The organism is Klebsiella sp. 1SOBk10mer, from assembly GCF_046602535.1.
Lineage (GTDB): Bacteria > Pseudomonadota > Gammaproteobacteria > Enterobacterales > Enterobacteriaceae > Klebsiella > Klebsiella quasipneumoniae.
Genome location: NZ_JBKIUP010000013.1, coordinates 1 through 93732, shown reverse-complemented (window position 1 = coordinate 93732; position 93732 = coordinate 1). Strand labels below are relative to the sequence as shown.

Below are 93732 nucleotides of genomic sequence, written 5' to 3'. Positions count from 1 at the left end.
ATTACGTGTTCACTCTTGAGACTTGGTATTCATTTATTGTCCGAAGACATTAAGAATCCATGTCACTTTGAGTGCCCACACAGATTGTCTGATAAATTGTTAAAGAGCAGTGCCGCTTCGTTTTTCGCTGCGGCGCGGGGTGTGCATATTACGCTTTCCCGCTGCAGAGTCAAGCATTTATTTTTGCTTTTCTCTGCGAGGTTCTCACCGGAACCCCGCTGACCCGGCGGCTTGCTTGCCGTTGTTCCGTGTCAGTGGAGGCGCATTATAGGGAGTAATTCCGAGGTGACAAGGGGAAATGCAAAAAAACTTTTCAACCGTCTCTTTTTTCAACAATGCGGCGAGGAATGTCGCAAAAAACCGCCGTTTTGCTGTTTTAACCAACGAAACGGGGCGCCTGGTGGCATACTGTTAGAGTAGAGAAAAGAAAGGAACGGCATTTATGTCTTTAAGCACACAGCAACTGGCGGCACAAAAGAACATCTCCTGGGTACTGGCCGAGAAGCTCGCCCAAAAAATACTGACTGGCGAATATCAGCCGGAAAGCATTCTTCCCGGCGAAATGGAGTTAGGGGAGCAGTTCGGCGTGAGTCGTACCGCCGTCCGCGAAGCGGTGAAGACACTCACTGCAAAAGGCATGCTGCTGCCCCGCCCTCGCATTGGCACCCGGGTCATGCCGCGCAGCAGCTGGAACTTCCTTGATAAAGAGCTCCTCTCCTGGTGGCTAACAGAAGATAACTTCGAAGAGGTGGTGAGCCACTTTCTCGTCATGCGCAGCAGCCTGGAGCCACAGGCCTGTTTTCTCGCCGCCGCCCACGGCACCGCAGAGCAGAAAGCGCAGCTCAATACCCTAATGGAAGAGATGATTGCCCTGAAACGCCATTTTCAGCGCGATCGCTGGATTGCAGTCGATATGGCCTGGCATGAACATATCTATGAAATGAGCGGTAATCCTTTCCTAAGCTCATTCGCTTCTTTATTTCATTCGGTCTACCACACTTACTTCACATCAATTACGCAAAATGAAGTGGTGAAGCTCGATCTCCACCAGGCGATTGTCGATGCCATTCTCAACAGTGATGCGCCGGGTGCCTTACTTGCCTGCCAGGCGCTGCTAAACGCCCCCCACCACGTAAATCAATAACAAGGATTTGGCATGAGCGGAAAAAAAGGGCGCAGCATGGCCGGCCTGCCGTGGATTGCGGCGATGGCCTTCTTTATGCAGGCGCTGGATGCCACCATTCTTAACACTGCCCTCCCGGCTATCGCCCACAGCCTGAATCGTTCCCCGTTAGCAATGCAGTCGGCCATCATCAGTTATACGCTGACGGTGGCGATGCTGATCCCGGTCAGCGGCTGGCTGGCCGATCGCTTCGGCACGCGTCGGGTCTTTATCATCGCCGTTAGCCTGTTTACTCTCGGCTCCCTCGCCTGCGCGCTCTCCAGTTCATTAACGGAACTGGTCATTTTTCGCGTCATTCAGGGGATCGGCGGGGCGATGATGATGCCGGTGGCGAGGCTGGCCCTCCTGCGCGCCTATCCGCGCAGCGAACTGCTGCCGGTTCTGAACTTTGTCACCATGCCAGGACTGGTGGGACCGATTCTGGGTCCGGTGCTCGGCGGGGTATTTGTTACCTGGGCCAGCTGGCATTGGATTTTCCTGATAAACATACCCATCGGCGTGATCGGCATTCTGTACGCCCGTAAATACATGCCAAATTTCACAACGCCGCGCCGACGCTTCGATATAACCGGTTTTCTGTTATTTGGCTTAAGCCTGGTGTTATTTTCCAGCGGTATTGAACTGTTTGGCGAAAAAATTGTGGCGACATGGCTGGCGCTGGCGGTGATCGCCGTCAGTCTGATATTGCTCCTGGCCTATGTCCGTCACGCGCGCCGCCATCCTGCGCCGCTTATCTCGCTCTCTTTATTTAAGACCCATACGTTCTCGGTTGGCATTGCCGGCAACCTTGCCACGCGGTTGGGTACCGGTTGCGTGCCGTTTCTGATGCCGCTCATGCTACAGGTTGGCTTCGGCTATCCGGCTATTATCGCCGGCTGTATGATCGCCCCCACCGCTATCGGCTCGATTATTGCGAAATCTACCGTTACCCAGGTGCTGCGCTGGTTTGGCTATCGTAAGACCCTGGTGGGGATCACCGTGTTTATTGGCCTTATGATTGCCCAGTTCTCGCTGCAGTCGCCAGAAATGCCGCTGTGGATGCTTCTTCTGCCGCTGTTCGTGCTGGGGATGGCGATGTCCACGCAGTTTACCGCCATGAATACCATTACCCTGGCCGATCTGACGGATGACAATGCCAGCAGCGGCAACAGCCTGCTGGCCGTCACCCAGCAGCTTTCCATCAGTCTCGGGGTGGCCATCAGCGCTGCGGTGCTGCGCTTCTATGAAGGTTTTGACAGCGCCAGCACCGTAGAGCAGTTTCACTACACCTTTATTACCATGGGCGTGATAACCATCGTGTCGGCGCTGATGTTTATGCTGTTAAGAGCGAAGGATGGCCGCAACCTGATTAGCGAGCGGCACAAACGCTAAGCGGAACCGCGGACCACCAGCTCCGGGGTTAACTGTACGCGCTGCTGTTTTTGCTGCGGGTCGGCCATGCGATGGATCAGCACGTCGATGGCCAGTTCCCCCAGCTCATCTTTCGGTTGATGAATGGTGGTCAACGGCGGCGTCATATAGCGAGCCAGTTCAATATCATCGTAACCCACCAGCGCCATATCCTGCGGGATCTGCAGCCCGGCCTGGTATAACGCCTGATAAGCGCCAACCGCCATGGCATCGTTACCGACAAACACCGCCTGCGGCCGCTGCGGCAACGCCAGCAGCCGCTGCATCGCGCTAAACCCGCCGCCAAACTCAAAATCGCTGGTCACCACGTATCCCTCGGCTACGGGCAGACCGCAGCGCGCCATCGCGGCATGGTAACCTTCAAGGCGCAGACGCGCCGGGGTTTTATCCAGCGGGCCGGCAATGCAGGCGATGTGTGAATACCCTTGATCGATCAGGTACTGGGTCGCCATATCACCACCGAGCAGCGAGTTATCCTGAATCAGATCGCTATCGCCATCAAACGGCGCCCAGTCCATCATGACCGTCGGAACCGACGGATAGCGCTGCATAATTTCCGGAGAGGGTTGGTGGGTCTCAGTGCACAGCAGCAGTAATCCATCGACGCGTTTTTGCATTAACGTCTCCAGATTACGATTCATTCGCTGCTCATCACCTTCCGTATTACAGAGTACGAGACTATAACCCCGCTCAAAGCAGCTGCGCTCCACGCCCCGCACCAGCTCCGAATAAAACGGATTGGTACTGGCGGTGATCAGCATGCCGATGGTGCGGGTTTGATTAAGCTTGAGGCTACGCGCCAGCGCAGAGGGGGCGTAGTTAAGGCTTTTGATCGCGGCGTCGACTTTGGCGGTGATCGCCTCGCTGACAAAGCGGTCTTTATTGATGACGTGTGACACCGTCGATGTGGAAACGCCCGCTACGCGGGCCACATCTTTCATCGTAGCCAAGCATTACCCCTGTTGCGCTAAAAATTCATCGATCTCTGTGCGCCACGGCACGGAAGGCTGCGCGCCTTTGCGGGTTACGGCAATCGCCGCCGCGGCATGCGCAAAGCGGATCGCCTCCGGCAGATCGGTTCCTTCCAGCATCGCGGTTACCAGCGCGCCGTTGAAGGTGTCGCCAGCGGCGATAGTATCAATAGCCTGCACACGAAACCCTGGGATCCGGCGGCTTTCGCCTTCGGCACTGAGCCAGACGCCGCGGCTGCCGAGGGTGATCATCACCGTACCAATGCCTTTGGCATGCAGCACGTCGGCGGCTTTTGCCGCATCCTCGTCACTCTCAACGCGAATACCCGTCAGCTTTTCCGCTTCGGTTTCGTTGGGGGTAATGATATCCACCAGCGCCAGCAGTTCATCGGACAGTTCACGCGCTGGCGCGGGATTAAGCACCACGGTGGTCTGATGGTGATGGGCGATTTTCGCCGCCGCCAGCACGCTCTCCAGCGGTGACTCGAGCTGCATCAACAACGCCTGCGCGCTGGCGATCCGCGCTTTTTCCGCCTCTACCTGAGCGACGGATAATGCCGCATTGGCGCCGGCATGAATACCGATGACATTCTCACCTTCGGCGTTAACGAAGATTAACGCCACGCCGGTTGCTTCCCCGGCGACCGCGCGCACAGGCGCCACATCGATTTTATCGCTTGCCAGCTGGCGGCGGATGCGTTCACCGATGTCGTCATCGCCGGTACAGGCGATAAACGCGATATCCGCCCCGCTGCGCCCGGCGGCCACCGCCTGGTTGGCCCCTTTCCCCCCGAACGCCAGCTGGTAGTGGTTGCCGGTGACGGTTTCACCCGGCGTCGGGAAAGCGTCAAGGTTGAGAATGTGATCGGCATTGATGCTGCCAAGGACGACAAGTTTGCCTGCAGTTTTCATCGTTTCTGTTCCCGGGAAAGCGCGCCACCGGGATCCGGTGGCGCATGCCCTGCTTTTCTTTTTTATATTGTCCCTCGGACCGTTGCCAGTCCGAATCGCATATTACTGCTTAACGACCAGCTTCAGCTCAACCGGGTAGTTAGCCTCCACTTTTTCGCCCTTCAGTACCTTATCAGCAGTCTCAACGCCTTTCGCGCCGATCTGCTCCGGCAACTGTGCGACGGTCGCCGCCAGTTTGCCACTGTTTACTGCTTTTTCGCCATCCGGAGTGCCGTCAAATCCAACCACCATCACATCGGACTTGCCTGCGGTCTGCAGCGCGCGCAGGGCGCCGAGCGCCATTTCATCATTCTGCGCGAACACCGCCTGGACGTCAGGATGGGCGGTCAGCAGGTTCTGCATCACGTTCAGCCCTTTGGTACGGTCGAAATCGGCCGGCTGGCTGGCCAGAACATTGAACTTGTGCGCCGCCACAGCCTGTTTGAAGCCTTCGCCACGCTCGCGCGCCGCGGAAGTCCCGGCAATGCCCTGCAGCTCAATGACTTTCGCACTTTCACCCAGCTTTTTCGCGATGTAATCGCCCGCCATTTTTCCGCCCTGCACGTTGTCAGAGGCGATGTGGCTCACGACATCGCCTTTTGTCGCCTGACGGTCAAGGGTGATGACCGGGATTTTTGCCTGGTTCGCCATCTTCACAGCATTGCCGACGGCATCAGAGTCGGTGGGGTTGATCAGCAACAGCTTCGCACCGCGCACCGTTAAATCCTGAACGTTAGCCAACTCTTTCGCCGGGTTGTTCTGGGAATCGAGCACCACCAGGTTGTAGCCCAGTTTGTCAGCTTCTTTTTGCGCGCCGTCTTTCAGAGACACGAAAAACGGGTTGTTGAGAGTAGAGATAACCAGAGCGATGGTGTCTTTGGCCATCGCGTTCGCGCTAACGGTCGCACTTAGCGCAACAGCAGAGACCAGGGTCGCCAGTTTTTTCATATTCATAGTTAAGATGTCCTGTAGAGTTCTCAGTTACTGCTTTTTGTTATCTACCAGTACCGCCAGCAAAATCACCACCGCTTTAACGATCATCTGGTAATAGGAAGAAACGCCTAAAAGGTTCAAACCATTATTCAGGAAACCAAGGATCAGCGCGCCAATCAGCGTGCCGACAATGCGTCCTTTGCCGCCCGCCAGGCTGGTGCCGCCGAGCACGACTGCCGCAATGGCGTCCAGCTCATAGCCTGTCCCGGCCGTTGGCTGTGCGGAGGAGAGGCGCGCCACTTCGATAATCCCGGCCAGCGACGCCAGCATCCCGCACAACGCGTAGACGATAATTTTGACTTTATTGACGCTAATCCCGGACAGACGTGTCGCTGCCTCATTACCGCCAAGGGCGTAGATATAACGACCCAGGCGAGTATGGTGCAGCATGTACCAGGCTGCCAGGAAGACAATCGCCATGATCCATACTGGCGTCGGGATCCCCAGCGGACGCCCGATACCAAACCAGCCGAACAGATCGGCATTATCGCTAAAGCCGGTATTGATCGGGCTGCCGTTGGTGTACACCATGGTCACGCCGCGCAGCAGCAGCATCATCACCAGGGTGGCGATGAAAGCCTGCACGCGGCCTTTCGCCACAATCACCCCGGTGACTGCGCCGATCGCCGCACCTAATGCGAGGGCAGCAGCAACCGCTACCAGCGCATTCACTTCAATGCCAACGATCGACGCCGCCACCGCGCCGGTGAGCGCCAGCAGGGAACCGACGGACAGGTCGATCCCCGAGGTCAGTATGACCAGCGTCATCCCTACCGCCATAATGGCGTTAACGGAGGTCTGCTGCAGAATATTGAACAGGTTATTGACGGTAAAAAAGTTGGGGCTCATGGTCGATACCACCGCGATCAGCACCAGCAGGGCAATCAGCGATTTTTGCTCCATCAGCCACGCTTTCGTGAAATAACGGCGACCAGAAACAGCCTGGGTTGTCATCTTTCTTACTCCTGATTCACACGTTTAAGCTTGCCCACAGCGGCAGCCATCAATACTTCCTGGGTGGCCTGCTCGCGTGTGAATTCACCGCCGAGATGCCCTTCATGCATCACTATGATGCGATCGCTCATGCCCAACACTTCCGGCATCTCGGAGGAGACCAGAATGATGCTCAGGCCATCGGCTTTGAACTGATTGATGAGCTGGTAGATCTCTTTCTTCGCCCCGACGTCGACGCCACGGGTCGGCTCATCGAGGATCAGGACCTTCGGCCGGGTCATCAGCCCGCGGGCGATGGCGACCTTTTGCTGGTTGCCGCCGGAGAGCAGGCCGATCGCCTGCTCCATGGACGGCGTTTTCACGTTAAACAGCCGGATGAAATCACTGACCGCCTGCTGTTCATCTTTATGCTTGAGGCTCCCTCCCGTCCGGCTAAAGTAGCGCAAGGCGGTCAGGGACATATTTTCTTTTACCGACATCCCGAGCACTAAGCCGTCGCGCTTACGGTCTTCGGATATATAGACAATGCCGTTCGCCAGGCCATCCTGTGGCGAACGGGTCACCACTTCGTGACCGTCGAGCGTCACAGAGCCGCTGCTGCGCGGCAGCGCGCCATACAACACTTTCATCAGCTCGGTCCGCCCGGCGCCCATCAGCCCGGCGACGCCGAGGATTTCCCCCTGGCGCAGGGTAAAGGTCACATTTTTCACGCCCGGGCCGCAGAGATTATCGACTTTCAGACGCACCGCGCCCGGTGCCTTAGCCAGATGCGGATACTGATCTTCCAGCTTCCGGCCAACCATCATTTCGATCAGACGGTCTTCATCCAGCGAAGAGACCTCACGTTCGGCGATAAACTGCCCGTCGCGGAACACGGTCACGTCGTCGCAAATCTCGAAGATCTCTTTCATGCGGTGGGAGATGTAGACGATGCCGCGCCCCTGCGATTTTAGTTCGCGGATCACGCGGAACAGCGATTCGGTTTCGGTATCGGTCAGCGCGTCGGTCGGTTCATCCATAATGATGACCTTCGACTCGAAGCTCAGCACTTTGGCGATCTCCACCATTTGCTGATCGCCAATCGACAGATCGCCAACCAGCTTCTGGCTGGTAAAACGGAGATTCAGCTTCGCCAGCAGCTTGTCGGCTTCGGCATACATCCGCTTCCAGTCGATTTTGCCAAAGCGGTTAACGAACTCGCGGCCAAGGAAGATGTTCTCGGCGATCGTCAACTGCGGGATCAGGTTCAGTTCCTGATGGATAATGCCGATCCCGGCTTCCTGGGAAGATTTTGGGCCGTTAAAGGTGGTCTCTTTACCGAGCCATAATAAAGCGCCGGCGTCACGGGTGTAGATCCCGGTCAGCACTTTCATCATGGTGGATTTACCGGCGCCGTTCTCACCCACCAGCGCCATCACCCGGCCAGGATAGACATTCAGCGAGGCGCCGGAGAGGGCCTTGACGCCAGGGAACGCTTTATCGATCCCTTTCAGTTGCAATAAGGCTTCCATGACGGCGACCTCAGAACGTAACGCCGGCACAGAGAATGATATTCGCGAACGGGGAACACTCCCCGCTGCGAATTACCGCCTGACTGTCTGCGGTTTGTTTTTTGAACTGCTCATGACTGGTGTAACGAATTTCAATGGTATTTCCCTGGTGCTGCTGCAGCTGCTCAAGATGGTTGAGCAACGTCGCGTGGAGCTGCGGATTATGCGTCTTAATTTCCTCCGCGATGACAGCCGCTTCAACCTGCATTTCCGTCGTCACCACTTCCAGAACCTGCATAAATGAAGGTACGCCCTGGGTTAACGCCATATCGATGCGCGCGCTGCTGCGGGGAACCGGCAATCCGGCATCGCAGACCACCAGCGTATCGGTGTGACCCAGGCGGGAGATGACCGCGGAAATATCAGCGTTAAGTACGGTGCCTTTTTTCATTTTTTCTCTTTTGCTCCACTAGCGAAACGTTTCGCTACAATAATTATTATCAATGTGTGAGCAGAAAACCATCACCAGAAGAGAGAAATGTGATCGCCATCGAAACGTTTCGCGAGACAGCGACAGGACATGACAAACGGAGTGAGAAACAAAAAGCCCTTCGCAACGGAAGGGCTTTTTTGACATCAGATTTCGACCTGAGTACCGAGCTCGATAACCCGGTTTGGCGGGATTTCAAACTGATCCGGCGCGCGCAGGGCGTTACGCTGCAACAGCAGATAAAGCTTGCCGCGCAGACGCAGATACCACGGCCGTTTGCCGATAATCAACGACTCATGGGACATAAAGAACGAGGTCTCCATCATCCGGCAGCTGAGTCCTTCCAGGCCACAGCGATGGAACACCTCTTCGACATTTGGCGTTTCCCGCCAGCCGTAGCTGGCCACCACCCGCCAGAACGAGGGCGACAGCTGCTCAATCTGCACCCGGCGAACGTTATGCACGTAAGGCGCGTCCTCGGTGCGCAGGGTCAGGAGGATCACTCGCTCATGCAGCACCTTGTTGTGCTTCAGGTTATGCAGCAGGGCAAACGGGATCACGTTCAGGGCGCGGGACATATACACCGCGGTACCCGGGACGCGTACCGGCGGCGATTTCTCCAGTGAAGAGATCATCGCTTCCAGCGAGTTGCCGTGCTCGTGCATCCGACGCAGCAGGCGGAAGCGCTCGCTCTTCCAGGTGGTCATCACCGTAAACATCACCAGACCCAGGGATAACGGCAGCCAGCCGCCGGAGACAATCTTATCGAGGTTCGCCGAGAACAGCGGAACATCAATGCACAGGAAGGCCACCAGCATCAGCCCAACGAACAGCTTATTCCAGTGCCAGTTTTTGCGCGCCACCGTTGCCGAAAGGATGGAGGTCAGCACCATGGTGCCCGTTACCGCGATACCGTACGCCGCCGCCAGGTTAGAGGAGTGCTCGAAGCTGACGATGACGATCACTACCGAGACATACAGCAGCCAGTTAATAAACGGGATATAGATCTGCCCGGACTCCATTTCCGAGGTGTGGATGATGCGCATCGGCGACAGATAGCCCAGACGCACCGCCTGACGGGTTAAGGAGAAGACCCCGGAGATCACCGCCTGCGAGGCGATAACCGTCGCCAGCGTGGCGATAATCAGCATCGGGATCAGCGCCCACTCCGGCGCCAGCAGGAAGAACGGGTTTTTAATCGCTTCCGGATGCTTAAGCAGCAATGCCCCCTGGCCAAAATAGTTCAGCACCAGCGAAGGCAGTACGACGGAGAACCAGGCGACGCGGATCGGCAGTTTGCCGAAGTGCCCCATATCGGCGTACAGCGCTTCCACCCCGGTAATCGACAGCACCACCGCGCCAAGCGCAATAAAGGAAACGGTCTTGTACTGCAGGAAGAAGTGCACCGCCCAGTAGGGGTTCAGCGCCTGCAGAACTTCCGGGTTAGCGTAAATGCTTCGCGCGCCAAGCACCGCCAGCAACAGGAACCAGATCAGCATAATCGGCGCAAACAGCTTGCCGACCATCCCGGTCCCGTGCTTCTGGATCATAAACAGCAGGGTAAGCACGATAATGGAGATCGGCACAATCCAGCTATCGAGCTGCGGGGCGATAATTTCTAACCCCTCTATCGCCGACATGACCGAAATCGCCGGGGTTATCACCACTTCGCCATAGAAGAAACTGCCGCCGATCAGGCCGAGGATCACCAGCACAGAGGTCATCCGCGCCGAGGTATTGCGTCCGGCCAGTGACATCAGCGTTAAGATCCCGCCTTCCCCGGCGTTATCCGCCCGCATCACGAAGGTGATGTATTTAATCGATACGGTAAAGATTAACAGCCAGAAAATCAGCGACAAAAAGCCAAAAACGGCATCGCGCTCAACGCCAAAGCCAAACTGACCTGACAGGCATTCACGCAGGGTATACAGTGGACTGGTACCGATATCACCGTACACCACGCCGATGGCCGCCAGCGTTAACGCCGGCAACGATTGTTTATTATCAGTGCTCATAGACTAGTCTTTTCGTTTATAAAACAAATGTGTGCCTAGTCCCTTGGCCCACAAAAAGCGCACAGTATGCACGATTATTTGTGAAATCGTACCCCTAACAGACACCATATTAACCTGGCTCAAAAAAAATAAATCGATTCTTCAGGCTATTACCGCCCCTGCTCTAACATCTATACTCGTCCCAATAACGATACATGACAAAGCACGCAACTCAATTATGGCTCAAACACATTTACTGGCTGAAAGAATTTCCCGACTCAGCGCGGCACTCGAAAAAGGACTCTTTGAACGCAGCCACGCGATACGCCTGTGCCTGCTGGCGGCGCTCAGCGGCGAGAGCGTATTTTTGCTCGGTCCGCCGGGGATCGCCAAAAGCCTGATTGCCCGCCGCCTCAAGTTCGCCTTCCAGCAGGCGCGCGCTTTTGAATACCTGATGACCCGCTTTTCCACCCCGGAAGAGGTTTTTGGCCCACTGTCCATTCAGGCGCTGAAAGATGAAGGGCGCTACGAGCGTTTAACCGCCGGCTACCTGCCGGAAGCAGAAATCGTGTTCCTCGATGAAATATGGAAAGCGGGTCCGGCTATCCTCAACACCCTGCTGACGGCGATTAACGAACGTCACTTCCGCAATGGCGCTCACGAAGAGAAAATCCCAATGCGCCTGCTGGTGGCCGCCTCGAACGAACTCCCCGAAGCCGACAGCAGCCTGGAAGCGCTGTATGACCGAATGCTGATCCGTCTGTGGCTTGATAAAGTGCAGGATAAAGGAAATTTCCGTTCGATGCTGGTCAGCCAGCAGGATGAAAACAGCAATCCGGTGCCCAGCGCGCTGCAGGTAAGCGACGAGGAGTTTACGCAATGGCAGCAGCAGATCGGCAATATCAAACTACCGGACGCGGTGTTTGAGCTGATATTCCAGCTGCGCCAGCAGCTGGATGCCCTGCCAAACGCGCCGTACGTTTCAGATCGCCGCTGGAAAAAGGCCATTCGCCTGCTGCAGGCCAGCGCCTTCTTCAGCGGCCGCGACAGCATCGCGCCGATAGATCTTATCCTGCTGAAAGATTGTCTGTGGCACAACGTCGAGAGCATGCACCTGATGTCGCAGCAGCTGGAAACGCTGATGACCTGCCACGCCTGGCAGCAGCAGGCAATGCTGACGCGGCTCGGGGCGATTGTGCAGCGACGCATTCAGATCCAACAGCAGCAAAGTGACAAAACGGCGCTAAAGGTCACCCGCCTTGGCGGCATGTTTAGCCGCAAGCCGCACTATGAGCTGCCGGCGGAGATCCAGGGATCCACCCTGACCCTGCTGCTGCAGCAGCCGCTCAAACTTCACGATATGGAAGTGATCCACATTACTTTTGAGCGCGAGGCGTTAGCCAGCTGGCTGGAAAAAGGCGGCGAGATCCGCGGCAAGCTCAACGGGATCGGCTTTGCCCAACTGCTCAATATGGATGTCGACACCAGCCAGCATCTGGTCGTTCGCGACGTCAGCCTGCAGGGCTCACGCCTCGCGCTGCCCGGCAGCGCGTCGCAGGAGAACATGCCGGCGGAAATTCGCCAGCAGCTGGAGGCGCTGGACGATGAGTGGCACCAGCAACATAACCGCTTCAGCGAGCAGCAGAAGTGCCTGTTTATCCCGGTCGAGTGGCTGGGAAGAATCGAAGCCAGCCTGCAGGACGTCGGCGCGCAGATTAAACAGGCGAAGCAGCCATGACGCTGGATATGCTGAATGTCATGCTGGCAGTCAGCGAAGAGGGAATGATCGAGGAGATGCTGCTGGCGCTGCTGGCCTCTCCGCAGCTGGCGGTTTTCTTTGAGAAATTTCCCCGCCTGAAAAACATCATCGCGGCGGATATTCCGCGCTGGCGGGAAGCCGTTCGCGCCCGCTTAAAAGAGGTTAACATCCCGCCGGATCTGGACGCCGAAGTACAAACCTATCAGCAGGCTCAACTGCTCTCTACCTCACAGTTTATCGTCCAGCTACCGCAGATCCTCGGCAAGCTGCACCAGCTCCAGTCCCCTTTTGCCGCCCAGGCGCAGAAGCTGGTGGACGACAATGCTACCTTTACCCCGGCGCTGCATACGCTGTTTTTACAGCGCTGGCGCCTGAGCCTGGTGGTGCAAGCCACCAGCCTTAACCAGCAGTTGCTGGATGAGGAGCGCGATCAGTTGCTTAGTGAGGTCCAGGAACGAATGACACTCAGCGGTCAGCTCGATCCGGTGCTGGCGGAGAATGACACCGCCGCCGGACGCCTGTGGGATATGAGTGCCGGCGAACTGAAACGTGGCGACTATCAGCTGATCGTGCGCTATGGCGATTTTCTTAACCAGCAGCCGGAGCTGCTGCAGCTGGCGGAACAGTTGGGGCGTTCACGGGAAGCGAAATCCGTGCCGAAGAAAGACGCGCCGATGGAGACCTTCCGTAGCCTGGTGCGCGAGCCAGCGACGGTGCCGGAACAGGTCGACGGCCTCCAGCAGAGCGATGACATTCTGCGCCTGCTGCCGCCGGAGCTGGCGACGCTCGGCATCACGGAGCTGGAGTTTGAATTTTATCGCAAGCTGGTGGAGAAACAGCTCCTGACTTACCGGCTGCACGGTGACGCCTGGCGCGAAAAAATCACCGAACGCCCGGTGACGCGGCAGGATTTTGATGAACAGCCTCGCGGGCCCTTTATTGTCTGCGTCGATACGTCAGGATCGATGGGCGGTTTTAACGAGCAGTGCGCCAAAGCCTTTTGTCTGGCCCTGATGCGCGTCGCGCTGGCGGATAACCGCCGCTGCTTTATTATGCTGTTCTCCAGCGAAGTGGTGCACTACGAACTGACCTGCGAGGGCGGCCTGGAGCAGGCGATCCGCTTTCTGAGCCAGCGCTTTCGCGGCGGCACCGATCTGGCCAGCTGTTTTCGCGCCATTATTGAACGTCTGCAAAACCCGCAGTGGGTGGATGCGGATGCCGTGGTGATCTCAGACTTTATTGCCCAGCGGTTGCCGGATGAGGTGATTGCGCAGGTGGGGGAGCTACAGCGAAAGCATCAGCACCGTTTTCACGCGGTGGCGATGTCGGTACACGGCAAACCCGGCATCATGCGCATCTTCGATCATATCTGGCGCTTTGATACCGGGTTGCGTAGCCGCCTGCTGCGACGCTGGCGGCGCTAATCGTTACAGCAGCGCGGGAACGCTTTCGCGAACCTGTGCCGGCCATACGCCGCACTGCACCTGGCCGATATGGTCGAGCTGCAGCAGCAGCATCGTCAGGCGAGACTGGCCAATGCCGCCGCCGATAGTCTGCGGCATCTCGCCGCGCAGCAGCGCCTGGTGCCACTCCAGTTGCAGGCGATCTTCGTCGCCAGTCAGCGCCAGCTGGCGTTTTAGCGCCGCGGCGTCAACGCGGATCCCCATTGATGAGATCTCGAACGCATCTTCCAGCACCGGGTTCCACACCAGGATATCGCCGTTCAGTCCGGCAAAGCCTTCAGAAACCTCAGTGCTCCAGTCATCATAATCCGGGGCACGTACATCATGGCGCTTGCCATCAGAGAGTTTGCCGCCGATGCCGATTAAGAAGACGGCGCCCAGCTCTTTGGCAATCGCTCGCTCGCGGCCTTTGGCATCAAGATCCGGATAGCGACTCAGCAGCGCCTGGCTGTGAACAAAGTGGATCTGTTCCGGCAGGAACGGCGTCAGGCCAAATTCCTGGCTGACCGCCAGCTCGGTGGCTTTGATCCCGGCGTAGATCGCTTCGACGGTCGCCTTCAGCGTGCCGACGTGGCGCTCTTCATCCCCCATCACCCGCTCCCAGTCCCACTGGTCGACATAGACGGAGTGGATCGGCGTAAGACGGTCTTCATCGGGGCGAAGGGCCTTCATGTGCGTGTACAGCCCTTCGCCCGCGCTGAAGTCGTGTTGTCCCAGGGTTTGACGCTTCCATTTCGCCAGCGAATGAACCACTTCGAACTGGGCGTCGGGCAGTGTTTTCACTTTCACCTGAACCGCTTTCTCGCAGCCGGACAAGTTATCCTGCGTCCCATCGCCCACGCGGCTTAAGATTGGCGCCTGGACTTCAATCAGGCCAAGCTTCTCTTCCAGCTGGCGGGAAAAATGGGATTTAACGAAACTGATCTGGCGTTGTTTTGCGATATAAGCGGTTTTCATTTTTATGACTCCTGCGTCCTGTTGCCATTGATTAAGCAACAAAACAGGCCGCCAATACAATAATCAATCAATAAAAAGGCTCATCAACTTTTAATTCAACAAAATATAGAGCTAAAATAGTAAGAACCGTCAAACTTCATAAGAAAAAGATATGGAAAATTATCAGATCGACAATCTGGACCGCGGCATTCTCGATGCGCTCATGGCCAACGCCCGTACCGCCTATGCCGAACTGGCCAAACAATTCAGCGTCAGCCCGGGTACTATTCATGTGCGCGTCGAAAAGATGAAACAGGCGGGCATCATTACTGGCGCGCGCATTGACGTCAGCCCCAAACAGCTGGGCTATGACGTCGGCTGCTTCATCGGCATTATTCTCAAGAGCGCCAAAGACTATCCCTCCGCCCTCGCCCGCCTGGAAAGCCTGGAGGAGGTGACCGAGGCTTACTACACCACCGGTCACTACAGCATCTTTATTAAGGTGATGTGTAAATCCATCGATGCCCTGCAGCAGGTACTTATCAACAAGATCCAAACAATTGATGAAATTCAGTCCACTGAAACCCTGATCGTGCTGCAGAACCCGATCATGCGCACCATTAAGCCCTGATCGTTTTTTTTAATCCCACATTTTTCCACAGGTAGATCCCAGCTCGCTCACAGCGTACAATACGCCACTCTGAACAGTTGAGCGGGCGATCGGCGATCTATGGCAGACATTACACTTATCAGCGGCAGCACCCTGGGCAGTGCGGAATACGTAGCGGAGCATCTGGCAGAAAAGCTGGAAGAAGCAGGCTACAGCACTGAAATCCAGCACGGCCCGCTGGTGGACGATCTGCAGGCGCAAGGGATCTGGTTAGTTATCTCTTCCACCCATGGCGCCGGCGACATTCCCGACAACCTGGTTCCCTTCTATGACGCACTGCTGGCGCAGCAGGCCGATCTTTCCGCCGTGCGCTTTGGCGCCATCGGGATCGGCAGCCGTGAATACGACACTTTTTGCGGCGCGATCGATAAATTAGAAGCGGCGCTGAAGGCCTGCGGGGCAAAACAGATCGGCGAGACCCTGAAGATCAACGTGCTGGAACATGATATTCCGGAGGATCCGGCGGAAATCTGGCTGGGATCCTGGAAAAATTTGCTCTGAGAATTGTAAAGATCGTCCGTTCTTCTGTGGATAACCATGCTTAAAAGCTTGGATCAACCGGTAGTTATCCAAAGAATAACCGGAGTATGGTTTTTGAGCTGTGCATAACCCTTCATTCTGATCCCAGCTTATACGGACCAGGATCACCGATCATTCACAGATAGTGATCCTTCTTAAGCTTTTGATCTTACTTCGTGGATCCGACTTATCCACAAAGAAAGTCGATCCTAATAAGAGATCACAATAGAACAGATCTCTATATAAAGATCTTCTTTTTAATACTCAGGATCCCGGAGTCTTTCTCAAAAGACCAAAGCCGAGTAGAATCCACGGCCCGGGCTTCAATCCATTTTCAAACCGCGTTATGCGAGGCAGACCACCATGTTTTATCAGGATCCTTTTGACGTCATTATCATTGGCGGGGGTCACGCAGGCACTGAGGCCGCAATGGCCGCAGCGCGTATGGGTCAACAGACCCTGCTTTTGACACACAATATCGACACGCTGGGGCAGATGAGCTGCAACCCGGCGATTGGCGGCATTGGGAAAGGACACCTGGTAAAAGAAGTGGACGCGCTCGGCGGTCTGATGGCCAAAGCGATCGATCAGGCAGGCATTCAGTTTAGGATACTAAACGCCAGCAAAGGCCCCGCGGTGCGCGCCACTCGCGCCCAGGCTGACCGCGTGCTGTACCGTCAGGCGGTACGCACTGCGCTGGAGAACCAGCCGAACCTGATGATCTTCCAGCAGGCAGTGGAAGATCTGATTGTCGAAAACGATCGTGTCGTAGGTGCGGTCACCCAGATGGGCCTCAAATTCCGAGCCAAAGCGGTGGTACTGACCGTCGGGACCTTCCTTGACGGCAAAATCCATATTGGTCTGGATAACTACAGCGGCGGACGCGCCGGCGACCCGCCGTCGATCCCGCTGTCTCGTCGCCTGCGTGAACTGCCGCTGCGCGTGAGCCGGCTGAAAACCGGAACCCCGCCGCGCATTGACGCGCGCACCATCGATTTCAGCGTGCTGGCGCAACAGCATGGCGATAACCCAATGCCGGTCTTCTCGTTTATGGGATCTGCCGATCAGCATCCGCGTCAGGTGCCGTGCTATATCACCCACACTAACGAGAAAACCCATGACGTGATCCGCAATAACCTCGATCGCAGCCCCATGTACGCCGGGGTGATCGAAGGGATCGGTCCACGCTACTGCCCGTCGATCGAAGACAAAGTCATGCGTTTTGCCGATCGCAACCAACATCAGATCTTCCTCGAACCGGAAGGCCTGACCTCAAACGAAATTTATCCGAACGGCATCTCCACCAGCCTGCCGTTCGATGTGCAAATGCAAATCGTCCGCTCGATGCAGGGGATGGAGAATGCGCGGATCGTCCGTCCTGGCTACGCTATTGAGTACGATTTCTTCGACCCGCGCGATCTGAAGCCGACGCTCGAGAGCAAATTCATTCAGGGTCTGTTCTTCGCCGGTCAGATCAACGGCACCACCGGTTATGAAGAAGCTGCGGCTCAGGGTCTGCTGGCCGGTCTTAACGCAGCTCGTTTCTCGGCGGAAAAAGAGGGCTGGGCACCGCGTCGCGATCAGGCCTACCTCGGCGTGCTGGTGGATGACCTGTGTACTCTGGGTACCAAAGAACCGTACCGCATGTTTACCTCTCGTGCTGAATATCGTCTGATGCTGCGCGAAGACAACGCCGACCTGCGTCTGACTGAGCAGGGGCGTGAACTGGGTCTGGTGGATGATGAACGCTGGGCGCGTTACAACGAGAAGCTGGAAAGCATTGAGCGTGAACGCCAGCGCCTGAAATCGACCTGGGTGAACCCTCAGGCTGAGAGCGCTAACGAAGTGAACGCTCACCTGACCGCGCCGCTGTCGCGCGAAGCCAGCGGTGAAGATCTGCTGCGTCGTCCGGAAATGACCTACGAGCAGCTGGTTCAGCTCTCGCCGTTCGCGCCGGGGCTGGAAGATCGGCAGGCGGCTGAGCAGGTTGAGATCCAGGTGAAGTATGAAGGCTATATCGCGCGCCAGCAGGATGAGATCGAGAAACAGCAGCGCAACGAGAATACCTTGTTACCGGCGACACTCGACTACCGTCAGGTCACCGGACTGTCTAATGAAGTGATCGCTAAACTAAACGACCATAAACCGTCGTCGATAGGGCAGGCGTCACGTATTTCCGGGATCACCCCGGCGGCGATCTCTATTTTGCTGGTTTGGTTGAAAAAGCAGGGGATGCTGCGTCGCAGCGCCTGATTGCGGCAGCCTGCCGCGCTGATTTCCCAGTTGCATAATCAGCGTTCGCCTTTATCATTCCTGGCCCGGTAAGCGTTAGCGCCTCCGGGCTCATTATTTTTTGAAGGTACTTACCGTGCTCAACAAACTTTCTCGTCTGCTGGATGAAGCGGGTATTTTGCTCACCGATCACCAGAAAAATCAGCTGGTGGCTTACGTCGGGCTGCTCGATAAGTGGAACAAAGCCTATAACCTGACCTCCGTTCGCGATCCAAATGAGATGCTGGTGCGTCATATCCTGGACAGCATCGTCGTCGCGCCTTATCTGCAGGGCTCACGCTTTATCGATGTCGGTACGGGACCGGGGCTGCCTGGGATCCCGTTGGCTATCGTGCGCCCGGAGTCGCATTTCACCCTGCTGGACAGCCTTGGCAAACGCGTGCGCTTCCTGCGTCAGGTGCAGCATGAGCTGAAGCTGGATAACGTTACCCCGGTGCAGAGCCGCGTGGAAGCTTTCCCGGCTGAGCCGCCGTTTGATGGCGTGATAAGCCGCGCCTTCGCATCGCTTAATGATATGGTGAGCTGGTGCCATCATTTGCCGGCCGCGAACGGTCACTTCTATGCGCTCAAAGGGTTAGCGCAAAAAGATGAAATGGAAAACCTGCCGGAAGGGTATGCCATAGCCGAGGTCATTGAGCTACATGTTCCTCAGCTGGAAGGGGAGCGGCACCTGGTGGTGATTACGCCAAAATCGAGTTAATTTTTATCAAAAAATGTGGAAAAAATGTGGCCCGTGAATGTTACAAAAATAAAGGACACCTCCCGTTCTAATCGGGCTGCATTTAACCATGTTTTTACTATGGTTTTTCTTGCGGTTAACTTAGCGTAACTGATTCACTGACAAAATAGTCAACTTTGAAAATATCAGGGTGCTAAAAATCGACAACGATAAACAGCATAGCGATGTTAAATTTTTATTATAAATGTCAATAAAAGGTTTTTATTGTATGTGGGGTTGTTTTAGATAATGTCCTCACTTTTTATCTTGAATATCAAAAGCATGAAAAATAGTGTTTTATGTCCTTGATTCATTAAAGGGCGCTTGAAATGTTTATTATGTGATCTAATGCACGCTTTAATTGCCGTGTTTCCACGTTATTTGCAGTTTTGTATGACCGCTCACAGAACGCTGAAATGCGCGGAAAGTTGTCCGTTGGAAAATAATTAAACATTTATTCACTATTTTGCTACTTATTGTTTGAAATCACGGGGCGTCACCGTATAATTTGTCCGCTTTTTGATGCTTGACTCTTCGTCTTAAAGGACGTTTTATACGACACGCGACATACCTCAAAGGGAGCAGGAGTAAAAACGTGATGTCAGTGTCGCTCTTGAGTCGAAACGTTGCTCGCAAGCTTCTGTTTATTCAGTTACTGGCAGTAATGGCAAGTGGACTGCTGTTCAGCCTCAAAGACCCCTTCTGGGGCATTTCCGCGGTATGCGGCGGTTTGGCAGTGGTTTTGCCAAATCTGATGTTTATGATTTTTGCCTGGCGTCATCAGGCGCATACACCAGCAAAAGGCCGTGTGGCCTGGACCTTCGCCTTCGGTGAAGCCTTCAAGGTGTTGCTGACCTTCGCCCTCCTGGCGGTGGCGCTGGCCGTTTTAAAAGTGGTATTTTTGCCACTGATCGTGACGTGGGTTTTGGTGCTGGTGGTACAAGTTCTGGCGCCAGCTGTAATCAACAACAAAGGGTAAAAGGCATCATGGCTTCAGAAAATATGACGCCGCAGGAATACATAGGTCACCATCTGAACAACCTTCAGATTGACCTGCGTACTTTCTCGCTGGTGGATCCGCACAACCCCCCGGCCACCTTCTGGACGCTCAACATTGACTCCATGTTCTTCTCGGTGGTTCTCGGTCTGCTGTTCCTGGCCATGTTCCGTAGCGTTGCTAAGAAAGCGACCAGCGGCGTACCAGGGAAATTCCAGACCTTCATCGAAATGATCATCGGCTTCGTCCATGGTAGCGTCAAAGACATGTACCATGGCAAGAGCAAGGTTATCGCGCCGCTGGCGCTGACCGTGTTCGTCTGGGTCTTCCTGATGAACCTGATGGACCTGCTGCCAATCGACCTGCTTCCTTATATCGGCGAACACATTTTCGGCCTGCCTGCACTGCGCGTGGTTCCGTCTGCTGACGTGAACATCACCCTGTCGATGGCGCTTGGCGTGTTCATCCTGATTCTTTTCTACAGCATCAAAATGAAAGGCGTGGGTGGGTTCGTTAAAGAACTGACCATGCAGCCGTTCAATCACTGGGCGTTCATTCCTGTCAACTTAATCCTTGAAGGGGTAAGCCTGCTGTCCAAACCGGTCTCTCTCGGTCTGCGACTGTTCGGCAACATGTATGCCGGTGAGCTGATTTTCATTCTGATTGCTGGTCTGTTGCCGTGGTGGTCACAGTGGGTTCTGAATGTGCCTTGGGCCATTTTCCACATCCTGATTATTACGCTGCAAGCCTTCATCTTCATGGTTCTGACGATTGTCTATCTGTCGATGGCGTCTGAAGAGCATTGATTTTTACCAACACTACTACGTTTTAACTGAAACAAACTGGAGACTGTCATGGAAAACCTGAATATGGATCTGCTGTACATGGCTGCCGCTGTGATGATGGGTCTGGCGGCAATCGGTGCTGCGATCGGTATCGGCATCCTCGGAGGTAAATTCCTGGAAGGCGCAGCGCGTCAGCCGGATCTGATCCCTCTGCTGCGTACTCAGTTCTTTATCGTTATGGGTCTGGTGGATGCTATCCCGATGATCGCTGTAGGTCTGGGTCTGTACGTGATGTTCGCCGTCGCGTAGTAAGTTGTTAGAAACCTAAGCCACAGAGTTAATTAAAGAGGTATTGTGCTGTGAACATGAACGCAACAATCCTCGGCCAGGCCATCGCGTTTGTTATCTTCGTATGGTTCTGCATGAAGTACGTATGGCCGCCTTTAATGGCTGCCATCGAAAAACGCCAGAAAGAGATTTCTGACGGTTTAGCTTCTGCAGAACGCGCTAAGAAAGATTTGGACCTTGCACAGGCCAACGCGACCGACCAGCTGAAAAAAGCGAAAGCGGAAGCCCAGGTAATCATTGAGCAGGCGAACAAGCGCCGCTCTCAGATTCTGGACGAAGCTAAAGCTGAAGCAGAACAGGAACGCACCAAAATCGTTGCACAAGCGCAGGCTGAAATTGATGCTGAGCGTAAACGTGCACGCGAGGAGCTGCGTAAGCAGGTCGCTATCCTGGCTGTTGCTGGCGCCGAGAAGATCATCGAACGTTCCGTGGATGAAGCTGCTAACAGCGACATCGTGGATAAACTTGTCGCTGAACTGTAAGGAGGGAGGGGCTGATGTCTGAATTTGTAACGGTAGCTCGCCCCTACGCCAAAGCAGCTTTTGACTTTGCCGTCGAACACAACAGTGTTGAACGCTGGCAGGATATGCTGGCGTTTGCCGCCGAAGTGACCAAAAACGATCAAATGGCAGAGCTTCTCTCCGGTGCTTTGGCGCCGGAAACGCTCTCAGAAGCGTTTATCGCTATCTGCGGCGAGCAACTTGACGAAAACGGCCAGAACCTGATTAAGGTGATGGCGGAAAATAATCGTCTGAAGGTGCTCCCGGACGTTCTTGAGCAATTCATTCACCTGCGCGCGGCCAGTGAGGCCATAGCAGAGGTAGAAGTCATATCTGCCAACCAACTGAGTGATGAACAGCTTGCCAGGATCGTCAGCGCGATGGAAAAACGTCTGTCACGCAAAGTTAAGCTGAATTGCAAAATCGATAAGTCTGTTATGGCAGGTATTATCATCCGTGCGGGTGATATGGTCATTGATGGCAGCGTACGCGGCCGTCTTGATCGCCTTGCAGACGTCTTGCAGTCTTAAGGGGACTGGAGCATGCAACTGAATTCCACCGAAATCAGCGAACTGATCAAGCAGCGCATTGCTCAGTTCAATGTTGTGAGCGAAGCTCATAACGAAGGTACTATTGTTTCTGTAAGTGACGGTGTTATCCGCATCCACGGCCTTGCCGAATGTATGCAGGGTGAGATGATCTCCCTGCCGGGTAACCGTTACGCTATCGCACTGAACCTGGAGCGCGACTCCGTCGGTGCGGTGGTGATGGGTCCGTACGCTGACCTCGCCGAAGGCATGAAGGTGAAATGTACTGGCCGTATCCTGGAAGTTCCGGTTGGTCGTGGCCTGCTGGGCCGCGTGGTTAACACCCTGGGCGCGCCAATTGATGGTAAAGGTCCGCTGGAAAACGACGGTTTCTCCGCCGTTGAAGCGATCGCGCCGGGCGTAATCGAACGTCAGTCCGTTGATCAGCCGGTACAGACCGGTTATAAATCCGTTGACGCCATGATCCCAATCGGTCGTGGTCAGCGTGAACTGATCATCGGCGACCGTCAGACCGGTAAAACTGCGCTGGCTATCGATGCCATCATCAACCAGCGTGATTCCGGCATCAAGTGCGTCTATGTTGCTATCGGCCAGAAAGCGTCCACCATCTCTAACGTGGTGCGTAAACTGGAAGAGCACGGCGCGCTGGCTAACACCATCGTGGTGGTAGCGACTGCATCCGAATCTGCTGCACTGCAATACCTGGCGCCATACGCCGGTTGCGCAATGGGCGAATACTTCCGCGACCGCGGTGAAGATGCGCTGATCGTTTACGATGACCTGTCTAAACAGGCTGTTGCTTATCGTCAGATCTCCCTGCTGCTCCGTCGTCCGCCAGGACGTGAAGCGTTCCCGGGCGACGTATTCTACCTCCACTCTCGTCTGCTGGAGCGTGCTGCGCGTGTTAACGCCGAATACGTTGAAGCCTTCACCAAAGGTGAAGTGAAAGGGAAAACCGGTTCTCTGACCGCGCTGCCGATTATCGAAACCCAGGCGGGTGACGTTTCCGCGTTCGTTCCGACCAACGTAATCTCCATTACCGATGGTCAGATCTTCCTGGAAACCAACCTGTTCAACGCCGGTATTCGTCCTGCGGTTAACCCGGGTATCTCGGTATCCCGTGTGGGTGGTGCAGCGCAGACCAAGATCATGAAGAAACTGTCCGGTGGTATCCGTACCGCGCTGGCGCAGTATCGTGAACTGGCGGCGTTCTCCCAGTTTGCATCCGACCTCGACGATGCAACCCGCAAACAGCTGGACCACGGTCAGAAAGTGACCGAACTGCTGAAACAGAAACAGTATGCGCCGATGTCCGTCGCGCAGCAGTCTCTGGTTCTGTTCGCAGCAGAACGTGGTTATCTGGCTGATGTAGAACTGGCGAAAATCGGTAGCTTCGAAGCCGCACTGCTGGCTTACGTCGACCGTGATCACGCTCCGCTGATGCAAGAGATTAACCAGTCCGGTGGCTATAACGACGAAATCGAAGGCAAGCTGAAAGGCATCCTCGATTCCTTCAAAGCAACCCAGTCCTGGTAACGTCTGGCGGTCTGTCTTAGGGCAGGCCGCAAGGCATTGAGGAGAAGCTCATGGCCGGCGCAAAAGAGATACGTAGTAAGATCGCAAGCGTCCAGAACACGCAAAAGATCACTAAAGCGATGGAGATGGTCGCCGCTTCCAAAATGCGTAAATCGCAGGAGCGCATGGCGGCCAGCCGTCCTTACGCAGATACTATGCGCAAAGTGATTGGTCACCTTGCGAACGGTAATCTGGAATATAAGCACCCTTACCTGGAAGAACGCGACGTTAAGCGCGTGGGCTACCTGGTGGTGTCGACCGACCGTGGTTTGTGCGGCGGCTTGAACATTAACCTGTTCAAGAAACTGCTGGCGGAAATGAAAGCATGGTCCGATAAAGGCGTTCAGTGCGACCTCGCAATGATCGGCTCTAAGGGCGTCTCTTTCTTTAACTCCGTTGGCGGCAACGTTGTTGCACAGGTGACCGGTATGGGGGATAACCCATCCCTGTCCGAACTGATCGGCCCGGTAAAAGTGATGTTGCAGGCCTATGATGAAGGCCGTCTGGACAAGCTGTACGTTGTCAGCAACAAATTTATTAACACCATGTCTCAGGTTCCGACGATCACTCAGCTGCTGCCGTTACCGGCATCAGAAGACGCTGATCTGAAACGTAAATCCTGGGATTACCTGTATGAGCCCGATCCGAAAGCGCTGCTGGATACCCTCCTGCGCCGCTACGTCGAGTCTCAGGTTTATCAGGGCGTGGTTGAAAACCTGGCCAGCGAGCAGGCCGCCCGTATGGTGGCGATGAAAGCCGCGACCGATAATGGCGGCAGCCTGATTAAAGAGCTGCAGTTGGTATACAACAAAGCTCGTCAGGCCAGCATTACTCAGGAACTCACCGAGATCGTCTCGGGGGCCGCCGCGGTTTAACCAGGTTATTTCGTAGAGGATTTAAGATGGCTACTGGAAAGATTGTCCAGGTAATCGGCGCCGTGGTCGACGTCGAGTTCCCTCAGGATGCCGTACCACGCGTGTACGAAGCCCTTGAGGTACAGAATGGTAATGAAGTTCTGGTGCTGGAAGTTCAGCAGCAGCTGGGCGGCGGTATCGTGCGTACCATCGCCATGGGTTCTTCCGATGGTCTGCGCCGCGGTCTGGATGTAAAAGACCTCGAGCACCCGATCGAAGTCCCGGTTGGTAAAGCTACGCTGGGTCGTATCATGAACGTACTGGGTCAACCGGTCGACATGAAAGGCGACATCGGCGAAGAAGAGCGTTGGGCTATCCACCGCGCAGCGCCGTCCTATGAAGAGCTGTCCAGCTCTCAGGAACTGCTGGAAACCGGCATCAAAGTTATCGACCTGATGTGTCCGTTCGCGAAGGGCGGTAAAGTCGGTCTGTTCGGTGGTGCGGGTGTCGGTAAAACCGTAAACATGATGGAGCTGATCCGTAACATCGCGATCGAGCACTCCGGTTACTCCGTGTTTGCGGGCGTAGGTGAGCGTACTCGTGAGGGTAACGACTTCTACCACGAAATGACCGACTCCAACGTTATCGATAAAGTATCCCTGGTGTACGGCCAGATGAACGAGCCGCCGGGAAACCGTCTGCGCGTTGCGCTGACCGGCCTGACCATGGCTGAGAAATTCCGTGACGAAGGTCGTGACGTACTGCTGTTCGTCGATAACATCTATCGTTACACCCTGGCCGGTACGGAAGTATCCGCACTGCTGGGTCGTATGCCTTCAGCGGTAGGTTATCAGCCGACCCTGGCGGAAGAGATGGGCGTTCTGCAGGAACGTATCACCTCCACCAAAACCGGTTCTATCACCTCCGTACAGGCGGTATACGTACCGGCGGATGACTTAACTGACCCATCCCCAGCCACTACCTTTGCTCACTTAGATGCAACCGTAGTACTGAGCCGTCAGATCGCTTCCCTGGGTATCTACCCGGCCGTTGACCCGCTGGACTCCACCAGCCGTCAGCTGGATCCGCTGGTTGTTGGTCAGGAACACTACGACACCGCGCGTGGCGTGCAGTCCATCCTGCAGCGTTATCAGGAACTGAAAGACATCATCGCCATCCTCGGTATGGACGAACTGTCTGAAGAAGACAAACTGGTGGTAGCTCGCGCACGTAAGATCCAGCGCTTCCTGTCCCAGCCGTTCTTCGTGGCTGAAGTCTTTACCGGTTCTCCGGGCAAATACGTGGCGCTGAAAGACACCATCCGTGGCTTTAAAGGCATCATGGAAGGCGAATACGATCACCTGCCAGAGCAGGCGTTCTACATGGTCGGTTCCATCGACGAAGCCGTGGAAAAAGCCAAAAAACTTTAACGCCTTAATCGGAGGGTGATATGGCAATGACTTACCACCTGGACGTCGTCAGCGCAGAGCAACAAATGTTCTCTGGTCTGGTCGAAAAAATCCAGGTAACGGGTAGCGAAGGTGAACTGGGTATTTACCCGGGACACGCACCGCTGCTCACCGCCATTAAGCCTGGTATGATTCGCATCGTTAAACAGCACGGTCATGAAGAGTTTATCTATCTGTCCGGCGGCATTCTTGAAGTGCAGCCTGGCAGCGTGACCGTCCTGGCGGATACCGCAATTCGTGGTCAGGACCTCGACGAAGCGCGAGCGCTGGAAGCGAAACGCAAAGCGGAAGAGCACATTAAGAGCTCTCACGGCGATGTGGATTACGCTCAGGCGTCTGCGGAACTGGCCAAAGCGATCGCTAAACTGCGCGTTATCGAGTTGACCAAAAAAGCGATGTAACACCGGCTTGAACGTAAAAAGCCAGTCTGGTTTCCAGGCTGGCTTTTTTTATGCCCAGCTGCTGACGAGCGGATGAAGTGAAAACAGAATTCACCCTTAATTGTTATTGATTAGTTAAATGATGAAGCGTAGACTCTATTTTATGTGATGCATATCACATAAAATAGCGTTATCAAACTGCACCTGCGTCAGGAAATCATCATGAAACTGTTCCATAAAATCATCGCTAAATTTAGCGTCCTGAGCTTCTAAGCTCCGCGCTATCCCCCCGCTGACACGACGTATCGCCCATGAAAACGACAACACTGGCGATGTGAAACCGGGCAAAGAAGGTCACCTGACGGTGGCCTTTCGTTTTTTATCGCTACATCAATCACTTTGCCGCCCTCCCCCGCCAGCGACTGGCGACGATTATCCTGGTTCTTCCCGCTGTGGGTACTGAAAATCGCTTTCCGCAGCGGCTTTATTCAGGTGGCGAAAAAACAGCAAAAGCAGTGAGATAGTCAATGATTATCCTCCCTGCCCTCCTTTTTCAGCGTTAAACTGATTTGCAGTGGTTAAAAATAGCGTCATAAAATGGTGTATAGCAGTGAGCCTGGACGTTTTCTCCACGTCTCGTTTTATGATGAAAAATATGTAGAAATTTCAACGTGAAAGGCTTTTACTTTTCGTTCTAACTACCGTCAGGATGAGTATGTCAAATAGTGCGATGAGCGTGGTTATCCTTGCCGCAGGCAAAGGGACCCGCATGTATTCCGATCTTCCTAAGGTGCTGCATACCCTGGCCGGGAAGCCAATGGTGCAGCATGTCATTGATGCCGCTAACGATTTAGGCGCATGTGCGGTACACCTGGTGTATGGCCACGGTGGCGATCTGCTGCGTCAGACGCTGCATGAAGACAACCTGAACTGGGTGCTGCAGGCCGAGCAGCTTGGAACCGGGCACGCCATGCAGCAGGCGGCGCCGTTCTTCAATGATGATGAAGACATCCTGATGCTCTACGGCGATGTGCCGCTGATCTCCGTCGAGACGCTACAGCGCCTGCGCGCCGCGAAGCCGCAGGGCGGGATTGGTCTGCTGACCGTGAAGCTGGATGATCCAACCGGCTACGGCCGCATTACCCGTGAAAATGGCCAGGTGACGGGCATCGTTGAGCACAAAGATGCCAGCGAGGCGCAGCGCCAGATTCAGGAAATTAACACTGGGATCCTGATCGCCGGCGGAGCGGACCTCAAGCGCTGGCTGGCGAATCTCACCAATAACAACGCCCAGGGCGAATACTACATCACCGATATCATCGCCATGGCGCATCAGGAAGGTCGCGAGATCGTTGCCGTGCATCCCCAGCGCCTGAGCGAAGTCGAAGGCGTCAACAACCGCCTGCAGCTTGCGCGCCTGGAGCGCGTCTACCAGGCTGAGCAAGCGGAAAAGCTGCTGCTGGCGGGAGTGATGCTGCGCGATCCGGCGCGTTTCGATCTGCGCGGTACGCTGCAGCACGGGCGCGATGTAGAGATCGATACTAACGTTATTCTGGAAGGCAACGTGGTGTTGGGCGATCGTGTGAAAATCGGCGCCGGCTGCGTGATCAAAAACAGCACCATCGGCGATGATTGCGAAATCAGCCCCTACAGCGTGGTGGAAGTTGCCCAGCTGCAGGCGGCCTGCACCATCGGCCCATTTGCCCGTCTGCGCCCGGGCGCCGAACTGCTGGAAGGCGCCCACGTTGGCAACTTCGTGGAAATGAAAAAAGCGCGTCTCGGCAAAGGCTCCAAGGCGGGTCATCTGACCTATCTGGGCGATGCGGAGATCGGTGATAACGTCAATATCGGCGCGGGCACCATCACCTGCAACTATGATGGCGCGAATAAACATAAAACGATTATTGGCGACGATGTCTTTGTCGGCTCGGATACCCAGCTGGTGGCCCCGGTTACGGTAGGCAACGGCGTCACTATCGCCGCCGGCACCACCGTCACACGCAATATCGCCGATAACGAACTGGTGTTGAGCCGCGTGCCGCAGGTCCATAAGCAGGGCTGGCAGCGTCCGGTGAAGAAAAAATGAACAGAATTGTCGCCGGGGGTGTACAACGCCCGGCGAACCAGGATGAGAGGGTCAACATAGATCCCCGTCCGCAGGCAGTACCATAACAATAACCCCACTCTCTACAAGGCTCGGGGCGCCCGGAAAACGGGCAAATACAGGTCAGCGACAACGCATGGCATATCGCCATTATCAGGAAATTTAACTATGTGTGGAATTGTTGGCGCAGTCGCGCAGCGTGATATTGCTGAAATCCTTCTCGAAGGTTTACGTCGTCTGGAATACCGTGGCTATGACTCTGCCGGTCTGGCGGTAGTCGACAGCGAAGGTCATATGACCCGCGTGCGTCGCCTGGGTAAGGTACAGATGCTGGCTCAGGCGGTCGAAGAGCAACCGTTACACGGTGGTACCGGGATCGCCCATACTCGCTGGGCGACGCACGGCGAACCGTCTGAGAGCAATGCGCATCCGCATGTTTCTGAACACATTGTGGTGGTCCATAACGGGATCATCGAAAACCACGAGCCGCTGCGCGCATTGCTGCAGTCTCGCGGCTATGTCTTCGTCACTGAGACCGATACCGAAGTTATCGCCCATCTGGTGCACTGGGAGCTGGAACAAGGTGGAACCTTGCGTGAAGCCGTGCTGCGCGCCATCCCGCAGCTGCGCGGCGCCTACGGCACCGTGATCATGGATACCCGCGACCCGGGTACCCTGCTGGCGGCCCGCTCCGGTAGCCCGCTGGTTATCGGTCTGGGCATGGGGGAAAACTTTATCGCCTCCGACCAGCTGGCGCTGCTGCCGGTTACCCGCCGCTTCATCTTCCTTGAAGAAGGCGACATTGCGGAAGTGACTCGTCGCTCGGTAGTGATTTTCGATAAATCCGCTGCGCAAGTGAAGCGCCAGGAGATCGAATCCAATCTGCAATATGATGCCGGCGATAAAGGTATCTATCGCCACTATATGCAGAAAGAGATTTTCGAACAGCCGAATGCGATTAAGAACACCCTGACCGGGCGTATCAGCCACGGCGAAGTCGATCTCAGCGAGCTGGGGCCGAACGCCAATGAAATGCTGGCTCAGGTTGAACATATTCAGATTGTTGCCTGCGGGACCTCCTATAACTCCGGAATGGTTTCCCGCTACTGGTTCGAGGCGTTAGCCGGCGTGCCGTGCGATGTGGAAATCGCCTCCGAATTCCGCTATCGGAAGTCTGCGGTGCGTCGTAACAGCCTGATGATCACCCTTTCCCAGTCTGGTGAAACCGCCGATACCCTGGCGGCGCTGCGTTTGTCGAAAGAGCTGGGCTATCTCGGCTCGCTGGCCATCTGCAACGTGCCGGGCTCGTCGCTGGTACGTGAATCCGATCTGGCGCTGATGACCAAAGCCGGAACGGAAATTGGCGTGGCCTCGACCAAGGCCTTTACCACTCAGCTGACGGTGCTGCTGATGCTGGTGGCGAAACTGGCGCGATTGAAAGGCCAGGATGCGCCCATTGAGCATGATATCGTCCACGGCCTGCAGGCGCTGCCGAACCGTATCGAGCAGATGCTCTCCCAGGACAAGCGTATTGAGCAGCTGGCAGAGCGTTTCTCTGATAAGCATCATGCGCTGTTCCTTGGCCGCGGCGATCAGTACCCGATCGCTATGGAAGGGGCGCTGAAGCTGAAAGAGATCTCCTATATTCATGCGGAAGCCTACGCGGCAGGCGAGCTTAAGCACGGCCCGCTGGCGCTGATTGATGCGGAAATGCCGGTGATCGTAGTGGCGCCGAACAATGAGCTGCTGGAAAAACTGAAATCCAACATCGAAGAGGTTCGCGCCCGCGGCGGTGAGCTGTACGTTTTCGCCGACGGTGACGCCGGCTTCAACGGCAGCGACAACATGCACATCATTGAGATGCCGCATGTCGAAGAGAGCATCGCGCCTATCTTCTACACCGTACCGCTGCAGCTGCTGGCTTATCACGTTGCGCTGATCAAAGGCACTGACGTTGATCAGCCGCGTAACCTGGCGAAATCGGTCACGGTTGAGTAACGTATTATCTCTTTTGCAAAGGGCTGCCGGCGGCGGCCCTTTTTTATTTTTACCTGCTGTTTTTCGCCGATCTTGTGCGCAATATCTGGGGAGGCGATAGATGACAAACGATCGTTTTGCTCTGCGATTTCGCTGTCATAAAAAGAAAATTATTCTGTCATTGTGTGGTCATGCTAGTAGATAACTATTTGAGTTATAAGCGTATTATTTGACGTAAAATCCCCCCTCCCGGCGTGTCATAAAACTGTCATAATTCGTACATTTTACTGTCACCTCTTTGACCTATTTTGCTCACCATAGCCTCGAAACAATGATTTACGAATCCCAGCAGGAGACATTATGAACGTTATGCGTACCACCGTCGCAACAGTTGTCGCCGCGACCTTATCGATGAGCGCTTTCTCTGCTTTCGCAGCAGCAAGCCTGACTGGCGCAGGTGCAACTTTTCCTGCGCCGGTGTATGCCAAATGGGCTGACACCTATCAGAAAGAAACTGGCAATAAAGTGAACTACCAGGGTATTGGTTCCTCTGGTGGCGTTAAACAGATTATTGCCAACACCGTGGATTTCGGTGCTTCTGATGCTCCGCTGGCTGATGACAAACTGACCCAGGAAGGCCTGTTCCAGTTCCCGACCGTGATTGGCGGCGTGGTGCTGGCGGTTAACCTGCCTGGCGTGAAATCCGGCGAGCTGGTGCTGGATGGCAAAACCCTCGGCGATATCTACCTGGGTAAAATTAAAAAATGGGATGACGAAGCGATCGCTAAGCTCAACCCGGGTCTGAAGCTGCCGTCGCAGAATATCGCCGTGGTTCGCCGCGCCGATGGTTCCGGTACCTCCTTCGTCTTCACCAGCTACCTGTCCAAAGTGAATGAAGAGTGGAAATCGAAAATCGGCGCAGGCTCTACCGTTAACTGGCCAACCGGTCTGGGCGGTAAAGGCAACGACGGTATCGCCGCTTTTGTTCAGCGTCTGCCGGGCTCGATTGGTTACGTCGAATACGCTTACGCCAAGCAAAACAACCTGGCGTACACCAAACTGGTCTCTGCCGACGGCAAGCCGGTTAGCCCGACTGAAGACAACTTCGCTAACGCCGCAAAAGGCGTTGACTGGAGCAAGTCTTTCGCTCAGGACCTGACTAACCAGAAAGGTGAAAACGCATGGCCGATCACCTCAACCACCTTCATCCTGGTGCATAAGGCGACGAACAAGCCTGAGCAGACCGCCGAAGTGCTGAAGTTCTTTGACTGGGCGTATAAAAACGGCGGGAAAGAAGCCAATGCGCTGGATTACGCGACGCTGCCGGAAAGCGTGGTAGAGCAGGTTCGTGCGGCATGGAAAACCAACGTCAAAGACAGCAGCGGTAAAGCGCTGTACTAACAGTAGATTTTTGACGAAGATGGCGGGGGCGTTCAGGCGCTGCCCGCCCTACGGTTCAGACTGTAGGCCCGGGAGCCAACGCCACCGGGCATTTATTCGAACAAGTTTTAATACGTAAAGAGTAATCTATGGCTGCAACCAAGCCTGCATTTACCCCTCCGGGGAAAAAGGGTGACATAATTTTCAGTGCGCTGGTAAAACTGGCTGCGCTGATTGTGCTATTGATGCTGGGCGGCATCATCGTTTCCCTGATCATCTCTTCCTGGCCGAGCATTCAAAAGTTTGGCTTTGCCTTTTTGTGGACCAAAGAGTGGGATGCGCCCAACGAAATCTTCGGCGCGCTGGTGCCGATCTACGGAACTCTGGTGACCTCCTTTATCGCGCTGCTGATCGCCGTCCCGGTGAGCTTCGGCATCGCGCTGTTTCTGACTGAACTGTCCCCCGCCTGGCTCAAGCGCCCGCTGGGCATTGCGATTGAGCTGCTGGCGGCAATCCCGAGTATCGTGTACGGCATGTGGGGCCTGTTTATTTTCGCCCCGCTGTTTGCGACTTACTTCCAGGAGCCGGTGGGGAACGTCCTGTCGACCATCCCGTTCGTCGGCGCGCTGTTTGCCGGCCCGGCGTTTGGGATTGGCATTCTCGCCGCTGGCGTCATTCTGGCCATCATGATCATCCCTTATATCGCCGCGGTCATGCGCGATGTTTTCGAACAGACGCCGGTGATGATGAAAGAGTCGGCCTATGGCATCGGCTGCACCACCTGGGAAGTGATCTGGCGCATCGTTTTACCGTTCACCAAAAACGGGGTGATCGGCGGCGTGATGCTCGGTCTGGGCCGCGCGCTGGGTGAAACCATGGCGGTCACCTTTATCATCGGCAACACCTACCAGCTCGACAGCATATCGCTGTATATGCCGGGGAACAGCATTACCTCCGCGCTGGCCAACGAATTTGCCGAAGCGGAAACCGGCCTGCACGTGGCGGCGCTAATGGAGCTGGGCCTGATCCTGTTCGTTATCACCTTTATCGTTCTGGCGGCGTCGAAGTTTATGATTATGCGCCTCGCGAAGAATGAGGGGGCACGCTAATGGCGACCATTGAAATGCAAAGCACCGCCGAGCTGGCGGAGTCCCGCCGCAAGATGCAGGCCAAACGCCGCATGAAGAACCGTATCGCTCTGGCGCTGTCGATGGCCACCATGGCGTTTGGTTTGTTCTGGCTTATCTGGATCCTGATGGCGACCATAACCCGCGGCTTCGACGGCATGAGTCTGGCGCTGTTTACCGAAATGACGCCGCCGCCGAATACCGCGGGCGGTGGTCTGGCCAACGCCCTCGCCGGCAGCGGCCTGCTGATCCTGTGGGCAACCGTCTTTGGTACGCCGCTGGGTATCCTCGCCGGAATTTATTTGGCGGAGTATGGCCGCAAGTCGGTGCTGGCTGAAATTATCCGCTTTATCAACGATATTCTGCTTTCCGCACCGTCTATCGTGGTCGGCCTGTTCGTCTACACCATCGTGGTGGCGCAGATGCAGCACTTCTCGGGCTGGGCGGGCGTTATCGCCCTGGCGCTGCTGCAGGTGCCTATCGTTATTCGTACCACCGAAAACATGCTGAAACTGGTGCCGGATAGCCTGCGTGAAGCGGCCTATGCGCTGGGGACGCCGAAGTGGAAGATGATCTCGGCGATCACCCTGAAAGCCTCCGTCTCAGGGATTATGACCGGGATCCTGCTGGCTATCGCCCGTATCGCTGGGGAAACGGCGCCCTTGCTGTTCACCGCGTTGTCTAACCAGTTCTGGAGCACCGACATGATGCAGCCGATTGCCAACCTGCCGGTGACCATTTTCAAATTTGCCATGAGTCCGTTTGCGGAGTGGCAGCAACTGGCATGGGCCGGGGTATTGATTATCACCCTGTGCGTCTTGCTGCTGAACATCCTGGCGCGCGTTATCTTCGCCAAGAAGAAACACGGTTAATTTTTTGCGGCGCAGCCACGGCTGCGCTGAATGAGGAAGAGATTGAGATGAGTATGGTGAATACAGCTCCGGGTAAGATTTCAGTTCGTAACCTGAACTTCTACTACGGCAAATTCCATGCCCTGAAGAACATCAACCTGGATATCACCAAAAACCAGGTAACGGCGTTTATCGGTCCGTCAGGCTGTGGTAAATCCACCCTGCTGCGCACGTTCAACAAAATGTTTGAACTGTATCCGGAGCAGCGTGCGGAAGGCGAGATCCTACTGGATGGCGACAATATTCTGACTAACACCCAGGATATCGCCCTGCTGCGCGCTAAGGTTGGCATGGTGTTCCAGAAGCCAACGCCGTTCCCGATGTCCATTTACGACAACATCGCTTTCGGCGTGCGCCTGTTTGAAAAACTGTCCCGTGCCGATATGGACGAGCGCGTGCAGTGGGCGCTGACCAAAGCCGCATTATGGAACGAAACCAAAGATAAACTGCACCAGAGCGGGTATTCTCTCTCCGGTGGTCAGCAGCAGCGTCTGTGTATTGCCCGCGGTATCGCGATCCGCCCGGAAGTGCTGCTGCTTGATGAGCCGTGCTCCGCGCTGGACCCGATCTCCACCGGGCGTATCGAAGAGCTGATCACCGAGCTGAAACAGGACTACACCGTCGTTATCGTGACTCACAACATGCAGCAGGCTGCGCGTTGCTCCGACCATACGGCATTTATGTATCTTGGCGAGCTGATTGAGTTCAGCAATACGGATGACCTGTTCACCAAGCCCGCGAAGAAACAAACTGAAGATTATATTACTGGCCGCTACGGTTGATTTGCCCTTGTGCTTTCAGGCTCTCACCAGTTGGGCAATCAGGAGACACCATGGACAACCTAAATCTTAACAAACATATTTCCGGCCAGTTCAACGCTGAACTGGAGTATATCCGCACCCAGGTGATGACCATGGGGGGGCTGGTGGAGCAACAGCTTTCTGATGCGATCACCGCAATGCATAACCAGGACAGCGAACTGGCGAAACGCGTGATTGACGGCGACAAACAGGTCAACATGATGGAAGTGGCGATCGATGAAGCCTGCGTGCGCATCATCGCCAAGCGCCAGCCGACCGCCAGCGACCTGCGCCTGGTGATGGCGATCATCAAGACTATCGCTGAGCTGGAACGCATTGGCGATGTGGCGGATAAAATCTGCCGTACCGCGCTGGAGAAGTTTTCCCAGCAGCATCAGCCGCTGCTGGTGAGCCTTGAATCGCTGGGCCGCCATACGGTGCAGATGCTGCATGACGTGCTGGATGCCTTCGCGCGTATGGATCTCGACGAGGCGGTACGTATCTATCGCGAAGACAAGAAAGTCGACCAGGAATATGAAGGCATCGTACGTCAGCTGATGACCTACATGATGGAAGACTCGCGCACTATCCCCAGCGTCCTGACGGCGCTGTTCTGCGCGCGCTCCATCGAGCGTATCGGCGACCGCTGCCAGAATATCTGCGAATATATTTTCTACTTCGTCAAAGGCCAGGATTTCCGTCATGTGGGCGGCGATGAACTGGATAAATTGCTCGCTGGTAAAGATCCGAAAGAGTAATAATCATTTTGTCTAATTCTGATGAATGGATTTATCAGAATTAGATATGATTCCTCCACCGGCAGCGATATTGCTGAGATTATCGTCACAATTAACAGGCTGCCCGTTTGAGTTCTTCATTTTATCGCGTAACAATCAGCATCCACTGACTGAGCGCGCAAGCTCAGAATGTTTTAAACGGATTGTTACTGCGACAGCAGGCAAAACCTGATATTGCCCCCACGGCGGCGATATCAGGTTTTTTTATGCGTGCGAAGAATGACTTAATAAGGGTTGCTACCGCGATGCGCGGGCAAAACCTGAAGAGGATTATCTGTTAAGGCAGATCGTCTTCTTCGGGTTTTTTTGCTTTTTTCCAGGCGCAAAAATAACAGTCCCCGCGCCCTTAAGCGGTATGGATAAAGCTATTTGAACCCGCGCGATGCTTGTCGCTGTCGTTTTTATTAATGCCAATACTTATATAAGGGAATATTATGATGAGAAAAACCAGGATCGCTTCGGCGATAGCCTTGCTGGCGCCGCTTTGTTATTCAACCTCCCTGATCGCGAGCCAGCTGACGGTAGAGCAACGGCTTGAGTTGCTGGAAAAAGCGCTCAGCGATACGCAAAAAGAGCTCAAAAAATATCAAGACCAGGAGAGAAAAAGAGACCAGATTTGGGCCTCATGGTCTCCGCCTGCAGAGAGCCAGAAGCGCAACGTCGCGGCGGCGGCCGGACCGAAAGCAGCGGTGAAACCGGATGCGGTACTGGTCAAAAATCAACAACCTGCTACAGACAGTGCACCAGCCTACAGCGCGATGACGCTGAAAGATTTTAGCAGGTTCGTCAAAGATGAAATTGGCTTTAGCTATAACGGCTACTTCCGCTCGGGCTGGGGAACCGCCTCGCATGGCTCGCCAAAATCGTGGGCCATCGGCTCGCTTGGCCGTCTGGGCAATGAATATTCCGGCTGGTTCGATCTGCAGCTGAAGCAGCGGGTGTTTCAGGAAGGCGATAAACGCGTCGACGCCATCGTGATGCTCGACGGGAACGTTGGCCAGCAGTATTCCACTGGCTGGTTTGGCGACAATGCCGGCGGCGAAAACTACATCCAATTCTCGGATATGTACGTTAACACCAAAGGATTCCTGCCGTTTGCTCCGGAGGCCGATTTCTGGGTCGGCAAACACGGTGCGCCAAAAATCGAGATCCAGATGCTGGACTGGAAAACGCAGAGAACCGATGCGGCGGCTGGCGTGGGGCTGGAAAACTGGCAGGTTGGCGTCGGGAAATTCGATATCGCGCTGGTGCGGGAAGATGTTGATGACTACGATCGTTCCTTGAGCAATAAGCAGCAAATAAACACCAATACCCTTGATATCCGTTACAAAGAGATCCCGCTGTGGGATAAAGCCAGCCTGATGGTCAGCGGACGCTATGTCGCTGCCAACCAAAGTTCTTCTGAGAAATATAAAGAGGGCAATGAAGGCTATTATCCATGGAAAGATACCTGGATGGCCGGCACCTCGTTAACGCAAAAATTTGCTAACGGCGGCTTTAACGAATTCTCTTTCTTACTGGCGAATAACTCCATTGCCAGCAGCTTCTCGCGCTATGCCGGATCCAGCCCCTATACAACCTTTAACGGCCGCTATTATGGCGACCATACCAATGGCACCGCCGTGCGCTTAACCTCGCAAGGGGAAACCTATTTACGTGATGACATTATTATGGCGAATGCCATCGTTTACTCTTTTGGTAACGACGTTTACAGCTACGAGACCGGGGCCCACTCCGATTTTGAATCCATCCGTACGGTCCTGCGACCGGCTTATATCTGGAATAAATATAACCAGACCGGCGTCGAACTGGGGTACTTCAAGCAGCAAAACAAAGATGTTACCGGCAAAAAATATAACGAGTCCGGCTATAAGACCACGCTGTTCCATACCTTCAAAGTTAATACCAGTATGCTGACCTCGCGCCCGGAAATTCGCTTCTATGCCACCTATATTAAAGCGAAGGATATCGACCTGGATAAGGCCGCGAATAACACCACCAGCATTTTTGAAGACGGTAAAAACGATCAGTTTGCCGTAGGGGCGCAGGCGGAAATCTGGTGGTGAGACGATAACAGAACGGACACAACATAAGAGGAATAACGATGAAACGACATGCAATTTATTTCGCCCTGGCGCTGGCGGGCGCGGCGTTCACCATTCAGGCGGCACCGTTGCCCGCGGTGCCGGACCCCTCCCTGCCGGTGAGCCACTTTATAACCCAAGTTAACGCGGATAAAAGTATCACTTACCGCCTGTTTGCCCCTGATGCCCGGCGGGTTTCGGTAGTCACCGGCGCCACGCCGGACTCTTTTGTCTCGCACGACATGACCAAGGCAGCGGACGGAGTCTGGACATGGAAAAGCGAGCCGATGAAGCCCAATCTCTATGAATACTATTTCGATGTGGATGGCTTCCGCTCGGTAGATACCGGCGGCCGCTATCAGAAGCCGCAGCGCCAGGTGAACACCAGTTTGATTCTGGTGCCGGGCAGTATTCTTGACGATCGGGCGGTCGCGCACGGCGATCTGCGCACCCTTACCTATCACTCAAAGGCGCTGAACGCTGAACGTCGTCTCTATGTCTGGACGCCGCCGGGTTATAGCGGAACCGGCGATCCGCTGCCGGTGCTCTATTTCTATCATGGCTTTGGCGACAGCGGCCTGTCGGCCATCGATCAGGGGCGGATCCCGCAAATCATGGATAACCTGCTGGCGGAGGGCAAGATCAAGCCAATGCTGGTGGTGGTCCCGGATACCGAAACCGATATCCCGGAAGCCATCGCGGAAAACTTCCCGCCGCAGGAGCGACGCAAAACCTTCTATCCGCTGAATGCGCAGGCGGCGGATAAAGAGCTCATGCAGGATATTATTCCGCTGATCGATGCCCGGTTTAACGTGCGTAAAGATGCCGACGGTCGGGCGCTCGCCGGGCTGTCGCAGGGCGGCTATCAGGCGCTGGTCTCCGGAATGAATCATCTGGAGAGCTTTGGCTGGCTCGCCACGTTTAGCGGCGTCACAACCACCACGGTGCCGAATGCTGGTGTGGAAGCGCAGCTGAAACATCCTGAGGCCATCAATAAACAGCTGCGTAACTTTACCGTGGTCGTCGGGGAAAAAGATTCCGTGACCGGCAAAGACATCGCGGGTCTGAAAAGCGAGCTGGAAAAACAGAAGATCAACTTTGACTATCACGCCTATCCCGGCCTGAACCATGAAATGGACGTCTGGCGCCCTGCCTACGCGGAGTTTGTGCAAAAACTGTTTAAATAGCCGGAGGGGGCGTTTAGCCCCCGTTTTCCGCGAGTGAAGAAAGACAAGATGAAAGTGCTTGTGTCCGAAGATAATGAGTTAAGCCGGTCGCCAGCCATCCTGTTCTGGGCGAGATCACAGCGCTACCGGGCTACCCTTGCTGCCAACCGTCGCCCGGCCAGGCGACGCCGGGGGCTAGCGAGTGATATCCCAACCGCGCGCTTTCCACAATGCCGGCAGCGCAGCCAGATCGGTAAAGGTTGTCACTTTGGGATGATCGATTGGCGGGTTGTGCGGATCGGCGCAGAAGTAGAACACCTCCATGCCGGCGGCTATTCCCGATTGTGCACCTGCACTGGAATCATCAACCAGAATGCAGTTCTCAACGTTAACGTTCATCGCCTTTGCGGCATGGAACATCAGCGCCGGATCGGGTTTCCAGCGCTGAATATCGTAGCCGCTGTACAACCGGTCAGCGAAATGGTGCAGCAGGCCGGTGCGGCCGAGAGAGTGTTGCATCTTACTGACCGGGCCATTGGAGACCACGCACATCGGGACGCTTACCGCATCCAGCAGCGCCTGGGCTCCAGCAATCACCTCCAGTTCACTATCGAACAGGCGGGAGACTTCCGCACGGTAAATCGGCTCCAGGGTGGCCTTTTGCAGGTTAACGCCATGCTCGGCGTTGATGGTGTCGATTATTTCGTACAGCTTTACGCCTTTGAAGCGCTTAAAAATCTCTGCCAGCTCCAGCGTAATGCCAAATTCCTGGAACATGTGCACGTAGGCGCGGGAGCAAATTACCTCGCTGTCGACCAGCGTGCCGTCACAGTCAAAAAATACTGCTTCTTGTTGAGTCATAGCCATTCCATATTAACAAGTTTAACGTTTTCGTCATGTTCAATGCCGCGACGCAATCGTTGCCGTATAAGCAAAATAAATGAAAAAAATTACCATACAACCGCGCCTGGCGCTGTAATTTGGTATAGGATAGCGTCGAATTTTCCCTCCTTACGTTCGGAAACCGATAATGAGTCAACAACAAACCAGCCAGTCTTCTGGCCAGGGTCTGCTGGAGCGCGTATTTAAACTGCGCGAGCACGGCACCACGGTGCGCACGGAAGCCATCGCCGGTTTCACCACGTTCCTGACGATGGTGTATATCGTTTTTGTTAACCCACAAATTCTTGGCGTAGCGGGCATGGATACCAGCGCCGTGTTTGTGACCACCTGTCTGATTGCCGCTTTCGGCAGTATCATGATGGGGCTGTTCGCGAACCTGCCGGTTGCTCTGGCGCCGGCGATGGGCCTGAACGCCTTTTTCGCCTTTGTGGTGGTGCAGGCGATGGGCCTGCCATGGCAGGTCGGCATGGGCGCGATTTTCTGGGGCGCCGTCGGCCTGCTGCTGCTGACGATCTTCCGCGTACGCTACTGGATGATCGCCAATATTCCGCTGAGCCTGCGCGTGGGCATCACCAGCGGGATCGGCCTGTTTATCGGTATGATGGGCCTGAAGAACGCCGGGGTTATCGTCGCTAACCCGGAAACGCTGGTCAGCATTGGTCATCTGACTTCCCACAGCGTGCTGCTGGGCGTGCTGGGCTTCTTTATCATCGCGATTCTGGCGTCGCGCAACATTCACGCCGCGGTACTGGTCTCTATCGTGGTGACCACCCTGCTGGGCTGGATGCTGGGGGATGTGCACTACACCGGTATCGTCTCAGCGCCGCCGAGCGTGACTTCGGTGATCGGTCATGTCGATCTGGCGGGCTCCCTGAATCTGGGCCTGGCCGGGGTAATCTTCTCCTTTATGCTGGTCAACCTGTTTGACTCCTCCGGGACGCTGATCGGCGTGACGGATAAAGCGGGTCTGGCGGACGCCAACGGTAAATTCCCGCGCATGAAGCAGGCGCTGTTTGTCGATAGCGTCTCGTCGGTGGCAGGTTCCTTCATCGGCACCTCATCGGTAACAGCGTATATCGAATCCTCCTCCGGCGTCTCCGTAGGCGGGCGCACCGGCCTGACCGCCGTTGTCGTCGGTATCCTGTTCCTGCTGGTTATCTTCCTCTCTCCGCTGGCGGGGATGGTTCCGGCCTATGCGGCCGCCGGCGCGCTGATTTACGTCGGCGTGCTGATGACCTCCAGCCTGGCGCGCGTGAAGTGGGATGACCTGACGGAAGCGGTACCGGCGTTTATCACCGCGGTGATGATGCCGTTTAGCTTCTCGATCACTGAAGGTATCGCCCTGGGCTTTATCTCCTACTGCGTGATGAAGATCGGCACCGGCCGTCTGCGCGACCTCAGCCCTTGCGTAATTATCGTCTCGCTGCTGTTCGTGCTGAAGATTGTCTTTATTGATGCACATTAATCCGCACGCATGATGAAAAAGCCCGGCATCGCTGCCGGGCTTTTTTTATGCTTTTACCCGCTTAATATAATCGCCAAAGGCGGTCAGCTGGCCGCGCAGATGGTCGAGGGTGCTCTGATCGACCACTTCACCTGACTGCGGATCCACTTTGTTCTGGATCACGCCGCCCATAAATTCCGGTTTATTCATTACCATCGCATCGAGGAACACCAGAATCTGCCGCAGATGATACTGGCAGCGCGCGCCGCCGATGGCGCCCATTGAGCTGGTTTGAATCAGCACCGGCTTGCCGGACAGCGGCTGCTCTGGCAGGCGTGAAAGCCAGTCGATGGCGTTTTTCAGGCCGCCAGGCACGGAATAGTTATACTCGGGGGTGACAATCACCACGCCATCCGCCTCGCGGATCTGTTGCGCAATCTCCTGCACGCGCTGCGGGAATCCCTCTTCTTCCTGAATATCAGCATCGTACAGCGGAATATCGCCGATTGACGGCAGCGCGGAGATGTCCATGCCCGCCGGCGCGATGCCGGGCAGGGTACGCGCGACCATTCCATTAAACGACCCTTTACGCAGGCTGCCGAGTAACGTAACCACTTTCAAGGTATCTGACATGATTGCTCCTTTGGATCATGATGCCGGCAAGACCGGTCAATTGAGGGATAAGGTTTTTTCCGTGGGTAGGCTGGTAAAGCGCATCAGGCGGGCTGACGGCTCGCGCGCGCGCCGCTGAGCGTCCGCCAGGCTGTGCCAGTCGCCTCCCTTAGCGTCATACTCCCAGACCTTCAGCGGGCCGATATTCGGGGTAGCGGCAATCGACCACACCAGCAGCGATTCGGCGTCACAGACGGCTTCGATCGGCAGGCTGCCGGCGGTACGCAGGCGGCCGGAGCCAGGCAGCAGCTGCAGCTGCGTTGATGTTTCACCGGTCAGCTTCAGCACGCTGCGCCGCAGCGCCACCAGTTGGCTGCGCGCTTCGTCCGGGTCATGCTGAATGTTAACCCACAGATTCTCATTGTTACTGAAATTTTGCCGGTCGGCGTCGTGGCTGCGGACAGTGCGCTGCAGCTCCATATCGAGGCCACAATCCCCTTCGGTGGTCAGCGCTACGCCAACGATATTGCCAGTATAAGAGATAGAGAAGCGGGGAAGGTGACGATCGCTAAAAACCGGTCGGCCATTGGCTTCGTTAACGATTTCAGGCAGCTCGCCGATGCCGTAAAGCATAAACAGCAGTTCGGCGAGCAGCGACCGCGAAGCGCGAAAGCGGGCTTGCCGGTATTCAGGGAGCCGACGTGCGGATTGATGACAGGCCGCTGACAAACGTGTCGATAGCGGCTCCCCGGTACTGAGTATCCCTCGTGCAAAATGCGTTGCCATACGTCGCTCCGTGAGTAATGGTCTGAATGAAAACTGCGGGCGCTATTATCGCCTGGTATTAACAGGTTTTAATGCCGAAATCCCCCCTTGAAAAGGGAATTTGTTTGGATTTTACAAATTATTGCGCAAATAAGGTGCTACGGACACGAAACAAAGCTTACAGCGTACCGGAATAGAGCGCTTTCAACGTATCTCTAAGCCAGACAAGCTTCGGGTTGTAGCTGTTGCGTTTATGCCATAGCAAGGTGAAGGGGACGCGAAGCTTTTCCAGATGCTGCGGCTCCAGCGGCAGCGGCCGGGAGACCAGCGGTAGCTGATGCTGCTGATTATAGTGCTGGCAGTAGCGTGGCGCGGTGGCCAGCATGGTGTGCTGCGGTTGAGCCGCCATAAAGAGGGATTGCTCAAACCCCGGCACGGTCAGCGCCACATTACGCTTATGCCCCAGCTCCTGCAGCACGTCGTCCAGCGCCCAGGTATCGCGTTGTTCCCAGCAGATGGTGATATGCGGATAGCGTAAGAATGCCGCCAGATCCCACTCCTCCCTGAGCGCCGGATGATCGGCGCGCAGCCAGACCTGCGGCAGGTCGGTGAACAGCACATCAAAATCGATATACCACGGCAGCAGGCTCAGCAGCTCCCGCGACTGCGGATGGCTTTCGCGTCCGCAGAAGCCGATATCCACCTCGCCGCGGATGATGGCGTCCAGGGAGTCGTAGTCCCAGTTGCGCAAACGAATCAATGCCTGCGGGTAGCGCTGATAGATGCGCTGGGAGAGGGTGTTAAACAGGATCATCAGCAACGGCGTTTCCGCCGCCAGCTCGAACTTGAGGCCGCTCGGCATGGTGTGGTGCGGTTTATCGAGGATCTGGTTGCCCATCTGCATCCAGTCCGCCAGATCCTGCTCCATGCTGCTGACCAGCGGTGTAGGCGCCAGGCCCAGCGGCGTTTTGACAAACAGCGGATCGTCAAACCAGGCGCGCAGCTTGGCCAGCGACTTGCTCACCGCCGAGGGCGAAACGTTCATCCGCTTCGCCGTACGGGTGACGCTGAGCTCCTGGGTCAGGAGCTGCAGGCAGAGCAGTAAATTAAGATCGAGACTCGAAAGCGGCTTCTTCATTGTGTTGCGCAACCCGCGGCGGAGTGGCGACCAGTAGCAGAACAAGACTCACTATGCTACAGGCAATGAGTATCCCGATCAGCATATTCATTGCGCTGAGTCCGATGATGGCGGCGATCCAAATCCACAGCGACGAACCGCACACCTGCGCGATGCCGAGGACCGAGCTGGCGACACCGGCGCGCAGCGTGAATGGCCCCAGGGCCTGGCTCATTGCGACGCCGAAGCCGACGGAGAAGCCGGCGCAAATCATGCCCAGCCCGACCAGGGTGACGACCTGCTGGGTGGCGAGGCTCAGCGCCACGCCTGCCGCCAGGAACAGCAGCTGCGAGGTTATCATCAGGGTGCGTGGTTTAAACAGCGACAGGGCGAACGGCGTCGAGAAGGAGACCGCCATGCTGACCATCGCCATCAGCGCCATCGTCATGGAATAGGTGCCGCGATCGAACCCCATCTCCTCCATCATCAGTACCGGCGAGACGTTCACGTAGGTGAGGATCGCCGTCACGCTGAGGGTGGTGATGAGAATGCGGCTGAGGAAAAAGCGGTTCAACAGCGATTCGCCCGCGCCATGCTGCGGCATAGCCGTCTGCGCAGGCGCCGTCGGACGCGTCTCGCGCAGGATAAATACCGCCAGCAAACCCACTGTTACCCCCATGCCGATCATGGTGTAGAACAGACTCTGCCACGGGTATTTCAGCATGATCAGGTGGCCGAGCACCGGCGCCAGCACGGGGATGATGCAGGTAATGCCGTTGAGCAACGACAGCACTTTGGCCCGTCGACGGTCGTTCAGCGTATCGCGCAGAATAGCGAAAGCCACCACGTAGCAGCAGCCGGCGCCGATCCCCTGGATAAAGCGTCCGGTAAGGAAGTGGCTGCTGGTGTGCGCCTGCGCGCAGAGCAGGGAGGCGATAACAAAGATCGCCGCCCCCACCATGGCGACAGGCTTACGCCCCGAGCGGTCGGCGATACGGCCAGCAAACAGCATCGCGGAGGCCATTCCGGCCAGATAGACCGAGAAGGCGATATGTAATTGCGCCTCGCTGGCTCCCAGATCCTGAGCAATACGCGGCAGGCCGACGAGATACATATCGATGCCGGAGGGATAGAGCAGAACCAGGGCAAAGCTGCAGAGAAGAAAGCGTGTCATGAGATCCTCGCGATGTGAATGGCGTTCAGCATAGTGAGGAACGTCCCGCAAGACGAGTTGCCATTTGGACAACGCTATTTTCCTGGCAGGAAACGCGAACTAGCGGCCCCGGCATCGCCACACGCGGGCCATCCCTTCGCTTTCCGGCCGAACGCTTTCGAAGCCAAACTTCGCGTACAGCTCCGGAACATCCGCCACCAGCGTAACGTAGGCGCCGTCAAAGGCGTTAGCGTCCAGCCAGGCAACCAGCTTCTCCATCACCAGCCGCCCAAGGCCCTTTCCCTGGTGAGCCGGATCGACGGCGACGTCGACAATGTCGAAATTAATTGCGCCGTCGCCGACGATGCGCCCCATGGCGATAGGCGTCTCCTGCCAGAGGATATGTACGCCATAACAGCTGCGCGGCAGCCCGGCTCTGGCGCCTTCCAGGGGGCGCGGCGACATACCCGCTACCTCTCGCAGGTGGCAAAACGCTTCGGCGGAGGGCACCTTCTCGATCACGGTATATTCAACGGTCATGCTTTAGTCTCGTGGTTAAGGGGAGATAAAAGTAGAGAACGTTGCGCCGCAAAGGGCAAGAAAAAACCCGCATTAACGCGGCGTTAATGCGGGTGAGTGAACATTTACGGACTAAACGTTATTTGCCGATACAGAAGCTGGAGAAGATGCGGCCCAGCAGGTCATCGGAGGTGAACTCCCCGGTGATCTCGCTCAGCGCCTGCTGCGCGAGACGCAGCTCTTCCGCCAGCAGCTCGCCGGCCCAGGCGCCCAGCAGCTGGGCTTTGCCCTGCTGCAGATGGTCCGCCGCCTCTTCCAGCGCCTGCAGATGGCGACGGCGGGCGAGGAAGCCGCCTTCCATATTGGTATCGAAGCCCATGCTCTGCTTGAGGTGGTTACGCAGCACCTCGACGCCTTCGCCAGTGCGTGCCGACAGGCGGATCAGTGAGTGGCCATTTACTTCGCTGATACCCAGCGCTTCGCCGGTGACATCGGCTTTATTACGCACCACGGTAATCGGCAGTTTAGCGGGCAGGCGCTCGATAAAATCTGGCCAGATCTCCGCAGGATCAACGGCGCTGGTGGTGGTGCCATCGACCATAAACAGCACTCGATCGGCCTGGGCAATCTCCTGCCAGGCACGCTCGATGCCGATACGTTCCACTTCGTCATTGGCGTCGCGCAGGCCTGCGGTATCAATGATATGCAGCGGCATGCCGTCGATATGGATATGCTCGCGCAGCACGTCGCGGGTGGTGCCGGCGATGTCGGTGACGATCGCTGCTTCGCGGCCCGCCAGGGCGTTCAGCAGGCTCGATTTACCGGCATTTGGCCGCCCGGCGATCACCACCTTCATCCCTTCGCGCAGCAGACTGCCCTGACGGGCTTCGGCGCGGACGGCGTCGAGGTCGGCCATCACCTCGTTCAGCTGGGCTTCAATTTTGCCGTCGGAGAGGAAATCAATTTCTTCATCCGGGAAATCAATCGCCGCTTCCACGTAGATGCGCAGGTGAGTGAGCGCTTCCACAAGGTGGTTAACCCGCGCGGAGAAGGCCCCCTGCAGTGAGTTCAGCGCCGAGCGCGCCGCCTGTTCTGAGCTGGCGTCGATAAGGTCGGCGATGGCCTCTGCCTGCGCCAGGTCGAGCTTGTCGTTAAGGAACGCGCGCTCAGAGAATTCGCCCGGCCTGGCGATGCGCAGGCCCGGCAGGGTCAGAATACGTTTAAGCAGCAGGTCGAGAATGACCGGGCCGCCGTGGCCCTGCAGCTCAAGCACATCTTCCCCGGTAAAGGAGTTCGGCCCGGGGAACCAAAGCGCAATCCCCTGATCAAGCGGCGTACCGTCAACGTCGTTGAACGGCAGGTAGTCGGCATAGCGCGGTTTCGGCAGCTTGCCGAGTACCGCCTGCGCGACGTCGCGCGCTTTGAGGCCGGAGATGCGCAGGATGCCCACACCCCCGCGTCCCGGTGGGGTTGCCTGGGCGACGATAGTGTCGTTATGGCTCATGGTGACTCTCTATGTAGATGTAAAAAAGGCGGTCCATTGACCGCCTTCTCTGGCATTAACGTTACCGTAACTACTCTAAATCATTCAAGTCGCAGATGCGTTGCCTTGAAGAATGAAGAGTATCAGGATTTCTTCTTCTCGCGGCTATGCAGGCCACGCTTCTCCAGACCACGGTAAATCAGCTGCTGCTGAATAATGGTCACCAGGTTGCTGACGATGTAGTACACCACCAGGCCAGACGGGAACCACAGGAAGAACACCGTGAAGATGACCGGCATAAAGGTCATGATCTTCTGCTGCATCGGGTCAGTCACGGTGGTCGGCGACATCTTCTGGATGAAGAACATCGTCGCGCCCATGATGATCGGCAGGATGTAGTACGGGTCCTGAGCAGACAGGTCGTGGATCCACAGGATAAACGGCGCATGACGCAGTTCAACCGAGGCGCTCAGCATGTAGTACAGCGCAAGGAAGATCGGCATCTGAATAATCAGCGGGAAGCAGCCGCCCAGCGGGTTCACTTTCTCCGCTTTATACAGCGCCATCATCTCCTGGCTTTGACGTTGTTTATCGTCGCCCAGACGCTCGCGCATGGCCTGAATCTTCGGCTGCAGCATACGCATCTTCGCCATGGAGGTGTACTGCGCTTTGGTCAGCGGGTACATGATGCCACGAACGATAAAGGTGATGACGATGATCGAGAAGCCCCAGTTGCCGAGGAAGCTGTGGATGAACTTCAGCAGCTTGAACAGCGGTTGGGAGATGAACCACAGCCAGCCGTAGTCGACGGTCAGATCCAGGTGCGGCGCGACGGCAGCCATTTTGTCCTGAATCGCCGGGCCGACCCACAGCGTGCTCTGCAGTTTGTCGGTTTGGCCAGGCTGTACCAGTACCGGCTGGGATTTATAGCCGATAGCAACAATGCCGTTGCCGAGGTTGGCGGTATAGAAGTTATTCGTCCCGTTATTCTGCGGCACCCACGCGGTGGTGAAGTACTGCTGCAGCATGGCAACCCAACCGTTTTTGGTGCTGACGTTCAGGTTTTCGTTATCCAGAATGGTATCGAATTTGTATTTTTCGTATTTCGAATCCGCGGTGGAGAACGCTGCGCCACGGAAAGTATGCATCGTGGACAGGCCGCCGGTCTGCGTATCGCGACTGGACGGCAGCGCAGCGGTCTGCTTCAGCTGACCGAAGGTCGAGACTTCCAGCGGTTTCTCGCTGGCATTCTGCACGCTATAACCGACGTTCACCGCATAGCCACCGCGTTTCAGGGTGAAGGTTTTGGTGAAGACGTTGCCGGCTTTGTCGGTGTAGGTCAGCGGGATGACGAGCTCATCCTGGCCATCGGCCAGCACAAACGCCTCTTTATCGACGCTGTACAGCGGACGCGGGCCGTTTGCCGGATTATCCGGACCGTCACGGCCGGTTAAGCCGCTCTGCGCCTGGTAGACAAACTGCGGGGTGGTTTCCAGTAACTGGAACGGTTCGGTCGATTTCAGCGTTTTTGGATACGCCAGAAGCAGCGCCTGCTCAATATCGCCACCGTTGGTGTTGATAGTCAGCTCAAGCACGTCGGTTTTAACCGTAATCAGTTTCCCCTGGCCACTGGCCGGTACGCCCTGGTCGGCGGCGCTACCCGCTGCTGTGGTCGTAGTCTGCGTGGTCTGCTGCTGGGGTTGCGGATTTTTGTCCTGCTCCCAGGCTTGCCAGATCATGAAAGACACGAACAACAAAGCGATGATAAGAAGATTGCGTTGCGAATCCATCGTTAGTGTTCTCTGGTATCAAATGGTCCAGGCGGGACGGGATCGTCACCACCAGGGTGTAAAGGGTGGCATTTTAATACGCGTTTCATTGTCAACCAACTGCCTTTTATCACTCCAAACCTGCGTAAGGCCTCAATTCCGTATTGAGAACAGGTTGGGGTGAAACGACAATGCGGCCCGAGTAGCGGACTAATCAGGCGCTGATAAACTCGAATCAGGCCGATCAGGACCCGCGAGCCAGGCGACAATGGCGGCGCCATAATTTTTCCAACGCTTCCGAGAGAGCACGGTTATCGAGGTCGGCAACCCCTCTTTTCGCCACCACCACGAAATCCATAGGTGGGAGTTCATGTTGACGCAAACGAAAACTTTCACGCGTCAGACGTTTAATCCGATTGCGTTCATGTGCGCGTTTCACGTTTTTCTTGGCGACGGTGAGACCGATGCGGGGATGCCCCAGCGAATTCAGGCGGCCGAGGATGGTGATTTGCGGCGTGCCAGCCCGTTGTGGCTGCTGGAAGACGAAAGTGAAATGACTGGGAGTTAACAAGCGTAACTCCCTGGGAAATGCGAGCTTAACCACGCAGGGTTAGCTTTATTACTTGGAAACGGTCAGACGAGCGCGGCCTTTAGCACGACGACGTGCCAGAACCTGACGACCATTTTTAGTAGCCATACGAGCACGGAAGCCGTGAGAACGGTTGCGCTTCAGTACAGACGGTTGAAAAGTGCGTTTCATGGCGATTTCTACCTAAACTTGAATAAATTCACTGACTTTTGCGTAGACCCGAACGAACTTCGAACGACTTACGCCTCAGCGTGGGTGATTAAAGAGGCCGGATTGTAATAATTGTACACTCCGGAGTCAATTCTCTTTCCTTATTTCTCGCACCTCGTCGCACAAAAAATAAGCTGAGACGTGTGACGAAAACGGGCATTACGCGCCGGGTGGGGGATTATACGGCCTGGCCAGTAAAGCGCAAGGATCCTGAAGGATCTTTGTTAGATCGTTTGCGCCCAAAAGCGGCATAGCTCATTAATTTTTCCAATATGCGGCGGAAATCGTGCTTCACTCCTTCCAGGATCGATTACACTTACCCGGTTTCGATCCTTCCTGTGGATAAATCGGGAAGAATCTGTTGAGAAACACAAGATCTCTTTCTCAGTTTAGGCTATGATCCCCGGTCCCGATCGCGATCCCCGGATCCGCAGCGGGAAATAACCGCAGATAGCGGTTCGCACGTCACCCCTTTTGTGCAGGGGCTTTTCGGCTAATGCAGGGTCTTGTCGACGTGTGCCAACAATCACGATTGTTTCAGTTTTTCTTTGATATCGATTTTATGTTCGAGTGGAGTCCGCCGTGTCACTTTCGCTTTGGCAGCAGTGTCTTGCCCGATTGCAGGATGAGTTACCAGCCACAGAATTCAGCATGTGGATCCGCCCATTGCAGGCGGAACTGAGCGATAACACGCTGGCACTGTATGCGCCAAACCGTTTTGTGCTCGACTGGGTAAGGGACAAATACCTCAATAATATCAATGGACTCCTCAATGATTTTTGCGGTGCGGACGCCCCGCAGCTGCGTTTTGAGGTGGGCGCTAAGCCCGCCAGCTCGCTGCAGAAAGGGGCGGTAAGCCCGGCCGCAGCGACTATCCCGGCGGCGCAGGTGCAGACCGCGCGCGTGGCGCCGACGATCGTGCGCTCTGGCTGGGATAATGTCCCAGCGCCAGCGGAGCCGACCTACCGTTCTAACGTTAACGTGAAACACACGTTTGATAACTTCGTCGAAGGTAAATCTAACCAGCTGGCCCGCGCGGCGGCGCGTCAGGTGGCGGATAACCCGGGCGGCGCCTACAACCCCCTGTTCCTTTATGGCGGGACGGGTCTGGGCAAAACCCACCTGCTGCACGCGGTGGGGAACGGTATCGTGGCGCGTAAACCGAACGCCAAAGTGGTCTATATGCACTCGGAGCGTTTCGTTCAGGACATGGTTAAAGCGCTGCAGAACAACGCCATCGAAGAGTTTAAGCGCTACTACCGATCCGTTGACGCCCTGCTGATCGATGACATTCAGTTCTTCGCCAATAAAGAGCGATCCCAGGAAGAGTTTTTCCATACCTTCAATGCCCTGCTGGAAGGTAATCAGCAGATCATTTTGACCTCGGATCGTTATCCCAAAGAGATCAACGGCGTTGAAGATCGTCTGAAATCCCGCTTCGGCTGGGGGCTGACGGTGGCGATCGAGCCGCCGGAGCTGGAAACCCGCGTCGCGATCCTGATGAAAAAAGCCGATGAGAACGACATCCGCCTGCCGGGTGAAGTAGCGTTCTTTATTGCCAAGCGTCTGCGCTCAAACGTGCGTGAGCTGGAGGGGGCGTTGAACCGCGTTATCGCCAACGCCAACTTCACCGGCCGGGCGATCACCATCGATTTCGTGCGCGAAGCGCTGCGCGATTTGCTGGCGCTGCAGGAAAAACTGGTCACCATCGACAATATTCAAAAGACGGTGGCGGAGTACTACAAGATTAAGGTAGCGGATCTGCTGTCCAAACGCCGCTCCCGTTCGGTGGCGCGTCCTCGCCAGATGGCGATGGCGCTGGCCAAAGAGCTGACCAACCACAGCCTGCCGGAAATCGGCGATGCGTTTGGCGGCCGCGACCATACCACCGTGCTGCACGCCTGCCGCAAGATTGAGCAGCTGCGTGAAGAAAGCCACGACATTAAAGAAGATTTTTCCAATTTAATCAGAACATTATCCTCGTGACGCTATGAAATTTACCGTAGAACGTGAACATTTATTAAAACCGCTGCAACAGGTGAGCGGTCCGTTAGGTGGTCGTCCGACGCTGCCCATTCTCGGTAACCTGCTGCTTCAGGTCGCGGACGGCGCGCTGTCGCTGACCGGTACCGATCTTGAAATGGAGATGGTGGCGCGCGTGGCGCTGGTTCAGCCGCACGAAGCGGGCGCCACCACCGTTCCGGCGCGTAAATTCTTTGATATCTGCCGCGGCCTGCCGGAAGGCGCGGAGATCGCGGTGCAGCTGGAAGGCGATCGCATGCTGGTGCGTTCCGGCCGCAGCCGCTTCTCGCTGTCGACCCTGCCCGCTGCCGATTTCCCGAATCTTGACGACTGGCAGAGCGAGGTGGAATTTACCCTGCCGCAGGCGACCATGAAGCGTCTGATCGAAGCGACCCAGTTCTCGATGGCGCACCAGGATGTTCGTTACTACTTAAACGGTATGCTGTTCGAAACCGAAGGCAGCGAACTGCGCACCGTTGCTACCGACGGCCACCGTCTGGCGGTCTGTTCGATGCCGCTGGAAGCGTCGCTGCCGAACCATTCGGTGATCGTGCCGCGTAAAGGGGTGATTGAGCTGATGCGGATGCTCGACGGCGGTGATACGCCGCTGCGCGTGCAGATTGGCAGCAATAACATCCGCGCCCACGTCGGCGATTTTATCTTCACTTCGAAGCTGGTTGATGGCCGTTTCCCGGATTATCGCCGCGTATTGCCGAAAAATCCGGATAAACACCTCGAAGCGGGCTGCGATATTCTGAAGCAGGCTTTTGCCCGCGCGGCGATTCTCTCCAATGAGAAATTCCGCGGCGTGCGGCTGTACGTGAGCGAAAATCAGCTGAAAATCACCGCCAATAACCCGGAGCAGGAAGAAGCGGAAGAGATTCTGGACGTGACCTACGCCGGAACGGAGATGGAGATTGGCTTCAACGTTAGCTACGTGCTGGATGTGCTGAACGCGCTGAAGTGCGAGAATGTACGGATTCTGCTGACGGATTCAGTGTCGAGCGTGCAGATTGAGGATGCGGCTTCGCAATCCGCCGCCTACGTTGTCATGCCAATGCGATTGTAGAATCTGCAAGGGGGCTGGTTTACTTGCCATTTCGCCTTCCGGCAGTGCTCGAAATGCTCACGTACTTCGTGTACGCTCCGCTTTCTGCGCGCTGGCGGTAGACGAACTGGCTGCGACACCCACGCCCCTTGAATGATGACGAGCTGATATGTCGCTATCCCGACTCCTGATCAAAGACTTCCGCAATATTGAACATGCGGATCTCGCTTTATCTCCCGGCTTTAACTTCCTGGTTGGCGCCAACGGCAGCGGCAAAACCAGCGTGCTGGAAGCCATTTACACGCTTGGCCACGGCCGGGCGTTTCGCAGTTTGCAAATTGGCCGGGTGATCCGCCACGAGCAGGATGCGTTTGTTCTGCACGGGCGTTTACAGGGCGAAGAGCGGGAAACCGCCATCGGCCTGACCAAAGACAAACAGGGCGACAGCAAGGTGCGTATCGACGGCACCGACGGCCACAAAGTGGCGGAGCTGGCGCACCTGATGCCGATGCAGCTGATTACGCCGGAGGGGTTTACTTTACTCAACGGCGGCCCCAAATACAGAAGAGCATTCCTTGACTGGGGATGCTTTCATAACGAAGCCGGATTCTTCACCGCCTGGAGCAACCTGAAGCGCCTGGTCAAGCAGCGCAACGCCGCGCTGCGTCAGGTCAGCCGCTATGCCCAGCTGCGGCCATGGGATCTGGAATTAATCCCGCTGGCGGAGCAGATCAGCCGCTGGCGTGCCGAATACAGCGCCGCTATCGTCGAAGACATGGCGGATACCTGTCAGCAATTTTTACCGGAATTCTCGCTCTCTTTCTCCTTCCAGCGCGGCTGGGAAAAAGAGACCGACTACGCTGAAGTGCTGGAGCGGAATTTCGAGCGCGACAGAATGTTAACCTATACCGCCCACGGCCCGCATAAAGCGGATTTCCGTATTCGTGCCGACGGGGCGCCGGTGGAAGATACCTTGTCGCGCGGGCAGCTTAAGCTGCTGATGTGCGCCCTGCGTCTGGCGCAGGGCGAGTTCCTCACCCGCGTCAGCGGGCGGCGCTGCCTGTACCTGATAGATGATTTTGCCTCGGAACTCGATGATGCCCGCCGCGGTCTGTTATCCAGTCGCCTGAAAGCGACGCAGTCGCAGGTTTTCGTCAGCGCGATCAGCGCTGAGCACGTTATGGACATGTCGGACAAAAATTCGAAGATGTTCCGCGTGGAAAAAGGTAAAATAACGGATTAACCCAAGATTAAATGAGCGAGAAACGTTGATGTCGAATTCTTATGACTCCTCCAGTATCAAAGTCCTGAAAGGGCTGGATGCGGTGCGTAAGCGCCCGGGTATGTATATCGGCGACACGGATGACGGCACCGGTCTGCACCACATGGTATTCGAGGTTGTGGATAACGCTATCGACGAAGCGCTCGCGGGTTACTGCAAAGATATCGTGGTGACCATCCACAGCGATAACTCCGTCTCCGTCCAGGATGACGGCCGCGGCATCCCGACCGGCATTCACCCGGAAGAGGGCGTCTCCGCAGCGGAAGTTATCATGACCGTCCTGCACGCTGGCGGTAAATTCGATGATAACTCCTATAAAGTCTCCGGCGGTCTGCACGGCGTAGGCGTCTCGGTGGTAAACGCCCTGTCGCAGAAGCTGGAGCTGGTTATCCAGCGCGATAACAAAGTTCACAAGCAGATGTACGAACACGGTGTGCCGCAGGCGCCGCTGGCCGTGACTGGCGAAACCGACAAAACCGGCACCATGGTGCGTTTCTGGCCAAGCCTGGAAACCTTCACCAACGTCACCGAGTTTGAATACGATATCCTGGCGAAACGCCTGCGCGAGCTGTCGTTCCTGAACTCCGGGGTCTCTATCCGCCTGCGCGATAAGCGCGACGGCAAAGAAGATCATTTCCACTACGAAGGCGGCATCAAGGCGTTCGTTGAGTATCTCAATAAGAACAAAACGCCGATCCATCCGAATATCTTCTATTTTTCTACGGAAAAAGACGGTATCGGTGTGGAAGTGGCCCTGCAGTGGAACGATGGCTTCCAGGAAAACATTTACTGCTTTACCAATAACATTCCGCAGCGTGACGGTGGTACTCACCTTGCCGGCTTCCGTGCGGCGATGACCCGTACCCTCAACGCCTACATGGACAAAGAGGGCTACAGTAAAAAAGCGAAAGTCAGCGCCACCGGCGACGACGCCCGTGAAGGCCTGATTGCCGTGGTATCGGTGAAAGTGCCGGATCCGAAATTCTCCTCACAGACCAAAGACAAGCTGGTCTCCTCCGAGGTGAAATCGGCGGTTGAGCAGCAGATGAACGAACTGCTGAGCGAATACCTGCTGGAAAACCCGTCCGATGCGAAAATCGTGGTCGGCAAAATTATTGACGCCGCGCGCGCGCGCGAAGCCGCGCGTCGTGCCCGTGAGATGACCCGCCGTAAAGGCGCGCTGGATCTGGCTGGCCTGCCGGGCAAACTGGCGGACTGCCAGGAACGCGACCCGGCGCTCTCCGAACTGTACCTGGTGGAAGGGGACTCTGCGGGCGGCTCTGCTAAACAGGGTCGTAACCGTAAGAATCAGGCGATCCTGCCGCTGAAGGGTAAAATCCTCAACGTTGAGAAAGCCCGCTTCGACAAGATGCTCTCTTCTCAGGAAGTGGCCACGCTGATCACCGCTCTGGGCTGCGGCATCGGCCGCGATGAGTACAACCCGGACAAACTGCGCTATCACAGCATCATCATCATGACCGATGCGGACGTCGACGGCTCGCACATTCGTACCCTGCTGTTGACCTTCTTCTATCGTCAGATGCCGGAGATCGTCGAGCGCGGCCACGTCTATATTGCCCAGCCGCCGCTGTACAAAGTGAAGAAAGGCAAACAGGAACAGTACATTAAAGACGACGAAGCGATGGATCAGTATCAGATCGCTATCGCTCTTGACGGTGCGACCCTGCATACTAACGCCAATGCGCCGGCGCTGGCGGGCGAACCGCTGGAAAAACTGGTTGCCGAGTTTAACGCCACCCAGAAAATGATTGGCCGCATGGAGCGCCGCTTCCCGAAAGCGCTGCTGAAAGAGCTTATCTATCAGCCGACCCTGACCGAGACCGATCTGGCTGACGAACAGAAGGTGACCCGCTGGGTGAACACGCTGGTATCCGAGCTGAATGAGAAAGAGCAGCACGGCAGCCAGTGGAAATTTGATCTCCACGAGAACAAAGAGCTGCAGCATTTTGAACCGGTTATTCGCGTTCGTACCCACGGCGTGGACACCGACTATCCGCTGGATAATGAGTTCATTATGGGGCCGGAATATCGCCGTATCTGTACCCTGGGTGAGAAACTGCGCGGCCTGATGGAAGAAGATGCTTACATCGAGCGCGGCGAACGTCGTCAGCCGGTGGCCAGCTTCGAGCAGGCTCTGGACTGGCTGGTGAAAGAGTCCCGTCGCGGCCTCTCTATCCAGCGCTATAAAGGTCTGGGCGAGATGAACCCGGATCAGCTGTGGGAGACCACCATGGATCCGGACAGCCGCCGCATGCTGCGCGTCACCGTCAAGGATGCCATTGCTGCCGATCAGCTGTTCACCACCCTGATGGGTGATGCGGTTGAACCACGTCGCGCCTTTATCGAAGAAAACGCCCTGAAAGCGGCGAATATCGATATCTAAGCCGTGTTCCCCCGGAGCGAGTTTGCCCGGGGTAACGGAATGTCTGAGCCCGGTCGCATGGCGCGACCGGGCTTTTCTTTGCCAGTAAAAGAGGAATCCTCTGCTGCGGTTCCATCCCCCTTTCTGGCCGACACTTTTACTGTTTTTTGAGCGGAATCGCGTTAGCATGAGGGAAGACTCATCTTACCCGGGGATCCTATGGCTATTAAACTGATTGCAATCGATATGGACGGCACTCTGCTGCTGCCAGACCATACCATCTCTCCTGCGGTGAAAGCCGCCATTGCCGCGGCGCGTGAGCGCGGCGTCAACGTGGTGCTGACCACCGGCCGCCCTTACGCCGGCGTTCACAGCTATCTGAAAGAGCTGCATATGGAGCAGCCGGGTGATTACTGCATTACCTACAATGGCGCGCTGGTGCAAAAAGCCGGGGACGGCAGCACCGTGGCGCAAACCGCGTTGAGCTATGACGACTATCGCTTCCTCGAACAGCTTTCCCGCGAGGTCGGCTCCCACTTCCACGCGCTCGATCGCAATACGCTGTATACCGCAAACCGCGATATCAGCTACTACACCGTGCATGAATCCTATGTGGCGACCATCCCGCTGGTGTTCTGCGAAGCGGAAAAGATGGACCCTGAGATCCAGCTGCTGAAAGTCATGATGATCGATGAGCCGGCGATCCTCGACCAGGCCATCGCCCGTATCCCGGCGGAAGTGAAAGAGAAGTACACCGTGCTGAAAAGCGCGCCTTACTTCCTCGAAATACTGGATAAACGCGTCAATAAAGGCACCGGCGTGAAGTCGCTGGCCGATGCGCTGGGTATCAAACCGGAAGAGATTATGGCGATTGGCGATCAGGAAAATGATATCGCGATGATAGAATTTGCCGGCGTCGGCGTGGCGATGGATAACGCCATTCCGGCGGTTAAAGAGGCGGCGAACTTCATTACCAAATCGAACCTCGATGATGGCGTCGCCTTCGCTATTGAAAAATACGTTTTAGCGTAAGCTTCCTTCAGGCCCGGCGTTCTTCGGGCCTGTCTTCTCTTTTTTCATGAACAGATGTTAATCCGCATTTAAATCCCTTATTCCGCACAGGGGATTCTATAAGCTACCCGCCCTCTTTTTTTGCAATTCAGAACTAACATCAGATTTTTCATGAATAAACGCCATTATTTGATGTTGGTTACGCTGCCATTCGCCTCTGTTCAGATTTGCGCGGCCGCGGAACCAACGACGCCGCTTGAGCCGGCGTACGCCTATCACGGCGCCGAGCCTGCGGATCTGCCGGCGCCGGTCGACACCGAGACTGAGACAGCGGAATCGGCGCCGATATTGCCATTTCTAGGCGATGAGGCCAGAAAACGTGGCTACGTCCTGCCGCTGCCGTTTGGCGTCAGCATTAACTATATGGATATGCGGCAGAATATTAATGTCGACAGCATTAGCTTCACCGGCCTGTCGCTGGACGGCCGCAATATCGATTGCGGTAAGGATCCTGTTTGCAAACACGCCGTGAAGAACATTTTCGCTAATGGGCCGGTCTCGCTGGACAACGCCTTCCAGATTGGCGTTGGTCATACGCGGGAAAGCAGCAAAACCGAGACGCTCAAGCTGGATGCCTGGCTGCTGCCGTTTATGAATGTTTATGGTCTCGTCGGACACACCGAGGGACACTCCATTTCGCAGATTGCCGTCGGCCTGAAGGGACCGAACGGCAAAGTGGTGCCCATGCCCGGGATGCAGGACCTCGACTTTCGCCTCGATTTTAAAGGTACCACCTATGGGATGGGCACCACGCTGGTGGGCGGCGTCGGCAACTGGTTTACGGTGCTGGACGCTAACTACACCCAGACCCGCTTTGATATCCTCGACGGCAGCATTGATGCGTTTACCTTTTCGCCGCGCGTAGGCTATCGTTTCAATACGCCTTCGGTCGATGCGCTACATCTCCCCGCCGGTAAGCTGAACCTGTGGGTCGGCAGCATGTATCAGGACGTGCAGCAGGAGTTTAAGGGCAGCCTTAACGATCTCTCGATGCCGTCGCCGCTGCTGCAGAATATGGTCAACCTGGCCAACCAGGACAATAACGGTCGCTTCGATGTGAAGCAGCATCTGCAGTCGCCGTGGAACGTGCTGGTGGGCGCACAGTATGAGCTGACGCAGAATTTTAACATCACCACGGAGTTTGGTTTTGCCGAACGTAACAGCTTCTTTATCTCCGGTGAGTATCGCTTTTGAGCCGACCGCTTAACCCTGTTCTGTTGCTTCTGACATGCGCGCTATGCGCGCCGGTCCAGGCCAAGGCCATCAGCCGCGAGCAAATCGACGGCTGGCTGCAGCATCTCGGCGCCAGCGATAAGTTCGACGCCAGCAAAGGCATTGACTGGGGCATGATGCCCGGTCCGTTTTATACGCCGGAGCTGGGGCTGGGCATCGGCACTGCCGTCGTCGGTCTCTACCGTCCCGATCCGCAGGATACCACCAGCCAGAATTCCACGCTGACGCTCAGCGGCTACGCCAGCTCCACCGGCGCCTTTGGCCTTAGCGTGAAAAACTACGCTTTTTTTGACCACGACCGATGGCGAATTTTTGTTGATGGTTCAATGGCCAACACCCCGACGTACTTCTGGGGACAAGGCTTTCATGCCGGCGATAAAGACAACGAAAAAGAGAAATATACCGCCCAGGTGCTGACCCTGCGCCCGACGGTCTACCGGCAGCTCATCGACAATGTTTATCTCGGCGCTGGATGGTCGCTGGCGGCGCAGAATGCCGATAAGATGGACCATAACGATCTGCCGAAAATTGAAAATACCCCGCAGGGACCGTCGGTATTCAGCTCGGGTGCCAGCGTCGCGCTCAACTGGGACGATCGCGACTTCGTCCCCAATCCGCGCCGGGGTCAGTATGCCAACTTCCGTTACACCCACTATGCGCCCGGCTTAGGCAGCGATACCCGCTTTGAAGAATTTCAGCTGCACTACAGCCATTATCATGCCCTCAGCGAGAAGAGCGTCCTCGCCTGGGAGGCCGATGGCGCCTTCACCCAGGGCGAGGTACCGTGGAGCATGATGCCGCTGCTGGGCAGCGATGAACGGATGCGCGGCTACTACCAGGGGCGCTACCGGGATAAAAACGTCGTCAGCGGTCAGCTGGAATATCGCCGGCAGCTCACCTGGCGGCACGGGATTGTCGCCTGGGCCGGGGCGGGAACCATGGGGCCTTCACTGTCGTCGCTGAATAATGGCCGCTGGCTGCCTTCGGCGGGCGTTGGCTACCGCTTTGAATTCAAACCTCGTGTTAACGTTCGCCTCGACTACGGTATCGGCAAAGGCAGCAGCGGCTTTTACTTCCAGGTCGGCGAAGCGTTTTAAGCTCGTCGCCGGGCATTCAACCCGGTGCGGATTGCGGTATGCTAAGGCTACTCTCATATCGGCCCGGTCAGCACACCATGAAACAAGTTACCTTTGCTCCTCGCAACCACCAGCTCACCAACACCCGCACCTGGACCCCCGACAGCCAGTGGCTGGTGTACGACGTCCGCCCGTCCGGCGCGTCGTTCACCGGCGAGACCATAGAGCGAGTGAACGTAAACAGCGGCGCGGTGGAGACCATTTATCGTGCCACGCAAGGCGCGCACGTCGGCGTGGTGACCGTGCATCCAACCCAGGAGCGCTACGTGTTCATTCACGGCCCCGAGCGGCCGGATGCACAGTGGCAGTATGATTTTCATCACCGTCGCGGGGTGGTGGCCTTTCAGGATACCGTCGAGAATCTGGACGCCATGGACATTACCGCCCCTTACACCCCCGGGGCGCTGCGCGGCGGCAGCCACGTCCATGTCTATAGCCCCAACGGCCGACTGGTCAGTTTTACCTACAACGATCATGTGCTGCATGAGCGCGACCCGGCGTTGGATCTGCGCAACGTCGGCGTGGCGGCGCCGTATGGACCCGTGACGCCGCCGGGCCACCATCCGCGCGAATACGGCGGCAGCCACTGGTGCGTGCTGGTGAGCCGCACGACGCCGACTCCCGCGCCGGGCAGCGATGAGATTAATCGCGCCTATGAAGAGGGCTGGGTCGGGAACCATGCGCTGGCGTTTATTGGCGATACGCTGGCGGAAAACGGCGACAAAGTCCCGGAGCTGTTTATTGTCGAGCTGCCGCAGGATGAAGCCGGCTGGAAGCAGCCCGGCGGGGCGCCGCTGGCGGGCACCGCAACCACGATGCCGGCGCCGCCGGCGGGCGTCAGTCAGCGTCGTTTGACCTTCACCCACCATCGCCGCTACCCGGGGCTGGTGAACGTTCCGCGCCACTGGGTGCGCGCCAATCCGCAGGCGACGGCGATAGCCTTTCTGATGCGCGACGACGCCGGCGTAGTGCAGCTATGGCTTATTTCCCCGCGGGGGGGCGAGCCGCGGCAGTTGACGCATCACGCGTCGGGTATCCAGTCGGCGTTTAACTGGCATCCGTCGGGAGAGTGGCTGGGCTTTGTACTGGAGGGGCGGATTGCCTGCTGTCATGCCGGCACAGGCGATATCACCTTTTTAACCGAGGCGCATGCTCATGCGCCCTCGGCGGACGCGATCGTCTTTTCGCCAGACGGTAAACAGATTGCCTGGATGGAGGAGGTGGACGGTTATCGTCAGCTGTGGGTTACGCAGACCGGGCGATAACTTACTGGGCAGGCATCGGCGCTGGCGGGATCACCGAGTTGGTCGCCAGCGTGGCCTTCTCGCTCTTTTCGACCCGAGATTTGATTGAGCTGTCGGTGCGGAACATATCCCACGGCAGCAGCAGGGTATCCATGACGGCGGTGAACGGCATGTCCAGCGCCACCAGCGATTTCACACCCCAGTTGGTATTGCTGTCCCCCAGCGTTTGCGCACTGGATCGCGTGCCCGGATAGGTTCCCTCTTTGCCACCGGTATGTGACATTACGCTGGAGCAACCGCTCAGGCTTATTATCCCGCTGAACAGGACCAGCTTTAACAGTCGTCTGCTTTTCATTGTTCTTCCATCGTCGTTTCGGGCGTTGAGATAACCTTGTTGGGTTATATCGGGCCATCCCGTGAATGCATAGCGTTATTGCGCCGCACTGTGGCGGGCATCGCACTTTGCTTTTTGTGCTCCTCCCCCCAGTCTAAGCAATCATCGGCAAACTGCAAAAAAAAACGCCCCGAATCCCTTGAAAAGGACGGGGAGAAACCCATTTTATAGGTGTAACCCGCTGAGAATACGCCTGAGGGGTATTCCGGATTACCGCGGCCTGTCCACGATGGAAGGTCATTTGATTCTCGCTGATTTTCAGGAGCTATTTATTATGCGTAACTTCGATCTCTCCCCGCTTTATCGTTCAGCCATTGGTTTCGACCGCCTGTTTAACCTGCTGGAAAACAATCAAAGCCAGAGCAATGGCGGCTACCCTCCGTATAACGTCGAGCTGGTAGACGAAAACCACTATCGCATCGCCATCGCGGTGGCCGGCTTTGCTGAAAGCGAACTGGAGATCACCGCCCAGGACAATCTGCTGATCGTCAAAGGCGCCCACGCTGCCGAGCAGAAAGAGCGGACCTACCTGTATCAGGGGATCGCCGAGCGCAACTTCGAGCGCAAATTCCAGCTAGCGGAAAACATTCATGTCCGCGGCGCCAACCTGGTAAACGGTCTGCTGTATATCGATCTGGAACGGGTGATCCCGGAAGCGAACAAGCCGCGCCGTATCGAAATCAACTAATTGTCTCTCTCAGGCCGCAAGGCGGCCTGATGTAACAACCTGCTCGCCGTCAGGGAGCAGATGCGAATTCACGCAATTCGCAGACATTCACTCGCTTCTTAGAAGGAGAAAACAGTATGCGTAACTACGATTTATCCCCCCTGCTGCGTCAATGGATCGGTTTTGACAAACTGGCCAGCGCCCTGCAAACCGCCGGTGAAAGCCAGAGCTTCCCGCCCTATAACATCGAAAAAAGCGACGATAACCACTACCGCATCACCCTTGCGCTGGCCGGTTTCCGTCAGGAAGATCTGGATATTCAACTGGAAGGCACCCGCCTGGTGGTAAAAGGCACACCGCAGCAGCCGGAAAAAGAGACCACCTGGCTACACCAGGGGCTGGTGAGCCAGGCCTTCAGCCTGAGCTTCACCCTCGCTGACAACATGGAGGTCTCTGGCGCGACCTTCACCAACGGTCTGCTGCATATCGATCTGACCCGCAATGAGCCTGAGCAGATCGCCCCGCAGCGTATCGCCATCAGCGAACGACCGGCGTTAAATAGTTAATTAAGCGAAAAACTTATAAAGCCCCGATTTTCGGGGCTTTTTTGTGCCTGTCTGTTTGCTGGTATTGTGCGCCAGGCAGCATACAACCCGCCTGGCCGCGGTCATAATCCCTGTTAATAATAATGTTATTCACAGGGACGGTACCATGAGTGAGATAGCATTGACGGTCAGCGTACTGGCGCTGGTGGCGGTGGTTGGGTTGTGGATCGGCAATGTCAAAATCCGCGGCGTTGGCTTTGGTATTGGCGGCGTGTTGTTTGGCGGCATTATCGTCGGTCACTTTGTCGATCAGGCGGGCGTCGCCCTCAGCAGCCCGATGCTGCATTTTATTCAGGAATTCGGCTTGATCCTGTTTGTCTACACCATCGGTATCCAGGTGGGACCGGGCTTTTTCGCCTCGCTGCGGGTCTCAGGCCTGCGGCTCAATCTGTTCGCTATCCTGATCGTGATTCTCGGCGGCCTGGTCACCGCGGTGCTGCATAAGCTGTTCAATATTCCTCTCCCGGTGGTGCTTGGCATCTTCTCCGGCGCGGTGACCAACACGCCGGCGCTGGGGGCCGGGCAGCAAATCCTGCGCGATCTCGGGGTGCCGTTCGAGGTGGTCGATCAGATGGGGATGAGCTACGCGATGGCGTATCCGTTCGGCATCTGCGGCATTCTGCTGACCATGTGGCTGGTGCGCCTGTTCTTTCGCATCAATGTCGAGAAAGAGGCCCAGCAGTTTGAGGAGAGCAGCGGCAACGGCCATGCCCATTTGCACACCATCAACGTGCGTGTGGAGAACCCCAACCTCCACCAGATGGCGATTCAGGATGTGCCGATGCTCAACAGCGACAATATCGTCTGTTCGCGGCTGAAGCGCGGTGAGCTGCTGATGGTGCCTGCGCCGGGAACCCTTATCCAGGCCGGCGATCTGCTGCACCTGGTGGGGCGGCCGGAGGATCTGCACAATGCGCAACTGGTGATCGGCCAGGAGGTGGCCACCTCGCTGTCAACGCGCGGCACCGACCTGAAGGTGGAGCGGGTGGTGGTGACTAACGAGAAAGTGCTGGGGAAGAAAATACGCGATCTGCACGTCAAACAGCGCTATGACGTGGTGATCTCCCGGCTTAATCGCGCAGGCGTCGAACTGGTGGCCAGCAGCAGCGCCAGCCTGCAGTTTGGCGATATCCTCAACCTGGTCGGCCGTCCGGAGGCGATTGACGCCGTGGCCGCCGAGCTGGGTAACGCCCAGCAGAAGCTGCAGCAGGTTCAGATGCTGCCGGTATTTATCGGCATCGGCCTCGGGGTACTGCTGGGTTCTATCCCGTTGTTTATTCCCGGCTTCCCCGCCGCCCTGAAGCTGGGGCTGGCCGGGGGGCCGCTGATTATGGCGCTGATTCTCGGGCGCATCGGGAGCATCGGCAAGCTGTACTGGTTTATGCCGCCGAGCGCCAACCTGGCGCTGCGCGAGCTGGGGATCGTGCTGTTTCTGGCGGTGGTCGGGCTAAAATCGGGGGGCGACTTTGTGGTGACCCTGACCCAGGGCGATGGCCTGAGCTGGATCGCTTACGGCATTTTCATCACCGCCATCCCGCTGCTGACGGTAGGCATTCTCGCGCGCATGCTGGCGAACATGAACTATCTGACGCTGTGCGGCATGCTGGCCGGCTCGATGACCGACCCGCCGGCGCTGGCCTTCGCCAACAATCTGCACGCCACCAGCGGCGCGGCGGCGCTCTCTTACGCTACCGTCTATCCGCTGGTGATGTTTCTGCGGATTATCACCCCGCAGCTACTCGCCGTGCTGTTCTGGGGGCTGAGCTAGCGGGCCGTGCGTCTGGACGCGGCGCAGATGGTAGTCCACCTGATACTCGCTGGCGTTGCGGAACATGACCGAATAGTTAAGAAACTCGCCGCTGTCGCTGTAGGAAAGGGAGGTAATACGCAGCAGCGGCGTCTGCTCCGGGACGTTCATTGAGCGCGCCAGCTGCTTGTCCGCCAGCACCGGCGTCAGCGTTTCATAGTTCCCGCTGATGATGATCCCGCACTCCTTCTCAATATAATCAAATTTCGACCCTTCCAGATGACTCAGCGACAGGTTGCGGAACAGCTTCACCGGCATATAGCTATCCTCCAGCATCAGTGGCTTGCCGTCGACGAAGCGCACCCGCCGTGAGAAGTAGATCCGTTCATCAATTTTAATCCGCAGCAGACTGGCGATGGCCGGCGGGGCGGGCATCACCTCGAAGGCCAGCACCTGACTCACCACCTCTTTACCCTGTTTGCGCAGCACTTCCGCCAGGCCGGTGAGATTGCTGGTTTCATGATGGACGTCTTTGCGCGCCACGTAGGTCCCCGAGCCGTGACGACGGACCACCAGCCCCCAGTCCACCAGCAGGTCGATGGCTTTGCGGATGGTCATGCGCGCCACCCCGAACTCCTCGGCCAGTTTTTTCTCTCCCGGCAGCGGGCTGCCGATGGCGAAGTCGGCAGAATTCAGCCGTAGCCGCAGGCGGTCAGCAATGGATTTGTAGATCACCAGTAGTCCTCTTGTACAGGAAAGGGCGAGGTTATTTTCTTCACCTGTCAGCAAAAAATAGGTTTTAAGACAGATAGTTATTATCCATTCATTAGATCGATTACATCCTTTAGCTTATCGATGTCTAACTTTTGTTATGAAAGTAGACAACGTTGGCCAAATTAAAACCATGAAAGCGATCACGAATCGCAACGGCGCGGCATGTTGTCGGACGGGCAAATTCCTATTCTCGAGTGAGGCCGGTAACCAAGAAAAAGAAGGCCATTCACCCTACGAGTTGTTATATGAGGATTTCCCAATGCTCAGTCAAATACAACGCTTTGGCGGCGCCATGTTTACCCCGGTTTTATTGTTTCCTTTCGCCGGGATCGTGGTCGGTATCGCCATTATGTTGCGCAACCCGATGTTCGTCGGCGAAGCGCTGACCGCACCCGACAGCCTGTTTGCACAGATCGTTCACATCATCGAAGAGGGCGGCTGGACCGTCTTTCGTAATATGCCGCTGATTTTCGCCGTCGGCCTGCCGATTGGCCTGGCGAAGCAGGCCCAGGGCCGGGCCTGTCTGGCGGTACTGGTGAGCTTTCTCACCTGGAACTACTTTATCAATGCCATGGGGATGACCTGGGGCCACTTCTTCGGCGTCGACTTTTCCGTTGAACCCACGGCCGGCAGCGGCCTGACGATGATTGCGGGGATTAAAACCCTCGACACCAGCATTATCGGGGCGATCGTCATCTCCGGCCTGGTGACGGCCCTGCATAATCGCTATTTCGATAAACCCCTGCCGGTGTTCCTCGGCATCTTCCAGGGCTCATCGTTTGTGGTCATTGTCGCCTTCCTCGCGATGATCCCCTGCGCCTGGCTGACGCTGCTCGGCTGGCCAAAAGTCCAGCTGGGTATTGAATCGCTACAGGCCTTCCTGCGCTCTGCCGGCGCGCTTGGGGTGTGGGTTTACATCTTCCTTGAGCGCATTCTGATCCCCACTGGCCTGCACCACTTCGTCTATGGCCCGTTCATCTTTGGCCCGGCGGTGGTGGAGGGGGGACTACAGGTCTACTGGGCAGAGCATCTGCAGGCGTTCAGTCAGAGTACGGAACCGCTAAAGACGCTGTTCCCGGAGGGCGGCTTTGCCCTGCACGGTAACTCGAAAGTGTTTGGTTCGGTGGGTATTGCGCTGGCGCTCTACTTCACCGCCGCGCCGGAAAATCGCGTCAAGGTTGCCGGCCTGCTGATCCCCGCCACGTTGACCGCGATGCTGGTCGGGATCACCGAGCCGCTGGAGTTCACCTTCCTGTTCATCTCGCCGCTGCTGTTCGCCGTCCACGCGGTGCTGGCGGCGTCCATGGCGACGGTAATGTACATCTGCGGGGTGGTGGGCAATTTCGGCGGTGGCCTGCTCGACCAGTTCTTGCCGCAAAACTGGATCCCAATGTTTCATCACCACGCCTCGATGATGTTCATTCAGATAGGTATTGGTCTCTGTTTCACCGCTCTCTACTTCGTGGTCTTCCGCACCCTGATCCTGCGTCTGAACCTGAAGACGCCGGGCCGGGAAGAGAGTGAAATCAAGCTCTACAGCAAGGCCGACTATCAGGCAGCGCGGGGTAAAACCACGGCGGCGGCCGTGCCAGAGACCCGGCTGGGCCAGGCCGCTGGCTTCCTGCAGGCCCTCGGCGGCGCCGGCAACATTGAAAGTATCAATAACTGCGCCACCCGACTGCGCATCGCGCTGGTCGATATGGCGAAAACGCAAAGTGACGACGTCTTTAAAGCGCTGGGCGCCCACGGGGTAGTTCGCCGCGGCAACGGGATTCAGGTCATCGTCGGCCTGCACGTTCCCCAGGTGCGCGATCAGCTGGAAAACCTGATGAAAGATTCTCTTTCGACCGAACATACCACCATGACGGAGGCAGTATCATGAAAAAATTCTCAGTTGTTATCGCAGGCGGCGGCAGCACCTTCACTCCGGGCATTGTCCTGATGCTGCTGGCAAACCAGGATCGTTTTCCGCTGCGGTCGCTGAAATTTTACGACAACGACGGTGCGCGCCAGGAGACCATCGCCGAGGCGTGCAAAGTGATCCTCAAAGAGCAGGCACCGGAGATTGAATTCAGCTATACCACCGATCCGCAGGCGGCATTTACCGATGTTGATTTCGTCATGGCGCATATCCGCGTCGGGAAATATCCGATGCGTGAACAGGATGAGAAAATCCCGCTGCGCCACGGCGTGCTGGGCCAGGAGACCTGCGGACCGGGCGGGATCGCCTACGGTATGCGGTCTATCGGCGGCGTGCTGGAGCTGGTGGATTATATGGAAAAATATTCGCCGAACGCCTGGATGCTCAACTACTCCAACCCGGCGGCGATTGTGGCGGAAGCCACCCGCCGTCTGCGGCCAAACGCCAAAATCCTCAACATCTGCGATATGCCAATCGGTATCGAAGGGCGGATGGCGCAGATTGTTGGCCTCAAAGACCGTAAACAGATGCGCGTGCGCTACTACGGCCTTAACCACTTCGGCTGGTGGACTTCGATTGAGGATCTCGACGGCAACGATTTGATGCCAAAACTGCGCGAATATGTGGCGAAATACGGCTATGTGCCGCCTTCTAACGACCCGCACACCGAGGCCAGCTGGAACGACACTTTTGCCAAAGCGAAAGATGTGCAGGCGCTGGATCCGCAGACCATGCCGAATACCTATCTGAAATATTACCTGTTCCCGGACTACGTGGTGGCCCACTCCAACCCGGAACGCACCCGCGCCAATGAGGTGATGGATCATCGCGAGAAAAACGTCTTCAGCGCCTGCCGGGCGATTATTGCCGCCGGGAAATCCTCCGCTGGCGATTTGGAAATTGACGAACACGCGTCGTATATCGTCGATCTGGCGACGGCCATCGCCTTTAACACCCAGGAAAGGATGCTGCTGATTGTGCCGAACAACGGCGCGATCCATAACTTTGACGCTGACGCGATGGTGGAAATTCCTTGCCTGGTGGGTCACAACGGGCCGGAGCCGCTGACGGTCGGCGACATCCCGCACTTCCAGAAAGGGATGATGAGCCAGCAGGTGGCGGTGGAAAAACTGGTGGTCGATGCCTGGGAACAGCGCTCTTACCACAAGCTGTGGCAGGCGATTACCCTGTCGAAAACCGTGCCGAGTGCCTCGGTGGCAAAAGCGATCCTCGACGACCTGATTGCCGCCAACAAAGATTACTGGCCGGAGCTGCATTAATCCCCGCCGTTGACCGGCGCCCTGCGGGGCGCCGGTTCTTCTCCCCGGTTCCTGATTTACGCTATGCTGAAGCCTGCTGCGCGATGAACAAGGAACCGTCATGAAAATCTCCCGCCTCGGCGAAGCGCCGGATTACCGCTTTTCGCTGGCTAACGAACGTACCTTTCTGGCATGGATCCGCACGGCGCTCGGTTTTCTCGCCGCTGGCGTCGGTCTTGACCAGCTGGCGCCAGACTTTGCCACGCCGCTGATCCGTGAAATTCTCGCCCTGCTGCTGTGCCTGTTTGCCGGCGGCATGGCCATCTATGGCTATCTGCGCTGGCTGAATAACGAGAAGGCGATGCGCCTGAAGCAGGATCTCCCCTATACCCGGACGCTGCTGGTGATTAGCATCCTGCTGCTGGCGGTGGTGGTCGCGGTGATGCTGCTGGTGCTGTATGGCGGATAAACGCCGGGCGCGGCGGGAAAGCGACCCGGGACTACAGCCAGAGCGTACCTCGCTGGCCTGGTTTCGCACCCTGTTGGGCTATGGCGCGCTGATGGCGCTGGCGATTAAGCACAGCTGGCACCGCGCCGGACTGCCTTTCTGGCTATCGATCGGCGTGCTGACGATAGTGGCGGTGATACTCTGGGGCTATACCCGCCGTCGTCATCTGATGGACATCGACGACAGCGATTTTTTACAGCCGCGGGCGGTTCGTGACAAATTTTTGATCGCACTCGCAGTACTTTCTTTGGCATTCCTGTTTGCTGTTACTCACCTTCAACAGATCGTTTTATTCATTAGGGATATGTCATGACAGGATGTCCGGCGAATTTGCCTCTTACTCATGCCCCCGGCCAGCACCATGACACTCCCTTTCAGGCTGTCGTTGTGGAGGCGCATCATTGCCATCAACCGCAGGCGTTCTATGCGCAGCTGCGTCAACAGGGACTCACGGCTATCCATTTTATTCCGCAGCTGGCGGCCGGCGACGCCGCGCTGTGGGGTGAGTTTCTCTGCGCAGTCTTTCACCGCTGGGTGCGGGAAGATATTGGCCGTATCAATATTTTGCTGTTTAGCGAGACGCTGAGCGCCTGGTGCGGCGAGTTGATAACGCAGGCGGGAGCGCCGGCGGCCAACAGCGCCTGCTACGGCTGTCCGTGGCTACGCCTGTGCCGCTGCGGCGAACAGGAAGACCCGCTGTGTGCGGGTTACCGACAGTTTTACGATCTCAGCGGGCCCTATATGCGGGTGATGCGGGACCTGCGCCGACAGCAGCGGCCGCCAGAGGCGTTGATGCCGCTGCTGCGCTGAAGATTAGCGCCCCTTCGCCAGATACTGCGCCATCTCCTCTTCCGGCACCATTCCGCCGCCGGTGGCCCACACCAGGTGGGTCGCCTGCTGCAGCTGCTGCTCACTCAGCCCCTGCAGCTGATGGTACGCTTTGCTGGCGCAGACGCGCTGCGGCCCGGCCATTCCGGCCAGCGCGGAGGGTTCAAGGCGGATATTTTCCGCTGTCGCCAGCCAGCCCAGCATGTCATACATCGTCTGGTCATCAAGGGTATAGAACCCGTCGAGCAGGCGCTCCATTGCCCGGCCAACGAAGCCGGACGCCCGGCCGACCGCCAGACCGTCGGCGGCGGTCAGATTATCAATGCCTAAATCCTGCACCGCTATCTGGTCGTGAAGCCCGGTATAGACGCCGAGCAGCATGCAGGGGGAGTGGGTCGGTTCGGCGAACAGGCAGTGAACGTGGTCGCCAAAGGCCAGCTTGAGGCCAAACGCCACGCCGCCAGGGCCGCCGCCGACGCCGCACGGCAGGTAGACGAACAGCGGATGGTCGGCATCGACCACCCGTCCGGCTTTGGCGAACTGCGCCTTCAGGCGCTCGCCGGCCACGGCATAGCCGAGGAACAGCGTGCGCGAATTTTCATCGTCGATGAAAAAGCAGTTCGGGTCTGATTCCGCCGCCTTGCGCCCCTGTTCGACCGCCACGCCGTAGTCCTCTTCATACTCCACCACCGTCACGCCGTGGCTGCGCAGTTTGGCCTTTTTCCACGCCCGGGCGTCTGCGGACATATGCACGGTAACCTTAAAGCCGATGCGGGCGCTCATGATGCCGATCGACATCCCGAGGTTGCCGGTGGAGCCGACGGCGATGCTGTACTGGCTGAAGAACTGTTTAAACTCCGGCGTCAGCAATTTGCGATAATCGTCTGCGGTAGTCAGCAGCCCGGCTTCCAGCGCCAGCTTTTCCGCATGGGTCAGCACTTCATAAATGCCGCCGCGCGCTTTGATCGAGCCGGAGATCGGCAGATGGCTGTCTTTTTTCAGCAGCAGTTCGCCGCCAATCGGCTGGCCGAATTTTTGCTCAAGGCGGTGCTTCATTGCCGGAATGGCGACCACTTCCGATTCGATAATCCCGCCGCTGGCGGCCGTTTCCGGGAAGGCTTCCGCCAGATAGGGCGCGAAGCGCTGCAGGCGGGCATGGGCGTCCTGCACGTCGTCGGCGGTCAGGCCGACGTAAGGCAATCCCTCCGCCAGGGTGGTGGTGGCGGGGTTAAACCAGGTGGTTTCTTTCAGGGCGATCAGATCCTGCACAAGCGGGAAGGTCGCGGTTAAGGTGGTCAGGTCAGCGTGTTTCATCATACGTCTCTTTGCGCTCAGATAATGAAAGAAAGCAGGAAGGTGGCGGCCAGTGCAAGTAGCGACGCGATAAAAGTCGCCGTCGTGTAGTACTTGAACGTTTCACTGAGGCTGGCGCCGCAGTACTGTTTTACCAGCCAGAACAGGGAATCGGTGACGATCGTGCAGCCAATGGCGCCGGAACCGATGGCAATGGCGATGATCTCCGGGCTGACGCCGGGATAAAGCGGCAGCATCGGGGCAACGATGGCGGTAGCGCCCATCATCGCCACGGTGGCGGAGCCAACGGCGGCGTGCAGGATAAGCGCCACCAGCCAGGCCAGCAGAATCGGATGCATGTCGAGGTTCGATAGGATCACCGCCAGGCTATCGGCCAGGCCGCTGGATTTTAAAATCGCGTTGAATGCGCCGCCTGCGCCGATAATCAGCAGGATGTTGGCGATAGACCCAAAGCCGTTTTCCGTATGGGTCAGCAGGACGCCCATCCCCATCTGCCGACGAATGCCGAGCATGTAATAGGCGACAAAGACGGCGATAAACATCGCGGTGATGGGGTTGCCGATAAATTCCAGCACCGTATACAGCGTGCCGCCTTTCTCCATGTTCAGTTCGGCGACGGTTTTCACCAGCATCAGGCCAATCGGCAGCAGTACGGTAAACAGCGTGGCGCCGAGTGACGGCAGCGTCGACGCCTCGCGGACCTCAAGGTTGGCAAATTCGGCCGGAACCGGTTTGTACGGCAGGCGGTTGCCTAACGCTCTGAGAAACAGCGGACCGCCAACCAGCGAGGCGATCAGACCGACCAGCAGGCCATAAACAATCACTGTGCCGATATCGGCGCCCAGTTTGTTCGCGACAAACAGGGCCGCCGGATGCGGGGGGACCACGCAGTGCACCGCCATCAGCGCGGTACACAGCGGAATAGCCAGCTTCAGTAGCGAGGTATTGGTTTTTTTGGCGATGGAGAAGGCCAGGGGGATCAGCAGGACCACGCCGACTTCGACAAACAGCGTGATGCCGCAGATCAGGCCGACCAGCACCATAATCACGTCCGCCGACAGCCAGCGGCAGCGCTGCAGCGTCAGGCCGATGCGCTCCGCCGCGCCGGAGACCTCCATCATCTTGCCGAGAATGGTGCCGAGACCGATCACCGCCGCAAGGAAGCCCAGCGTACCGCCAATGCCGCTCTCAATAGCGTTGACCATCTCCAGCGGGCCCATCCCCATCATCGCGCCGACGAAAAAGCTCGCCAGCAGCAGCGCCAGAAATGGATGAAACTTCAGTTTGACGATCGTTAAGACGATTAACACGATGCTGATCAGCAGCGTGCTCACAACCCAGACTTGCGAACCCATATTCCACCTCGCCTGTGAATAATCTGGCCTTATTGAAGCGAGAATCGTCATGGGCTGACAAACGATAAAAATGGGCTTTAGGGTGAGGAGAATTGAATCAAATGGGTGATTTAGCTCAAAAACAGACCATTAAATATGCTATGGGTCAAATTAACTCACCCTTTTGCGGCAAAACCGGCGTGATTTTTTTATCATCAACAGCCACTGTATTTGCCAGGAGCGCGTGATGGATGTGCTAAAAACCTTAGGTACTCGGTTGCTGAACGGCTGGCAGCTCTCCAGGCTGTCGACCTTTGAGGTGGCGGCTCGGCACGAGTCGTTTGCCCTGGCCGCCGACGAGCTGGCGCTCACGCCTGGCGCCGTCAGCCACCGGATTAATCAACTTGAAGAGGAGCTGGGGATCCTGCTCTTTGTCCGCTCGCATCGCAAAGTTGAGCTGACGCGTGAAGGTAAGCGGGTCTACTGGGCGCTGAAGTCGTCGCTGGATGGTCTCAATCAGGAGATCCTCGATATCAAAAACCAGGAGCTCTCCGGCAGTCTGACGGTCTACTCGCGGCCCTCTATCGCCCAGTGCTGGCTGGTGCCGGCCCTGGGTGACTTTACCCGCCGTTACCCGGCCATCTCCCTCACCGTGCTGACCGGCAATGAGAACGTTAACCTGCAGCGGACGGGCATCGATCTGGCGATCTATTTTGATGATGCGCCGTCGTCGCAGCTGAGTCACCATTTTCTGATGGATGAGGCGATCGTGCCGGTATGTACGCCGAATTACGCGCAACAGCGGCAGTTAATGTCGAATCCGGGCAATCTGCGCCACTGTACGTTGCTCCACGACCGCCAGGCATGGAGCAACGATTCCGGCACCGACGAGTGGTATAGCTGGGCGCAGCAGTTTGCGGTGGAACTGCCGCCATCGTCGGGGATTGGCTTCGATCGTTCCGATTTAGCGACGATTGCGGCGATGAATCATGTCGGGGTGGCGATGGGGCGTAAGCGGCTGGTGCAGAAGCGGCTGGAGAGTGGGGAGTTGATCGCCCCGTTTGGCGATATGACGCTGAAATGCCACCAGCACTACTATGTAACCACCCTGCCGGGTCGCCAGTGGCCGAAAATCGACGCCTTTATCGAGTGGCTGCACAGCCTGACATAAGACAAAAGCAGCCACCGGGAGGTAGCCCGGATAAGGCGTCAGCCGCTATCCGGGGAGCGCCAAGCGGCGCTTAGACCGGCTGCTGATGGTGGGTAAAGCGCGAGGCCAGCGGCAGCCAGCACAGCAGAATCAACAGACCCATCAGCATCATCAGCAGACCGAGACTGCCCTGACCGTTTTGCGGCATCATCGCCGACAGCCAGGCCAGTACGCCGGAGCCGATATTCTGCAAGCCGCCAACCAGCGCCCCGGCGGTACCGGCGAGGAACGGGAATGGCTCCATCGCGCCGCTGGTGGCCAGCGGGAACAGCATGCCGGCGCCGAAGAAGAACAGCGCCGCCGGCACCAGCAGGGTCCAGACGGTCATGACGCCCAGCAGCCCCGGGATCCACATCATCAGACCCGCCAGCAGGCAGCAGATAACCGATTGCCACATCAGTGTCGGGAAACGCTTGTTCGGGCGTCCGGCAAACCAGGCGCCGAAGAAGGCCGCCGGGATCGGCAGAATAAACAGAATACTCACCGCCATGCTGCTCAGGCCGAGCACCGCGCCCATCAGTACGCCGGAACAGGCTTCGAATACCGCAATCCCCGCCAGGCCGCCGATCAGCATCAGCAGATAGCAGTTAAACGCGCCAGTGCCGAACAGCGTTTTGTAGCTGGCCAGAAGTTTGGTGCGCGGCGCGCCCTCCGGGCGCGTTTCCGGCATCCATTTCGCCATGCTGAAGGTCACCCCGGCGCACAGAACCAGCAGGAAAGCGTAACAGGCGCGCCAGCTCCACAGGGTGTCGAGGATGCCGCCGAGCAACGGGGCAATCAGCGGGCTGACCAGAATACCCATATTTAACAGGCTATTGGCATGACGCAGCTGGGCGCCTTCGTACAGATCGCGGGGCAGGGTGCGTGCCATCACGCCGCCGACGCCGGTGCCCATCCCCTGCATGGCGCTGGCGGCGATCAGCACCGGCAGGCTATGGGTGGTCATGGCGACCAGCGTCGCCAGCATAAAAATCGACATCCCGACGAGGATCACCGGGCGGCGACCGATGCGGTCGGAGAGCGGGCCGTAAAACAGCTGTGAAATACCGTAGGTCAGCAGGTAGGCCGCCATCACGCTTTGAACCGCCCCTTCGCGAACGTTCAGCGCGACCGCCATGTCGGCGATGGCCGGAATATATATGGTCTGCGCCATCTGGCCAACGGCCACCAGCAGTACCAGCATCAACAACAAATTGAAGTTTTTATGCCGTTTCATGTCGATGAATACTTTGTGAGTAAAGAGAAATGAAGAATATGTGACTGGCACATCCCGTAATCGATGGAGGAATCTACCATATAAAAATGACAGAACAACTGCAAAGTGCCGATTATTGAGGGAGTTCCAGGCAGATTATGTAAACAGGAACGGCAACTAATGTTGCCATTGCAGGCTAAGCGAGGCGCAGGAGGATCGCCCCGGCGGCAATCCCGCAGGCGGCGAAGATGCGCAGCGGCATCAGTTGCTCTTTCAGGACGATAAAAGCGATTAGCGCGCCGAACAAAATGGAGGTTTCACGCAGCGCGGCGACCACCGCCAGCGGCGCCTGGGTCATCGCCCACAGCGCCAGGCCGTAGGAGCCCATGGTGCCGATACCGCCGAGGATACCTTTTCGCCAGTGCAGGCGCAGATAGCGGCTGGCTTCAGCGCGGCGGGTCATCATTGCCCAGCTTAGCAGGCAGAAGCCGTTCATAAAAAAGGTCCACAGGGTGTAGCCCAGCGCCGAGCCCGCCAGCCGGACGCCGGTGCCGTCCACCAGCGTATAGCCAGCGATGAAGCAGGCGTTGATCAGCGCCAGCACGATGCCTTTGCGCGAGCTGGCGCGGCCGTTAAAGGCCATCGCCAGAATAGCCAGGCAGATGACGCCGATGCCCAGCCAGGCCATCGGCGACAAGCGATCGCCGAGAAACAGCACGCTTATCGCCGCCACCAGCAATGGGGCAGTCCCCCGCATCAGCGGATAGGTCTGGCTCATATCCGATACCTGATAGGTCTTCGCCACCAGCACCGTATACACCACCTGTAACGCGCATGACGCCAGCAGATAGGGGGCGCTGGCAAGCGTTGGCTGCGGGGCAAAGGGCAGCATCACCAGCGCGATCAGCGCGGCCGAGCCGCTGACGCCGATCGCCGCGTACATTTTATCGCCGCTGGCTTTGACAATAGCGTTCCAGCTGGCGTGCAGCAGGGCGGCGAACAGCAAAATGCAGAATACGGTGATGGTCATCGCAGACAGGTTCAACAGTGAAGGTCACCGGACTGTAACACGCGCCCGCGCTGCCAGCCAGCGGGGGCTACAGCGAACAAAACAGGCGATGCGTCACCCGCGGTTCGTCGTACACCGGGCGAAAGCCAAGTCTTTCATAAAAGGGCCAGGCCTGCGCCGGGGCGTGGGTGTTGAGAAAATCAAACCAGGCGCTGGAGTGGGTGATAACCGAGACCAGCAACTGCTGGCCGATCCCCCGGCGGCGGTAGCGCTCGCTGATGTAGAGATGGCGAATACGCCCGGCCCGCGGCTGCGGGCTGAAGGGATCGCTATTGATGCCGCATACCCCAACCAGCTGGTGGTTCACAAAGGCGCCCAGCAGCGTTTCGCCCGGCGCGGTAAAGCGATTTTTGCCGCTCTGCCAGTTTTCCGCCAGGCGGCGCAGCATATTGAAATGCTGTTCAAGGCTTTCGGTGCGCAGCGCCGCGAACCCCGGGGCATCCGGCGTCGTGGCGGCAATTAACAGGGGTGGCATAGCTTCCTCCATCAAGTCATCCCGGGACGCCCGGCGGGCGCCTGCAGGGGGGCGGTTTCCCGCCCCCCTCAGGTGCGACTTGAACCTGAATCAGCGGAACTGTTTCAGGACTGCATCAAGTAGTTGCAACACAGCAACCATGAGTTTCAGGATTAAAATAATAATATCCATTCCGCCCATACGCGCGTCTCCTGTGGTTAAGGAGCACAATAAGCTGACGTACCTTTCCGCTGCCTGTTGCCAGCTTATCCCTGCCTGTCGCCGGCGGCGTCGCCCTGGCCAATGGTTGCTCCTTCCGTGGACGGCTTCCCGGCCCGCCGCCAGCAACGACAGGGGTGCGCAGCGCTGAACCACGCGTTGCCGCGCGGACCAGTGACTGCACGTTGTTGACGTAACACAGTGTGCTCTCTCGGGGTTAAGGCACTGACGGCACCACCCGTTTCAGCCAGGACTTCGTTGCGCCGGTCAAACTTGCGGCCCCCGAATGGCACACCATGAACACACCCAGTATAGATAAATACTGTATGGATGAACAGTATTTTTTGGACAAATCCGCCGCTCTCGCCCATACTCTATGACAGAGAAAAAGCGACCTTAAATTGCGCGAACTGCAGCGATCGCGTATACTTTTGGCGTTGACGTAATACAGTGTGCTTGCGGCTACCACCTGTAACCATACTGATAAAAACCTCGCTCCGGCGGGGTTTTTTGTTTTGTGCCCTTTTGCGCCGAACTGTGATCTTTCGCGCAAATTTTCGTGGATGAAAATAAATCCATTGTGAAAACGTAAAACCTGTGTTTGTATAAATTCAGCTTATTTTTCGACACAACAGGTCCCTAATGAACGCAACCCTGATCGCTTCGACCCTACTAAAAACCGCGCCAGCCGCGGTGGTCGTCGTGTCTGTGGTGGTCGTCGTCGGCAATGCGCCGTAGGGTCCGGAACAACACGAATTCCAAACCCCGCCGGCGCAAACCGAGCGGGGTTTTTTGTTGGCGAGCCCCCCGGTAAAGTCGGCCCAGAAGAAAAGGACTGGAGCATGGCAAGTTCGGGCACCACATCAAACACAATGCGCTTTACCGGCGCGCAGCTGGTTGTTCATTTACTGGAACGCCAGGGTATCACTATGGTTAGCGGCATTCCGGGCGGCTCCATCCTGCCTATTTACGATGCCTTAAGCCAGAGCACGCAGATCCGCCACATCCTGGCGCGCCACGAGCAGGGCGCGGGCTTTATCGCCCAGGGGATGGCGCGTACCGAAGGCAAACCAGCGGTCTGTATGGCCTGCAGCGGCCCGGGGGCGACGAACCTGGTGACGGCGATCGCCGATGCCCGCCTGGATTCGATTCCATTGGTCTGCATCACCGGCCAGGTGCCGGCATCGATGATTGGCACCGACGCCTTCCAGGAAGTGGACACCTACGGCATCTCTATCCCCATCACCAAACATAACTATCTGGTGCGCGACATCGCTGAGCTGCCGCAGGTGATCAGCGACGCCTTCCGTATTGCTCAGTCCGGGCGTCCCGGGCCGGTGTGGATAGACATTCCTAAGGACGTACAGTCGGCGACCATTGAGCTGGAAACGTTGCCGGAACCGGGCGAGCGCGCCGCTCCGCCGGCATTCGCCCCCGAAAGCGTGCGCGAAGCGGCGGCGATGATCAATGCGGCGAAGCGTCCGGTGCTCTATCTGGGCGGCGGGGTGATTAACGCGCCGCAGGAGATCCGTGAGCTGGCGGAAAAAGCCAATCTGCCGACCACCATGACCCTGATGGCGCTGGGCATGCTGCCGAAGGCGCACCCGCTGTCGCTGGGGATGCTGGGGATGCACGGCGCGCGCAGCACCAACTTCATTCTGCAGGAAGCGGATTTACTGATTGTTTTAGGCGCGCGTTTTGATGACCGGGCGATTGGCAAGACCGAGCAGTTCTGCCCGAACGCGAAGATTATCCACGTCGATATCGACCGCGCCGAGCTGGGCAAAATCAAGCAACCGCACGTGGCGATTCAGGGCGATGTGGCGGAAGTCTTAGCCCAGCTGAACCCGCAGATTGAGGCGCAGCCGCGCGAGGAATGGCGCCAGCTGGTGGCCGACTTGCAGCGCGAATTCCCTTGCGCCATCCCGCAGGAAAGCGACCCGCTTTCCCATTACGGCCTGATTAACGCCGTGGCCGCCTGCGTGGATGATGAAGCGATCATCACTACCGACGTTGGCCAGCACCAGATGTGGACGGCGCAGGCCTACCCGCTCAACCGTCCGCGCCAGTGGCTGACCTCCGGCGGCCTCGGCACCATGGGCTTCGGCCTGCCGGCGGCGATCGGCGCGGCGCTGGCGAATCCGCAGCGCAAGGTTATCTGCTTCTCCGGCGACGGCAGCCTGATGATGAATATTCAGGAGATGGCTACCGCCGCTGAAAATCAACTGGATGTAAAAATTATTCTGCTGAACAACGAAGCGCTGGGGCTGGTGCATCAGCAGCAGAGCCTGTTTTATCAGCAGGGCGTTTTTGCCGCCACTTATCCGGGGATGATTAACTTTATGCAGATTGCCGCCGGTTTTGGCCTGCAAACCTGTGATTTAAATAACGAAGCCGATCCGCAGGCGGCGCTGCAGGCGATCATCGCTCGTCCGGGCCCGGCGCTGATTCACGTGCGCATCGACGCGCAGCAGAAAGTGTATCCGATGGTACCGCCGGGTGCGGCCAATACTGAAATGGTGGGGGAATAAGCCATGCAAAAACACTGTGATAACGTCATTCTGGAACTCACCGTCCGCAACCACCCCGGCGTCATGACCCACGTCTGCGGGCTTTTTGCCCGCCGCGCCTTTAACGTCGAAGGTATTCTTTGTCTACCGATTCAGGGCAGCGAACACAGCCGCATCTGGCTGCTGGTGAACGACGATCAGCGTCTCGGGCAGATGATTAGCCAGATTGAAAAGCTGGAAGATGTCACCAAAGTGGCGCGTAACCAGTCCGATCCCACCATGTTTAACAAAATTGCGGTGTTCTTCGAGTAAATCGCGCAAGGCTTGAACGGTAAGGTGCTTATGGTTAAGGTAAGCGCCTTTGCCGGATGGCGCTGCGCTTATCCGGCCTACGGACACAGCGCTTTGTCGCCTCAGGCACCAGGACCCTATCATGACCACCATCGCCCTTATTGACGATCATTTGATTGTCCGCTCCGGCTTTGCTCAGCTGCTGGGGCTGGAAACTGATTTTCAGGTTGTCGCCGAATTCGGCAGCGGCCGCGAGGCGCTGGCGGGGTTGCCGGGGCGCGGCGTTCAGGTCTGTATCTGCGATATCTCAATGCCGGATATTTCCGGGCTGGCGCTGCTCAGCCAGCTGCCGAAGGGGATGGCGACCATCATGCTGTCGGTGCACGACAGCCCGGCGCTGGTCGAGCAGGCGCTTAACGCCGGCGCGCGGGGCTTTCTGTCGAAACGCTGCAGCCCGGACGAACTTATCGCCGCGGTGCGCACGGTGGCGGCGGGCGGCTGCTATCTCACACCGGATATCGCCATGAAGCTGGCCGCCGGGCGCCAGGATCCGCTCACCAAACGCGAACGCCAGGTGGCGGAAAAGCTGGCGGAGGGCATGGCGGTGAAAGAGATCGCCGCTGAGCTCGGACTGTCGCCGAAAACCGTCCACGTTCACCGCGCTAACCTGCTGGAAAAGCTGGGCGTCAACAATGACGTCGAGCTGGCGCGCCGTATGTTTGACAGCTGGCAATGAAGACCATACTCCCGCGCCTGCTGTCGGTGATCGGCTGCGCCTTTATTTTCGCCGCCGCCTGGTTTTGTCTGTGGAGCATCAGCCTGCATCTGGTGGAGCGCGCCGATCTGGCGGTGCTGCTGTTCCCCTTCGGCCTGCGTTTGGGGCTGATGCTGCAGTGCCCGCGCGGCTACTGGCCGGTGCTGCTGGGAACCGAGTGGCTGCTGATCTTCTGGCTGGCGCAGGAAGTAGCGCTGGCGCACCCGATAATATTGATGACCGGAAGCCTGCTGACCCTCCTGCCGGTGGCGCTGATCTCGCGATATCGCCAGCAGCGCGACTGGCTGACGCTTCTGCGTCAGGGCGGGGCGTTAATGGCCGCCGCGCTTCTGCAATCGCTGCCCTGGCTGGCGGAGGGGGACGAGGGTCTTAACGCCCTGCTGTTGACGCTCACCGGCGGCCTGACTCTGGCGCCGACCTGTCTGGTGTTCTGGCACTACCTCACCAGCACCGTCTGGCGGCCCCTGGGGCCGTCGCTGGTGGCGCAGCCGGTAAACTGGCGCGGGCGGCATCTGATCTGGTATCTGTTGTTATTCACCATTAGCCTGTGGCTGCAGCTTGGGCTGCCCGCCGAGCTCTCCCGCTTTACCCCGTTTTGCCTTGCGCTGCCGATTATCGCCCTCGCCTGGCACTACGGCTGGCAGGGCGCGCTGATCGCCACATTGATGAACGCTATCGCCCTGATTGCCAGCCAGACCTGGCACGATCACCCCGTCGATCTCCTGCTTTCGCTGCTGGCGCAGAGCCTCACCGGGCTGCTGCTGGGGGCGGGGATCCAGCGATTGCGCGAGCTTAACCAGTCGCTACAGAACGAGCTGGCGCGTAATCGTCGTCTGGCGGATCGCCTGCTGGAGACCGAAGAGAGCGTGCGCCGCGACGTCGCCCGCGAGCTCCATGATGATATTGGCCAGACCATCACCGCAATACGCACCCAAGCGGGGATCGTCCAGCGGCTGGCGCCGGACAACGCCAGCGTTCGCCAGAGCGGCCAGCTGATTGAACACCTCTCGCTGGGGGTTTACGACTCGGTGCGTCGCCTGCTGGGCCGCCTGCGTCCGCGCCAGCTTGACGACCTGCCGCTGGAGCAGGCGGTACGTTCTCTGATGCGCGAGATGGAGCTGGAGGACCGCGGCATTGTCAGCCATCTCGACTGGCGGATTAACGAGGCGGGGCTGAGCGAAAACCAGCGCGTGACCCTGTTCCGCGTCTGCCAGGAGGGACTGAACAATATCGTCAAGCACGCCAGCGCCAGCGCCGTGACCCTGCAGGGCTGGCAGCAGGAGGAGCGTCTGATGCTGGTGCTGGAGGATGACGGCTGCGGCCTGCCGCCGGGATCCAGCGCGCAGGGATTCGGTCTGACCGGCATGCGCGAGCGCGTGACCGCCCTGGGGGGCACGCTGACGATCTCCTGCACCCACGGTACCCGGGTGTGCGTCAATCTACCGCTGCGTTACGCCTGAGAGGATCGCTGATGTTCGCCTTTTTAAAAGCCCCGCCTGACGCTGCGCCGATTAGCGATAAACGCGAGCTTGATGCGCGTTATCGCTACTGGCGCCGCCATATCCTGTTGACCATCTGGCTGGGCTACGCGCTGTTCTATTTCACCCGCAAAAGCTTTAACGCCGCGGTGCCTGACATTCTCGCCAGCAACGTGCTGACCCGCAGCGATATCGGTCTGCTGGCCACGCTGTTTTACATCACCTACGGACTGTCGAAATTTTTCTCCGGTATCGTCAGCGACCGCTCCGATGCCCGCTATTTTATGGGGTTGGGGCTTATCGCCACCGGGGTGGTGAATATTCTGTTCGGTTTTTCTTCCTCACTGTGGGCCTTCGCCCTGCTGTGGGCACTGAACGCCTTCTTTCAGGGTTGGGGCTCGCCGGTCTGCGCCCGGCTGCTGACGGCCTGGTATTCACGCACCGAACGCGGCGGCTGGTGGGCGCTGTGGAATACGGCGCATAACGTGGGCGGCGCGCTGATCCCGATGGTGGTGGGAGCGGCGGCGCTACATTACGGCTGGCGCGCGGGGATGACCATCGCCGGCGGCCTGGCGATCCTCGCCGGATTATATCTGTGCTGGCGGCTGCGCGATCGTCCGCAGGCGGTGGGGCTACCCGCCGTGGGCGACTGGCGTCACGATGCGCTGGAGATTGCCCAGCAGCAGGAGGGCGCCGGGCTGACGCGCAAAGAGATCCTCACCCGATACGTGCTGGCAAACCCCTATATCTGGCTGCTGTCGCTGTGCTATGTGCTGGTGTACGTGGTGCGGGCGGCGATTAACGACTGGGGCAATCTGTATATGTCGGAGACGCTTGGCGTCGATCTGGTGACCGCTAACTCGGCGGTGACCATGTTCGAGCTGGGCGGATTTATCGGCGCGCTGGTGGCGGGGTGGGGCTCGGATAAGCTGTTTAACGGCAATCGCGGACCGATGAATCTGATCTTCGCCGCCGGCATTTTGCTGTCGGTTGGCGGCCTGTGGCTGATGCCGTTCGCCAGCTACGTGATGCAGGCGGCCTGCTTCTTCACCACCGGTTTCTTTGTCTTCGGCCCGCAGATGCTGATCGGCATGGCGGCGGCGGAGTGTTCGCATAAAGAGGCCGCCGGGGCGGCTACCGGGTTTGTCGGCCTGTTCGCATATCTTGGCGCGTCGCTTTCCGGCTGGCCGCTGGCGCAGGTAATGGATATCTGGCACTGGACCGGATTCTTCGTGGCGATCGCGATTGCCGCCGGCATTTCCGCGCTGCTGCTGCTGCCGTTCTTAAACGCGCAGGCGCCGCGCGCCGCCAGTGAAGCGTGATGCATCTCACTCTTTCGCCGCGAATGGGGCAAAACTAAGAAATTTTCCCGGTTTCACCTGGACGCCGTCTCAGGCCAGACGGCGCGCTGATTTTTACAATGCCTGGCTATGACGCAGGCATAAAAAATCAGCTCAGGAGATACCCATGCTGGCCTTTCTGAATCAGGTTCGTAAGCCGACCCTGGATCTGCCGCTCGACGTGCGGCGCAAAATGTGGTTCAAACCTTTCATGCAGTCCTATCTGGTGGTCTTCATTGGCTACCTGACCATGTACCTGATCCGCAAGAACTTTAATATTGCGCAGAACGACATGATCTCCACCTACGGATTGAGCATGACCCAGCTGGGGATGATTGGCCTGGGCTTCTCCATTACCTACGGCGTAGGGAAAACCCTGGTTTCCTACTATGCCGATGGCAAAAACACCAAGCAGTTCCTGCCGTTTATGCTGATCCTCTCCGCCATCTGCATGCTGGGCTTTAGCGCCAGTATGGGTGCGGGTTCCACCAGCCTGTTCCTGATGATCGCCTTCTATGCGCTAAGCGGCTTCTTCCAGAGCACCGGCGGCTCGTGCAGCTATTCCACCATCACCAAATGGACGCCACGACGCAAACGCGGCACCTTCCTCGGCTTCTGGAATATCTCTCACAACCTCGGCGGCGCCGGCGCGGCGGGCGTGGCGCTGTTTGGCGCCAACTATCTGTTCGACGGCCACGTGATCGGCATGTTTATCTTCCCGTCGATTATTGCGCTGATCGTCGGCTTTATTGGCCTGCGCTACGGTAGCGACTCGCCGGAATCCTACGGCCTCGGCACGGCGGAGGAGCTGTTTGGCGAAGCGATCAGCGAAGAGGATAAAGAGACCGAAGAAAACGCGATGACCAAGTGGCAGATCTTTGTTGAGTACGTACTGAAAAACAAAGTGATCTGGCTGCTGTGCTTCTCCAACATCTTCCTCTACGTGGTGCGTATCGGTATCGATCAATGGTCCACCGTGTACGCCTTCCAGGAGCTGAAGCTGTCGAAAGAGGTGGCGATTCAGGGGTTTACCCTGTTTGAGGTCGGTGCCCTGGTCGGCACGCTGCTGTGGGGCTGGCTGTCGGACCTGGCCAACGGCCGCCGCGCGCTGGTGGCCTGCATCGCGCTGGCGCTGATTATCGCCACTCTCGGCGTTTATCAACATGCCAGCAATCAGTACGTCTATCTGGCTTCGCTGTTTGCGCTGGGCTTCCTGGTGTTTGGCCCGCAGCTGCTGATTGGCGTTGCCGCCGTTGGCTTCGTACCGAAAAAAGCGATCGGCGCCGCCGATGGGATCAAGGGCACTTTCGCCTATCTGATCGGCGATAGCTTCGCCAAGCTGGGCCTCGGGATGATCGCCGACGGCACCCCGGTCTTTGGCCTCACCGGCTGGGCCGGCACCTTTGCGGCGCTGGACGCCGCCGCCATCGGCTGTATCTGCCTGATGGCCATCGTGGCTATCTTCGAAGAGCGTAAAATTCGCCGCGAGAAAAAGAACCGTATTTTGCAGACTGCCTGATTCACCAGGTATTTGGTAACCTTGCCCGGCCATTGCGCCGGGCTTTTTTATTTCTTGCGTAATATGCCAGGTCCGACAGTCGACAGCAGGCAAATTCCCATTATGATAGTCAGGCTGCGATTGGATGAGAGGATGCATGATCTGGATAGGACTGGCCACCCTGGTAGTGGTATTTGTTGTGGGATTTCGGGTGCTTACCTCTGATTCACGCCGCGCGATCCGCCGCCTGAGCGAACGCCTGGGCATCACGCCCGTCCCGCTGGAATCGATGATCGATCAGCTTGGTAAAACCGCCGGCAATGAGTATTTGCGTTACCTTGAACGGCCGAATGAAGCGCATCTGCAGAACGCCGCCCAGGTGCTGCTGATCTGGCAGGTTGCAATTGTCGACGCTAGCGAAAAAAACCTGCATTACTGGTATCGCCTGATGCAAAAAGCGCGTTTAGCGGCGCCGATCACCGAGGCGCAGATCCGCCTGGCGCAAGGGTTTCTGCGCGAGCTGGATCCGGATATGAGCGATTTGCATAACCTTCAGCAGCGCTATAACGACCTGTTTCTCCCGGAAGACGGCGTGCACTGGCTGCACTGATCTCATAGTTATTCGGCCTGGGGTTCATCGCTTTTTGTGCCGGATGGCGGCTGCGCCTTATCCGGCCTACGGTTTCCGCACTCGTCACTTGTAGGCCGGATAAGCGTAAGCGCCATCCGGCAGGATAACTACAGTAGGATTTTCAGGCCGTGTTTTTGTACGACGCTAAGCAATTTTAATGACATTCCGCTTGGTCGCTTAGCGCCAGTCTCCCATTTTTGCACGGTAGACACGCTGGTATTCAGATAACGAGCGAACACGGGTTGGCTAACATTGAGTTGTTCACGTAGCGCTTTAATTTCAATGGGTTGAAGTGCGGCTACGCTACCGAGACATGATTCATCAAAATGGCGCATTGTTTCCTGTGGGATTGCGCCAACGCTGAATAGCCCCGACGCAGCGCTATGGATCGCTTCGAAAGCCGGGCTTTTGTATTTATTTTTTGCTGTCATCGCAAATCTCCACCAGTTCTTTACTTTTAACTAAGACCGTCGTTTTCTCTTAAGAGAGATTGGCATAGTGTTTTGCTAACTCACGAAAACCCATTAACTCGCGATGGTTGATATTGGCCATATCCTGTTTGGCATATAGAAAGGTATAAAACCAATACCCTGCGCTTTTGGTAAGGATGATTGCGCGATCGCGATTCTTGTTGAGTCGCTTTTTATAAACCCCTCCTCCTAAATCAACCACCTTGCCCTGAAGCACAGATTGAATTGCCTGATAGAGCTCGTCGTCGGAAATGCCATGAGAGCTAGCCTCTCTGGCGAACCATTTGGTTTTGAAGATACGCATTGCTGACATCCTGTCGTTAAAAGTATAGCACATAGTGCTATATTAAATTCTCCTGAGATTTGTTAAAGCGATAGCAAGCATCGTTTTTTTAAACATGCGAGCAGCTACGCATCCTCTTATGAAAAGCGAGAATAGTTGCGAAAACGTTAAATGCGTCACAAACAAAATGTTACACTGCGCAGCTTTCCGCCACTTTCTTCGCAGGTCACTCATGAGTTATTCAAATGAAGCCAAACCCCATGCACGCGAACTCGCGCGACCAAACTGGTCGGCGGTCTTCGCGGTTGCTTTCTGCGTCGCCTGCCTGATTACCGTCGAATTTCTACCGGTCAGTCTGCTGACGCCGATGGCGCTGGATTTAGGTATCTCCGAAGGGATGGCCGGGCAGTCGGTGACGACGACGGCATTCGTCGCGATGTTTTCCAGCCTGTTTATCACTTCCGTCATTGGCAAAACCGATCGCCGCTACGTGGTGATCCTCTTTTCGCTGCTGCTGACCCTTTCCTGCCTGTTGGTGTCCTTTGCCGATAGCTTCACCCTGCTGCTGCTGGGACGCGCCTGTCTGGGGCTGGCGCTCGGCGGTTTCTGGGCGATGTCAGCCTCGCTGACCATGCGGCTGGTGCCGATGCGCGTGGTGCCGAAAGCGTTGTCGATTATCTTCGGCGCGGTATCCATCGCGCTGGTGATCGCCGCCCCGTTGGGCAGTTTCCTTGGCGGGCTTATCGGCTGGCGCAACGTGTTTAACGGCGCGGCGGTGATGGGTGTACTGTGTACGCTCTGGGTGCTGAAAGCGCTGCCGTCGCTGCCTGGTGAATCGGCGGCTCAGCAGCAAAATATGTTTGGCCTGCTGAAGCGGCCGGGGGTGATGGCCGGCATGTGCGCCATTTTCATGGCCTTTGCCGGACAGTTCGCCTTTTTTACCTATATTCGCCCGGTCTACATGACCCTCGCCGGCTTTGATGTCGATGGCCTGACGCTGGTGCTGCTGAGCTTTGGTATCGCCAGCTTCATCGGCACGTCGCTCTCCTCGGTGCTGCTCAAACGCTCGGTGAAAGCGGCGCTGGCGATTGCGCCGCTGGTGTTGACCGCCTGCGCGGCGGCGCTGGTGCTGTGGGGAGAAAGCAAAATCGTCGCCTCGACGGTGGCAATTATCTGGGGCTTCGCGTTCGCCTTGATCCCGGTGGGGTGGTCAACGTGGATCACCCGTTCACTCTCCGATCAGGCGGAAAAAGCCGGGTCGATTCAGGTGGCGGTGATCCAGCTGGCCAACACCTGCGGCGCCGCGGTCGGCGGCATTGCGCTTGACCACTTAGGGCTGCTGTCGCCGCTGGTGTTGTCAGGGGTATTAATGCTGTTTACCGGCCTGTTGGTGGCGGCCAAAGTGAAGGTGAATTCACCCGCTTAAGGCCGTTCGCCTTTTGCCAGCCGGGCGTTAATGTCGGCAATCACTTCCGGCAGGTCCGCCAGGGTATCAACCACATAATGCGCCCCGGCGGCATACAGCTTGCCTGCCGCCCGCTCGCGACGGGTGGCGATTTCCTCTTTCGACATCGCCTGGTACGCCTCCCAGGTAGCGCCGAATTCGTTACCGGACACCGCCAGGCCGACGCTCCACATCCCGGCATGTAACCCTTCGCTGATGCCCGGCGCGGCGTCGTCGACCTTCACGCAGTGGGCCACATCGTCTATGCCCAGGGCAATTACGTTCTGCAGCGCCATCCAGGGGCCCGGACGCCCACCGGCGGCAAGGTCATCGGTGGCGACCCAATGGTCCGGGGCATAGCCCTGGGTGGCGGCGGCTGGAACCAGCTTTTCCATCACCGGGCGCGGATAGCCAGAGCAGGAGCCGATCTTCAGTCCGTCGGCGCGCAGCGCGGCGAGGGTGTCGACCACGCCGGCGATCGGAGCGGAAAAATCGACAACCTTAGCGATTTGCAGCGGCATAAACGCGGCGTAGATCGCATCAATATCAGCAGCCGTCATTGGCCGACCAAATTTCGCCTGCCAGCGGCTATCGACCGACGGCAGTTTGCCCAGCGCCTCAATGTGCTGCCATTTGCCAAGCCCCATCGGCACGCGGGCCTCTTCAAGGGTGAGCTCAATATCGAAGGCCTGGCGGAAGGCCTCGACGAAAATTTGCGTCGGCGCGAAGGAGCCGAAGTCCACGGTGGTGCCGGCCCAGTCGAGGATGAGTGCGGTGATACGGTTCATGGCGGTTCCTTATTGTTTCCAGTACATGGCGTTGTTGATGGCCGCCAGCAGGGCGGTGATGTCGGCGTCGTAGACTTCGCCGATGTTGCCGATGCGGAAGCAATCGCTTTGCGACACTTTGCCCGGATAGATAACGAAGCCCTGATCTTTCAGCTTCTGGTAGAAGGTGTGAAAGCGATACTGCGGCGCGTCCGGTGAATAAAAGGCGGTAATGATCGGCGAGTGCAGGCTGTCATCAAGCAGCGTCCGGAAGCCGAGCGCGCGCATTCCGGCGACCAGTCGGCGCTGATTGTGGCTGTAGCGCTGATGGCGGGCGCTGACGCCGCCCTCCTGGGCCAGTTCTTTCAGCGCCTGAGCGAAGGCCAGCACGGTATGGGTCGGTGAGGTGAAGCGCCACTTGCCGTGGTTATCCTCCATACAGCGCCACTGGGCGTAAAGATCCAGCGACAGCGAGCGCGAGCGGCCTTTGCAGGTGACCAGCTCCGATTCGCGGGCGATGACGAAAGCGAAGCCCGGCACGCCCTGAATGCATTTGTTGGCGGAGCTTATCAGATAGTCAATATTCAGCGCGGCGATATCCAGCGGAATGCCGCCGAAGCTGCTCATCGCATCGACGATATAGCGTTTGCCATACTCCTTCGCCAGCGCGGCTACCTCTTCGATCGGGTTGAGCATGCCGGTGGTGGTTTCGCTATGCACCATCGCGATATGGGTGATCATCGGGTCATCCTGCAGGATCCGCGCGATCGCCGCCGCGTCCGGACGGGCGACTTCGCCGCAATCGTAAGGATGAAAGGCGATGCCCATCAGCTGCGCCATCTCAATCATACGCGCGCCATAGGCGCCATTGCTGACGATCAGCACTTTGCCCTGTTCGCCGATGACGCTGCCGAGCACCGCTTCGACCGCGTAACTGCCGCTGCCCTGCAGCAGCACCGCCGTATAACCGTCGGCCGGGGTGGCCAGCTGCACCAGCTGCTGGCGAATGGTCTGTACCACGCCGAGATTGTAATCATCATCCCAGGTGCAGCTATCGAACAACATCGCCTCTTTCACCGTGCGGGAGGTGGTTAGCGGGCCGGGAGTCAGCAGCAGGTAGTTCCGTGAAGTCATTTGTCTCACCATTTGGTCTATACCAGATTGATATTTATCATGGAGACAAAGCCGGGGCAGGGTCAAAGGAAATGTGGCGCTGCAACAAAAAATTCATCTGGCTATGTATAATGAGCGCACCAAACGTGGCAGCGAGTAAACATGAAATCACCCTCTGGCGAGATGCCGCAATACCTGATGATTAAGGCGCAGCTGCAGGCGCGTATTCAAAACGGCGCCCTCAAAAGCGGCGATAAATTGCCTTCCGAGCGCGAGCTGTGCGCACTGTTCAACACAACCCGTATCACCGTGCGCGAGAGTCTGGCGCAGCTGGAGGCCAGCGGCGTGATCTACCGCGCCGACCGCCGCGGCTGGTTTGTGACGCCGGAGCGTCTGTGGCTGGATCCGACGCAGAACACCAACTTCCACAAGCTGTGTCTCGAACAGGGACGTGAGCCGAAAACGGTGCTGCTTGATGGCCGCTTAACCGCCGTGCCGCTGGATGTGATGGCGCCGCTGGCGCTGCAGCCCTTCGATCAGGTCTACCTGCTGACCCGCCTGCGCTATGCCGACGGGCGTCCGGTGTGCTATTGCGAAAACCACTGCCTGCCGGCCCGGGTGCCGGAGCTGCTGCGCCACGATCTCAACGGCAGTCTGACCGAGATTTATCAGAGTCACTACGACCTGATCTATACCAGTATGCATCTGTCGTTTTATCCCACCTCGATGCCACCGCAGGCCGCAGAGGCGTTGGGGGTGATGGAGGGGCGCCCGGCGCTGCTGCTGCGCAGGCTGAATTACGATCAGCACGGGCGTATTCTTGATTACGATATCGAATACTGGCGGCATGACAGCCTGCGGATCGAAGTCGATACTCATTGATTTTATTGCATTAACCCTTCCCTATCCCCGGTGGCGTCAGCGTTAACCGGGGGCGACGTATCCCCTTCGCTTTAACTCTTTCGACACACTTCTTTCATCGTTTTGTCATAAACCCTCGGTAGCGTGAACGCAAATCTGGTCTACACCAGAACAACTAACTGCGATGAGGTTAACACGATGAAACTCTCCCGACTTGCTCTGCTGTCCCTGTTCGCGCTGACCAGCTCCCCGGTTTGGGCGGACGGCGTCGTCACGGTTTACTCCGCCGACGGCCTGCATGACGGCGATAACAGCTGGTATCAGAGCCAGTTTGACGCCTTCACCAAAGCGACGGGCATCAAAGTGCAGTATGTGGAAGGCGGCTCTGGCGCGATCGTCGAGCGTCTGGCGAAGGAGCGCACCAATCCGCAGGCCGATGTGCTGGTCACGGTGCCGCCGTTTATCCAGCGCGCCGCGAAAGAGCAGCTGCTAGCCACCTTTACCCCACAGGGCAGCGCGCAGATCCCCGGCGCCAATGACCGCTATTCGCCGCTGGTGAACAACTATCTGACCTTCATCTATAACGGCCGGTTGCTGAAAACCGCGCCGGCCAGCTGGCAGGATCTGCTGGATAGCCGCTTTAAGAATAAGCTGCAGTACTCCACGCCGGGCCAGGCGGGGGACGGCACCGCGGTGATGCTGCAGGCCTTCCACAGCCTTGGCGGCAAAGATGCCGGCTTCGAGTATCTGGGCAAGCTGCAGGCCAATAACGTCGGCCCATCGGCCTCCACCGGCAAGCTGACGGCGCTGGTCAACAAAGGCGAGCTGTACGTCGCCAACGGCGATCTGCAGATGAACCTGTCGCAGATGGCGCGTAATCCGAACGTCAAAATCTTCTGGCCGGCGGACGACAAAGGCGAGCGCAGCGCGCTGGCGCTGCCCTACGCCATCGGGCTGGTGCAGAACGGACCGAACAGCGAAAACGGCAAGAAGCTGATTAATTTCCTGCTGGATAAACCGGCGCAATCCAGCGTCAGCGCGCGCTCCTGGGGCTTACCGGTGCGCAGCGACGTGGCGCCGGATGACGCTAACTTTAAGGCAGCGCAGGCGGCGCTCGACGGCGTGAAGCGCTGGGAACCCAACTGGGACGACGTCGCGGTTTCTCTCTCGGCGGATATCGCCCGCTGGCATAAAGTGACCGATAGCGAGTAAGCCTGATGTTAATGAAAACGACCGTCATCTCTTCCCCGTCGCTGGCGGGGACCTCCGGGATCACCCTGGACTCGCTGCGCGTTTCCTACCACGGCAACGTGGTCTTAAAACCGCTGTCATTGACCATTGAGCCCGGTGAAGTGCTGGCGCTGATTGGCCCTTCCGGTTCCGGGAAAACCACCGTGCTGCGGGCAATTGCTGGTTTTGTGCAACCGGCTGGCGGGCGGATCCTGATCGGCGACACGGACGTCACCCACCTGCCGCCTTACCAGCGCAGGCTGGCGATGGTGGTGCAGAACTACGCGCTGTTTCCCCATATGAAGGTGGAAGACAACGTCGCCTTCGGCCTGCGGGCGCAAAAGCAGCCCAGGGCGCTGATCGCCGAGCGGGTGACCGAAGCCTTAAAAATCGTCGGTATGGCGGACTACGCCACCCGCTATCCGCATCAGCTTTCCGGCGGCCAGCAGCAGCGCGTCGCGATAGCCCGCGCGATTGCCGTGCGTCCTCGGGTGCTGTTGCTTGATGAACCACTGTCGGCGCTGGACGCGCAAATTCGCCATAACATGGTGGAAGAGATTGCCCGCCTGCATCGCGAACTACCGGAGCTGACCATCCTCTACGTTACCCACGATCAGACCGAAGCGCTCACTCTGGCGGACAAAATCGGCATTATGAAAGACGGGTCGCTGATCGCCCACGGTGAAACGCACGAGCTGTACCACTATCCGCCGAACCGCTTTAGCGCCGAATTCCTCGGCCGCGCCAATATCCTGCAGGCGACGGCGCTGAAAGACAGCCCCGAGCCGGGGCTGGTTAGCGTAAGCTGCGGCGGCGGCCTGATTAACGCCTTCAGCCGGGGCGGCCTGCATGGCAACAATAAGCTGTTATGCATTCGCCCGCAGCACATGAGCCTGGCGCCGCGATCGGCAACCAGTAATCGCCTCAACGCCACCCTGACGTCGGTGCACTGGCAGGGCGATCTGACGCATCTGCTGTGCGACGTCGCGGGCGAAGCGGTGCGGATCGTCATGACTCAGGTCAACCCACTGCCGCGCGCGGGGGACAAGCTGGCGCTCTACTTCGAACCTGGCGATGCGGTTCTGATCGAGGTGCAATGATGGCGCAAACCCTCACGCTTGCGCGTCCGGCGCGAAACCTGCGCCCTTACCTGTGGCTGGCGTTGCCGCTGCTGGTGCTGGCGACGCTGTTTTTCTATCCGCTGCTGCTGATCGCCGAACAGGCGTTACGCGACGCCAGCGGCAACCTGAGCCTCGAGACCTTCTGGCAGGTGATCGACTCTAAGCGCTTTATTGGCGCGCTGCTCAATACCTTACAGATTGCGGTGTTCGCCACCCTTGGCTGCCTGGTGCTCGGCAGCGTCCTGGCGCTGATTCTGGTGTTTATTCCGTTCCCCGGCAGCCAACTGGTGGGCCGGGTCATTGATACTTTTATTGCGCTGCCGACCTTTCTTATCACTCTCGCGTTCACCTTTATTTACGGCTCGGCGGGGCTGCTCAACGGCACCCTGATGGCGCTGTTTGCTTTTGAACTGCCGCCGGTTGACTTCCTCTATTCGATTAACGGCGTGATTCTGGCGGAGATTACCGTGTTTACGCCGCTGGTGATGCGCCCGCTGATGGCGGGACTGCGGCAGATAGATAAGAGCCAGCTGGAAGCGGCGAGTATTCTCGGCGCTCATCCGTTACGGGTGATTACCCAGGTTATCTTCCCGGCGGCGCTGCCGGCGCTGATGGCGGGGGGCAGCCTGTGCCTGTTATTGACCACTAACGAGTTCGGTATCGTGCTGTTTATTGGCGCCAAAGGGGTCAATACCCTACCGATGATGGTCTACAGCAAGGCGATTCTGGAGTCGGATTACAGCGTGGCCTGCATGATTGCGCTGATCAATATTTTGCTGTCGCTGGGGCTGTTTATGCTCTATCGGCTGGCGGCGGTGCGCACTGGCGTAAGGAGTTAACGATGTTGATTTGGTCGCGTAAAGGCCGCGCGGCGGCGGGCGCGCTGGCGGTGACGCTTTTTGCCGGCGTTTTCCTGCTGCCGCTGGCGGTGATTTTACTCTCCAGCCTGAGTAAACAATGGAACGGCCTGCTGCCCACCGGCTTTACCTTTGCCCACTTTGTTAACGCGTTTCGCGGGGCGGCGTGGGATTCGCTGTTTTCCAGCATGGTGGTGGGCTTCTGCGCCAGCCTGCTGGCGCTGCTGTGCGGGATGTGGGCGGCGCTGGCGCTGCGCCAGACTGGCGCGAAGCTGCAGAAATATCTTGGGCTGATGTTTTATCTGCCCAGCGCCATCCCCTCGGTTTCAGTGGGACTGGGCATTCTGGTGGCCTTCAGCCAGGGGCCGCTGCAGATGAACGGCACCTTCTTTATCGTCCTGGCGGCGCATTTCGTGCTGATCTCGGCCTTTACCTTCAGCAACGTCACGACCGGCCTGGCGCGGATTTCCGCTGATATTGAAAACGTCGCCTCCAGCCTGGGCGCTTCACCGTGGTACCGCCTGCGCCATGTGACGCTGCCGCTGATGACGCCATGGATGATCTCGGCGCTGGCGCTGAGCCTGTCGTTGTCGATGGGAGAGTTAGGGGCGACGGTGATGATCTATCCGCCGGGCTGGACGACGCTGCCGGTGACCATTTTCAGCCTGACCGATCGCGGTAATATAGCCGATGGCTCGGCGCTGACCATCGTGCTGGTGGGCGTCACGCTGCTGTTGATGATGAAGCTGGAGCGTATCGCCCGCCGATTAAGCCAGAGATAAAGAATTGATGACGCCACCAGGGCACGGGGCTGACTGCCCGGCGGCGCTGCGCTTGCGCGGGCCTGGGGGTGGAATCCCGCTGGCCTCCTCAGTCGTAGCCCGGCTAAGCGTAGCGCCAGCCGGGAACGCTCCTTCGGCAACGCTATCGCATCAGAACCACGCCTCAAACATCCCGCCGACGTTCAGCGAATCCAGCTGCTGGTCC

At 57.3% G+C, this 93732-nt stretch carries 89 protein-coding genes, 1 pseudogene and 1 other annotated feature; of the genes and pseudogenes, 58 read left to right on the top strand and 32 right to left on the bottom strand.

All coding sequences use genetic code 11. The annotated features are described in order from the left end of the window. Nucleotides 1-442 precede the first annotated feature (442 nt). Together ACLH1I_RS23290 and mdtD are read left to right on the top strand one after the other, a co-directional pair. Complete coding sequence (locus ACLH1I_RS23290) at nt 443-1144, top strand: FadR/GntR family transcriptional regulator (protein ID WP_080936163.1); 702 nt, start codon at nt 443-445, stop codon at nt 1142-1144. Between the two features lie 12 nt (nt 1145-1156). Then, nucleotides 1157-2554, top strand: a complete 1398-nt coding sequence (gene mdtD, locus ACLH1I_RS23285; protein ID WP_004202328.1) for a multidrug transporter subunit MdtD — start codon at nt 1157-1159, stop codon at nt 2552-2554. Here the strand turns inward: mdtD and rbsR are convergent. The 7 genes from rbsR to kup form a co-directional block, all read right to left on the bottom strand. Continuing rightward, on the bottom strand, nt 2551-3543 hold the full coding sequence (gene rbsR / locus ACLH1I_RS23280) for a ribose operon transcriptional repressor RbsR (protein ID WP_004202326.1): 993 nt from the start codon (nt 3541-3543) through the stop codon (nt 2551-2553). The two genes, mdtD and rbsR, sit on opposite strands and share 4 nt — an antisense overlap. Before the next feature lie 3 nt (nt 3544-3546). Further along, on the bottom strand, nt 3547-4476 hold the full coding sequence (gene rbsK, locus ACLH1I_RS23275; protein WP_049003818.1) for a ribokinase: 930 nt from the start codon (nt 4474-4476) through the stop codon (nt 3547-3549). A 102-nt stretch (nt 4477-4578) separates the two neighbouring features. Further along, nucleotides 4579-5469, bottom strand: a complete 891-nt coding sequence (gene rbsB, locus ACLH1I_RS23270; protein ID WP_004202323.1) for a ribose ABC transporter substrate-binding protein RbsB — start codon at nt 5467-5469, stop codon at nt 4579-4581. A 27-nt stretch (nt 5470-5496) separates the two neighbouring features. Continuing rightward, on the bottom strand, nt 5497-6462 hold the full coding sequence (rbsC, locus tag ACLH1I_RS23265; RefSeq protein WP_004202322.1) for a ribose ABC transporter permease: 966 nt from the start codon (nt 6460-6462) through the stop codon (nt 5497-5499). A 5-nt stretch (nt 6463-6467) separates the two neighbouring features. Then, complete coding sequence (gene rbsA / locus ACLH1I_RS23260; RefSeq protein ID WP_151629349.1) at nt 6468-7973, bottom strand: ribose ABC transporter ATP-binding protein RbsA; 1506 nt, start codon at nt 7971-7973, stop codon at nt 6468-6470. Between the two features lie 10 nt (nt 7974-7983). Beyond that, nucleotides 7984-8403, bottom strand: a complete 420-nt coding sequence (gene rbsD, locus ACLH1I_RS23255; protein ID WP_004202320.1) for a D-ribose pyranase — start codon at nt 8401-8403, stop codon at nt 7984-7986. Between the two features lie 185 nt (nt 8404-8588). Beyond that, nucleotides 8589-10457, bottom strand: a complete 1869-nt coding sequence (kup, locus tag ACLH1I_RS23250) for a low affinity potassium transporter Kup (RefSeq protein WP_004202319.1) — start codon at nt 10455-10457, stop codon at nt 8589-8591. Between the two features lie 217 nt (nt 10458-10674). On the opposite strand from kup, the gene ravA reads away from it, so the two are divergent. Further along, on the top strand, nt 10675-12174 hold the full coding sequence (gene ravA, locus ACLH1I_RS23245; RefSeq protein WP_004202318.1) for an ATPase RavA: 1500 nt from the start codon (nt 10675-10677) through the stop codon (nt 12172-12174). Continuing rightward, nucleotides 12171-13619 (top strand): ATPase RavA stimulator ViaA, encoded by a 1449-nt coding sequence (gene viaA, locus ACLH1I_RS23240; RefSeq protein ID WP_004202317.1) that lies wholly within the window; start codon nt 12171-12173, stop codon nt 13617-13619. Before ravA ends, viaA begins: the two co-directional genes overlap by 4 nt. Nucleotides 13620-13622: 3 nt before the next feature. Here the strand turns inward: viaA and asnA are convergent, their stop codons facing one another. Beyond that, the gene (gene asnA / locus ACLH1I_RS23235; RefSeq protein WP_004202316.1) at nt 13623-14615 is read right to left on the bottom strand and encodes an aspartate--ammonia ligase; all 993 of its coding nucleotides are present in this window, start codon (nt 14613-14615) and stop codon (nt 13623-13625) included. 151 nt (nt 14616-14766) lie between these two features. Here asnA and asnC point away from each other — a divergent pair, with 151 nt between their 5' ends. The 22 genes from asnC (at nt 14767) to ACLH1I_RS23125 (ending at nt 38616) form a co-directional block, all read left to right on the top strand. Further along, nucleotides 14767-15225 (top strand): transcriptional regulator AsnC, encoded by a 459-nt coding sequence (gene asnC / locus ACLH1I_RS23230; protein WP_002882510.1) that lies wholly within the window; start codon nt 14767-14769, stop codon nt 15223-15225. Between the two features lie 99 nt (nt 15226-15324). After that, nucleotides 15325-15765: an FMN-binding protein MioC gene (mioC, locus tag ACLH1I_RS23225; protein WP_032456775.1), complete on the top strand. Its 441-nt coding sequence runs from the start codon at nt 15325-15327 to the stop codon at nt 15763-15765. A 381-nt stretch (nt 15766-16146) separates the two neighbouring features. Then, nucleotides 16147-18036 (top strand): tRNA uridine-5-carboxymethylaminomethyl(34) synthesis enzyme MnmG, encoded by a 1890-nt coding sequence (gene mnmG / locus ACLH1I_RS23220; RefSeq protein WP_004202313.1) that lies wholly within the window; start codon nt 16147-16149, stop codon nt 18034-18036. A 115-nt stretch (nt 18037-18151) separates the two neighbouring features. Next, nucleotides 18152-18775: a 16S rRNA (guanine(527)-N(7))-methyltransferase RsmG gene (gene rsmG, locus ACLH1I_RS23215; protein ID WP_004202311.1), complete on the top strand. Its 624-nt coding sequence runs from the start codon at nt 18152-18154 to the stop codon at nt 18773-18775. A 616-nt stretch (nt 18776-19391) separates the two neighbouring features. Then, on the top strand, nt 19392-19772 hold the full coding sequence (atpI, locus tag ACLH1I_RS23210) for a F0F1 ATP synthase subunit I (RefSeq protein ID WP_004202310.1): 381 nt from the start codon (nt 19392-19394) through the stop codon (nt 19770-19772). An 8-nt stretch (nt 19773-19780) separates the two neighbouring features. Then, a complete protein-coding gene (gene atpB, locus ACLH1I_RS23205) occupies nt 19781-20596 on the top strand; it encodes a F0F1 ATP synthase subunit A (RefSeq protein WP_004202309.1) in 816 nt (271 codons plus the stop codon). A gap of 48 nt (nt 20597-20644) precedes the next feature. Then, a complete protein-coding gene (gene atpE, locus ACLH1I_RS23200; protein WP_000429386.1) occupies nt 20645-20884 on the top strand; it encodes a F0F1 ATP synthase subunit C in 240 nt (79 codons plus the stop codon). A 50-nt stretch (nt 20885-20934) separates the two neighbouring features. Beyond that, nucleotides 20935-21405, top strand: coding sequence for a F0F1 ATP synthase subunit B (gene atpF, locus ACLH1I_RS23195; protein ID WP_004107293.1), 471 nt, complete (start codon nt 20935-20937; stop codon nt 21403-21405). A gap of 14 nt (nt 21406-21419) precedes the next feature. After that, nucleotides 21420-21953, top strand: a complete 534-nt coding sequence (atpH, locus tag ACLH1I_RS23190) for a F0F1 ATP synthase subunit delta (RefSeq protein ID WP_004202307.1) — start codon at nt 21420-21422, stop codon at nt 21951-21953. A 12-nt stretch (nt 21954-21965) separates the two neighbouring features. After that, nucleotides 21966-23507, top strand: coding sequence for a F0F1 ATP synthase subunit alpha (atpA, locus tag ACLH1I_RS23185; RefSeq protein WP_004144995.1), 1542 nt, complete (start codon nt 21966-21968; stop codon nt 23505-23507). Nucleotides 23508-23557: 50 nt separating this feature from the next. Then, nucleotides 23558-24421 (top strand): F0F1 ATP synthase subunit gamma, encoded by an 864-nt coding sequence (atpG, locus tag ACLH1I_RS23180; RefSeq protein WP_004144996.1) that lies wholly within the window; start codon nt 23558-23560, stop codon nt 24419-24421. A gap of 26 nt (nt 24422-24447) precedes the next feature. Next, nucleotides 24448-25830 (top strand): F0F1 ATP synthase subunit beta, encoded by a 1383-nt coding sequence (atpD, locus tag ACLH1I_RS23175; RefSeq protein WP_004144997.1) that lies wholly within the window; start codon nt 24448-24450, stop codon nt 25828-25830. Between the two features lie 20 nt (nt 25831-25850). Continuing rightward, nucleotides 25851-26270 carry a F0F1 ATP synthase subunit epsilon gene (locus tag ACLH1I_RS23170; RefSeq protein ID WP_001251971.1) on the top strand — a complete coding sequence of 140 codons (420 nt, stop codon included), beginning with the start codon at nt 25851-25853 and terminating at the stop codon, nt 26268-26270. Between the two features lie 694 nt (nt 26271-26964). Further along, nucleotides 26965-28335 carry a bifunctional UDP-N-acetylglucosamine diphosphorylase/glucosamine-1-phosphate N-acetyltransferase GlmU gene (gene glmU, locus ACLH1I_RS23165; protein WP_198079979.1) on the top strand — a complete coding sequence of 457 codons (1371 nt, stop codon included), beginning with the start codon at nt 26965-26967 and terminating at the stop codon, nt 28333-28335. 186 nt (nt 28336-28521) lie between these two features. Next, entirely contained in the window at nt 28522-30351 is a 1830-nt protein-coding gene (gene glmS / locus ACLH1I_RS23160; RefSeq protein WP_198079981.1) for a glutamine--fructose-6-phosphate transaminase (isomerizing), read from the top strand. A gap of 339 nt (nt 30352-30690) precedes the next feature. Next, nucleotides 30691-31731, top strand: a complete 1041-nt coding sequence (gene pstS / locus ACLH1I_RS23155; RefSeq protein ID WP_004150308.1) for a phosphate ABC transporter substrate-binding protein PstS — start codon at nt 30691-30693, stop codon at nt 31729-31731. A 128-nt stretch (nt 31732-31859) separates the two neighbouring features. Then, nucleotides 31860-32819, top strand: coding sequence for a phosphate ABC transporter permease PstC (gene pstC / locus ACLH1I_RS23150; RefSeq protein WP_004202302.1), 960 nt, complete (start codon nt 31860-31862; stop codon nt 32817-32819). Beyond that, nucleotides 32819-33709 carry a phosphate ABC transporter permease PstA gene (gene pstA / locus ACLH1I_RS23145; RefSeq protein WP_004202301.1) on the top strand — a complete coding sequence of 297 codons (891 nt, stop codon included), beginning with the start codon at nt 32819-32821 and terminating at the stop codon, nt 33707-33709. The genes pstC and pstA overlap by 1 nt, the downstream gene beginning before the upstream one ends. 47 nt (nt 33710-33756) lie before the next feature. Continuing rightward, a complete protein-coding gene (pstB, locus tag ACLH1I_RS23140) occupies nt 33757-34530 on the top strand; it encodes a phosphate ABC transporter ATP-binding protein PstB (RefSeq protein ID WP_004145006.1) in 774 nt (257 codons plus the stop codon). Nucleotides 34531-34580: 50 nt separating this feature from the next. Then, nucleotides 34581-35306 (top strand): phosphate signaling complex protein PhoU, encoded by a 726-nt coding sequence (gene phoU, locus ACLH1I_RS23135; RefSeq protein ID WP_004107251.1) that lies wholly within the window; start codon nt 34581-34583, stop codon nt 35304-35306. Between the two features lie 473 nt (nt 35307-35779). After that, nucleotides 35780-37411: a carbohydrate porin gene (locus ACLH1I_RS23130; protein WP_017899655.1), complete on the top strand. Its 1632-nt coding sequence runs from the start codon at nt 35780-35782 to the stop codon at nt 37409-37411. 38 nt (nt 37412-37449) lie between these two features. Next, a complete protein-coding gene (locus tag ACLH1I_RS23125; protein ID WP_048326132.1) occupies nt 37450-38616 on the top strand; it encodes an alpha/beta hydrolase-fold protein in 1167 nt (388 codons plus the stop codon). Between the two features lie 174 nt (nt 38617-38790). On the opposite strand, the gene yieH is transcribed toward ACLH1I_RS23125, so the two are convergent. After that, nucleotides 38791-39456: a 6-phosphogluconate phosphatase gene (gene yieH, locus ACLH1I_RS23120; RefSeq protein ID WP_114466382.1), complete on the bottom strand. Its 666-nt coding sequence runs from the start codon at nt 39454-39456 to the stop codon at nt 38791-38793. Between the two features lie 169 nt (nt 39457-39625). Here yieH and ACLH1I_RS23115 point away from each other — a divergent pair, with 169 nt between their 5' ends. After that, nucleotides 39626-40963 (top strand): NCS2 family permease, encoded by a 1338-nt coding sequence (locus ACLH1I_RS23115; protein ID WP_004202294.1) that lies wholly within the window; start codon nt 39626-39628, stop codon nt 40961-40963. A gap of 45 nt (nt 40964-41008) precedes the next feature. Here ACLH1I_RS23115 and ACLH1I_RS23110 read toward each other — a convergent pair whose 3' ends face one another. From ACLH1I_RS23110 to rpmH, 10 genes are all read right to left on the bottom strand, one after another. After that, nucleotides 41009-41575 carry an NADPH-dependent FMN reductase gene (locus tag ACLH1I_RS23110; RefSeq protein WP_004202293.1) on the bottom strand — a complete coding sequence of 189 codons (567 nt, stop codon included), beginning with the start codon at nt 41573-41575 and terminating at the stop codon, nt 41009-41011. A gap of 36 nt (nt 41576-41611) precedes the next feature. After that, complete coding sequence (locus ACLH1I_RS23105; RefSeq protein WP_072140520.1) at nt 41612-42187, bottom strand: 4'-phosphopantetheinyl transferase family protein; 576 nt, start codon at nt 42185-42187, stop codon at nt 41612-41614. Nucleotides 42188-42497: 310 nt separating this feature from the next. Further along, nucleotides 42498-43457 carry an HTH-type transcriptional regulator YidZ gene (gene yidZ / locus ACLH1I_RS23100; protein WP_004202291.1) on the bottom strand — a complete coding sequence of 320 codons (960 nt, stop codon included), beginning with the start codon at nt 43455-43457 and terminating at the stop codon, nt 42498-42500. After that, nucleotides 43426-44610: an MFS transporter gene (locus ACLH1I_RS23095; RefSeq protein ID WP_004202290.1), complete on the bottom strand. Its 1185-nt coding sequence runs from the start codon at nt 44608-44610 to the stop codon at nt 43426-43428. Before ACLH1I_RS23095 ends, yidZ begins: the two co-directional genes overlap by 32 nt. Nucleotides 44611-44709: 99 nt before the next feature. Then, the gene (locus ACLH1I_RS23090) at nt 44710-45129 is read right to left on the bottom strand and encodes a GNAT family N-acetyltransferase (protein WP_004202289.1); all 420 of its coding nucleotides are present in this window, start codon (nt 45127-45129) and stop codon (nt 44710-44712) included. 118 nt (nt 45130-45247) lie between these two features. Then, nucleotides 45248-46612 carry a tRNA uridine-5-carboxymethylaminomethyl(34) synthesis GTPase MnmE gene (gene mnmE, locus ACLH1I_RS23085; RefSeq protein WP_004202288.1) on the bottom strand — a complete coding sequence of 455 codons (1365 nt, stop codon included), beginning with the start codon at nt 46610-46612 and terminating at the stop codon, nt 45248-45250. Nucleotides 46613-46734: 122 nt separating this feature from the next. Next, complete coding sequence (gene yidC / locus ACLH1I_RS23080; protein WP_017899657.1) at nt 46735-48381, bottom strand: membrane protein insertase YidC; 1647 nt, start codon at nt 48379-48381, stop codon at nt 46735-46737. A 2-nt stretch (nt 48382-48383) separates the two neighbouring features. Beyond that, on the bottom strand, nt 48384-48641 hold the full coding sequence (yidD, locus tag ACLH1I_RS23075) for a membrane protein insertion efficiency factor YidD (protein ID WP_004151536.1): 258 nt from the start codon (nt 48639-48641) through the stop codon (nt 48384-48386). Continuing rightward, nucleotides 48605-48964 (bottom strand): ribonuclease P protein component, encoded by a 360-nt coding sequence (gene rnpA, locus ACLH1I_RS23070; protein ID WP_004151535.1) that lies wholly within the window; start codon nt 48962-48964, stop codon nt 48605-48607. Before rnpA ends, yidD begins: the two co-directional genes overlap by 37 nt. A 15-nt stretch (nt 48965-48979) precedes the next feature. Then, entirely contained in the window at nt 48980-49120 is a 141-nt protein-coding gene (gene rpmH, locus ACLH1I_RS23065) for a 50S ribosomal protein L34 (protein ID WP_000831330.1), read from the bottom strand. Nucleotides 49121-49741: 621 nt separating this feature from the next. Between rpmH and dnaA the strand changes: the two genes are divergently transcribed. From dnaA to ACLH1I_RS23025, 8 genes are all read left to right on the top strand, one after another. Continuing rightward, nucleotides 49742-51145: a chromosomal replication initiator protein DnaA gene (gene dnaA, locus ACLH1I_RS23060; RefSeq protein WP_080848123.1), complete on the top strand. Its 1404-nt coding sequence runs from the start codon at nt 49742-49744 to the stop codon at nt 51143-51145. A 4-nt stretch (nt 51146-51149) separates the two neighbouring features. Next, a complete protein-coding gene (gene dnaN, locus ACLH1I_RS23055) occupies nt 51150-52250 on the top strand; it encodes a DNA polymerase III subunit beta (RefSeq protein ID WP_004145090.1) in 1101 nt (366 codons plus the stop codon). A 148-nt stretch (nt 52251-52398) separates the two neighbouring features. Beyond that, nucleotides 52399-53472, top strand: coding sequence for a DNA replication/repair protein RecF (gene recF, locus ACLH1I_RS23050; protein WP_004202283.1), 1074 nt, complete (start codon nt 52399-52401; stop codon nt 53470-53472). A 28-nt stretch (nt 53473-53500) separates the two neighbouring features. Continuing rightward, on the top strand, nt 53501-55915 hold the full coding sequence (gene gyrB / locus ACLH1I_RS23045; protein ID WP_060656538.1) for a DNA topoisomerase (ATP-hydrolyzing) subunit B: 2415 nt from the start codon (nt 53501-53503) through the stop codon (nt 55913-55915). A 198-nt stretch (nt 55916-56113) separates the two neighbouring features. Further along, complete coding sequence (yidA, locus tag ACLH1I_RS23040) at nt 56114-56926, top strand: sugar-phosphatase (protein WP_004202280.1); 813 nt, start codon at nt 56114-56116, stop codon at nt 56924-56926. A gap of 150 nt (nt 56927-57076) precedes the next feature. Next, on the top strand, nt 57077-58159 hold the full coding sequence (locus tag ACLH1I_RS23035) for a hypothetical protein (protein WP_151629351.1): 1083 nt from the start codon (nt 57077-57079) through the stop codon (nt 58157-58159). Nucleotides 58160-58179: 20 nt separating this feature from the next. Continuing rightward, a complete protein-coding gene (locus tag ACLH1I_RS23030) occupies nt 58180-59295 on the top strand; it encodes a BamA/TamA family outer membrane protein (protein WP_162869295.1) in 1116 nt (371 codons plus the stop codon). A gap of 77 nt (nt 59296-59372) precedes the next feature. Further along, nucleotides 59373-60599, top strand: a complete 1227-nt coding sequence (locus ACLH1I_RS23025) for a DUF3748 domain-containing protein (protein ID WP_151629353.1) — start codon at nt 59373-59375, stop codon at nt 60597-60599. Nucleotide 60600: 1 nt separating this feature from the next. Here ACLH1I_RS23025 and ACLH1I_RS23020 read toward each other — a convergent pair whose 3' ends face one another. Further along, nucleotides 60601-60933, bottom strand: a complete 333-nt coding sequence (locus ACLH1I_RS23020; protein WP_004202272.1) for a YceK/YidQ family lipoprotein — start codon at nt 60931-60933, stop codon at nt 60601-60603. 244 nt (nt 60934-61177) lie between these two features. Beyond that, nucleotides 61178-61253: a sequence feature (ROSE (Repression Of Heat Shock gene Expression) occurs in the 5'-region of heat shock genes and acts as an RNA thermometer to modulate expression.), on the top strand. On the opposite strand from ACLH1I_RS23020, the gene ibpA reads away from it, so the two are divergent. The 3 genes from ibpA (at nt 61247) to ACLH1I_RS23005 (ending at nt 64012) form a co-directional block, all read left to right on the top strand. Next, nucleotides 61247-61660 (top strand): small heat shock chaperone IbpA, encoded by a 414-nt coding sequence (ibpA, locus tag ACLH1I_RS23015; RefSeq protein ID WP_004151523.1) that lies wholly within the window; start codon nt 61247-61249, stop codon nt 61658-61660. (Overlaps the previous feature by 7 nt.) Before the next feature lie 116 nt (nt 61661-61776). Next, on the top strand, nt 61777-62205 hold the full coding sequence (gene ibpB / locus ACLH1I_RS23010) for a small heat shock chaperone IbpB (protein ID WP_004145074.1): 429 nt from the start codon (nt 61777-61779) through the stop codon (nt 62203-62205). Between the two features lie 145 nt (nt 62206-62350). Beyond that, the gene (locus ACLH1I_RS23005; RefSeq protein ID WP_154982372.1) at nt 62351-64012 is read left to right on the top strand and encodes a putative transporter; all 1662 of its coding nucleotides are present in this window, start codon (nt 62351-62353) and stop codon (nt 64010-64012) included. Here ACLH1I_RS23005 and ACLH1I_RS23000 read toward each other — a convergent pair. Beyond that, entirely contained in the window at nt 63980-64726 is a 747-nt protein-coding gene (locus ACLH1I_RS23000) for a GntR family transcriptional regulator (RefSeq protein ID WP_147734123.1), read from the bottom strand. The two genes, ACLH1I_RS23005 and ACLH1I_RS23000, sit on opposite strands and share 33 nt — an antisense overlap. A 298-nt stretch (nt 64727-65024) precedes the next feature. Here ACLH1I_RS23000 and ACLH1I_RS22995 point away from each other — a divergent pair, with 298 nt between their 5' ends. From ACLH1I_RS22995 to ACLH1I_RS22975, 5 genes are all read left to right on the top strand, one after another. Next, entirely contained in the window at nt 65025-66647 is a 1623-nt protein-coding gene (locus tag ACLH1I_RS22995; protein ID WP_004202268.1) for an alpha-glucoside-specific PTS transporter subunit IIBC, read from the top strand. Next, the gene (locus ACLH1I_RS22990) at nt 66644-67966 is read left to right on the top strand and encodes a 6-phospho-alpha-glucosidase (protein WP_017899668.1); all 1323 of its coding nucleotides are present in this window, start codon (nt 66644-66646) and stop codon (nt 67964-67966) included. Before ACLH1I_RS22995 ends, ACLH1I_RS22990 begins: the two co-directional genes overlap by 4 nt. Before the next feature lie 100 nt (nt 67967-68066). Beyond that, nucleotides 68067-68414: a YidH family protein gene (locus tag ACLH1I_RS22985; RefSeq protein ID WP_004202264.1), complete on the top strand. Its 348-nt coding sequence runs from the start codon at nt 68067-68069 to the stop codon at nt 68412-68414. Then, entirely contained in the window at nt 68404-68766 is a 363-nt protein-coding gene (locus tag ACLH1I_RS22980; protein ID WP_004202261.1) for a DUF202 domain-containing protein, read from the top strand. Before ACLH1I_RS22985 ends, ACLH1I_RS22980 begins: the two co-directional genes overlap by 11 nt. 74 nt (nt 68767-68840) lie before the next feature. Continuing rightward, on the top strand, nt 68841-69263 hold the full coding sequence (locus ACLH1I_RS22975) for a hypothetical protein (RefSeq protein ID WP_025999188.1): 423 nt from the start codon (nt 68841-68843) through the stop codon (nt 69261-69263). Between the two features lie 3 nt (nt 69264-69266). Here ACLH1I_RS22975 and dsdA read toward each other — a convergent pair whose 3' ends face one another. Both dsdA and dsdX read right to left on the bottom strand, forming a co-directional pair. Continuing rightward, a complete protein-coding gene (gene dsdA, locus ACLH1I_RS22970) occupies nt 69267-70595 on the bottom strand; it encodes a D-serine ammonia-lyase (RefSeq protein ID WP_049092143.1) in 1329 nt (442 codons plus the stop codon). 17 nt (nt 70596-70612) lie between these two features. Beyond that, a complete protein-coding gene (dsdX, locus tag ACLH1I_RS22965; RefSeq protein WP_004202257.1) occupies nt 70613-71950 on the bottom strand; it encodes a D-serine transporter DsdX in 1338 nt (445 codons plus the stop codon). Nucleotides 71951-72176: 226 nt separating this feature from the next. Here dsdX and dsdC point away from each other — a divergent pair, with 226 nt between their 5' ends. Next, nucleotides 72177-73100: a DNA-binding transcriptional regulator DsdC gene (dsdC, locus tag ACLH1I_RS22960; RefSeq protein ID WP_004202255.1), complete on the top strand. Its 924-nt coding sequence runs from the start codon at nt 72177-72179 to the stop codon at nt 73098-73100. A 70-nt stretch (nt 73101-73170) separates the two neighbouring features. Here the strand turns inward: dsdC and emrD are convergent, their stop codons facing one another. The 5 genes from emrD to ACLH1I_RS22935 form a co-directional block, all read right to left on the bottom strand. Then, complete coding sequence (gene emrD / locus ACLH1I_RS22955; RefSeq protein ID WP_004202254.1) at nt 73171-74355, bottom strand: multidrug efflux MFS transporter EmrD; 1185 nt, start codon at nt 74353-74355, stop codon at nt 73171-73173. A 175-nt stretch (nt 74356-74530) separates the two neighbouring features. Continuing rightward, nucleotides 74531-75364, bottom strand: a complete 834-nt coding sequence (locus tag ACLH1I_RS22950) for a DMT family transporter (protein WP_032456766.1) — start codon at nt 75362-75364, stop codon at nt 74531-74533. 67 nt (nt 75365-75431) lie between these two features. Next, entirely contained in the window at nt 75432-75878 is a 447-nt protein-coding gene (locus ACLH1I_RS22945) for a GNAT family N-acetyltransferase (RefSeq protein ID WP_004202251.1), read from the bottom strand. A gap of 90 nt (nt 75879-75968) precedes the next feature. Then, complete coding sequence (gene tisB / locus ACLH1I_RS22940; RefSeq protein ID WP_004145059.1) at nt 75969-76088, bottom strand: type I toxin-antitoxin system toxin TisB; 120 nt, start codon at nt 76086-76088, stop codon at nt 75969-75971. Nucleotides 76089-76538: 450 nt separating this feature from the next. Continuing rightward, a complete protein-coding gene (locus ACLH1I_RS22935) occupies nt 76539-76706 on the bottom strand; it encodes a hypothetical protein (RefSeq protein ID WP_198079983.1) in 168 nt (55 codons plus the stop codon). Nucleotides 76707-76718: 12 nt separating this feature from the next. Between ACLH1I_RS22935 and ivbL the strand changes: the two genes are divergently transcribed. The 8 genes from ivbL to ACLH1I_RS22895 all read left to right on the top strand — a co-directional run bounded on the left by ivbL (nt 76719) and on the right by ACLH1I_RS22895 (nt 84578). Continuing rightward, nucleotides 76719-76814: an ilvB operon leader peptide IvbL gene (gene ivbL, locus ACLH1I_RS22930; protein ID WP_002923286.1), complete on the top strand. Its 96-nt coding sequence runs from the start codon at nt 76719-76721 to the stop codon at nt 76812-76814. Between the two features lie 104 nt (nt 76815-76918). Further along, nucleotides 76919-78607, top strand: a complete 1689-nt coding sequence (gene ilvB / locus ACLH1I_RS22925; RefSeq protein WP_017899674.1) for an acetolactate synthase large subunit — start codon at nt 76919-76921, stop codon at nt 78605-78607. 3 nt (nt 78608-78610) lie between these two features. Then, complete coding sequence (ilvN, locus tag ACLH1I_RS22920; protein ID WP_017899675.1) at nt 78611-78898, top strand: acetolactate synthase small subunit; 288 nt, start codon at nt 78611-78613, stop codon at nt 78896-78898. Between the two features lie 121 nt (nt 78899-79019). Beyond that, nucleotides 79020-79613, top strand: coding sequence for a transcriptional regulator UhpA (gene uhpA, locus ACLH1I_RS22915; protein ID WP_032456764.1), 594 nt, complete (start codon nt 79020-79022; stop codon nt 79611-79613). 17 nt (nt 79614-79630) lie between these two features. Next, on the top strand, nt 79631-81112 hold the full coding sequence (gene uhpB / locus ACLH1I_RS22910; RefSeq protein ID WP_025999189.1) for a signal transduction histidine-protein kinase/phosphatase UhpB: 1482 nt from the start codon (nt 79631-79633) through the stop codon (nt 81110-81112). A gap of 11 nt (nt 81113-81123) precedes the next feature. Continuing rightward, nucleotides 81124-82452, top strand: coding sequence for an MFS transporter (locus ACLH1I_RS22905; protein ID WP_017899678.1), 1329 nt, complete (start codon nt 81124-81126; stop codon nt 82450-82452). A gap of 145 nt (nt 82453-82597) precedes the next feature. Beyond that, entirely contained in the window at nt 82598-83989 is a 1392-nt protein-coding gene (gene uhpT, locus ACLH1I_RS22900; RefSeq protein ID WP_004202242.1) for a hexose-6-phosphate:phosphate antiporter, read from the top strand. A 136-nt stretch (nt 83990-84125) separates the two neighbouring features. Further along, a complete protein-coding gene (locus ACLH1I_RS22895; RefSeq protein ID WP_004181583.1) occupies nt 84126-84578 on the top strand; it encodes a DUF1198 domain-containing protein in 453 nt (150 codons plus the stop codon). Between the two features lie 128 nt (nt 84579-84706). Here ACLH1I_RS22895 and ACLH1I_RS22890 read toward each other — a convergent pair whose 3' ends face one another. Together ACLH1I_RS22890 and ACLH1I_RS22885 are read right to left on the bottom strand one after the other, a co-directional pair. After that, the gene (locus ACLH1I_RS22890) at nt 84707-85030 is read right to left on the bottom strand and encodes a helix-turn-helix domain-containing protein (protein ID WP_004173862.1); all 324 of its coding nucleotides are present in this window, start codon (nt 85028-85030) and stop codon (nt 84707-84709) included. After that, nucleotides 85014-85373: pseudogene (locus ACLH1I_RS22885) on the bottom strand (type II toxin-antitoxin system RelE/ParE family toxin). The gene ACLH1I_RS22890 and the pseudogene ACLH1I_RS22885 overlap by 17 nt, the downstream one beginning before the upstream one ends. A gap of 211 nt (nt 85374-85584) precedes the next feature. Here ACLH1I_RS22885 and nepI point away from each other — a divergent pair. Beyond that, nucleotides 85585-86778, top strand: coding sequence for a purine ribonucleoside efflux pump NepI (gene nepI, locus ACLH1I_RS22880; protein ID WP_004202240.1), 1194 nt, complete (start codon nt 85585-85587; stop codon nt 86776-86778). Here nepI and phnX read toward each other — a convergent pair. Both phnX and phnW read right to left on the bottom strand, forming a co-directional pair. After that, nucleotides 86775-87584 (bottom strand): phosphonoacetaldehyde hydrolase, encoded by an 810-nt coding sequence (phnX, locus tag ACLH1I_RS22875; RefSeq protein ID WP_050533509.1) that lies wholly within the window; start codon nt 87582-87584, stop codon nt 86775-86777. The two genes, nepI and phnX, sit on opposite strands and share 4 nt — an antisense overlap. A 9-nt stretch (nt 87585-87593) precedes the next feature. Continuing rightward, a complete protein-coding gene (phnW, locus tag ACLH1I_RS22870) occupies nt 87594-88697 on the bottom strand; it encodes a 2-aminoethylphosphonate--pyruvate transaminase (protein ID WP_048293929.1) in 1104 nt (367 codons plus the stop codon). 141 nt (nt 88698-88838) lie between these two features. On the opposite strand from phnW, the gene phnR reads away from it, so the two are divergent. From phnR to phnV, 5 genes are all read left to right on the top strand, one after another. Beyond that, nucleotides 88839-89558 carry a phosphonate utilization transcriptional regulator PhnR gene (phnR, locus tag ACLH1I_RS22865; protein ID WP_004202235.1) on the top strand — a complete coding sequence of 240 codons (720 nt, stop codon included), beginning with the start codon at nt 88839-88841 and terminating at the stop codon, nt 89556-89558. 177 nt (nt 89559-89735) lie between these two features. Further along, entirely contained in the window at nt 89736-90749 is a 1014-nt protein-coding gene (phnS, locus tag ACLH1I_RS22860; RefSeq protein ID WP_198079984.1) for a 2-aminoethylphosphonate ABC transporter substrate-binding protein, read from the top strand. A 5-nt stretch (nt 90750-90754) separates the two neighbouring features. After that, on the top strand, nt 90755-91867 hold the full coding sequence (phnT, locus tag ACLH1I_RS22855; protein WP_151629367.1) for a 2-aminoethylphosphonate ABC transport system ATP-binding subunit PhnT: 1113 nt from the start codon (nt 90755-90757) through the stop codon (nt 91865-91867). Beyond that, nucleotides 91867-92727, top strand: a complete 861-nt coding sequence (gene phnU / locus ACLH1I_RS22850) for a 2-aminoethylphosphonate ABC transporter permease subunit (RefSeq protein WP_004202231.1) — start codon at nt 91867-91869, stop codon at nt 92725-92727. The genes phnT and phnU overlap by 1 nt, the downstream gene beginning before the upstream one ends. Nucleotides 92728-92729: 2 nt before the next feature. After that, nucleotides 92730-93527, top strand: coding sequence for a 2-aminoethylphosphonate ABC transport system, membrane component PhnV (phnV, locus tag ACLH1I_RS22845; RefSeq protein WP_198079986.1), 798 nt, complete (start codon nt 92730-92732; stop codon nt 93525-93527). Nucleotides 93528-93732: the final 205 nt, after the last annotated feature.

Coding starts and splice junctions, on each gene's coding strand:
- mnmG (WP_004202313.1), top strand. CDS start 16,147: ATGTTTTATCAGGATCCTTTTGACGTCATTATCATTGGCGGGGGTCAC.
- ACLH1I_RS22990 (WP_017899668.1), top strand. CDS start 66,644: ATGAAAAAATTCTCAGTTGTTATCGCAGGCGGCGGCAGCACCTTCACT.
- ACLH1I_RS23170 (WP_001251971.1), top strand. CDS start 25,851: ATGGCAATGACTTACCACCTGGACGTCGTCAGCGCAGAGCAACAAATG.
- gyrB (WP_060656538.1), top strand. CDS start 53,501: ATGTCGAATTCTTATGACTCCTCCAGTATCAAAGTCCTGAAAGGGCTG.
- ACLH1I_RS22995 (WP_004202268.1), top strand. CDS start 65,025: ATGCTCAGTCAAATACAACGCTTTGGCGGCGCCATGTTTACCCCGGTT.
- ACLH1I_RS23105 (WP_072140520.1), bottom strand. CDS start 42,187: ATGCTTTACGGCATCGGCGAGCTGCCTGAAATCGTTAACGAAGCCAAT.
- ACLH1I_RS23035 (WP_151629351.1), top strand. CDS start 57,077: ATGAATAAACGCCATTATTTGATGTTGGTTACGCTGCCATTCGCCTCT.
- nepI (WP_004202240.1), top strand. CDS start 85,585: ATGAGTTATTCAAATGAAGCCAAACCCCATGCACGCGAACTCGCGCGA.
- ACLH1I_RS22980 (WP_004202261.1), top strand. CDS start 68,404: ATGGCGGATAAACGCCGGGCGCGGCGGGAAAGCGACCCGGGACTACAG.
- rbsK (WP_049003818.1), bottom strand. CDS start 4,476: ATGAAAACTGCAGGCAAACTTGTCGTCCTTGGCAGCATCAATGCCGAT.
- rbsD (WP_004202320.1), bottom strand. CDS start 8,403: ATGAAAAAAGGCACCGTACTTAACGCTGATATTTCCGCGGTCATCTCC.
- ACLH1I_RS22950 (WP_032456766.1), bottom strand. CDS start 75,364: ATGACCATCACCGTATTCTGCATTTTGCTGTTCGCCGCCCTGCTGCAC.
- ACLH1I_RS22890 (WP_004173862.1), bottom strand. CDS start 85,030: ATGACAGCAAAAAATAAATACAAAAGCCCGGCTTTCGAAGCGATCCAT.
- ACLH1I_RS22985 (WP_004202264.1), top strand. CDS start 68,067: ATGAAAATCTCCCGCCTCGGCGAAGCGCCGGATTACCGCTTTTCGCTG.
- phoU (WP_004107251.1), top strand. CDS start 34,581: ATGGACAACCTAAATCTTAACAAACATATTTCCGGCCAGTTCAACGCT.
- phnX (WP_050533509.1), bottom strand. CDS start 87,584: ATGAACCGTATCACCGCACTCATCCTCGACTGGGCCGGCACCACCGTG.
- mioC (WP_032456775.1), top strand. CDS start 15,325: ATGGCAGACATTACACTTATCAGCGGCAGCACCCTGGGCAGTGCGGAA.
- phnU (WP_004202231.1), top strand. CDS start 91,867: ATGGCGCAAACCCTCACGCTTGCGCGTCCGGCGCGAAACCTGCGCCCT.
- dsdX (WP_004202257.1), bottom strand. CDS start 71,950: ATGGGTTCGCAAGTCTGGGTTGTGAGCACGCTGCTGATCAGCATCGTG.
- ACLH1I_RS23095 (WP_004202290.1), bottom strand. CDS start 44,610: ATGACACGCTTTCTTCTCTGCAGCTTTGCCCTGGTTCTGCTCTATCCC.
- ACLH1I_RS23020 (WP_004202272.1), bottom strand. CDS start 60,933: ATGAAAAGCAGACGACTGTTAAAGCTGGTCCTGTTCAGCGGGATAATA.
- dsdA (WP_049092143.1), bottom strand. CDS start 70,595: ATGAAACACGCTGACCTGACCACCTTAACCGCGACCTTCCCGCTTGTG.
- pstB (WP_004145006.1), top strand. CDS start 33,757: ATGAGTATGGTGAATACAGCTCCGGGTAAGATTTCAGTTCGTAACCTG.
- rbsA (WP_151629349.1), bottom strand. CDS start 7,973: ATGGAAGCCTTATTGCAACTGAAAGGGATCGATAAAGCGTTCCCTGGC.
- yidC (WP_017899657.1), bottom strand. CDS start 48,381: ATGGATTCGCAACGCAATCTTCTTATCATCGCTTTGTTGTTCGTGTCT.
- ACLH1I_RS22895 (WP_004181583.1), top strand. CDS start 84,126: ATGATCTGGATAGGACTGGCCACCCTGGTAGTGGTATTTGTTGTGGGA.
- uhpT (WP_004202242.1), top strand. CDS start 82,598: ATGCTGGCCTTTCTGAATCAGGTTCGTAAGCCGACCCTGGATCTGCCG.
- phnV (WP_198079986.1), top strand. CDS start 92,730: ATGTTGATTTGGTCGCGTAAAGGCCGCGCGGCGGCGGGCGCGCTGGCG.
- ilvN (WP_017899675.1), top strand. CDS start 78,611: ATGCAAAAACACTGTGATAACGTCATTCTGGAACTCACCGTCCGCAAC.
- viaA (WP_004202317.1), top strand. CDS start 12,171: ATGACGCTGGATATGCTGAATGTCATGCTGGCAGTCAGCGAAGAGGGA.
- ilvB (WP_017899674.1), top strand. CDS start 76,919: ATGGCAAGTTCGGGCACCACATCAAACACAATGCGCTTTACCGGCGCG.
- phnW (WP_048293929.1), bottom strand. CDS start 88,697: ATGACTTCACGGAACTACCTGCTGCTGACTCCCGGCCCGCTAACCACC.
- recF (WP_004202283.1), top strand. CDS start 52,399: ATGTCGCTATCCCGACTCCTGATCAAAGACTTCCGCAATATTGAACAT.
- yidA (WP_004202280.1), top strand. CDS start 56,114: ATGGCTATTAAACTGATTGCAATCGATATGGACGGCACTCTGCTGCTG.
- ACLH1I_RS23290 (WP_080936163.1), top strand. CDS start 443: ATGTCTTTAAGCACACAGCAACTGGCGGCACAAAAGAACATCTCCTGG.
- pstC (WP_004202302.1), top strand. CDS start 31,860: ATGGCTGCAACCAAGCCTGCATTTACCCCTCCGGGGAAAAAGGGTGAC.
- ACLH1I_RS22945 (WP_004202251.1), bottom strand. CDS start 75,878: ATGCCACCCCTGTTAATTGCCGCCACGACGCCGGATGCCCCGGGGTTC.
- ACLH1I_RS23115 (WP_004202294.1), top strand. CDS start 39,626: ATGAGTCAACAACAAACCAGCCAGTCTTCTGGCCAGGGTCTGCTGGAG.
- pstS (WP_004150308.1), top strand. CDS start 30,691: ATGAACGTTATGCGTACCACCGTCGCAACAGTTGTCGCCGCGACCTTA.
- atpB (WP_004202309.1), top strand. CDS start 19,781: ATGGCTTCAGAAAATATGACGCCGCAGGAATACATAGGTCACCATCTG.
- ACLH1I_RS23025 (WP_151629353.1), top strand. CDS start 59,373: ATGAAACAAGTTACCTTTGCTCCTCGCAACCACCAGCTCACCAACACC.
- ibpB (WP_004145074.1), top strand. CDS start 61,777: ATGCGTAACTACGATTTATCCCCCCTGCTGCGTCAATGGATCGGTTTT.
- ivbL (WP_002923286.1), top strand. CDS start 76,719: ATGAACGCAACCCTGATCGCTTCGACCCTACTAAAAACCGCGCCAGCC.
- dsdC (WP_004202255.1), top strand. CDS start 72,177: ATGGATGTGCTAAAAACCTTAGGTACTCGGTTGCTGAACGGCTGGCAG.
- ACLH1I_RS23090 (WP_004202289.1), bottom strand. CDS start 45,129: ATGACCGTTGAATATACCGTGATCGAGAAGGTGCCCTCCGCCGAAGCG.
- glmS (WP_198079981.1), top strand. CDS start 28,522: ATGTGTGGAATTGTTGGCGCAGTCGCGCAGCGTGATATTGCTGAAATC.
- ibpA (WP_004151523.1), top strand. CDS start 61,247: ATGCGTAACTTCGATCTCTCCCCGCTTTATCGTTCAGCCATTGGTTTC.
- ACLH1I_RS23005 (WP_154982372.1), top strand. CDS start 62,351: ATGAGTGAGATAGCATTGACGGTCAGCGTACTGGCGCTGGTGGCGGTG.
- rbsC (WP_004202322.1), bottom strand. CDS start 6,462: ATGACAACCCAGGCTGTTTCTGGTCGCCGTTATTTCACGAAAGCGTGG.
- asnA (WP_004202316.1), bottom strand. CDS start 14,615: ATGAAAACCGCTTATATCGCAAAACAACGCCAGATCAGTTTCGTTAAA.
- atpG (WP_004144996.1), top strand. CDS start 23,558: ATGGCCGGCGCAAAAGAGATACGTAGTAAGATCGCAAGCGTCCAGAAC.
- atpE (WP_000429386.1), top strand. CDS start 20,645: ATGGAAAACCTGAATATGGATCTGCTGTACATGGCTGCCGCTGTGATG.
- dnaN (WP_004145090.1), top strand. CDS start 51,150: ATGAAATTTACCGTAGAACGTGAACATTTATTAAAACCGCTGCAACAG.
- ACLH1I_RS23125 (WP_048326132.1), top strand. CDS start 37,450: ATGAAACGACATGCAATTTATTTCGCCCTGGCGCTGGCGGGCGCGGCG.
- mdtD (WP_004202328.1), top strand. CDS start 1,157: ATGAGCGGAAAAAAAGGGCGCAGCATGGCCGGCCTGCCGTGGATTGCG.
- atpI (WP_004202310.1), top strand. CDS start 19,392: ATGTCAGTGTCGCTCTTGAGTCGAAACGTTGCTCGCAAGCTTCTGTTT.
- ACLH1I_RS23110 (WP_004202293.1), bottom strand. CDS start 41,575: ATGTCAGATACCTTGAAAGTGGTTACGTTACTCGGCAGCCTGCGTAAA.
- atpA (WP_004144995.1), top strand. CDS start 21,966: ATGCAACTGAATTCCACCGAAATCAGCGAACTGATCAAGCAGCGCATT.
- mnmE (WP_004202288.1), bottom strand. CDS start 46,612: ATGAGCCATAACGACACTATCGTCGCCCAGGCAACCCCACCGGGACGC.
- rbsB (WP_004202323.1), bottom strand. CDS start 5,469: ATGAATATGAAAAAACTGGCGACCCTGGTCTCTGCTGTTGCGCTAAGT.
- phnS (WP_198079984.1), top strand. CDS start 89,736: ATGAAACTCTCCCGACTTGCTCTGCTGTCCCTGTTCGCGCTGACCAGC.
- pstA (WP_004202301.1), top strand. CDS start 32,819: ATGGCGACCATTGAAATGCAAAGCACCGCCGAGCTGGCGGAGTCCCGC.
- ravA (WP_004202318.1), top strand. CDS start 10,675: ATGGCTCAAACACATTTACTGGCTGAAAGAATTTCCCGACTCAGCGCG.
- kup (WP_004202319.1), bottom strand. CDS start 10,457: ATGAGCACTGATAATAAACAATCGTTGCCGGCGTTAACGCTGGCGGCC.
- yidZ (WP_004202291.1), bottom strand. CDS start 43,457: ATGAAGAAGCCGCTTTCGAGTCTCGATCTTAATTTACTGCTCTGCCTG.
- asnC (WP_002882510.1), top strand. CDS start 14,767: ATGGAAAATTATCAGATCGACAATCTGGACCGCGGCATTCTCGATGCG.
- ACLH1I_RS22905 (WP_017899678.1), top strand. CDS start 81,124: ATGTTCGCCTTTTTAAAAGCCCCGCCTGACGCTGCGCCGATTAGCGAT.
- glmU (WP_198079979.1), top strand. CDS start 26,965: ATGTCAAATAGTGCGATGAGCGTGGTTATCCTTGCCGCAGGCAAAGGG.
- yidD (WP_004151536.1), bottom strand. CDS start 48,641: ATGGCGCCGCCATTGTCGCCTGGCTCGCGGGTCCTGATCGGCCTGATT.
- phnR (WP_004202235.1), top strand. CDS start 88,839: ATGAAATCACCCTCTGGCGAGATGCCGCAATACCTGATGATTAAGGCG.
- atpH (WP_004202307.1), top strand. CDS start 21,420: ATGTCTGAATTTGTAACGGTAGCTCGCCCCTACGCCAAAGCAGCTTTT.
- atpD (WP_004144997.1), top strand. CDS start 24,448: ATGGCTACTGGAAAGATTGTCCAGGTAATCGGCGCCGTGGTCGACGTC.
- emrD (WP_004202254.1), bottom strand. CDS start 74,355: ATGAAACGGCATAAAAACTTCAATTTGTTGTTGATGCTGGTACTGCTG.
- yieH (WP_114466382.1), bottom strand. CDS start 39,456: ATGACTCAACAAGAAGCAGTATTTTTTGACTGTGACGGCACGCTGGTC.
- ACLH1I_RS23130 (WP_017899655.1), top strand. CDS start 35,780: ATGATGAGAAAAACCAGGATCGCTTCGGCGATAGCCTTGCTGGCGCCG.
- phnT (WP_151629367.1), top strand. CDS start 90,755: ATGTTAATGAAAACGACCGTCATCTCTTCCCCGTCGCTGGCGGGGACC.
- rpmH (WP_000831330.1), bottom strand. CDS start 49,120: ATGAAACGCACTTTTCAACCGTCTGTACTGAAGCGCAACCGTTCTCAC.
- uhpA (WP_032456764.1), top strand. CDS start 79,020: ATGACCACCATCGCCCTTATTGACGATCATTTGATTGTCCGCTCCGGC.